The 112,985-nt window shown below is 61.9% G+C and carries 119 protein-coding genes and 1 pseudogene (2 of these 120 running past the window's edge); 58 read left to right on the plus strand and 62 right to left on the minus strand.

The window, feature by feature from the left end:
- Positions 1–322: the 5' portion of a VOC family protein gene (locus R4P65_RS07185; RefSeq protein ID WP_317825979.1), read on the minus strand. The gene continues 146 nt to the left of window position 1, outside the view; only the first 322 of its 468 coding nucleotides appear in the window; its start codon is at positions 320–322; its stop codon lies off the left edge, out of view.
- A 102-nt stretch (positions 323–424) separates the two neighbouring features.
- Between R4P65_RS07185 and R4P65_RS07190 the strand changes: the two genes are divergently transcribed.
- The 6 genes from R4P65_RS07190 (at position 425) to R4P65_RS07215 (ending at position 6,094) form a co-directional block, all read left to right on the plus strand.
- A complete protein-coding gene (locus R4P65_RS07190; protein WP_317825980.1) occupies positions 425–1,399 on the plus strand; it encodes a helix-turn-helix transcriptional regulator in 975 nt (324 codons plus the stop codon).
- 121 nt (positions 1,400–1,520) lie between these two features.
- Complete coding sequence (locus tag R4P65_RS07195; protein WP_317825981.1) at positions 1,521–2,729, plus strand: MFS transporter; 1,209 nt, start codon at positions 1,521–1,523, stop codon at positions 2,727–2,729.
- A 102-nt stretch (positions 2,730–2,831) separates the two neighbouring features.
- Positions 2,832–3,500, plus strand: a complete 669-nt coding sequence (locus R4P65_RS07200) for a FadR/GntR family transcriptional regulator (RefSeq protein ID WP_317825982.1) — start codon at positions 2,832–2,834, stop codon at positions 3,498–3,500.
- Positions 3,501–3,521: 21 nt separating this feature from the next.
- Positions 3,522–3,953: a hypothetical protein gene (locus R4P65_RS07205; RefSeq protein ID WP_317825983.1), complete on the plus strand. Its 432-nt coding sequence runs from the start codon at positions 3,522–3,524 to the stop codon at positions 3,951–3,953.
- A gap of 116 nt (positions 3,954–4,069) precedes the next feature.
- Complete coding sequence (locus R4P65_RS07210; protein ID WP_317826138.1) at positions 4,070–5,446, plus strand: HNH endonuclease signature motif containing protein; 1,377 nt, start codon at positions 4,070–4,072, stop codon at positions 5,444–5,446.
- Positions 5,447–5,545: 99 nt separating this feature from the next.
- Positions 5,546–6,094, plus strand: a complete 549-nt coding sequence (locus tag R4P65_RS07215; protein WP_317825984.1) for a hypothetical protein — start codon at positions 5,546–5,548, stop codon at positions 6,092–6,094.
- Between the two features lie 13 nt (positions 6,095–6,107).
- Here the strand turns inward: R4P65_RS07215 and R4P65_RS33125 are convergent, their stop codons facing one another.
- Positions 6,108–6,251 carry a DUF4190 domain-containing protein gene (locus tag R4P65_RS33125; protein WP_347874929.1) on the minus strand — a complete coding sequence of 48 codons (144 nt, stop codon included), beginning with the start codon at positions 6,249–6,251 and terminating at the stop codon, positions 6,108–6,110.
- An 11-nt stretch (positions 6,252–6,262) separates the two neighbouring features.
- Here R4P65_RS33125 and R4P65_RS07220 point away from each other — a divergent pair.
- A pseudogene (locus R4P65_RS07220) lies at positions 6,263–6,716 on the plus strand (SDR family oxidoreductase); the annotation flags it as partial.
- Between the two features lie 82 nt (positions 6,717–6,798).
- The gene (locus R4P65_RS07225) at positions 6,799–8,106 is read left to right on the plus strand and encodes a serine hydrolase domain-containing protein (RefSeq protein WP_317825985.1); all 1,308 of its coding nucleotides are present in this window, start codon (positions 6,799–6,801) and stop codon (positions 8,104–8,106) included.
- Positions 8,107–8,125: 19 nt separating this feature from the next.
- Here R4P65_RS07225 and R4P65_RS07230 read toward each other — a convergent pair whose 3' ends face one another.
- From R4P65_RS07230 to R4P65_RS07240, 3 genes are all read right to left on the minus strand, one after another.
- A complete protein-coding gene (locus tag R4P65_RS07230) occupies positions 8,126–8,962 on the minus strand; it encodes a DUF1206 domain-containing protein (RefSeq protein ID WP_019745667.1) in 837 nt (278 codons plus the stop codon).
- Positions 8,963–9,023: 61 nt separating this feature from the next.
- Positions 9,024–9,425: a hypothetical protein gene (locus R4P65_RS07235; protein WP_020971062.1), complete on the minus strand. Its 402-nt coding sequence runs from the start codon at positions 9,423–9,425 to the stop codon at positions 9,024–9,026.
- 59 nt (positions 9,426–9,484) lie between these two features.
- Positions 9,485–10,456, minus strand: coding sequence for a serine/threonine dehydratase (locus R4P65_RS07240; RefSeq protein WP_020909411.1), 972 nt, complete (start codon positions 10,454–10,456; stop codon positions 9,485–9,487).
- A gap of 167 nt (positions 10,457–10,623) precedes the next feature.
- Here R4P65_RS07240 and R4P65_RS07245 point away from each other — a divergent pair, with 167 nt between their 5' ends.
- Positions 10,624–11,262 (plus strand): NAD(P)-dependent oxidoreductase, encoded by a 639-nt coding sequence (locus R4P65_RS07245; RefSeq protein WP_317825986.1) that lies wholly within the window; start codon positions 10,624–10,626, stop codon positions 11,260–11,262.
- 2 nt (positions 11,263–11,264) lie between these two features.
- Positions 11,265–12,212: a nuclear transport factor 2 family protein gene (locus R4P65_RS07250; RefSeq protein WP_060937856.1), complete on the plus strand. Its 948-nt coding sequence runs from the start codon at positions 11,265–11,267 to the stop codon at positions 12,210–12,212.
- 38 nt (positions 12,213–12,250) lie between these two features.
- Here the strand turns inward: R4P65_RS07250 and R4P65_RS07255 are convergent, their stop codons facing one another.
- From R4P65_RS07255 to R4P65_RS07270, 4 genes are all read right to left on the minus strand, one after another.
- Positions 12,251–13,417: an alkane 1-monooxygenase gene (locus R4P65_RS07255; protein WP_317825987.1), complete on the minus strand. Its 1,167-nt coding sequence runs from the start codon at positions 13,415–13,417 to the stop codon at positions 12,251–12,253.
- A gap of 421 nt (positions 13,418–13,838) precedes the next feature.
- A complete protein-coding gene (locus tag R4P65_RS07260) occupies positions 13,839–14,822 on the minus strand; it encodes an ABC transporter substrate-binding protein (RefSeq protein ID WP_317825988.1) in 984 nt (327 codons plus the stop codon).
- Positions 14,823–14,917: 95 nt separating this feature from the next.
- Positions 14,918–15,775, minus strand: a complete 858-nt coding sequence (locus R4P65_RS07265) for a helix-turn-helix transcriptional regulator (protein ID WP_021331765.1) — start codon at positions 15,773–15,775, stop codon at positions 14,918–14,920.
- The gene (locus R4P65_RS07270; RefSeq protein ID WP_317825989.1) at positions 15,772–16,716 is read right to left on the minus strand and encodes a D-cysteine desulfhydrase family protein; all 945 of its coding nucleotides are present in this window, start codon (positions 16,714–16,716) and stop codon (positions 15,772–15,774) included. The genes R4P65_RS07265 and R4P65_RS07270 overlap by 4 nt, the downstream gene beginning before the upstream one ends.
- Positions 16,717–16,789: 73 nt before the next feature.
- Here R4P65_RS07270 and R4P65_RS07275 point away from each other — a divergent pair, with 73 nt between their 5' ends.
- Positions 16,790–17,476, plus strand: a complete 687-nt coding sequence (locus R4P65_RS07275) for a dienelactone hydrolase family protein (RefSeq protein ID WP_069145454.1) — start codon at positions 16,790–16,792, stop codon at positions 17,474–17,476.
- A 13-nt stretch (positions 17,477–17,489) separates the two neighbouring features.
- Here the strand turns inward: R4P65_RS07275 and R4P65_RS07280 are convergent, their stop codons facing one another.
- The 3 genes from R4P65_RS07280 to kynB are packed head-to-tail and all read right to left on the minus strand — an operon-like array spanning position 17,490 to position 20,969.
- Positions 17,490–18,923 carry an amino acid permease gene (locus R4P65_RS07280; protein ID WP_317825990.1) on the minus strand — a complete coding sequence of 478 codons (1,434 nt, stop codon included), beginning with the start codon at positions 18,921–18,923 and terminating at the stop codon, positions 17,490–17,492.
- 52 nt (positions 18,924–18,975) lie between these two features.
- Positions 18,976–20,241 carry a kynureninase gene (kynU, locus tag R4P65_RS07285; RefSeq protein ID WP_317825991.1) on the minus strand — a complete coding sequence of 422 codons (1,266 nt, stop codon included), beginning with the start codon at positions 20,239–20,241 and terminating at the stop codon, positions 18,976–18,978.
- Positions 20,238–20,969, minus strand: coding sequence for an arylformamidase (kynB, locus tag R4P65_RS07290; RefSeq protein WP_308371346.1), 732 nt, complete (start codon positions 20,967–20,969; stop codon positions 20,238–20,240). Before kynB ends, kynU begins: the two co-directional genes overlap by 4 nt.
- A gap of 137 nt (positions 20,970–21,106) precedes the next feature.
- On the opposite strand from kynB, the gene R4P65_RS07295 reads away from it, so the two are divergent.
- The 3 genes from R4P65_RS07295 (at position 21,107) to R4P65_RS07305 (ending at position 23,087) form a co-directional block, all read left to right on the plus strand.
- Positions 21,107–21,598: an Lrp/AsnC family transcriptional regulator gene (locus R4P65_RS07295; protein WP_317825992.1), complete on the plus strand. Its 492-nt coding sequence runs from the start codon at positions 21,107–21,109 to the stop codon at positions 21,596–21,598.
- Between the two features lie 183 nt (positions 21,599–21,781).
- Positions 21,782–22,096: a hypothetical protein gene (locus R4P65_RS07300; RefSeq protein WP_139120551.1), complete on the plus strand. Its 315-nt coding sequence runs from the start codon at positions 21,782–21,784 to the stop codon at positions 22,094–22,096.
- Positions 22,097–22,130: 34 nt separating this feature from the next.
- On the plus strand, positions 22,131–23,087 hold the full coding sequence (locus tag R4P65_RS07305; protein WP_317825993.1) for a phosphotransferase enzyme family protein: 957 nt from the start codon (positions 22,131–22,133) through the stop codon (positions 23,085–23,087).
- Between the two features lie 48 nt (positions 23,088–23,135).
- Here the strand turns inward: R4P65_RS07305 and R4P65_RS07310 are convergent, their stop codons facing one another.
- The 5 genes from R4P65_RS07310 to R4P65_RS07330 form a co-directional block, all read right to left on the minus strand.
- Positions 23,136–23,762 (minus strand): MBL fold metallo-hydrolase, encoded by a 627-nt coding sequence (locus tag R4P65_RS07310; RefSeq protein ID WP_230817361.1) that lies wholly within the window; start codon positions 23,760–23,762, stop codon positions 23,136–23,138.
- Positions 23,759–24,847, minus strand: a complete 1,089-nt coding sequence (locus tag R4P65_RS07315; protein WP_007730860.1) for an S-(hydroxymethyl)mycothiol dehydrogenase — start codon at positions 24,845–24,847, stop codon at positions 23,759–23,761. The genes R4P65_RS07310 and R4P65_RS07315 overlap by 4 nt, the downstream gene beginning before the upstream one ends.
- 148 nt (positions 24,848–24,995) lie before the next feature.
- Positions 24,996–26,258 carry a response regulator transcription factor family protein gene (locus R4P65_RS07320; RefSeq protein ID WP_317825994.1) on the minus strand — a complete coding sequence of 421 codons (1,263 nt, stop codon included), beginning with the start codon at positions 26,256–26,258 and terminating at the stop codon, positions 24,996–24,998.
- 22 nt (positions 26,259–26,280) lie between these two features.
- Positions 26,281–27,450: a DUF4185 domain-containing protein gene (locus R4P65_RS07325; protein WP_317825995.1), complete on the minus strand. Its 1,170-nt coding sequence runs from the start codon at positions 27,448–27,450 to the stop codon at positions 26,281–26,283.
- A gap of 119 nt (positions 27,451–27,569) precedes the next feature.
- Positions 27,570–28,274, minus strand: a complete 705-nt coding sequence (locus R4P65_RS07330) for a type 1 glutamine amidotransferase (protein WP_317825996.1) — start codon at positions 28,272–28,274, stop codon at positions 27,570–27,572.
- Between the two features lie 131 nt (positions 28,275–28,405).
- Between R4P65_RS07330 and R4P65_RS07335 the strand changes: the two genes are divergently transcribed.
- The 6 genes from R4P65_RS07335 (at position 28,406) to R4P65_RS07360 (ending at position 33,727) form a co-directional block, all read left to right on the plus strand.
- Positions 28,406–28,909, plus strand: a complete 504-nt coding sequence (locus R4P65_RS07335) for a PASTA domain-containing protein (protein WP_317825997.1) — start codon at positions 28,406–28,408, stop codon at positions 28,907–28,909.
- 129 nt (positions 28,910–29,038) lie between these two features.
- Positions 29,039–29,812, plus strand: a complete 774-nt coding sequence (locus R4P65_RS07340; RefSeq protein ID WP_317825998.1) for an aspartate/glutamate racemase family protein — start codon at positions 29,039–29,041, stop codon at positions 29,810–29,812.
- 26 nt (positions 29,813–29,838) lie between these two features.
- Entirely contained in the window at positions 29,839–30,522 is a 684-nt protein-coding gene (locus R4P65_RS07345) for a GntR family transcriptional regulator (protein ID WP_317825999.1), read from the plus strand.
- Between the two features lie 61 nt (positions 30,523–30,583).
- On the plus strand, positions 30,584–30,961 hold the full coding sequence (locus R4P65_RS07350; protein ID WP_317826000.1) for a metalloregulator ArsR/SmtB family transcription factor: 378 nt from the start codon (positions 30,584–30,586) through the stop codon (positions 30,959–30,961).
- Positions 30,958–31,554: an SRPBCC domain-containing protein gene (locus R4P65_RS07355; RefSeq protein ID WP_317826001.1), complete on the plus strand. Its 597-nt coding sequence runs from the start codon at positions 30,958–30,960 to the stop codon at positions 31,552–31,554. Before R4P65_RS07350 ends, R4P65_RS07355 begins: the two co-directional genes overlap by 4 nt.
- A 133-nt stretch (positions 31,555–31,687) precedes the next feature.
- A complete protein-coding gene (locus tag R4P65_RS07360; RefSeq protein WP_317826002.1) occupies positions 31,688–33,727 on the plus strand; it encodes a YhgE/Pip domain-containing protein in 2,040 nt (679 codons plus the stop codon).
- 6 nt (positions 33,728–33,733) lie between these two features.
- On the opposite strand, the gene R4P65_RS07365 is transcribed toward R4P65_RS07360, so the two are convergent.
- The 12 genes from R4P65_RS07365 to R4P65_RS07420 form a co-directional block, all read right to left on the minus strand.
- Positions 33,734–34,933: a DUF4185 domain-containing protein gene (locus R4P65_RS07365; protein WP_317826003.1), complete on the minus strand. Its 1,200-nt coding sequence runs from the start codon at positions 34,931–34,933 to the stop codon at positions 33,734–33,736.
- Between the two features lie 173 nt (positions 34,934–35,106).
- Entirely contained in the window at positions 35,107–35,892 is a 786-nt protein-coding gene (locus R4P65_RS07370; protein ID WP_020909426.1) for a RhlG family 3-oxoacyl-ACP reductase, read from the minus strand.
- Complete coding sequence (locus R4P65_RS07375; RefSeq protein WP_317826004.1) at positions 35,889–37,088, minus strand: acetyl-CoA C-acyltransferase; 1,200 nt, start codon at positions 37,086–37,088, stop codon at positions 35,889–35,891. The genes R4P65_RS07370 and R4P65_RS07375 overlap by 4 nt, the downstream gene beginning before the upstream one ends.
- 79 nt (positions 37,089–37,167) lie before the next feature.
- Entirely contained in the window at positions 37,168–38,151 is a 984-nt protein-coding gene (locus R4P65_RS07380) for an NADPH:quinone oxidoreductase family protein (RefSeq protein ID WP_003943088.1), read from the minus strand.
- Positions 38,152–38,182: 31 nt separating this feature from the next.
- Complete coding sequence (locus R4P65_RS07385) at positions 38,183–39,280, minus strand: acyl-CoA dehydrogenase family protein (RefSeq protein ID WP_317826005.1); 1,098 nt, start codon at positions 39,278–39,280, stop codon at positions 38,183–38,185.
- Complete coding sequence (locus tag R4P65_RS07390) at positions 39,277–40,470, minus strand: acyl-CoA dehydrogenase family protein (protein WP_317826006.1); 1,194 nt, start codon at positions 40,468–40,470, stop codon at positions 39,277–39,279. The genes R4P65_RS07385 and R4P65_RS07390 overlap by 4 nt, the downstream gene beginning before the upstream one ends.
- A gap of 34 nt (positions 40,471–40,504) precedes the next feature.
- Positions 40,505–41,263, minus strand: a complete 759-nt coding sequence (gene fabG / locus R4P65_RS07395) for a 3-oxoacyl-ACP reductase FabG (protein ID WP_317826007.1) — start codon at positions 41,261–41,263, stop codon at positions 40,505–40,507.
- A gap of 46 nt (positions 41,264–41,309) precedes the next feature.
- A complete protein-coding gene (locus R4P65_RS07400) occupies positions 41,310–42,344 on the minus strand; it encodes a phosphotransferase family protein (RefSeq protein ID WP_317826008.1) in 1,035 nt (344 codons plus the stop codon).
- Positions 42,337–43,119 (minus strand): SDR family oxidoreductase, encoded by a 783-nt coding sequence (locus tag R4P65_RS07405; protein ID WP_317826009.1) that lies wholly within the window; start codon positions 43,117–43,119, stop codon positions 42,337–42,339. Before R4P65_RS07405 ends, R4P65_RS07400 begins: the two co-directional genes overlap by 8 nt.
- A gap of 1 nt (position 43,120) precedes the next feature.
- Entirely contained in the window at positions 43,121–44,341 is a 1,221-nt protein-coding gene (locus tag R4P65_RS07410) for an acyl-CoA dehydrogenase family protein (RefSeq protein ID WP_019745701.1), read from the minus strand.
- Complete coding sequence (locus R4P65_RS07415; protein ID WP_317826010.1) at positions 44,328–45,131, minus strand: enoyl-CoA hydratase-related protein; 804 nt, start codon at positions 45,129–45,131, stop codon at positions 44,328–44,330. The genes R4P65_RS07410 and R4P65_RS07415 overlap by 14 nt, the downstream gene beginning before the upstream one ends.
- On the minus strand, positions 45,128–45,949 hold the full coding sequence (locus R4P65_RS07420; protein WP_317826011.1) for an SDR family oxidoreductase: 822 nt from the start codon (positions 45,947–45,949) through the stop codon (positions 45,128–45,130). Before R4P65_RS07420 ends, R4P65_RS07415 begins: the two co-directional genes overlap by 4 nt.
- Before the next feature lie 158 nt (positions 45,950–46,107).
- On the opposite strand from R4P65_RS07420, the gene R4P65_RS07425 reads away from it, so the two are divergent.
- Positions 46,108–46,584, plus strand: coding sequence for a MaoC family dehydratase (locus R4P65_RS07425; RefSeq protein WP_230817340.1), 477 nt, complete (start codon positions 46,108–46,110; stop codon positions 46,582–46,584).
- Positions 46,585–46,634: 50 nt separating this feature from the next.
- Here the strand turns inward: R4P65_RS07425 and R4P65_RS07430 are convergent, their stop codons facing one another.
- Positions 46,635–47,348 carry a TetR/AcrR family transcriptional regulator gene (locus R4P65_RS07430; RefSeq protein ID WP_411742517.1) on the minus strand — a complete coding sequence of 238 codons (714 nt, stop codon included), beginning with the start codon at positions 47,346–47,348 and terminating at the stop codon, positions 46,635–46,637.
- 105 nt (positions 47,349–47,453) lie between these two features.
- Between R4P65_RS07430 and R4P65_RS07435 the strand changes: the two genes are divergently transcribed.
- Positions 47,454–48,956, plus strand: coding sequence for an AMP-binding protein (locus R4P65_RS07435; protein ID WP_317826013.1), 1,503 nt, complete (start codon positions 47,454–47,456; stop codon positions 48,954–48,956).
- Between the two features lie 72 nt (positions 48,957–49,028).
- Here R4P65_RS07435 and R4P65_RS07440 read toward each other — a convergent pair whose 3' ends face one another.
- The 6 genes from R4P65_RS07440 to R4P65_RS07465 all read right to left on the minus strand — a co-directional run bounded on the left by R4P65_RS07440 (position 49,029) and on the right by R4P65_RS07465 (position 55,059).
- On the minus strand, positions 49,029–49,316 hold the full coding sequence (locus tag R4P65_RS07440; protein ID WP_230817338.1) for a putative quinol monooxygenase: 288 nt from the start codon (positions 49,314–49,316) through the stop codon (positions 49,029–49,031).
- Positions 49,317–49,372: 56 nt separating this feature from the next.
- Positions 49,373–50,005, minus strand: a complete 633-nt coding sequence (locus R4P65_RS07445; protein WP_317826014.1) for an HAD family phosphatase — start codon at positions 50,003–50,005, stop codon at positions 49,373–49,375.
- 38 nt (positions 50,006–50,043) lie between these two features.
- Positions 50,044–50,718 (minus strand): TetR/AcrR family transcriptional regulator, encoded by a 675-nt coding sequence (locus R4P65_RS07450; protein ID WP_317826015.1) that lies wholly within the window; start codon positions 50,716–50,718, stop codon positions 50,044–50,046.
- 68 nt (positions 50,719–50,786) lie between these two features.
- Entirely contained in the window at positions 50,787–52,178 is a 1,392-nt protein-coding gene (locus R4P65_RS07455; RefSeq protein ID WP_230817335.1) for an MFS transporter, read from the minus strand.
- 250 nt (positions 52,179–52,428) lie between these two features.
- Complete coding sequence (locus R4P65_RS07460; protein WP_317826016.1) at positions 52,429–54,084, minus strand: AMP-binding protein; 1,656 nt, start codon at positions 54,082–54,084, stop codon at positions 52,429–52,431.
- Between the two features lie 3 nt (positions 54,085–54,087).
- Positions 54,088–55,059 carry a phosphotriesterase gene (locus R4P65_RS07465; protein WP_020971087.1) on the minus strand — a complete coding sequence of 324 codons (972 nt, stop codon included), beginning with the start codon at positions 55,057–55,059 and terminating at the stop codon, positions 54,088–54,090.
- Between the two features lie 158 nt (positions 55,060–55,217).
- On the opposite strand from R4P65_RS07465, the gene R4P65_RS07470 reads away from it, so the two are divergent.
- The 3 genes from R4P65_RS07470 to R4P65_RS07480 all read left to right on the plus strand — a co-directional run bounded on the left by R4P65_RS07470 (position 55,218) and on the right by R4P65_RS07480 (position 57,406).
- A complete protein-coding gene (locus R4P65_RS07470; RefSeq protein ID WP_003943195.1) occupies positions 55,218–55,778 on the plus strand; it encodes a QsdR family transcriptional regulator in 561 nt (186 codons plus the stop codon).
- A 101-nt stretch (positions 55,779–55,879) separates the two neighbouring features.
- Positions 55,880–56,584: a FadR/GntR family transcriptional regulator gene (locus tag R4P65_RS07475; protein WP_317826017.1), complete on the plus strand. Its 705-nt coding sequence runs from the start codon at positions 55,880–55,882 to the stop codon at positions 56,582–56,584.
- A 15-nt stretch (positions 56,585–56,599) separates the two neighbouring features.
- A complete protein-coding gene (locus R4P65_RS07480; protein ID WP_230817332.1) occupies positions 56,600–57,406 on the plus strand; it encodes an ABC transporter ATP-binding protein in 807 nt (268 codons plus the stop codon).
- A gap of 12 nt (positions 57,407–57,418) precedes the next feature.
- Here R4P65_RS07480 and soxR read toward each other — a convergent pair whose 3' ends face one another.
- A complete protein-coding gene (soxR, locus tag R4P65_RS07485; RefSeq protein ID WP_283305409.1) occupies positions 57,419–57,859 on the minus strand; it encodes a redox-sensitive transcriptional activator SoxR in 441 nt (146 codons plus the stop codon).
- A gap of 63 nt (positions 57,860–57,922) precedes the next feature.
- Here soxR and R4P65_RS07490 point away from each other — a divergent pair, with 63 nt between their 5' ends.
- Positions 57,923–59,353, plus strand: coding sequence for an MFS transporter (locus tag R4P65_RS07490; protein ID WP_317826018.1), 1,431 nt, complete (start codon positions 57,923–57,925; stop codon positions 59,351–59,353).
- A gap of 32 nt (positions 59,354–59,385) precedes the next feature.
- Positions 59,386–59,598, plus strand: coding sequence for a DNA-binding protein (locus R4P65_RS07495; RefSeq protein WP_230817329.1), 213 nt, complete (start codon positions 59,386–59,388; stop codon positions 59,596–59,598).
- 9 nt (positions 59,599–59,607) lie between these two features.
- On the opposite strand, the gene R4P65_RS07500 is transcribed toward R4P65_RS07495, so the two are convergent.
- From R4P65_RS07500 to R4P65_RS07510, 3 genes are all read right to left on the minus strand, one after another.
- Positions 59,608–60,702: a GGDEF domain-containing protein gene (locus tag R4P65_RS07500; RefSeq protein WP_317826019.1), complete on the minus strand. Its 1,095-nt coding sequence runs from the start codon at positions 60,700–60,702 to the stop codon at positions 59,608–59,610.
- A 217-nt stretch (positions 60,703–60,919) separates the two neighbouring features.
- Entirely contained in the window at positions 60,920–62,059 is a 1,140-nt protein-coding gene (locus R4P65_RS07505; protein WP_317826020.1) for a serine hydrolase domain-containing protein, read from the minus strand.
- A 104-nt stretch (positions 62,060–62,163) separates the two neighbouring features.
- The gene (locus tag R4P65_RS07510; RefSeq protein WP_317826021.1) at positions 62,164–63,057 is read right to left on the minus strand and encodes an oxygenase MpaB family protein; all 894 of its coding nucleotides are present in this window, start codon (positions 63,055–63,057) and stop codon (positions 62,164–62,166) included.
- A gap of 95 nt (positions 63,058–63,152) precedes the next feature.
- Between R4P65_RS07510 and R4P65_RS07515 the strand changes: the two genes are divergently transcribed.
- The gene (locus R4P65_RS07515) at positions 63,153–63,773 is read left to right on the plus strand and encodes a TetR/AcrR family transcriptional regulator (RefSeq protein ID WP_230817326.1); all 621 of its coding nucleotides are present in this window, start codon (positions 63,153–63,155) and stop codon (positions 63,771–63,773) included.
- 9 nt (positions 63,774–63,782) lie between these two features.
- Here R4P65_RS07515 and R4P65_RS07520 read toward each other — a convergent pair whose 3' ends face one another.
- Both R4P65_RS07520 and R4P65_RS07525 read right to left on the minus strand, forming a co-directional pair.
- Complete coding sequence (locus tag R4P65_RS07520) at positions 63,783–64,475, minus strand: GntR family transcriptional regulator (RefSeq protein WP_317826022.1); 693 nt, start codon at positions 64,473–64,475, stop codon at positions 63,783–63,785.
- A 9-nt stretch (positions 64,476–64,484) separates the two neighbouring features.
- Positions 64,485–65,627, minus strand: a complete 1,143-nt coding sequence (locus R4P65_RS07525; RefSeq protein WP_317826023.1) for an acyl-CoA dehydrogenase family protein — start codon at positions 65,625–65,627, stop codon at positions 64,485–64,487.
- A 127-nt stretch (positions 65,628–65,754) separates the two neighbouring features.
- On the opposite strand from R4P65_RS07525, the gene R4P65_RS07530 reads away from it, so the two are divergent.
- Positions 65,755–67,281, plus strand: a complete 1,527-nt coding sequence (locus R4P65_RS07530) for an aldehyde dehydrogenase family protein (RefSeq protein WP_269068764.1) — start codon at positions 65,755–65,757, stop codon at positions 67,279–67,281.
- A gap of 12 nt (positions 67,282–67,293) precedes the next feature.
- Here the strand turns inward: R4P65_RS07530 and sfnG are convergent, their stop codons facing one another.
- Positions 67,294–68,418 (minus strand): dimethylsulfone monooxygenase SfnG, encoded by a 1,125-nt coding sequence (sfnG, locus tag R4P65_RS07535; RefSeq protein ID WP_007730790.1) that lies wholly within the window; start codon positions 68,416–68,418, stop codon positions 67,294–67,296.
- Positions 68,419–68,516: 98 nt separating this feature from the next.
- Here sfnG and R4P65_RS07540 point away from each other — a divergent pair, with 98 nt between their 5' ends.
- Complete coding sequence (locus tag R4P65_RS07540) at positions 68,517–69,737, plus strand: SfnB family sulfur acquisition oxidoreductase (protein ID WP_317826024.1); 1,221 nt, start codon at positions 68,517–68,519, stop codon at positions 69,735–69,737.
- 6 nt (positions 69,738–69,743) lie between these two features.
- Here the strand turns inward: R4P65_RS07540 and R4P65_RS07545 are convergent, their stop codons facing one another.
- The gene (locus R4P65_RS07545) at positions 69,744–70,406 is read right to left on the minus strand and encodes a TetR/AcrR family transcriptional regulator (RefSeq protein WP_317826025.1); all 663 of its coding nucleotides are present in this window, start codon (positions 70,404–70,406) and stop codon (positions 69,744–69,746) included.
- 119 nt (positions 70,407–70,525) lie between these two features.
- On the opposite strand from R4P65_RS07545, the gene R4P65_RS07550 reads away from it, so the two are divergent.
- Both R4P65_RS07550 and R4P65_RS07555 read left to right on the plus strand, forming a co-directional pair.
- Positions 70,526–71,920: an MFS transporter gene (locus tag R4P65_RS07550; protein WP_317826026.1), complete on the plus strand. Its 1,395-nt coding sequence runs from the start codon at positions 70,526–70,528 to the stop codon at positions 71,918–71,920.
- Between the two features lie 6 nt (positions 71,921–71,926).
- Positions 71,927–72,922 carry an ABC transporter substrate-binding protein gene (locus R4P65_RS07555; RefSeq protein WP_317826027.1) on the plus strand — a complete coding sequence of 332 codons (996 nt, stop codon included), beginning with the start codon at positions 71,927–71,929 and terminating at the stop codon, positions 72,920–72,922.
- Here R4P65_RS07555 and R4P65_RS07560 read toward each other — a convergent pair.
- Positions 72,909–73,736 carry an AraC family transcriptional regulator gene (locus R4P65_RS07560; protein WP_317826028.1) on the minus strand — a complete coding sequence of 276 codons (828 nt, stop codon included), beginning with the start codon at positions 73,734–73,736 and terminating at the stop codon, positions 72,909–72,911. The two genes, R4P65_RS07555 and R4P65_RS07560, sit on opposite strands and share 14 nt — an antisense overlap.
- A gap of 139 nt (positions 73,737–73,875) precedes the next feature.
- Between R4P65_RS07560 and R4P65_RS07565 the strand changes: the two genes are divergently transcribed.
- The 4 genes from R4P65_RS07565 (at position 73,876) to R4P65_RS07580 (ending at position 77,316) form a co-directional block, all read left to right on the plus strand.
- The gene (locus R4P65_RS07565; protein WP_317826029.1) at positions 73,876–74,544 is read left to right on the plus strand and encodes a DsbA family protein; all 669 of its coding nucleotides are present in this window, start codon (positions 73,876–73,878) and stop codon (positions 74,542–74,544) included.
- A 97-nt stretch (positions 74,545–74,641) separates the two neighbouring features.
- Entirely contained in the window at positions 74,642–75,073 is a 432-nt protein-coding gene (locus R4P65_RS07570) for a MarR family winged helix-turn-helix transcriptional regulator (protein WP_019745731.1), read from the plus strand.
- A 71-nt stretch (positions 75,074–75,144) separates the two neighbouring features.
- A complete protein-coding gene (locus R4P65_RS07575) occupies positions 75,145–75,603 on the plus strand; it encodes a MarR family winged helix-turn-helix transcriptional regulator (protein WP_317826030.1) in 459 nt (152 codons plus the stop codon).
- Positions 75,604–75,651: 48 nt separating this feature from the next.
- Positions 75,652–77,316, plus strand: a complete 1,665-nt coding sequence (locus R4P65_RS07580; RefSeq protein WP_411742518.1) for a DHA2 family efflux MFS transporter permease subunit — start codon at positions 75,652–75,654, stop codon at positions 77,314–77,316.
- Between the two features lie 74 nt (positions 77,317–77,390).
- On the opposite strand, the gene R4P65_RS07585 is transcribed toward R4P65_RS07580, so the two are convergent.
- The 3 genes from R4P65_RS07585 to R4P65_RS07595 form a co-directional block, all read right to left on the minus strand.
- Positions 77,391–78,119 carry a YdcF family protein gene (locus tag R4P65_RS07585; RefSeq protein WP_019745734.1) on the minus strand — a complete coding sequence of 243 codons (729 nt, stop codon included), beginning with the start codon at positions 78,117–78,119 and terminating at the stop codon, positions 77,391–77,393.
- 76 nt (positions 78,120–78,195) lie between these two features.
- Positions 78,196–78,342, minus strand: coding sequence for a hypothetical protein (locus R4P65_RS07590; protein ID WP_317826031.1), 147 nt, complete (start codon positions 78,340–78,342; stop codon positions 78,196–78,198).
- Positions 78,343–78,492: 150 nt separating this feature from the next.
- The gene (locus R4P65_RS07595) at positions 78,493–79,776 is read right to left on the minus strand and encodes a helix-turn-helix domain-containing protein (protein ID WP_317826032.1); all 1,284 of its coding nucleotides are present in this window, start codon (positions 79,774–79,776) and stop codon (positions 78,493–78,495) included.
- Positions 79,777–79,912: 136 nt separating this feature from the next.
- Here R4P65_RS07595 and R4P65_RS07600 point away from each other — a divergent pair, with 136 nt between their 5' ends.
- Positions 79,913–80,788, plus strand: a complete 876-nt coding sequence (locus R4P65_RS07600) for an SGNH/GDSL hydrolase family protein (RefSeq protein ID WP_317826033.1) — start codon at positions 79,913–79,915, stop codon at positions 80,786–80,788.
- A gap of 51 nt (positions 80,789–80,839) precedes the next feature.
- Positions 80,840–82,216 (plus strand): MFS transporter, encoded by a 1,377-nt coding sequence (locus tag R4P65_RS07605; RefSeq protein ID WP_317826034.1) that lies wholly within the window; start codon positions 80,840–80,842, stop codon positions 82,214–82,216.
- 114 nt (positions 82,217–82,330) lie between these two features.
- Here R4P65_RS07605 and R4P65_RS07610 read toward each other — a convergent pair whose 3' ends face one another.
- Positions 82,331–82,891, minus strand: a complete 561-nt coding sequence (locus R4P65_RS07610; protein ID WP_317826035.1) for a hypothetical protein — start codon at positions 82,889–82,891, stop codon at positions 82,331–82,333.
- Between the two features lie 156 nt (positions 82,892–83,047).
- Here R4P65_RS07610 and R4P65_RS07615 point away from each other — a divergent pair, with 156 nt between their 5' ends.
- Genes R4P65_RS07615 through R4P65_RS07625 form a run of 3 tightly spaced genes read left to right on the plus strand, consistent with a single transcriptional unit; the run spans position 83,048 to position 86,496 of the window.
- The gene (locus R4P65_RS07615; protein WP_317826036.1) at positions 83,048–83,797 is read left to right on the plus strand and encodes a succinate dehydrogenase cytochrome b subunit; all 750 of its coding nucleotides are present in this window, start codon (positions 83,048–83,050) and stop codon (positions 83,795–83,797) included.
- On the plus strand, positions 83,798–85,750 hold the full coding sequence (locus R4P65_RS07620; protein WP_317826037.1) for a fumarate reductase/succinate dehydrogenase flavoprotein subunit: 1,953 nt from the start codon (positions 83,798–83,800) through the stop codon (positions 85,748–85,750).
- On the plus strand, positions 85,747–86,496 hold the full coding sequence (locus R4P65_RS07625) for a succinate dehydrogenase/fumarate reductase iron-sulfur subunit (protein WP_317826038.1): 750 nt from the start codon (positions 85,747–85,749) through the stop codon (positions 86,494–86,496). The genes R4P65_RS07620 and R4P65_RS07625 overlap by 4 nt, the downstream gene beginning before the upstream one ends.
- Before the next feature lie 3 nt (positions 86,497–86,499).
- Here R4P65_RS07625 and R4P65_RS07630 read toward each other — a convergent pair whose 3' ends face one another.
- On the minus strand, positions 86,500–87,981 hold the full coding sequence (locus R4P65_RS07630; RefSeq protein ID WP_317826039.1) for an anion permease: 1,482 nt from the start codon (positions 87,979–87,981) through the stop codon (positions 86,500–86,502).
- Positions 87,982–88,411: 430 nt separating this feature from the next.
- Here R4P65_RS07630 and lepB point away from each other — a divergent pair, with 430 nt between their 5' ends.
- From lepB to R4P65_RS07680, 10 genes are all read left to right on the plus strand, one after another.
- Complete coding sequence (lepB, locus tag R4P65_RS07635; RefSeq protein WP_411742519.1) at positions 88,412–89,155, plus strand: signal peptidase I; 744 nt, start codon at positions 88,412–88,414, stop codon at positions 89,153–89,155.
- A 106-nt stretch (positions 89,156–89,261) separates the two neighbouring features.
- Complete coding sequence (locus R4P65_RS07640; protein WP_230817305.1) at positions 89,262–89,615, plus strand: VOC family protein; 354 nt, start codon at positions 89,262–89,264, stop codon at positions 89,613–89,615.
- Positions 89,616–89,669: 54 nt separating this feature from the next.
- Positions 89,670–90,719: a saccharopine dehydrogenase family protein gene (locus R4P65_RS07645; protein WP_230817304.1), complete on the plus strand. Its 1,050-nt coding sequence runs from the start codon at positions 89,670–89,672 to the stop codon at positions 90,717–90,719.
- Positions 90,716–91,300, plus strand: coding sequence for a TetR/AcrR family transcriptional regulator (locus R4P65_RS07650; protein WP_095972813.1), 585 nt, complete (start codon positions 90,716–90,718; stop codon positions 91,298–91,300). The genes R4P65_RS07645 and R4P65_RS07650 overlap by 4 nt, the downstream gene beginning before the upstream one ends.
- Before the next feature lie 21 nt (positions 91,301–91,321).
- Positions 91,322–91,948, plus strand: coding sequence for an SMI1/KNR4 family protein (locus R4P65_RS07655; protein WP_317826040.1), 627 nt, complete (start codon positions 91,322–91,324; stop codon positions 91,946–91,948).
- Complete coding sequence (gene galT / locus R4P65_RS07660) at positions 91,945–93,045, plus strand: galactose-1-phosphate uridylyltransferase (protein ID WP_317826041.1); 1,101 nt, start codon at positions 91,945–91,947, stop codon at positions 93,043–93,045. Before R4P65_RS07655 ends, galT begins: the two co-directional genes overlap by 4 nt.
- Positions 93,045–94,175 carry a galactokinase gene (gene galK / locus R4P65_RS07665; RefSeq protein WP_317826042.1) on the plus strand — a complete coding sequence of 377 codons (1,131 nt, stop codon included), beginning with the start codon at positions 93,045–93,047 and terminating at the stop codon, positions 94,173–94,175. Before galT ends, galK begins: the two co-directional genes overlap by 1 nt.
- A gap of 119 nt (positions 94,176–94,294) precedes the next feature.
- On the plus strand, positions 94,295–94,744 hold the full coding sequence (locus R4P65_RS07670) for an Rrf2 family transcriptional regulator (protein ID WP_317826043.1): 450 nt from the start codon (positions 94,295–94,297) through the stop codon (positions 94,742–94,744).
- A gap of 31 nt (positions 94,745–94,775) precedes the next feature.
- Positions 94,776–95,969 carry a globin domain-containing protein gene (locus tag R4P65_RS07675; protein ID WP_317826044.1) on the plus strand — a complete coding sequence of 398 codons (1,194 nt, stop codon included), beginning with the start codon at positions 94,776–94,778 and terminating at the stop codon, positions 95,967–95,969.
- A gap of 92 nt (positions 95,970–96,061) precedes the next feature.
- Positions 96,062–96,685: a LysE family translocator gene (locus R4P65_RS07680; RefSeq protein ID WP_230817299.1), complete on the plus strand. Its 624-nt coding sequence runs from the start codon at positions 96,062–96,064 to the stop codon at positions 96,683–96,685.
- Positions 96,686–96,687: 2 nt separating this feature from the next.
- On the opposite strand, the gene paaK is transcribed toward R4P65_RS07680, so the two are convergent.
- The 9 genes from paaK to R4P65_RS07725 form a co-directional block, all read right to left on the minus strand.
- Complete coding sequence (gene paaK, locus R4P65_RS07685) at positions 96,688–97,989, minus strand: phenylacetate--CoA ligase PaaK (RefSeq protein WP_317826045.1); 1,302 nt, start codon at positions 97,987–97,989, stop codon at positions 96,688–96,690.
- Positions 97,990–98,030: 41 nt separating this feature from the next.
- On the minus strand, positions 98,031–99,110 hold the full coding sequence (gene paaE / locus R4P65_RS07690; RefSeq protein WP_317826046.1) for a 1,2-phenylacetyl-CoA epoxidase subunit PaaE: 1,080 nt from the start codon (positions 99,108–99,110) through the stop codon (positions 98,031–98,033).
- A 4-nt stretch (positions 99,111–99,114) separates the two neighbouring features.
- Positions 99,115–99,573: a 1,2-phenylacetyl-CoA epoxidase subunit PaaD gene (gene paaD / locus R4P65_RS07695; RefSeq protein ID WP_317826141.1), complete on the minus strand. Its 459-nt coding sequence runs from the start codon at positions 99,571–99,573 to the stop codon at positions 99,115–99,117.
- Between the two features lie 65 nt (positions 99,574–99,638).
- Positions 99,639–100,556 (minus strand): 1,2-phenylacetyl-CoA epoxidase subunit PaaC, encoded by a 918-nt coding sequence (paaC, locus tag R4P65_RS07700; protein WP_317826047.1) that lies wholly within the window; start codon positions 100,554–100,556, stop codon positions 99,639–99,641.
- Positions 100,557–100,585: 29 nt separating this feature from the next.
- Positions 100,586–100,903 carry a 1,2-phenylacetyl-CoA epoxidase subunit PaaB gene (gene paaB / locus R4P65_RS07705; protein ID WP_003942879.1) on the minus strand — a complete coding sequence of 106 codons (318 nt, stop codon included), beginning with the start codon at positions 100,901–100,903 and terminating at the stop codon, positions 100,586–100,588.
- Positions 100,900–101,868 carry a 1,2-phenylacetyl-CoA epoxidase subunit PaaA gene (gene paaA, locus R4P65_RS07710; RefSeq protein WP_317826048.1) on the minus strand — a complete coding sequence of 323 codons (969 nt, stop codon included), beginning with the start codon at positions 101,866–101,868 and terminating at the stop codon, positions 100,900–100,902. The genes paaB and paaA overlap by 4 nt, the downstream gene beginning before the upstream one ends.
- A 91-nt stretch (positions 101,869–101,959) precedes the next feature.
- Entirely contained in the window at positions 101,960–102,745 is a 786-nt protein-coding gene (locus tag R4P65_RS07715; protein ID WP_317826049.1) for an enoyl-CoA hydratase/isomerase family protein, read from the minus strand.
- A gap of 27 nt (positions 102,746–102,772) precedes the next feature.
- Positions 102,773–103,630, minus strand: coding sequence for a 3-hydroxyacyl-CoA dehydrogenase family protein (locus R4P65_RS07720; protein ID WP_230817293.1), 858 nt, complete (start codon positions 103,628–103,630; stop codon positions 102,773–102,775).
- On the minus strand, positions 103,627–104,355 hold the full coding sequence (locus R4P65_RS07725; protein WP_317826050.1) for an enoyl-CoA hydratase/isomerase family protein: 729 nt from the start codon (positions 104,353–104,355) through the stop codon (positions 103,627–103,629). The genes R4P65_RS07720 and R4P65_RS07725 overlap by 4 nt, the downstream gene beginning before the upstream one ends.
- A 107-nt stretch (positions 104,356–104,462) precedes the next feature.
- Between R4P65_RS07725 and R4P65_RS07730 the strand changes: the two genes are divergently transcribed.
- The 4 genes from R4P65_RS07730 (at position 104,463) to paaI (ending at position 107,959) form a co-directional block, all read left to right on the plus strand.
- Positions 104,463–105,074 carry a TetR/AcrR family transcriptional regulator gene (locus R4P65_RS07730; protein WP_029256504.1) on the plus strand — a complete coding sequence of 204 codons (612 nt, stop codon included), beginning with the start codon at positions 104,463–104,465 and terminating at the stop codon, positions 105,072–105,074.
- Between the two features lie 88 nt (positions 105,075–105,162).
- Positions 105,163–107,205 (plus strand): phenylacetic acid degradation bifunctional protein PaaZ, encoded by a 2,043-nt coding sequence (gene paaZ, locus R4P65_RS07735; RefSeq protein ID WP_317826052.1) that lies wholly within the window; start codon positions 105,163–105,165, stop codon positions 107,203–107,205.
- 6 nt (positions 107,206–107,211) lie between these two features.
- A complete protein-coding gene (locus R4P65_RS07740; protein WP_003943191.1) occupies positions 107,212–107,523 on the plus strand; it encodes an EthD family reductase in 312 nt (103 codons plus the stop codon).
- A gap of 37 nt (positions 107,524–107,560) precedes the next feature.
- Positions 107,561–107,959 (plus strand): hydroxyphenylacetyl-CoA thioesterase PaaI, encoded by a 399-nt coding sequence (gene paaI, locus R4P65_RS07745; RefSeq protein ID WP_317826053.1) that lies wholly within the window; start codon positions 107,561–107,563, stop codon positions 107,957–107,959.
- A 17-nt stretch (positions 107,960–107,976) separates the two neighbouring features.
- Here the strand turns inward: paaI and R4P65_RS07750 are convergent, their stop codons facing one another.
- Together R4P65_RS07750 and R4P65_RS07755 are read right to left on the minus strand one after the other, a co-directional pair.
- Positions 107,977–109,767, minus strand: a complete 1,791-nt coding sequence (locus tag R4P65_RS07750) for a CocE/NonD family hydrolase (protein ID WP_411742520.1) — start codon at positions 109,765–109,767, stop codon at positions 107,977–107,979.
- An 82-nt stretch (positions 109,768–109,849) separates the two neighbouring features.
- Entirely contained in the window at positions 109,850–110,281 is a 432-nt protein-coding gene (locus R4P65_RS07755) for a cupredoxin domain-containing protein (protein ID WP_317826055.1), read from the minus strand.
- A gap of 149 nt (positions 110,282–110,430) precedes the next feature.
- Between R4P65_RS07755 and R4P65_RS07760 the strand changes: the two genes are divergently transcribed.
- The gene (locus tag R4P65_RS07760; RefSeq protein WP_317826056.1) at positions 110,431–110,889 is read left to right on the plus strand and encodes a hypothetical protein; all 459 of its coding nucleotides are present in this window, start codon (positions 110,431–110,433) and stop codon (positions 110,887–110,889) included.
- A 7-nt stretch (positions 110,890–110,896) separates the two neighbouring features.
- Complete coding sequence (locus R4P65_RS07765; protein WP_317826057.1) at positions 110,897–112,036, plus strand: cation:proton antiporter; 1,140 nt, start codon at positions 110,897–110,899, stop codon at positions 112,034–112,036.
- On the opposite strand, the gene R4P65_RS07770 is transcribed toward R4P65_RS07765, so the two are convergent.
- The gene (locus R4P65_RS07770) at positions 112,020–112,781 is read right to left on the minus strand and encodes a DUF2127 domain-containing protein (RefSeq protein ID WP_230817285.1); all 762 of its coding nucleotides are present in this window, start codon (positions 112,779–112,781) and stop codon (positions 112,020–112,022) included. The two genes, R4P65_RS07765 and R4P65_RS07770, sit on opposite strands and share 17 nt — an antisense overlap.
- A gap of 75 nt (positions 112,782–112,856) precedes the next feature.
- On the opposite strand from R4P65_RS07770, the gene R4P65_RS07775 reads away from it, so the two are divergent.
- Positions 112,857–112,985: the 5' end (the start) of an alpha/beta hydrolase gene (locus R4P65_RS07775; RefSeq protein WP_317826058.1), read on the plus strand. It continues 678 nt past the right edge of the window; the window shows 129 of its 807 coding nt (coding positions 1–129); the start codon lies at positions 112,857–112,859; its stop codon lies beyond the right edge, outside the window.

Genomic DNA, 112,985 nt, shown 5'->3' on the forward strand with positions numbered 1-112,985 from the left:
GCACCTCTTCGAGCGATTCACCGCGAACCGAGACGAAGAACGGTTGGTCGGTGATCGTGGTGCCGTTCTCGCGGTGCGTCATGCCTGCGTTGCCGGCCGAACCGCCCGACTGTCCTGGGATGTCGTACGCCATCACGCTGAAGCCGTCCGTGGTTTCGACCTGGCCGAACACGACGTTCTCAGCGCCGGGCACATCCTTGGGCATCCCGAAGTCGCCGTAGGTTGCAATCGTGATCTGGCCACCGAAGACGGACTGGTAGAACTCCAGAGCCGCGCGGGCGTCTCCGCGAAAATTGAGGTGAGTCGTTGTCTTGATGCTCATGTCTGCTCCTGAAAAGAATGTCGCGCGGGTTTTCCCTTGCAGCGTCAACTCTCACAGCCGTATAGGACTGTTTTCGTCCTAGACTCGTCGTAGTCTCACGACATGGCGACCACCACTCGGCTCTTGAATCTGCTGTCTCTCTTGCAGACGAGGCGCGACTGGCCGGGCGCTCTACTCGCCGAGCGGCTCGACATCAGCCACCGCACGGTCCGCCGCGACATCGACCGGCTCCGGGAGATGGGTTACAGCATTGCGGCGACCATGGGCCCGGACGGTGGGTACCGACTCGACGCCGGCAGCGAGCTGCCGCCCCTGTTGTTCGACGACGATCAGGTCATCGCCTTGGCAGTCGCTCTGCAGGCGGCGACGCTGACCGGCGTCGGCATCGAAGAGGACGCAGTGCGTGCGCTGACCACCGTGCGGCAAGTGATGCCGTCGCGTCTGCGTCATCGCCTCGACGCACTCACGTTCACCACGATTTCGGCCGATTTCAGCGACGCAGCCTCGGTGTCCCCTGAGGTGCTCGTAGCGATTTCCGCAGCGGTGCGCGCTCGCGAGGTGCTCCGCTTCGACTACTCGAACGGCCGCTCAACCGACAACATCGAAATAACACCCCCACGCCGCGTGGAGCCACATCATCTGGTGACCTCCAAGCGTCGCTGGTACCTCGTCGCGTGGGATCTCGAGCGAGACGACTGGCGAATCTTCCGCGCCGATCGCATCACTCCACGCACCCCGAACGGCCCGCGGTTCACACCGAAGGGGATCCCCGGCGGTGACGTGAGCGAATACGTGGCCGCACGCTTCAAGGGATCGGAACATATCAACAAATGGCCGTGCCACGGCAAGGTCGTTCTCCATCGACCAGCCAGTTATGTTCTTCCCTTTGTCGAGGACGGCGCCGTCGAAGATCTTGGCCCCGACCAGTGCAGCCTCGAAGCCGGATCATGGTCCTGGACGGCGCTGGCAGCCTCTTTCAACCGATTCGACACCGACATCGATGTCGTCGGCCCGGCAGAACTGACCCACGCTTTCGCACAACTCGCCGCCCGCAATGCCGCGACTGCTGCGAGTTAGTCAGTCGTCGCGAATGAGATCCAGGTCTCCAACACAACCGTGCGTCCGTGGGTTCATGTAGGTTTCAAGTCCTCAGAGGACCTGAGGACTTGAAGACCTGAACGAAGGGATGCCCAAGGAGATGAAGAAGGGGCAAGTTGCGTTTCTCACCGGCACACACGTCGTGAACGATCTGCACCAGGGGGCTGTGCCTGCACTGTTGCCGTTCATGATGCTGGAACGCGGATATTCCTACTCCGCGGTTGCCGGAATCACGCTCGCCGCGACCGGACTATCCAGTGTCGTGCAACCCGCATTCGGCATGCTGGTCGATCGAAAGAGCCGGAATTGGCTGGTACCCACAGGTTTTGTGACGGCCGCAACGGGAATTGTCGTGGCCGCGATGAGCACCACCTACATCGTTACTTGGCTGGCAATTGCTTTGGCCGGCATCGGCATTGCCGCATACCATCCGCCCGCCACAAATTTGGCACGCGCAGCTGGAGGTCACTCGCAGAAGGCCATGAGCGTGTTCTCCGTGGGCGGCACGTTGGGAGCCTCACTGGCGCCACCGTTCGTCACGCTCGTGGTCGGTTCGCTCGGATTGTCCGGCGGCTACCTGCTCGCAGTTCCTGCAGTGGTAGCGGCTATTTGGTGGATCGTCGCCCAATCACGATCGGCCGGCACAGGCACGGACACCGAATCAGCCCAGTCGTTGAGTTCGCAGCTAGCAGCGAACGGTCCCGTGTCAGATGATTGGCGCTCGTTCACCCGACTCGTGCTGGTAACGGTGTGTTGGTCAATTCCATATGTGACCACGCTGTCGTTGGTCTCACCGTACGTACTCAACGGACTGAACGGATCGTCCTCGAGTGCAGCAATCGTGTTGTCCTCCTTCACCTTGGCGGGAGCGGCCGGCACGCTACTGGGCGGAGTCCTCGCGGACCGTCGTGGTCGACGTGCATCCATCCGACTCGGTTACCTGCTTGCGGTACCTTCACTGGCTTTGCTCGCCGCGGCTCCGAACGTGGCACTTGCCGAACTTGGAATCGTCTGTCTCGGATTCGCGATGTTCTTGCCCTTCGCGCCACAGGTGACGTTGGCGCAGGACTACCTACCGAACCGCCCAGGCACGGCAAGTGGGGTGACGCTCGGACTCGCAATGTCAGTGGGAGGCATCGCCTCTCCGCTGTTCGGTTACCTGGCAGATCGCTACGGGCCGCGCATGGCGATCGGGGCGACAACTGCAGTGCTATTGGTAGGAGCCGTCATCGCATTCACCTTGCGCGATCGACGCCTCGACCCGGAGGACGAGACGGAGCGCGAACTGGACGTCATCGCCCTTCGATAACCCGACAGACTGCACCGTAGTCTGAAGATTCATCGGAGGACATGAAGTGTCACTCGGTGGGCCGCTCCACGGCGGTTCACCGAGTCAGTCAGGAGCAGACACATGGCAGTGCGCCAGGTCAAGCAGCAGTCACTGGTACAGAAAGCCGCAGACGAACTTGCGCGCCTCATCGGCGACGGCGAGTGGCCGGTCGGGACCAAAATCCCGAACGAGCAGGATCTGAGCACGCTCCTCGGAGTCGGGCGTTCGACCGGCAGGGAAGCCGTGCGCGCACTGATCGCGTCGGGTCAGCTCTACTCTCATCAAGGATCCGGCACCTACGTCATGTCCTCGACTCCGGTCACAGAACTCGAGCGAGAACTCAAACGCTCGGACCGCCGCGAAGTCTACGAAGTACGCAGACTTCTGGAAGTGGAAGCGGGCCGCCTGGCTGCCATGCGTCGAACTTCCGCCGACGTCGACCTGTTACGGGCGGCACTCGAAGCCCGTGAAAATGCTTCGACACCAACAGAATTTGTCGACGCTGACATGGAACTACATCGCGCTGTGGTAAATGCTGCACACAACAGCGTGTTGTCGATGGTGTTCGATTCATTCATCGAAACGCTCCGCAACTCAGCCCTGGACGTGATCACCGACGTCGCGGCGCGAAACCCCGAATCGATCGACGACGAAGCCGCTGCCCACCGAGATCTGGTGGAAGCCATCGTCGCGGGTGATGCCGACGCTGCCAGCGCGGCAACGCGCAGGAACATGGACGGGCTCGACTGACCCTCTCTATCGTTGCCTGGCATGACGTCCACATCGCTCCCTCCACGGGGTCTCCGGATCGGTCTGTCCGCCATCGCGTGGCTCAACCTGCTCTCTGCGCTCGTAGGAATGGCGGGCCTGACGATCGGCGGCGGGATGGGCCTGCCTCCGGAGTGGATCGAGGGAACCGTCTTCCCTTCATATTTCTGGCCCGGAATCCTCCTCGGCGTCGTCGTCGGAGGCATCCAAGCCGTCGCACTCTTCGCTCAGCACAACAGGTTCCGTCTGGCATGGGGCCTGCACGCCGCCGCCGGGCTGACCATGATTATCTGGATCTTCGTCGAGATCGCCATCGTTCTCGCCTGGTCGCCGCTGCAGGGCATCTTCTTCACCACCGGACTGGCCCAGACGATCCTCGCCGTGCTCGCACTCGGCGCCTGGTCTCGCCCCTTCCTCCAACGAGTCGAGCGGTGACGGAATCTGCTCTCGAACAACAGAATCACGTCAACGCGATCGTCTTCGCCTTCCCGAAAGAATCCTTGACTCGAAAGTTTGTTCGAGTACGATGGGAGATGGAACGGGGGGTTCTCATGACGATCAACATCACCGACGACGCTGTCACTGCCGTGGTCAACAGCTCCGCAGTGGGTGTGCGCGGACGATTGTGGCGGCTGCACCCCACCGACGTCCGCGAGATCGCCATCGCCGCATCAGCGGAAATCCTTCGCCTGGAAGCCATTCGAGTGGCCGCCGTCGACACCCTGACATTGAACCCGGACGAACAAGTACTCTGCTACCGCGGCACCGGACAGTGGCTCGCGAACCACACCATGCTGCAAATCCCCGCCGGCAGAAGAATCGCAGCCCTGGGCAAAGCCCTACGGTCATTCCCCGAGATCGAAGACCAATTCGATGCCGGCGACCTCACTTTCGAGCACGCAGCACTGATCGTGGCGTTCTGCGAATCCCCACCCAAGGCAATGCCCGACGCCGCACTACCGTACTGCCGCGACACACTCCTCGCCGCAGCATCCGGAACCGAAGCGACCACCGTCAAACTGCGCTACGCCATCAGCGTCCTCGAGCACATGTTCGAATCCGACGACATACCGCCAAGCGAAGACACCGACCGCAACGAACTACACATCTCCGCGACCCTCAACGGAAGAATCGCCGTACGAGGCGATTTCGACGGAGTGACCGGCGAAATGCTTCTCTCCGCCCTCTCCAACCTCCCGATGCCCACCCCCGGCACAGACGGCGCACCCGACAAACGACCCGCCGCCACACGCAACGCAGACGCCATGGCAGAACTCATCCGGCGCTACCTCGACAACGCTGCCACCGGCATCGACGGCGGCCAACGCCCACACCTGAACGTACACATCAACGCCAAAGACCTGGCCTACCACCGTGAATGCGCCTCCACCGCAGGCGACTCAACAGGCCGCACCACGACTACCGACCCGTCCGACCGTGACGACCTCGACACCCTGGACCTTGGCATGCCGGATCTCGACAAACAAGATCTCGATGTCGGCCACATGCCCTGGATGGGACCACTGAGCGTCGGCCGCACCCGCATGATCGCCTGCGACTGCATGCTCGGCGCCGTCCTCCTCGACGAAAACGGCACCCCACTCGACGTCACCCCACTCAAAAGGCTTGTCACCGCGGCACAACGCACCGCCCTGATCGCCCGCGACAAAGGATGCGCCTTCCCCGGCTGCGACTGCGTCCCCGCCTGGACCGACGCACACCACATCAAACACTGGGCCAAAGGAGGACCAACCGTCATGGACAACCTGGTCCTACTCTGCCGAACCCACCACACCCTGATGCACCGAAAACCCGGATTCACCGGACAATGGGAAATCCAGATAGGCGCTGATCACCTGCCCTGGTTCATCCCACCGCCAGGCATTGACCCCGACCGAAAACCCCGCCGCTCCTCCACACGACTCTGAACCCGGAGGTCACCGAGCACACGCCTCGGTGACCCATTCCGGCGTGCTTCGATAGCCGGAAAGGGCGGCACGGTGTCCCCTATTGCTAGCGTTGAGGGTGTGTTTGCACAGGGACCCAACGCGCTGACGGTAGACGGCCGACCGACGCTCGAGCATATCGATTTTGCCCTTATGGATTCCTATCGATTTCCCGACGATAATGGCTTCCCCGGTTCTTACCGAGCGTTCATCCGGCACGCAGGGTGGGCGCGGACCTTCGGACTCTGGCTCATCTATCCGCCCGTTCTTCCCGGATTTGCCGACGGCTGGCAAGGGCGCGCCCGCAACCTCACCGCTCATCTTCATTCGGTCTACAGAGAAGGACAGGATGACGAGTTCGATTGGATGATCGAACCCGACGGCGATTGGTCACTCTTTGACTCGCTGCAGGTTTTCGGATGGAGCGAAAACGGCGACGCACTGCTGTGGGACACAGCATCCCGCGGCACCGACGGCGAGTTCCCGGTCTGGGAATCACGCTCGTTCAACTCCCTCCACCGCCTCGGCGGGAGCCTTTACGAAGCACTTCCGTCCATTCGCGCCCGGACCGCGAGCCTGTTCGGACCTCGCACCTGCGACATCGAGCCCCTCCTGCCGATCCCGCTCTGACGCGCGACCCAAATTATCGATACGCCGCGGACACAGCCACTAGTACGAAACCTCCGATGACGACCAGCGACAGGTAGCAGAGACCCAGGCCGGCCACAGCCAGCCCACGCCCACTTTCGCCGGAACACCGGATCTGGTTCAGCGACACATGGCCCACTGGAACAGCACATGATCCTCTCCACCGTCGCAGAATTGAACTTCGACGATTTCGATCGGATGCAGCGGCAACGTCCGAGGGACCTTCGTGGTCGACCAGCAGGCAGTCAGACGTGTCCGGCGCAGTGGTGCGATCATCAATTTCTCCACCTCTGTGAAGAAGCTGGCGTTTCCGACTTATGCCGCGTACCCGCCACCAAAGGTGCTGTCGACCCGATCACTCCGGTTCTCGCGAAAGAGCTACGGGGACGCGATATCACGGTCAACGCCGTAGCCCCAGGGCCCTACGGCCACCGATCTATTCCTGGACGGGAAAGACGAAGCTACAGTGGAGAATCCGTCCAAGTTGGCTCCCCTGGAACCCCTCGGCACACCGGTGAACATCGCGGAGGCTGTCGCGTTCCTCGCCGGCCCAGCTCGTTGGGTCAACGGCCAGGTCATTTACGTCAACGGCGGCGTGATTTAGCGAAACCATCGTCTAAGGAGCACACCTTGGCAATTCCGACAAAACAGTCAAACCAGTCGACTCTGGTTGTAATGTGCAAACAATGGAAAACCAGGATCGAGGGTCCGCCCGGACGTCACGACGACAGTTCATCAGCGTTGCAGGGCTGGCGGCAACCGCCGTCATAACCCTCGCGACCTCCTCGACCGCCAGCGCCGCCGGCCCCACTGCGCCCAATCCAGGTTCGCGGGTCGGCGATCCTGCAGAAGCTCAAGCGGTACAGCGAGTCGCAGAGACACTGCTGAACAGCGGAGTCCCTGGCCTTGCCTTCGCCATCGTCAAACCGGATGAGAAGAACCGCAAAGCGAGTGTCACCACTACGTACCACTACGGCCAGGCCGACGTCGAAAACGGCGTGAGAGTCACTCCACGAACGCAATTCGAGATCGCCTCGGAGACCAAGACCTTCACCGCTGCACTACTGGCGAAACTGATCGCTCGGGGAGAAGTCGGATTGGACGACCTGGCGAGCAAGTATTCGGATGGCAACCCGCTGCCAAAAGGCAGCAGTGGCGAGGAGATCACGCTTCGCCAACTGGTCACCCACCGTTCCGGTCTTAGCGACGACCCACCCAATCTCTCGGCTGGGTGCGCAGATCCCACACAATCCTGCGTGGACGAGAAAGCGAAGTACACGAGAGACATGCTCTGGGAAGGACTCCGGGCTCCCGGGGCCTTGGAGTTCGCCCCCGGTAGCCACTGGCTGTACTCGGACTTCGGGTTCGGACTGCTCGGCACACTCATGGCAGACAAGATCATTCCGGGACAGGAGAAGCCGCCTTTCGCGGCAGCAGTCGCCCGCGAAATCACCGACCCGCTCGGGATGATGGGTACCGTGATCGAGACCAAAGCAACCGACCTGGCCGTTCCGTACTACCTCGACGGCACAAGAGCGCCTCTATGGAACAACACGGGTGCGATCGCAGGCGGGGGTGGCCTCGTCAGCACCGCCGAGGACATGTCGATCTGGGCCGCAACAACTCTCGGCTATGGCAACAACCCGCTCAAACCGGTCCTGACTTCGATGCTCGAGCAGATCGACACGCAAGCTCCGGAGAATCCTGCATTCGGAATGGGAATGGCGTGGCAGCTCCAACCCCCGACGCCGAACTTCCCACAACGGTTCGCCAAGAAGAACGGAGACAGCTCGGGATCCAACTGCATCACCCTGTTGGTTCCCGACAGCGGCTGGTCGATCACGATTCTGGCGAACGGTGGAAATGCGGCAATGATCGACCCTGCAGCAGTGAACCTGATGCATGATCTGGTTCCGAGACGACCGATATTCGGTAGCTCGACGGGAAGTTCGTCGGGCAGCGACGTCGGTTTCCAGACCGGGTCATTCGGATAGACCCACTTACCCGCGGGCGCTACATCTTCGTCGAGCGTGCCATCACGAAGCAGTAGAGCCCGTAGGTGATGATGCCCAATCCGGCAAGGATCAGCAGGGCCACTCCGTACGGCTGCGCACCCAGCGTCTTGAACGCTCCGTCGAGTCCGGAGGACTTGCCGGGTTCGGAACTGTTGACCGCGAGAAGAACCAGAACGCCGACAGCAGCGATGGCCAAGCCCTTGGCGACGTACCCGACGGTTCCGAGTCGGCGCACGAAGTTGCTGGGTGTGCCTTTCAAATCATCCAGGAAGTTCTGGCTCGCGCCCTTGTACACGTGGTAAACACCCACAGCGATGATCGCGATCCCACCGATCACCAATGCGATAGTCCCCAGCGTGTTCTCCATCAAACGCGCCGTGATTCCCGCACTCTGACCGCTGCTGGACTTCCCGCTTCCGCGGGCGAATCCGAATGCAGTGAAAGCAAAACCGAAATAGACGAGCGAAATGCCCAGAGCCTTTGCGCGGTTGAAGAACTCCTTCTTCTTGTCGTCCGAGGACGGCGACGACGAGCTCCCCAACGCAGCTTCGGCCAATCTCCACAACGCCATGGCAAGGAAGGCCACGACGCCGACCCACAGAGCGAAGACACCCCCTGGTTTTCCTGCCAACTCGGCCATCGCACCCGATTGGTCCGCAGACCCGGATCCACCGAGAGCAAGGCGGATCGCGATATATCCGATCAGCAGATGAACCACACCGCTGACGACGAATCCTGCGCGGGCAAAGCGCTCGAAGACATTGTTCTGTGCGACGTCAGCCGCCGTGGACGTGACACTTTTCTGGTCCTGCGGTGACGATTCTTTGTTCATCATGATCGTCGAACCATATACGGGCAGACGCTTCCCTCGAACGCCTGCATCAAGTGTTTCGAGATCAAGGGTTTCGAGGGTTCTGATCCGGCGTCGACCGCGGTTCTTCGGGGTTGGGAACCTTGGGGTCGATCGTGTCTGCATGATCTCGTTGCTGGTTCAGTTCCTCGCGAGAACTCGTCGCCTCTTTCCGATGTTGCGCTGCATGATGTTGCAGCGCAGACGCTTCCGCCGCTTTGGCGTCGGCCTCAGCCTGCACCATGCGCGCTTTGGCTGCTGTCTCTTCTGCCCGCGCCTCGCGCTCGCCTACTTGCAGCGACTTGTCTGCGACGTCTTCGCGGATCTGTTCTGCCTCGATGTGACGACGCTCGTCGCGCCTGTTTCGCGCCACCCACAGGAGTGCGGCCACGATCGCTATCACCACGACCACGGCAACAATTATCCAGATAATGCTGCTGGTACTCATACTGCGAGAGGTACCCACCTGGGACTTTCTCACACGCAGGCAAAGAAATACGCAAAAAATTACAGGTCGGTCGGATGCGTGTTGGCACCGCACAAAACGACGCACAATTCACCGTCGGACGGCGGCGTCACCGTTCCGTTCAAAACCGGAACCATTGCTGCCGCGGTTCCCAACTCCACCAGGATCCGGAACTCCCGCCACAGGAACGCCCGCGCCTGCCGGATCGAATCATCGTCGACCACAACGCTGTTAACCGAACTCTCGTGCAGTGTCTCCCAGGCGATGGCGCCAATCCGTGTGGCCCCCAATGAGTCCCCGGCGATACTGTTCACTTCGATATCGGCCGGACGCCCCGCATCGAGCGAGGTGCGCAAGGTGGCAGCCCCGGTCGGCTCGACGGCTACCACTTGATCTTCGGGACGAGCCGCCGCGACGATTCCAGAGACCAAGCCGCCGCCGCCGACTGCAACGCAATACGTGATCGGTCCGGATGCGTCGTCCTCGATCTCGAGAGCAATGGTCCCGGCTCCGCTGACGATGTCGGGCAGGTCGTAGGCGTGCAGTTCGAGCGCACCGCTCGAGCGTGCGATGTCCGCCGCAGCGGCAGCGGCGAGTGCATACCGGTCGCCGACCTTGTGAACGGTTGCACCCAGCTCCCCAAGTGCCTTCACCTTCGCTTCGGGCGCTGTCTCCGGCACCACCACTGTGCAGGTGAGCCCTCGGCGCCGCGCGGCCCACGCAGCGCCGATCGCAGCGTTGCCGCCGGACGCGATCACCACGCCTGCGTCAGGCATGGTGCCGTCGGCGACCGCTCGTTCCACGGCATTGAGACTGCCGCGCACCTTGAAGGAGCCGCCGTGTTGGAGGTACTCGAGCTTGAACAGAACCGGCACCTCGCCGTGTGGTGTCGGCACCGCAGTTCGAAAGATGGGAGTACGCCGCGCCAGTCCTGCGATACGAGTCCGCGCAGCTTCGACGTCCGAGCGCTCGATTGCCAGCGGACCTGCGTTGTTGTCGGCGGTGAGAGTCATGTACCAACCCTACGGTTCGCAACTTCGACCCGAAGCAATCGGCCCACCGTCATCAAGATGTCTGTTTTTCACCAATTATTGCCCGCATCTGACCGAGACATCGACCTTCCAGGTGAATAAATTTACTACTACAAGCACAACGACGACATCAAGGAAAGGCACACGCCATGTCGAAGATCGCAGTATTCGGTGGAAACGGTTTTGCAGGAAGCGCAATCGCGAAAGAAGCCGCTTCACGCGGCCACGAGGTAACCGTCGTCGCTCGCAGCGCGCAGTCCGGAACCGACACGAATGCCGTGCAGGGTTCGGTTCACGACAACACGATCGTGGAGCAGATCACGGCAGACAACGACGTCGTTGTCGTTGCCATCCCCGCTCGCGAGATCGACGGCAAGCGCCTGCTCGACGCCGTCACTCCCCTCGCAGATGCCGCCGCACGCAACGGTGCTCGCATTGCCGTAGTCGGTGGCGCCGGCAGCCTGTTGGTCGCCGAGGGTGGGCCGCGCGTCGTCGACACCCCCGATTTCCCGGACGCATACAAGGGTGAGGCGCTCGCTCACGCCGACGTCCTCGACGCGCTCCGCGCAACTGACAGCAATGTCGACTGGTTCTACGTGAGCCCGGCCGCAGCGTTCGGTGCCCATGCCGGCGTCGCCCCGAAGGGATCGTTCCAGTTGGGTGGCGACATTCTCCTGACGGACGCCGAGGGTAACTCCGCCATCGCGGGCGAAGACTACGCACACGCTTTTGTCGACGAGATCGAGACTCCGGCCCACCGTCGCCAGCGTTTCACCGTCGCACACTGAACATGAGCAACCTTCGTAGACGCGCAGCCTGGATCACTGTTCCCGCTGCCGCCGCCCTCCTGCTCACCGCGTGCTCTAACGACGCGGAATCCGCAACGCCCAGCAGCTCTGCGACGTCCACGAGCGTTGTCGCCGAACAGGGCGATCAACTCGAATCCAACAAGACCGTCGTCACGGACTTCTACGAACTGGCGTTCAACGGCCGTCAGGTACAGCAAGCCGCCGACCGGTACCTTGGCGACGTCTACATCCAACACAACCCCACTGCCGCCGATGGGGCAGCCGGATTTGTCAGCGGCATCGGCGGTTACGTCGAGGCCACACCCGGATTGCACGCCGAGATCACTCGTGTTTTCGCCGAGGGCGATCTGGTTGCCCTCCAGTCTCACACCACGTCTGCACCCGGCGACCGCGGCCAGGCAGTATTCGACATCTTCCGCGTCGACAACGGCAAGATCGTCGAACACTGGGATGCCATTCAAGACGTGCCGGAAACGTCCGCAAATCCGAACACGATGTTCGACGGACCCACCTCGTCGCCGTCCAAGTCGTCAGAAGTTTTGGAGCGCAACACGGCCAACGCGTTGACGTTCCTGCAGCTCGCCTTCAACGAAGGCAAAGCCGCCGAGGCTGCCGACCAGCTGGTCGGTCCGACCTACACCCAGCACAACCCCTCGTTCGCTGACGGCAAGGACGCATTTGTCACCGCACTGGCCGGGATCGAACCCGTTACCGGAGACAAGGCCACCAAGTTTCCACGGACGGTAGCCGAGGGCGACTTCGTCTTTGTTCAGACCTTCGCTTCGTCCGGTGAGGGAACGGCCGGCAGCGGCTCGATGGACATCTTCCGATTCGACGAGAACGGCAAAATCGTCGAACACTGGGACGCGGTCCAGGACTACCCTTCGACGACCGCAAGCGGTAACACCGTGTGGGATGACGGTCGCTGAGACGACAACTCCGAACAGTTCAGCGGACGGCTACGTGATCAGCCGACGTTGATTCGATCTGTGTCGCCCTCGTAGTAGTCCAACAATCTCTGATCCATCACCCGGCGCCACAAGGGCGGAATCCACGCGATCACGATCATCACTGCGTAGCCGGCCGGAAGTTGCGGCGCTTCGGCCGCGCTACGCAGACTTTGGTACCGCAGCTTCGGGTTGGCGTGGTGATCGCTGTGCCGCTGCAGTTGGTAGAGAAACAGATTGCTCACGACGTGATCGCTGTTCCAACTGTCAGCGGGGCTGGCGCGAACGTACGAGCCGTCAGCACGCTTGCCACGCAGCAGACCGTAATGCTCGAGGTAGTTCGCCGCTTCGAGGAAGGTGAATCCGGCAACTGCCTGCAGCAGGAGCCAGGGCGCGACCTCCCAACCGAAGATACCGATCAGCGTCGCGAAGAGGACAACACTCATCGCCCAAGCGTTGAGAATATTGTTCTCGAAGCTCCAGGTTCGTTTGCCTTTCCTCTGGAGTCGCGCGCTCTCGATGCGCCATGCCGAACGCAGCCCGCCGAACACACTTCGTGGCAAGAACCTCCAGAAGCTCTCACCGAACCGTGAGCTGGCCGGGTCCTGCGGAGTAGCTACACGCACATGGTGGCCGAAATTGTGTTCCACGTAGAAGTGCCCGTAGAGAGATTGCGCAAGCGCCACTTTCGCGAGCCACTGTTCGCTCTTCTCGCTCTTGTGGCCAAGCTCGTGGGCCGCGTTGATACCGACGCCGGCGACGACACCCACCGTGAACGACATCGCGATCTTCTCCGCGATTCCCATCGGAGCGTTGATCCAGCACCAGCAGGCGAAGACCAGACCGGCGTATTGCAAGGGGAGGAACGCGTAAGTGCACCAGCGGTAGTAGCGGTCCTTCTGCAGTCGTGGGATCGCATCGTCCGGCGGACTTTCGCCGTCTTCACCAGCCAACATGTCGATGATCGGGATGACGATGACCAGCAGCCACGCGCCGGTCGCCCAGAACAATCCGAGACGAAGGTTGTCGACGAGAAACCAGGAGATGAACGGGCTGAGTGGAATCAGCAATCCGAGCGGCCACAGGTACCTTTTGCGGTCGCGCCAGCGCGGGTTTTCGCCAGACGGCGAGTCGGTGTTCTGGACAGCCTTCGATTCGGTATGCCGTGCGTCGGAAGTCGCTGTCATTCGCCGATCTCGCCTTTCGTCCCCTCGAACGATTCGCCCCACGCACCGTTCACGCTCAGCAAACCACGACTCGCGCGCTGACGGATGTGGCCGTGAACGCACGACGCCCTACTGGAAACCCGACCGGGACACATGTCCGGCACGCGCTCTCCCCCGAGTAGCCACTGTTCACCCCGACAGCTGATTCGGACAAAATACCCCATCGATCTGCGGCAATGGACACCGCATCAACCTTTTGCCGCGCCTCGAAACGTCAAGGGTCTGGCAAGACCAGCCCTGGTCCGGTTCAACGAAGTAACGGTAACCAGCCGTGACAGAAATCATAAGCAGAGGACAGGATTCTCACCCGGAGCGGCAACCAAAAAGACTGCGCGCCCTCAACTGGTCAGTTGCGGGCGCGCAGTCAAAAGGTGAGCAAGCGTCAGAGCGTTGCAAACACCTTCGTTTTCACTTCGTTCAGCCAACCGTTCGCGGTCACGAAATCTGTGACACTCGACTGCAATCCGAAGACGTGGCCAGCCTGCGCCGCCGGCAGCCTCGTGAAGAGGTTGTCGTCGAGGACCGCCTGAACCGCCGCACTGGTCGACCCGTCCGCGTTCAGCGGATACAGCACGACCGTCACACCGTTCATGATGTCGGCCAGCTGCTCCATCGGGTAGGACTCGTATCCGGCAGCGGTGTAATTGGTCGGAACACCGGGCCCGTACGCCAATCCGAGTTCGTTGACGACCAAATTGCCGATCGCACCAGTGGGCTGCTGAACCGAGAAAGCGCCGGGTGCGTCTCCGAGCGAAATGTGAATCCACTTGTTGTTCGCGATCACGTCCGCGTACTCGCCACGAACACGTTCGAGATTCTCTTCGTAGGCAGTGCGCGTCGACTCGAGCACGTCCGTCTTGCCGATCGCCTCGGCGATCTCCGTGGTGATCGTCTTCCAGTCGCCTCGACTCTCGCCCTTGACGATGACAGTGGGCGCAATGCCAGACAGACGGTCGAACGCCGCTTGGTCCACCTCGTCGGCGTCGCCGACGATGATGTCGGGATCTGCCGCAGCGATCGCTTCGAAGTTCATTTCCCCGTAGGGCCCGATGGTCGGGAGCCCGTCGACGAAGGCCTGCTGCTCCGGCGTGAATTCACTGATCCACTTGCCGTAGTCCTGCACAGCAGCCGGTTTCACTCCGAGGGACATGAGCTGCCAAGGAGTGTCGTACGACGCGGCGACGACGCGCTCCGGCGAGGCGGGAACCTCGATGTCCCCGTATGCCGATGCAACGGTCCGGACGTCCGTCGGCTCGGAGTCGGCCGATGACGAGGAACAGCCAGTCACCACCATCGCACCGACAACGGCAACTGCCGCCGCTGCGATGACTCTGGAACCGAAAGAAAATGATCGAATTGCGCGCACGCAGAACTCCTACAGAGGTGATTGTTTAGCCAACCCTAAGTTCATTCTGTGGCACGACACAAGTCCGATCGAGGTGCTTTGAGTCGCTGTTCGGACTAGTCCTGTAGCCAATCGGTCATTGGCGCGCGCGGATGATCGATCAGGCTTGCGAACTCCCCCGGGGTCACACCCATCGTGCGACGAAAAGCCGCACCGAACGCGCTTTCGGAACGGAAACCCGTCCTCCTCGATACAAACGAGATGCTTCGACCAAGTGCCAGAAGTTGCATCGCATGATGAGCCCGCAGTCGCATACGCCATTCCGAGAAGGTCAATCCGGTTTCGGCCGGAAACCTTCGTGTGAGAGTCCTCGTACTGACCTTCGCGTCGGTGGCCCACTCCTCGACCGATCGGGTGTCGGCCGGGCTGGCAACCAACTGATCTGCGATCTGCCGAAGCCACGGCGTCGTCGGCAGCGGCACATCGAAAATCAGTCGCGGAACGGGTTCGACGAGGTCGATGGCAAACGCCTCGGCTCGTCGACGAGCCGCGTCGGTCAAGTCGTCTCGGGTGAGGTGATCGAGTACTTGTTCGAGCAGCGGAGGGGTGGACAAGGCCACCACACGATCCAACCCGGTCACATCGGATGCCACCAACCACGTGCACGACAATTCTGTGCCGCTACGCGCCGTCACCTCGTGGGGAACATAGGACGGGATCCACAGACTGACCCCGCTCGGCACCGTGTACACAGTCTCCGGAGTACGGACCTCGAGAACACCGTCGATCGCCCACAGCAATTCGTGATCGCTGTGGCGGTGCATCTCCCACGTGTAGTCGGAGTCGACTGACAGCCGATTGGTCGCCAAACGCAGATACCCGTCGGCACTGACACGCAGCGGTCGCACGACGCGTTGCCACTCGGACAGCTCGTCGAGCGGGCTGCTGAGCGGGTAGTCGATCTGCTCGCTCACCGCAGCGTCGACAGTTCGGGATGTCCGAACAGGCCAGGTAACCCACCGGTGTGCAGGAAGACCGTTTTTGATCCCGCCGTGATGGCTTTGTCCTTCACGAGTTGGATCAATCCCGCAAAGGCTCGGCCGGTGTACGTCGGGTCGAGGAAGATGCCCTCCGTACGAGCCAAACATCGGATCGCGCCGGCTGATGCTTCCGTGAGCGTCGAATATCCTTGTCCAACTTGGTTTCGCAGGATCTGAAGATCCGCGGCTCGCACGGTCGGACCAGGCATCTCGTCCAATAACCCAGCGACAGTCGACACTGGATCGGCAACAGCCCCGACATCGACGCCGACAACTCTGTCGACGCCCAGATGCGCGACAAGTCCAGCCATCGTTCCTCCCGATCCGAGTGCAACCACGACGCGTTCCACTCCGGGGAGTTGCTGCTCGATCTCGCGTGCGCAGTCGACGTAACCCTGCGCGGCCACCGCGCTGGTACCACCGAAGGGAATGACAAAAGGAACTCCGCCCGAGTCAGCGACGGCCTGCACCGCGGCGTCGACCGCGGATGCCGTGTCCCCACCGGCCCAGACGATCTCAGCGCCCGCGAGTGCATCCAGAACGAGATTTCCCTGCGCGGATTCCGGCTCGGCACCACCGAGCACCAGCACACAACGCAATCCCAAACGGGCTGCTGAGGATGCAGTCAACCGAGCGTGATTGCTTTGCGGTGCACCGGTAGTGATCAAAGTCGTCGCGCCGACGGCCAAAGCCTGAGCGCAGGTATACTGCAGCTTTCGGATCTTGTTGCCGCCACCGCCTAGTCCGGTGACATCGTCACGTTTGATCCACAGGTCTTCCGGCCCCAATCCGAGTGCCTTCGCGCAACGCGCCAAAGGTTCGACGGGCGTCGGCCAACTGCCCAGGCTGATCGGCGGAACGTCGGAACTGAACATTCGACCAGTCTAGTTCGACCGTGCACCTACAGGCTGTGCTCGAATACAGTCCGTACTCGCATACAGTCGGGACATGGGAACTTTCACGACGACCACACGTGACGTACCGCTGACCGTCAGCCGACCGGATTCGCCGAGTGAACCGAGACATGCGGTAGTAGTTCTCCAAGAAGCGTGGGGCGTGAACCAACACATCGAGAGCATCCTCGAACGCCTCGCCGACGCCGGCTACCTTGCCGTCGCCCCGCATCTCTACCACCGCGGCGCACAGACCTCCTTCACCGACTTCCCGTCCGCGAAGGATGCGCTCATGGCACTCGACAGCACAAGCATCGGCCACGACGTACGTGCCGCCGTCGACTACAGCCGATCCGAGGGAGCAGACAGAGTCGGCTCCCTCGGATTCTGCATGGGCGGCACCGCGTCACTGTGGTGTGCCGCGGTACCCCTCGTCGATTCCGCTGTCACGTACTACGGCGGCGGTGTCGCCGAGGCCCGATGGGACGGAATCGCGGCAGGCACCGAACTTGCAGCGCAACTGCAGGTCCCGTGGCTCGGTCACTACGGCGACCTCGATCCGAGTATCCCGCCGGAGAGCGTCGAGCAATTGCGCGCAACCGCGTCCGATCTCGCCCGGGTGTACCGCTATGCCGACGCCGGCCACGCGTTCAACAACGACACTTCGACCAGCCACTACGCCCCGGATTCTGCTGCCCTCGCCTGGACCCGCACTATGGAGTTCTTCGCCGAAACCCTGTGATTCCCAATGCGAGTCAGGGCACCCGCTTGACCACCGTGCCGGTGATCTCGTCCTGAACCTGTTCAGCCGTTACCGCTCGACTCTGCGCCCGACGTGATCGGGTGAAGTAGTAGATGCCGATCACGGCAAGAACAAACGGCACCCCGAACACCAAGGTCATCTTGAAATCCTCGACCCACAATGTCGTGACGAGGATCGCGACCATGAGGACACCACCCAGTATCGTCCCCACCGGGAAGAACGGAATCGTGAACGAGAGGGTTCGTCCTTCGCTTGCCATCCGCTTGCGAAAGAACCAGTGCGTCAGGAAGATCAGCAGCCACGTCGCCATCGCTCCGAACATCGACAACGAGATCATCAACGTGAATGCATGCTCGGGAAAAAGCACGTAGACGATTGTGGCGACGGCGATACCCGATGTCGACAGCAACAGGGCGTTGACCGGTGAGCCGTTGGCCCTGACCTTGCCGAGAACGGCCGGCGCGTCACCAGCACGGGAGAGCGAGAACATCATTCGCGAAGACACGTACAACTGACTGTTCATCGCGGACAGCGCGGCAATGATCACCACGAAGTTCAACACACTGTCTGCGCCCGGAATCTTCACGACCTGCATCACCGTGACGAAAGGGCTTCCGCCGCTCAAGATCTTGTCCATCGGAGCAATTGCCAGAATCAAAGCAAGGGTTGCGATGTAGAAGACGAACAGCCGGACGATCGTCACACGGAACGCCTTCTTCACCGCCACCGCGGGGTTTTCCGCCTCACCGGCCGCAATGGCGATCATCTCGATGCTCAAGTAGCTGAAGATCGATACGATCACGGCAAACCACATGCCGGACAAACCATTCGGAAAGAATCCGCCACCGGCCGTGTAGTTGTGGAATCCATAGTCCGGGTTCCCGCTACCGAACACGACGTACGCTGCCATCACGATGAATGCCACGATCGCGAAGACCTTGATCGTCGAAAACCAGTACTCCATCGTTCCGAAGGCCTTGACGTTGAACATGTTCACGCCGATCAGCACTCCGGAGAACAACACGATCCACAGCCACGACGGTACGTCGGCGAACCAGAACTGCATGTATTCACCGATCGCGGTGACCTCGGTACCGACCGCGAGGACGATGCAAGACCAGTAGAGATAGCGAACGAGGAAGCCGATCAACGGTCCGACGTAGAACTCTGCGTACGCACCGAACGAACCTGATGTCGCATGTGCGACGGTCATTTCGGCGAGGGCACCCATCAGCAGCAGGGCGATCAACCCGCCGATCGCGTAACTGATGATGACGCTCGGGCCGGCAAATCCGATGGCGAACTTACTGCCGAGGAAGAGTCCGGTGCCGATTGCACCGCCGAGCGCGATCATGCTCATCTGCTTGGGGCCGAGTTCGCGTTTGAGACCTGATTCTCGCTGCTGAATGTTTTTGAAATCACTCATGAAAGCTCCTTGCGAAAGGCGGTACCTCCCGGTCCGCGGAAACTTGAAAGAATCAGGTGACTGCGTCGCGCTCGCGGAATTCGGGGCGATCCCAGGACTTGTTCTCGAGGATGTCTCGCAACACGTCGACGGCGTTCCACACGTCGGCGTATCCGAGATAGAGCGGAGTGATACCGAACCTCAGCACTCCTGGTTCGCGGTAGTCGCCGATGACGCCCCGCGCGATGAGAGCCTTCATGATGGAATAGCCCTCGGGATGAACAAAACTCACGTGCGAGCCACGACGCTCGTGCTCGCGCGGCGTGATCAACTCCAAACCGTAGGCAGCGCAATGCTCCTCGACGAGGTTGATGAAGAGATCGGCCAGTGCGAGCGACTTGCTCCGGATGTCGGCCATGTCAGCTTTGAGCATGACGTCGAGACCACACTCGACGAGTGACAACGACGTGATTGGTTGAGTACCACTCAGAAACCGTCGTATTCCTGCGCCCGGTTCGTAGGCCGACTCCATCGCGAACGGTCGCGCGTGCCCCCACCACCCGGACAGCGGCTGGATTCCGGTGTTCTGATGGCGACGGTTGACCCAGATGAATGCAGGTGAACCCGGACCACCATTGAGGTACTTGTACGTACACCCGACCGCGAAGTCGGCGTCGGCGCCGCTCAGATCGACAGTGACGGCGCCGGCCGAGTGTGCGAGATCCCAGATCATGAGGGCGCCACGTTCCTGCACTGCTGCAGTGACTTCCGTCATCGCATACAGGTTTCCGGTGCGGTAATTGACGTGCGACAACATCACTACGGCGGTGTCTGGTCCTACAGCTTCGGTGAGGTCGCCCGGTTGGTCGATCAGGCGTAGTTCGTATCCCTGATCGAGCAGCGAGATGATGCCCTCCGCAATGTAGAGGTCAGTGGGGAAATTGTCGCGCTCGGAGACGATCACCTTCCGGCTGGGATCCTGAGCAGCCGCGATGGACAGTGCGGAGGCCAATGCCTTGAACAGGTTGATCGACGTCGAATCCGTCACTACCACTTCGCCTTCACCTGCTCCCAGCAACGGGGCAAGTTTGTCACCGAGGCGGACCGGGAGGTCGAACCATCCAGCCTCGTTCCAACTGCGAACCAAGCCGTTGCCCCACTCGTCGCCGATCACTCTCGCGGCGCATTCCTGTGCGGCAATGGGACGCGCGCCGAGCGAGTTTCCGTCGAAGTAGAGAACGCCCTCCGGAATCGCGAACTCGCGGCGGAACTCCCTCAGGGGATCCACTGCGTCGGCCTTGACGCAGTCTTCCAACGAAAGGGTGGTTGTCGATGTCATGACGATTCTTCTCCTGCATGTGTCGGCGTTGAAAGTGATGAAGGCAGAGTCCGGAGCACGGCGCGTACCGGGCTGGCATCGAGGTCGAGGAACTTCAGCGGCAGTGCGATCAACTCGTAGTAGCCTTCGTCGACCTCGTCGAGGCACAGTCCTTCGAGGATCGCGACGCCACGATCGCTTGCCGCGTGATGCCCGTCCATGGTCTTGCTGTCCATCGGATCGAACGAGGCGCCGTCGATTCCGATCAGAACTCCACCGCGGTCGGCGAACCAGTGAGTCAGGTCCGGAGAAACGCCGGCGAAGTCGTTGTCCCACTCGCGCGGGTACTTCGGGTAAGTCCTCAGAATCAGCCGCTGCGGCAGATGGCCGCCGAGTCGCTCCACCGTCTCTTCGACGGGCCTGATGCATGCGGCACCGTCGACGCCCGTCATGTCGACCACCAGTGCTTCGCCGAGATAGGGCTCGAGGGGAACAGAACCGATGGGCGCACCGTCGATGCGGGTGTGCGCCGGCGCATCGGCGTGAGCACCGATATGAGGAGTGGTGGTGATTCGGTTGATGGTGACGGCGTCACTGCCGCCGAGGTCTGACGTAACAGCGCGGGTGAAGGCGGTATCGCCTGGCCACACGGGCGTCGATTCGGAGATCGGCGGGCTGATGTCGATCAACCGTGCCACCCAGTCGCCCATGTGTCCGTCGCCCGTGTGTCGGCCGATCCTCGGAAGCATCCAGACCCCTTCGTCGCAACAGTCGACTGTGTCGATCTCGACCGTTTGATAATTCGATGTGTTTGGCAAAAGCTAGGATCATCGACGGGCGCGGTCAATAGATGCTGAATATTTTCGCGACGGCAGGGAGAAATCGGATGATAAATGCGATCGAACGGGCAGCTGCCGCAGCTCGGCCGAATCATGTTCGGCTCGACGAAGTCGATACAGCGATTCTCCGCGAACTCGTCCGGGATGCGCGCATCCCCAACAATGCACTCGCAGAGAAGGTCGGGATAGCGCCGTCGACCGCTCTGGCGCGGATGCGCGCTCTACGCGAATCGGGCGTCATCAAGGGGTTTCATGCAGACATCGACCTCGAGCTACTCGGCCTCGAGATCTCGGCGATGGTGTCGATTCTGATTCACTCCCACGCCAGGAGCCGGATGACGGAAATTGCCGAGCACCTGAGCGGACTGGATTCCGTTCAGCGAGTGTTCCTGATGAGTGGGGACCGTGATCTCCTGGTGCACGTGTCGTGTGAATCCCCCACTCGGCTTCGCGATTTCGTCAGCGCACACCTCAACGATCCGGCTATCGCCAATACCCAGACCAACCTGATCTTCAGCGAACTGAGTCAAGGCGGCTGAACTGCAGCTGTCGCCAAGGCCGATTCGGTGTACTCTCGTAACCTTCGTCTCCGGACGGAGTACGCGGAGCGCTGATCAATGTCGGAACACAAGCAAATGCAACCCCCGGACTACCACCGATGCCTCGAAACGGTGTTCTCCTCACCCGCCGCATGCCGCGAGATACTGGAAAGACTGTCCAAGATGACGGAGGCAGAAGTCCAATCGCGATGGTCGCCGTGGGTTGACCAGGAACCCCCACCCTTCGGTTCGCATGTCAAGGATCAAGTACCCGCAGAGGTGCAGTTGGCGGCGCTACAAGTCACATACGATTCCCATCGAAAGTCGACTATGGCGCTGTGGCGCCAGTTGTCGGACATCATGGGCATCCCCGTCATGCAGGAAAGCCTCGTCGAACTCATCTGGAGTGTGCGTATGACGATCGAGCGGCTCAACAACCGAATCGAGATGCTCGAAAACGCAGCTACACAATCGGGCAAACCTGCTCCTGACGCATGAGATGACTGTGTTCATCCCACTAAAGTCGGACAGCATGTTGCCACTCGGGTTGTCCATGCTCTGGGAGTCGGTGGAGCCGGAAGCCGCTCTGGAGGAGCGATTCGGATTCAACAGCTTTGGCGCAGCCACCCATTGGGTCTCGGCGGTACTCGAGCAGACTTGGGGGTTGACGGCCCTCGAGTGCTCGCGAATGGCGATCAGTGACCAGAACGCGATTGTGTGGGTTGCGAGCGACCGAGGTGGGCTGGTGGTGAAGTGGTCGCGCGCCACAGAGCGCTTCGTGAACCTGGAGGCGTCGACGCGCCTGCTGAGCGCACTCGCCGGGCAGGGTGCGCCCGTTCCGTCGCCAATCACTTCCCTGAACGGATTGGACCGGGAAACACTGGAAGGGCCTTCGTGCGCAGTGTCATACACCGTACTGCCGGAGTTGGCGGGAGATTGGTTGGACGTGCAGGACCACGCGGCGGTCCGTTCGGCAGGAGCATGTCTGGCAGAAATACACCGAACGCTCGGCGCCACCCATGTCGACGGATCGGTTTTCTCGTCGCGCAGCACCGGGTTGATGGAGCGCATCGGTGGTTGGCTCGAGAATTTCGACCGCGGGTTCGCGCCTGAGGCAACGCGTAGGCTCGTGGACCTCCTTGCGCGTGCGTCCGAGCTAGATGACCAAACACAACTGGTACACAACGACTTCCGTGCAGCCAACATCTTGACTCGAAACTCTCGGACCACCGGAGTACTCGACTTCGACGACGTGGTGATCGACCACCGGGTGAGCGACCTGGCCAAGGCAAGCGTCTATCTGGGCACCCTGTTCACCGATTGGCGACCGACACCGATCGCGGTACGGCAGAGCCTCCGCGCCGGCTACGAATCTGTACGTCCCCTCAGCCGATCCGAGACAGAATGGTTCGAGATCCTCGAACTGTGGCACGGCCTGATGGCGATCCCGGGTGAGAACGACACCGCCGGTTGGGCATCAGCATTGTGACAAAAGTGGGGACGCCGGTACCGGCGTCCCCACTTTGTTCCGATCACATCAGGAACCGGCGCGGATCCATTCTTCGAGATGCGGCGCCTCAGTGCCGATCGTGGTCCCGTCGCCGTGACCGGTGTGGACCTTGGTCTCGGCGGGGAGCGCGAAAAGCTTGTCGCGAATCGATCCGATGATGGTCGGGAAATCGGAGTACGACCGCCCGGTTGCCCCGGGACCACCGGAGAACAAGGTGTCGCCGCTGAACAATTCGCCGGCCTCCGGCAGGTAGAGGCAGGTCGACCCCGGCGAATGACCGGGTGTGTGGATTGCCAGAATATCCGTGCCCGCCACAGCAATACGCTGATCATCTTCCAAGCTCAGATGCCTCACCCCGGGGTGAGTCATCTCCCAGAGGACATCGTCGGCCGGGTTCAGGTAGATAGGAGCGTCGAGTTTCTCGGCCAGCTCCGGCGCAACGGTGACGTGATCGTTGTGGCCGTGGGTGCAGACGATTCCGATCACCTTGCGTCCACCGACAGCGTCGATGATCGGCTGCGCGGTGTGAGCTGCGTCGACGATCACCACTTCGTTGTCGTCACCGATCAGCCAGATGTTGTTGTCGACGTCCCACGTTCCGCCGTCGAGGCTGAACGTGCCCGAGGTGACGACGCGATCGACACGCAATGTCACAGGACCACCACCGAACGAAGGACCTCGCCGCGGTGCATCGTCTCGAAGGCCTTCTCCACCTCGTCGAGCTTGATGCGCTCACTGACGAACTTCTCGAGCGGCAGACGCCCCTGCTGGTACAGGTCGACCAGAACGGGGAAGTCACGCTCGGGCAGGCAATCGCCGTACCACGACGACTTGAGGGCTCCGCCGCGCGAGAAGAAGTCCACCAGCGGCATTTCCAGCTTCATGTCCGGCGTCGGAACACCCACCAGCACTACAGTTCCCGCGAGGTCGCGGGCGTAGAACGCCTGCTTCCAGGTCTCCGGGCGACCGACTGCGTCGACAACCACGTCGGCACCGAAACCTCCGGTCAGCTCCTGGACTGCCTCGACGACGTCGTCGACCTCGGTGGCATTGATCGTGTGCGTGGCACCAAGTTCCGTCGCCCACTCCAGCTTTCGCGGATCCCGGTCGATGGCGATGATGGTATTGGCACCGGCCAGGCGTGAACCCATGATCGCTGCGTCGCCGACACCACCACACCCGATCACGGCCACTGAATCACCGCGTCCGACGTTGCCGGTGTTCATCGCGGCACCCATGCCGGCCATGACACCGCAACCGAGCAGTCCGACCACAGCCGGATCGGCCGAGGCGTCGACCTTGGTGCACTGGCCTTCGTGAACCAGCGTCTTGTCTGCGAATGCGCCGATACCGAGTGCCGGCGTCAGTTCGGTACCGTCTTCGAGCGTCATCTTCTGCTCGGCGTTGAACGTGTCGAAGCAGTACTGCGGGCGGCCACGCTTACACGCACGACACTGCCCGCAGACTGCACGCCAGTTGAGGACGACGAAGTCGCCCACCTCGACGTGAGTGACACCGGGGCCGACGCTCTCGACGATGCCCGACGCCTCGTGTCCGAGCAGGAACGGGTACTCGTCGTTGATTCCGCCGTCGCGGTAGGTCAGGTCGGTGTGGCACACACCGCACGCTGCAATGGCGACCACTACCTCGTTGGCACCGGGATCGGGAATCGTGATGGGGACGATTTCGACGGGGGCACCCTTGGATCGGGCGATGACGCCGCGTACCTGCTGTGGCATGGCTTTGCTCCTGGCTTCGTGCGATTGAGGACGTGTCGTCACATGGCGCCGTGTTTTCACATTGCGATATGTGCACTCGTTCAAAGGTTAGCCCGAAGCAGGTGCCCGCAACCCTGGTCGAACTGACTGACCGACCTGGCCGAAAGGACTAGGGTGCAGGCTTCACGCCGGCCTCCGCGCCCGCGGCGGCCGCCGCACCCCGACTCTCGACGCCCAATTTCCGCAGGACCCCGGCAACATGAAACTTGACTGTGCTCTCGCTGACGCCGAGGCGCTCCGAGATCGCCTTGTTTCGTCGTCCGGCCACCAGATGCTCGAGTACCTCGAACTCCCGCGGAGCCAGTTCGGTGAGGACGTCGCGGTTCGGTAGGGCGACGGGGGCGTCGAGCGGGATGGTTGCGCTGATCCGGTTCCCCCACCCGGGCGTCGACTCGGATTCGACGGTTCCACCCAAAGTCTCTACCCTCGAACGTAATTGGCGTTCCACGTCAACCACGTCGGCTTCACCACCGCCGTCGTCGCGAATGTCGATCGAGAGTGAAGCCGCGTCGAGCGTCCAGGCCACCCGGATTCGCGAGAGCGTCTGCTGATCCGACAATGCCAGCACCGCGCCGCGGACGACCGCGCGGGCGCCGTGCGCCACTTCGCCGGGTAACCCACGCCCGTCGACGGGCGGCTCCACCAACTCCAATGCGATTTCCCGATGCTTGAGCAGCGAACGCAATTCCCCACGCATCCGGGCAAAAGCCGTGGTGGTCGACTCCTCGGCCAACTCGCGGTGCACGTCAACGGCTGAACGCAGGCCGATCAGAGCCGAGGCCGCAGTCTCCCTTGCCGAGGTTCGCGCACGTGTGTCGTCGAGATCCGCCGAGCGCAGCGTCGCCAGCATCGTCTCGAGGGTGGCCGCATGCACCTCGGTCATCTCCGCGACGGTGCGTGCTCGCTCGGATGACGCTGCCCGCGATTCGGCCAGGTATGCCGGGCTCGCGTTCCGCACCTGGAGCTGAATTCCGGTTGCAGTCACCGCGAACAGTGCCTGGATCAATTCGAGGGATGCTGTCTTCACCGGTACGGGGTGCGGTGTCAAAACGAGAAGCGTATCGGTTCGATCAAGCATCGCAAGTACTTCACGGTCCCGGCCGGCGATAGCGCATTTTCCCCGAAAGATCTGTCCGACAGTGAGATCCGTACGGATACGGTCGAGTTCGGCGATGGTCACACGATCGACGACGGCTGGATCCCCAGCGACCTTGCGCGGCCTACCGGTGCATTCACGGGTGAAGATCACCAGGGAAATGTGCGGCGCCATGTCCGCGATCAACGTCGAAAATCGTCGGCCGATTTCGGGTAGCGGCCCTACCAATACATCGCGAAGGGCGGTGATCAGTAGCGCGCTGTCGGTGGTGCTCACCGTTCAACGATAACCATCCGCTTCACTGGTTCAGCGTGGTCTTCATGAGCATCACGTTGTAGTCGGACCAGGTGGTGGCGAGAAAGTAGAGGTCCTGCCCCTGCGACCAGGGGTGCATGTACGCGCCGTAGAGGCCCGGAACCTCGTCGGTGCCGATCACTACGTCGGGTGCACTCCACGGGCCGGTCAGATCCGACGCCGTCCGCAGCACCAGCGCTCCCCACTCGTTGGAGTACATCGCGACGAACTTGCCGAGATAGTTGTTGTACTGCACCGACAGTTCGCTGACATCCCCGTCGAGAACTACTGCAGCGGCAGCGGGATTGTTGGGGACCCATGCTTTTCCGTCCCAGTATTCGTACGCCGCGACGTCCGCGATGGAGGCTTCCTTGACCCGCGAAAGGCGCCCCTCGCCGAAACGTCCCGCGGGGGTACCGAAGTTGTAGACGTAACCACCGTCTTTGACAAAGGAACCCATCTGGAAGTTGTCGTTACCCGTCAACGGCAGATTGGGCCGGGACGAGGCCGGTTCGACCTGCCAGGTCTCACCGTTGTCGTGCGAGGACGCGATCTGCGAGAAGTTGGTGACCCACTCGCCCGACCCTCCCCACGAGCGGATCGACATGTAATTGACGTATTGAACGCCACCCACCGAGATACCCGTCGTCGGAATGCTGCTGGTTTCGACACCGGTGACTTTCAGACTTCCGATGATCTCGCGCGAGTGATTCGGCCGGTCGGTCGGCGAGGAGTCGATGTTCATGCCGTCGGACAGATTTCCGTCCGAGCTACGGAACAGGACGTTGCTGCGCCAGTCACCGACCACCCCGGAACACAGGGGGTCAGATCCGATGCCGACGGTGTCACCGAAGGCTGTCAGGACCTGACCTGCGCCGTTGTCCCACATGATGCCGAGATCCGTGCCGAGAACATTGAAACGCTCGACGGTTTGGTTGGGGCTGAGCGCGCCCGTGATGTACTCGACCGCCGAGGTGCGGCCCTGCAATTCCGGAAGTTTCCCGTCCGTTCCGTTGAGCCAGGGAATCGGATTGGTCGGCCCACCTGATTGATCCAAGCTGCCGGTGACGTTGCAATCCCACGGGGATGCATGAGCCTGGGTCGCCCCCAAGACCGCGGTCGACGCGAGTACACACGTCACTGCTGCTGTCGATATCTTCCGCATCCGGCGCATCGCTCCCCTTTCGCGGGGGAGATCCGGACTCTACGAGGTGTCTTGCTCGACCGGATCGGTTCATCCACCCACGACAACACAAGGTAACAGGTAAATCGGTCAATCAGGACAAAACGGCCTTATTCAACAGAGATCGATTTCAACCACTTCTCCATCACGGCTGCGGCAATCTCGAGCCCCTGCGACTCGGCAGCACCCAACTGCTCCATGAAGATGCGCGGACCGTCCACTCCCAACGAAGCATGCAGCGAATCGCGGTACTCGGCCAGTTCCATCCATTCACGCGCCACCTCGGACGACGCTTCGAGGTGAAACTGAACGGCGTAGCTCTGCTTGTACCGGAATACTTGATTCGGAAACTTGGCAGAACCGGCGAGCCGCACCGCGCCATTCGGGATATCGAAAGTGTCCGAATGCCATTGCATCGCAGGAAAAGTAAAGGGAAGGCCTCCCCACACCGAATCTTGCCGCCCCTCGGCTGTCAAGGTGATCTCCTCGACTCCGACTTCGGGCACTGCGCCCGTATAGACGCGAGCCCCCAGCGCTGCGGCGAGCAATTGCGAACCCAGACACACTCCCCACACCGGGACGTCGTTCTCGACCAGATCGCGAATGTACTCGATCTCGGACGTCAGCCACTCGACCTCGCCTTGATCGCCGACGCCCATCGGCCCACCCATCACGATCACGGCGTCGAACCGTCGGTGATCAGGAAGCGGGTCGGTTCCCAGAAGAACGGTCTGCACATCTCCGTAGCTCTCCAGGACGGGCGAATACGCCGCTGGGGGTTCGCACTGCGCGTGTCGTAGTTCCAGAAAATGCATGTAGGCAATTCCTCTCGAATCCGGTGCCGAAAGCCTATGGTTCTATTCGACATAAGGCACATCGACGGCGTCGGATGTGCTCTGCGCTCGAATCTCCGCTTTCATCGCCCCTTTACTGACAAGGAACGTCTGTGCGCGCACCACACCTCTTTTCGACATCGATTCGCCCGTCCTCAACTGCCGTTCGCATCGGACTCAGCGCATTCGCCTTGGCGTCACTTGCCGCGTGCTCAGGAACAAGCACCGACAGCGAGGCCGAATCAACATCCACCGCGACCACCACTGCAACCTCGACAACTCAACCCACGACGACTCAGGCTCCATTGACCACCTCGGTGGCCGGTACGACGAATTCTCCACTGGCCACGACCCCAGTCGCCGCGGAAGTGACGCCCGCTGCAGCTCCCGCGATCATGCCCAACGTCGTGTGCATGAATCTTCAAGACGCGCAGGACACCATTCAGTCGGCCGGAGTCTTCTTCTCCAGAAGTGCTGACGCAACTGGCGCTGGTCGACGCCAACTGGTCGATTCCAACTGGATTGTTGTCGATCAGACACCCTCTGCCGGAAGTCCTTTCGGGGAAATCGAAGCCGTGCTCTCGGCCGTGAAGATCGGCGAACCGAACCCTTGCTGATCGACTGAGTTTTCGAACTTGGCAATTCCGGGAACGCTGCGCCTTACTTGACAACTACCTCCGATCTCCTTCACTGTAGTCAACATTACGAGTATCCAATATATTGGATGCGAAAGGTTGGATTGCAACATGAAGGTGCAGAGCGCCAACTCTCCGGCGGCCATGAGCGAACCTGTCATCGGAATACTCGGAGGCATGGGGCCCGCCGCTACTGCTGACTTCTACTCCAAACTCGTTGCGCTGACACCAGGTTCGACGGATCAGGAGCACCCCAAAGTTGTCATCTGGGCCGATCCCACCGTTCCCGACCGGACATTGGCACTCACCGAGAACGGCCCTGACCCCACTCCGTGGCTGATCCGCGGTGCGCGCGTTCTCCGAGAGTCGGGCGCGACGACGCTCGCCATCCCATGCAATACCGCCCACGCCTTCCTGCCCGCCATCTCGTCCCAACTGGGACTTCCCGTAGTCCACATGATCGACGAAGTCGCTCGGCACATCCGGACGCTCTCACCCGCCGTCACATCCGTCGGACTATTGGCCACCACGGGGACGGTCCGCACCGGGTTGTATCAACAATGGCTGTCGGAATACTCGATCGACGTCCTGGTGCCAGGACCTGCGATCCAGGACGAACTGGTGATGCCGGCGATCCGAGCAATCAAGAGCGGCAACGTCGGAGACGAGACCACCGACAAGCTCGTCAGGGCCGCTGATCTTCTCGTCGAAGCGGGCGCGCAGGTCGTCGTGGCCGGATGCACCGAGATTCCGCTCGGACTGCCCGCCGACGCCACAACCTGTCAGATCATCGATCCGGCAACAATTCTCGCCCGCGCTCTGCTCCGGCGGGTTGCGGATGCCCGGAGACACCCTTCGATGGTCGTTTCGGGCTGCCTGCAGTAGGGAGGCTGCCGAGTACGATATCCAGTATGTTGCGTGGCGGTAAACCGGTTGAGCGAGCACGAATGAGCGACATCGCTCTCGAACGCATTCGCGAGGCGATCGTCACCGGTGAACTGGCGCCGGGCTCGAAGATCAAGGACAGCGAACTCGCCGAGTATCTGGGACTGAGCAGAACTCCGGTCCGCGAAGCGCTCGCAAGGCTGGTCGACACCGGACTCGTGGAAGCGAAACCCGGTGCGTACACGCGCATCACCACCCTCGACCGCGGCGACGTCGAGGCAACACTCGCAGTCATCGAAGCTCTCGACCAACTGGCCGTCGTCACCGCTGTACCGAACCTCACCGACGAGATGATTGGGGCGATGCGCTCCGCCAACAAAGACTTCGCCGCTGCCGTCAAGCAAAACGACATAGGCCGAGCCCTGACCGCAGACGATCGCCTACACAGCGTCATCATCGATGCTGCGGCAAATCCGCTGTTGAAGAAGCTGATTCACCAGGTTCACCCACAAATTCACCGCATCTACTACCGCAAGTTCTCGAGCCTCCTCGGGAGCCAGGACTCCGTCGATCATCACAACAGGCTGATCAAGCTGTGCGCAGACCACGATGCCGAGGCGGCAGCGACGCTGTCAGCCGAACATCGACGCCATCTCGGCGGGCTGATCGGCGAACTTTTCGACGCCGACGAGTTCGCGCTCTCGGACTGACCTAGTCCGGGGACAAGTTTCGGCGCTTGCCTATATTGGCCATTGCCGATATAAATGACTGGTGCATGCATTCGACGTTCTCGGAGACCCAGTGCGGCGACGAATCATGGAACTCCTGTCCGGCGGCGAGCGCTCGGCGGGGCAGATCGCCGAAGTCGTGGCAGCGGAGTTCGGAATCTCGCAACCGACCGCGTCCGGACACCTGCGAGTACTCCGAGAAAACGGATTCGCCACCGTCCGCTGCGAAGGCACCAGGCGTCTCTATGCCGTCGAGCCCGCGCCATTGCAAGAAGTGGACCAATGGCTCGACGGATTCCGGCAGTTCTGGAGCGGCCCTCTCGACGCATTGGCCACAGAACTCGCACGCGGGAAACGACGCGGCTCGAAGCGGAGCAAATCTTCACAATCGAATTCTTCCGACGAAGGAGACTCACAATGACCGAGATCGCGAACCAGGACACCAGCCTCACCGCGGTGGAGCGGAGCATGGGTAACCGCGACATCGCAGAAGGTTCGGCTCGAACTGCCGTACTCAAGCGCCGCTACAACGCGTCGGTCGACGACGTCTGGGACGCCATCACAAACCCTGACCGCGTCAACCGCTTCTTCCTCCCGGTGAGCGGAGACTTCCAGGTAGGCGGCTCTTACGCCTTCGAAGGCCAGGCAAGTGGCGAGATCCTGGCCTGCGACGCCCCACACCTGCTGCGACTGCAGTGGACACCGCCCGGCGATCGTGGATACAGCGATCAGGTCGAGATCCGGCTGACTGCCGACGGCCTAGACACCACCTGGCTCGAGTTGGAGCACGCCTCCGTAGCCGATGTCTTCCGCAACGACCCGGACACCGGCTGCTACGGCGTCGGAACCGGCTGGGAAGGCCCACTTCACTACCTGGGCGAATACTTGCGCGGCACTCTCCCTGATGCGCCGAGCACCGAGTGGTACACCTTCGACGAAGCAGAGGAACTTCGTCTGGCCAACTTCCGAGGGTGGGAGTGGGCAAAGATCGAGGCAGAGCACGGCGGCCGATAACGCCCAATTCTTCGAAAACGGTCACAGGATGGCCGTTAGCTTTGTATCGTGACCGAGCTGGACGTATGTCCAGCAGTTTTGGTGGCTTCCTTTCGTGCCACAACTGCTTCGGTCCACGAGAAGAGAGCTCCACATGGCGCCACAACCCGTAGTCGACAACGCGGCCACGACGCGACGTACGCACATCATCCGGACGGTTCTCGCTGTCCTCGTCATCGCACCGCTGTCGATTGCGGCGTTCTACATGTGGGCACTGTGGGATCCGGGCGACACGGTCAACCGCTTGCCCGTCGCCATCGTCAACGCCGATGCCGGCACAGAACTCGACGGAACACGTCTGCAAGCCGGCGATGAAGTTGTTGCCGCGCTCGTCGAGAGCGGAGACGTTGCATGGAAGGTCGTCTCGGAACAGGAAGCCGCCGACGGCGTCAACGACGGCACCTTTTACTTCTCGGTCGTCATTCCGAAGACTTTCAGCGCGGATGTGGCCAGTGCCGCATCGGGTTCGGGCCGCAAGGCCGAACTCGACGTCTTGTACAACGATTACAACAGTCTGGTCGCCGGCCCGGTCGGTGAAAGCATCATCGCTCAGGTGCGCTCGGCGGTCTCCGAGTCGATCGGCGAGCAGTCCATCGACCAGGTGCTGGTCGGGTTGGGTGAACTCGGAACAGGATTCGGTGAAGCAGCCGCTGGCGCGCAACAGCTGTCCGACGGATCCTCCGAAGCGCTTGCCGGAACCAACGAGCTCTACGCCGGAAGCAAGGAACTCGCCACCGGCATGGGCGAAGCAAATCAGGGCGGCAAGGAGCTGGCCGCCGGAGCCAGCGAGCTGGCTGCTGGAGCGAACGAAGCTGCTGCAGGCTCGGGCGAGCTGAGCAGCGGACTCAACCAGTTGGTCGGGGGAACCGACGAACTCGGCGCTGGAGCCCGTCAGATCAGCGAAGTGGTCGACATGGTCACCACCCCGGTACTCGACCTCGCGGGGTCCTCGGACGCCGTCGTCGGTCAGATCGACGCCCTCACGTCGATGCTTCGAAACTCGGCCGATCCGGTCTCCGCCGGACTCGTCGAGGCCCTGGGTGGACTGCGGGCCTCCCTGACCGCGCAACCGTCGGACGACGACGTGATCGGTCAGCTCGGTCAGCTTCGCGACGGTGCGCGGGAGATCTCGCGGCAGCTCACCGATCCGAGCAGCGACTACCGTGGCGGGCTTCTTGCCGCGGCGGCCGGTGCGGGTGAACTCAACACGGGGCTAGGCCAACTGTCCGACGGCGCAGGCCAACTCGCCACCGGCACTCAGGAACTCTCCACCGGCCTCGGGCAGTTGGATACCGGAAGTATTGCGCTCCGTGACGGCCTCGGCCAGCTCGCGGCGGGCGTCGGCGAGCTCGACGCGGGTAGCGCGGAACTCGCCACCGGTTTGTCCGACGGTGCCGCCCAGGTGCCGCAGTTCTCGGACGACGAGCGCGCCACCACGGCCAATCTGCTCTCTTCCCCGGTTGCCGTCGATGCGCGGAACAACTATCCCGCAGCCGGTTTCGGGCCGGGAGCCGTCCCTGCCGTGATCTCGGTGGCACTGTTCCTGTGCGGAATTCTCACGTGGTTCGTCGTCCGTCCACGACGCGGACGTTCACTGAACTCGCACACCAGCGTGGTGCGTGAGGGGCTGCGCCGCTACCGCATTCCCGCCCTGGTCACCTTGGTCGCGGCGCTCGTGTTGTCGGTGGTGTCACTGACCGTGGCAAACGTCGAACCACCTAGTGTTCTGGCGATGATCGCAGTGATGATCCTGGTGGGTGCCGCCGCGGTCAGCTCGGGCAGGCTCTTCACCGTTGTGTTCGGAGCCGTCAACGGAACCTTCATCGCTTTGGGTGCCTTGATGATTCAGATCTTCGCCTTCGGCGCGGTGTACCCCATCGAACAGATGCCGACGGTGCTGCAGTGGCTGCACGCTCTGATGCCACTCACGTGGGCGCGCAACGCCATGCGCATGGTCCTTGTCGGATACTACGGCCCGAAATTCTGGGTGGCGGTAATCGCTCTGGCTGCCTTGGTGATCGGAGCCGTCCTGTTCACCATCTGGTGGCGACGGCGACAAGAACCGCCGACAGAAGCCGACGACGACGCGCCGATCACCGAGGAGATCGTGTATCTCCAGCAAACGCAAGCGTGAGTCGGATCAGCGAACGAGCGTCGTACGCATCAACATGACGTTGTAGTCGGCCCACGTGGTGGCAAGGAAATACAGATCCGAACCACTGGACCACGGGTGGATGTATGCAGCGTAGATACCGGGAACCTCGACCAGATTGACCAGTGTTTCCGGTGCCGTCCACGGACCGACCGGACTGGGAGCGGTTCGCATCACGATCGAACTGAACGCGTCGGCGTACATCGCGACGAACTTGCCGAGGAACTCGTTGTACTGAACGGAGACCTCACCGATGCGGCCGTCCATGACGGGTACGGCCGCAGCGGGATCGGCGCGGATCCAGCCGTTTCCGTTCCAGTACTCGTAGGCGGAAAGATCGAGGATCGAATCCTCGCGCACGCGAGAAAGTCGAACCTCGCCGGATCGTCCCGCGGGGGTTCCGTAGTTGTAGACGAACCCGCCGTCCTTCACCATCGAGCTCATCTGAAAGTTCTCACTACCGGCAACAGGACCGACACCGGCGGGAAGAACACCACCGATGTTGGGGCGCAGCGTTTCCGGATGCGTGGTCCACGTTTCGCCGTTGTCCGAGGAAGTGGCAATCTGTGAGTAGTTCGTGCTCCACTGCCCGGCCTCGCCCCAGCTACGCACCGACATGTAGCTCAGATACTGCACACCGTTCATCGCAATGCCGCTGGTGGGGATACTGGACGCCTCGACGCCCGGAACCTTCAGACCGGCGATGACCTCGCTTGCCTGACCGGCGCCGTCCATCGGCGCACTGTCGATGCGCATACCGTCGGCCAGCACCCGATCCGAGCTGCGGAAGAGTACATTGCTTCGCCACTCGCCCACCAAACCGTCGCAGGCGGGGTTGCGACTGAGCCCGGTGGTGTCACCGAAAGCGGTCAGAATCTGACCGGCACCGTTGTCCCACATGATGCCCAGATCCGTGCCCAGAACATTGAAGCGATCGACCGTCTTGTTGAGACTGTATGTCCCGGTAACTTTTTCGATCGCGGTAGTACGCCCGGACAGGCCCGGCAACCCTCCGGTGTTGCCGTTGAGCCACGGCGCCGCATTGGCCGGCCCTCCGCTACTGCCGACACCACTCACTCCGACGCATCCCGGAGCTGCCGTCGCCGGCGAAGCCACCGCCGTGACTGCAGCAGTCGCCAAAGCAGCAACTACCCCGAACACCCCCAACGATCTCCCCGCGCGAAACATGACTCCCCCAAGGCCGGGATTGTTGGTGTTGTCGTCGTCGTTCCCCCCGAACCTCGGACAATTTAGCAACCGCAGTCACAGATAACCCAATCAGACAAAGGCACGAAAAGGCCTGAAAGTCATAGCAGTTCGGACTTTCAGGCCTTTTCGGACAGAGGAGATCAATCAGTAGGTCAGCGCGCTCCGCTCGCACCGCCGTCGAGTGGAATCACCGCGCCGGTCAGGTAAGCCCCGGCACGTGAAGCAAGGAAGATGGCAAGACCTGCAGCATCCTGGGGAGTTCCGACCCGGCCCAACGGGACCGAGTCCGCCACAGCCTTTGCACTCTGCTCGTCCTCGAGGAGGAATGCCATCATCTTCGACGGGAACGGGCCCGGCGCAATGGCATTGACCGTGATCTGTTCCCCCGCAAGCGTTGCCGCGAGCTTGCGCGTCAACATGTGCACCGCAGCCTTACTGGCTCCGTACGAGAAGTTCTCCGAACCCGACACCACGAGTCCGTCGATCGATCCGATATTGATCACGCGCGCGGGATCTTCCGCAGTGGCCGCAGAACGCAACTGCGGCAACAGCTTCTGTGTCAAGAGGAAGATTGCCTTGACATTGATGTCGAAAATCTTGTCGAAGCCGGCAGCCGGAAAATCGTCGACGGGAGCTCCCCACGTGGCACCGGCGTTGTTGACCAGTACGTCGAGCGTCGGCGAAATCTCGGCGACCTTCGCAGCGAGGCTCTCGATCCCCTCGTCCGTGGACAGATCGGCCGGATGCGAGATGCAGGTGCCGAACTCCGAAAGCTCTCGCGCGGCTTCGTCACAGGCTTCGGCTTTTCGGGCCGAAATGACGACCGTCGCTCCGCCTTCGACAAATCCACGAGCGATCATGTATCCGATGCCGCGTGATCCACCGGTGACCACAACGGTCTTGCCACTGACGTCGAACAGTCCCTCGATCAAGCTCATGCGACCTCGAAAAGCCCGGCAGCACCCATGCCGCCGCCGATGCACATGGTCACCACCACGAGCTTGGCTCCGCGCCGTTTTCCTTCAAGAAGAGCATGGCCGACCAGACGAGCACCCGTCATTCCGTACGGATGGCCGACGGAGATACCGCCGCCGTCGACGTTGTACTTCTCGGGATCGATCCCGAGCTTGTCGCGGCAGTACAGGGCCTGAGAGGCGAAGGCCTCGTTGAGTTCCCAGAGATCGATGTCGTCGACCTTCAGTCCGTGAAGATCCAGCAGACGGGGAATCGCGAACACCGGTCCGATGCCCATCTCGTCGGGAGCGCAACCCGCGACAGCCATGCCACGGTAGATACCGAGAGGAACCAACCCACGGCGTTCCGCCTCGCCTGCCTCCATCAGCACCGACGCCGAAGCGCCGTCGGAGAGCTGAGACGAGTTGCCCGCAGTGATGGAGGAATGCGCACTGACAGTCCCGTCGGCCAGAACCGGTCGCAGACTCGACAGCCCTTCCAACGTGGTGGAAGGGCGGTTGCCTTCGTCCCGGGTCAGCGTCACGGACTCGCTGCGGATCTCACCCGTCTCCTTGTCCTGCACCTGCTTGATCGAGGGCAGCGGGACGATTTCGAGATCGAACCGACCTGCGTTCTGAGCTGCTGCGGTCCGCTGCTGCGAGACGAGCGCGAACTCGTCCTGCTGCTCGCGGGTCACTCCGTAGCGCTCGGCGACGATCTCGGCCGTGTGCAGCATCGGCATGTAGATCGACGGCTTGTTTTCCTTCAGCCACGGATCAGCCGCGCGGAAGTTGTTCATATGATCGTTCTGGACCAACGAGATCGATTCGACTCCGCCGCCGACCGCGATCTGCATTCCGTCGTCCACGATCTGCTTTGCTGCGGTCGCGATGGCCATGAGCCCGGACGAGCACTGGCGATCGATCGTCATTCCTGAAACCGAGTCCGGAAGCCCCGCCCGCAGCACCGCTTGCCGTGCGACGTTGCCGCCGGAAGATCCCTGCTGCAACGCGGCGCCGAGAATGACGTCCTCGACCTCGCCGCCCTCGAGGCCCGCGCGCTGAACTGCATTCGAAATGGCATGTGCAGCAAGCTCTTGAGCCTGAGTGTTGTTGAACGCGCCGCGGTACGCCTTACCGATCGGGGTACGGGCGGTGGAAACGATGACAGCTTGCCTCATCGGGGAAACCTTTCGTCGAACACGAAGTGCTGTGCGCCTTTATTAACCGCCGGGGTCAATAAAGGCGCACAGCAGAGGATCAGGGCTGGAACACGACACGACCGACAGTGGTGCCGTCGCCGAGGCGGCCGATACCGTCGGCCACGTCCGTCAACGACAGCCGCTCACTGATCAGGGGTTTGACCAGACCGGCATCGGCGAGCCTGGTGAGCTCGACGTGGCAATCGTCGATGGCCTGCTGGTTGTAGGCCTTGTACAGCCCCCAGTGCAGACCGATGATCGAATAGTTCTTGATGAGAGCATGATTGAGTGCCGGCTGCGGAATCGTCCCACCCGCGAAACCGATGATGACGATCCGTCCCTCGAAGGCGATGCACTTCGTGGACTTCGCGTATGCGTCACCGCCGACCGGATCGAAGACGACATCGGCGCCCTTACCACCGGTGAACTCCTTGACCGCTGCCACAAAGTCCTCACTGTGACGGTCGACCACGAGGTCTGCGCCCAGCTTGCGCGCGTACTCTGCCTTGTCCGGGCCGCCGACGACACCGATCACCTTGGCGCCTGCCGCCTTGCCGAGTTGCACTGCCGCACTACCGACACCACCCGCAGCGGCGTGGACCAACAACGTCTCACCCTCGAGCAGTTGGGTGCGACGATGCAGAGCGAACCACGCTGTCTGATAGCCGATGCTCAGAGCGGATGCTTCCGCGTCGTCGAGAGCCGACGGCGCCGGGAACGTGTTGTTCTGATCCAGTACCGAGTACTCGGCGAATCCGCCGGACGGCAGACTCGGGTTACCGATCACCCGGTCCCCCACCGCGAACTTGGTCACCGATTCACCGACCGAGACCACTTCACCACACAGTTCGACGCCGGGGGTGAAGGGCAGCGGCGGCTTGATCTGGTACTCACCCCGGCACATGAGGACGTCGGGGAAGTTGGCCGGAGCCGCCAGCACCTTGACCAACATCTCCGTCGCATTAGGGGTGGGATCCGCGGTCTCCTCCAACGCGAGCACATCGCGGGGTTGACCGAGTTCGTTGACGCGCCAAGCCTTCACAGCAATTCTCCAGACAGATAGTGGGTGAAATTCAGGACGAGATCGGGAGGTCGACCAACTCGGCGAGACGTGCCCGATGCTGATACGCGGTTCCCAGCGACAACTGATCGCTCTTCGCCCGCTTGAGGTACAGGTGCGCCGGATACTCCCACGTCATTCCGATACCACCGTGGAGTTGGACGCATTCCTCGGCAGCGTGAACAGCGACGCCGCTGCAGAATGCCTGGGCCACCGTCGCTGCGATCCCCGCATCGTCGTCGCCGCGTGCATAGGTGTCCGCCGCGTATCGTGCTGCCGCACCCGAAGAACTGACTTCGAGCCAGAGATCGGCGAGGCGGTGCTTGATCGCCTGGTACGAACCGATCGCGCGGCCGAACTGCTTGCGCTCCTTCACATACGCGAGAGTCGTTTCGAGGCACCACTGAGCCACAGCGAACTGTTCGGACGCCAGAAGTGCGCTTCCGCAGAGCAACGCTTCCTCAACCGCCTGCGCCGCATTGCCGCTGTCGACCCGGACCGACGACGACCCCGAGAACTCGACGTCCGCCAATCGGCGCGTCATGTCCAGGGACAGAACCGGCGTGACGGTAGCGTCGGCGATCCGAACGGTGTGCAGCTCCAGGCCGCTCTCACCGGCAACCGGAACAACAAGAACATCGGACTCGGCGACGCCGGCAACCGTCGTGACGCTGCCGACGAGTCCACTCGCCGTTACCTCGACAGTAGGTGTGAAAGTTCCTGGTGCAGTGGACAACGGGACGACCAGAGCAGCCGTCGAATCCCCCGCTGCCAATTGACCGAGCACCTCGGTCTCGCCGGCCTTCAGCAACGCCGTCGTCGCCAGCACCGCGCTGGTGAAGAACGGAACGGGAGCGACCGCACGTCCGATCTCCTCCATCACGACCGCCGCCTCACGCGTCGACGCACCAGCCCCGCCCAGTTCCTCGGGTACCAGCAGTCCCGCCAAACCGAGTTCCGACGCCAGCGACTTCCACAGCCCGGTGAAGTCGGCGGACACGTCGTCGTACGCCGTGACCACGGTGTCGGCGCCGGCCCGCTCGCTCAGCAGTCGTCTGACGCTGGCTCGCAGATCTTGTTCGGTCTCGGAGTACAGCAGATCTGCGCTCATCGGGGTAGGTCCTTCCAGGCGATGTCCTTGTCGACGCGATGCTCGGGTGGCAAGCCGAGTACACGTTCTGCGATGACGTTGCGCAGGATCTCCGACGTTCCGCCCTCGATCGAATTGCCCTTGGCTCGCAGGTACCGGTATCCGGGTTCACGCCCGGTGAAGTCGACGGAATCCGGTCGACGCAGCGTCCAGTCGTCGTAACGCAGACCGGCTTCGCCGTGCAACTCGAGGTCGAAACCCGAAATCTGCTGGGCCAAACCGGCAAACGCGAGCTTCATTCCCGAGCCTTCGGGGCCGGGCTGTCCGGCGGCGAGCTGCTGGCGCAGTCGCTCACCGGTCAGACGCGCGACTTCGGATTCGGTCCAGAGCCGCATCAACTCGTCATGCATCGCCGGGTTACGCAGCTCGGGCTCGTCGCGCCAGGCTTGTGCGACTTTTCCGATCATGCCGCCCTCACGCGGCGCGCCCGAACCGATGGCAACACGCTCGTTGTTCAGGGTGGTGGTCGCAACCTTCCACCCTTGGCCTTCGGCTCCGAGGCGATTGGCGTCCGGAATCCTGACGTCCGTGAGGAATACCTCGTTGAATTCGGCCTCGCCGGTGATCTGACGGAGCGGCCGGACGTCGACGCCCGGGTCGGTCATGTCGCAGATGAAGTAGCTCAGACCCGCGTGCTTCGAGCGTGACGGATCGGTTCTGGCCACGAGAATCGCCAGCTGCGCGTTCTGCGCGCCCGACGTCCACACCTTCTGCCCGTTGACTATCCAGTCGTCGCCGTCGCGGACAGCGCGGGTGGAGACGGCCGCGAGGTCCGAACCTGCGCCCGGTTCACTGAACAGCTGGCAGTAAACCGTCTCCGCAGTCCACAACGGGCGCAGGAACTTCTGCTTCTGCTCCTCGGTACCGAAGGCAGCGATGGTCGGTGCTGCCATGCCCAGTCCGATCCCGTTCTTGCCGGTGGCCGGGCCGGGTGCACCGGCAGCCTCCAGCTGAGCGTTCACCTGCCGCTGAAAGCTCTGCGGTACACCGAGTCCCCCATGACCTTCGGGGAAATGAACCCACGCCAGTCCGGCGTCGAATCGTGCGCCGAGGAAATCCGATACCGACACACCGTTCGGATCGTTCTCCGCGAGAAGCGTGTTCACCTTGTCGGTGAGGTCACGCGATACTGCCTCTTCGTCGAAAGCCATGCCCATTCCTTCGGTTCGAGCGGTGAGCGGACGGTCAGTCCTTGGGTCCACCGGCAACGTAGACGACCTGACCGGAAACGAAGCCTGCGCCTTCACTGACGAAGAACGACGCGGTGTGCGCGATGTCCTCGGGCTGACCGACACGGTTGACCGGAATCTGCGAAGCGGCAGCGGTCTTGAAGTCCTCGAAGCCGACTCCCATTCGCTCTGCCGTTGCGGCGGTCATCTCGGTTTCGATGAAACCGGGAGCAATGGCGTTGGCGGTGACGCCGAACTTGCCCAATTCGAAGGCCAATGTCTTGGTGAATCCCTGCATGCCGGCCTTCGCTGCGGAGTAGTTGACCTGTCCGCGATTACCGAGCGCGGACGTGCTCGAGAGGTTCACGATGCGGCCGAACTTCGCTTCCACCATGTACTTCTGCACCGCACGCGACATGAGGAACGCTCCACGCAGGTGGACGTTCATCACCGAATCCCACTCGGCGACGCTCATCTTGAACAGAAGGTTGTCGCGTGTGATTCCGGCATTGTTGATCAGCACGGTAGGTGCACCCAGTTCTGCCGCGACACGATCCACCGCTGCAGCGACCGAAGACTCGTCGGAGACGTCAGCGCCGACGGCCAAGCCCTGGCCGCCTGCAGCCTTGATCGCATCGACGGTTCCGGCACACGCCGCTTCGTCGAGGTCGAGCACGGCGACGGCAAAACCGTCTTCCGACAGTCGCTTCGCCACTGCCGCACCGATTCCGCGTGCTGCACCCGTGACAATTGCGGTTCTACGTTCCTGGCTCACTGGCCCTCCATAATTTTCGTGATTCGACGGACACCGGACGATCTCGTCAGATCCCGGCCTGATCTGCAATTTCCCTGGCTTTGGCGACCAAGGCGTCAATACGTTCCACGGTGGGAGTTCCGCTCTCGGCGGCATTCTGAGGTTCGTCGCGGGCGCGACGCATCACGCCCTCGGCGATCACGGCGATCTTCCACAGTCCCAACGTGTGCCAGAACTTCAGCGCAGCAGGATCCCGTCCGGTGGCCTCGAGGTAGATCCGGGAGATCTCCTCTCGCGAAGGGAATCCGGGGAGCGCCGACGCCGGAAAATCGCCGCCGGTATTCTCACCGGCCGCCGGCCAGTACGCCAACAAGCTTCCGACATCCGCCAACGGATCACCGAGAGTGCACAGTTCCCAGTCGAGGGCCGCGACAACTTCGCCGTTCTCAGCGGAGGTGATCACATTGCGTAGGTGAAAGTCGCCGTGCACCAACGTGGTTTCCGTGTGATCCGGCTGAGCCGCAATGAGTCGTCGGGTGAGATCGTCCAGATCAGGACATTCCCGCGTCTTCGACTGTTCCCACTGCCCACCCCAACGCTTCAGCTGCCGCGCAGCGTAGGGCTTGTGGCTTGCCAAGTCGCCGAGACCTGCCTGCTTCAGATCCACGGCGTGAATCTTCGCCAGCGTCTGAGCCAGCGAGATTCCGATTGCCCGGCGACGCTCTTCCGACAACGCCTCCGCAAGAGGCATCCGGTCCACCACTTCGCCGTCCACGAATTCCATGAGAAGCAGCGGAACTTCGGTGACGGCCGGATCCTCGGTCAACCCGAATACCCGCGGCGAAGGCACATCCGTGGATTCGAGAGCGCTCAGGATTCGAGCCTCACGCGCCACGTCGTGAGCCGAGGCCAGAAGGTGACCGAGCGGTGGGCGTCGTAGAACCCAGCGATTGCCAGCCTCATCACGCACCAGGTACGTGAGATTCGACTGCCCCAGGCCGATTCGATCGAAGGACAGCGGCCCGGTGAAGTCGATCCCCAGGCCTGCTATCCACCCGGTAACCGCCTCGGTATCGAGTCCCACTACTTTGACGCTAGCCACCGACGGACGCCCCTTGCCGGAACGGGAGTGCGTCGCCCAACAACTGGCCACCGTCGATGGTCATGATCTCGCCGGTGATCCACTGGGCTGCATCGGAAACCAGGAAGGCAATGGCAGCGGCCACGTCCTCGGGTTCACCGATGCGTCCGAGAGCGGTCGACGCCGACACCGCATCTTCATGTTCCTTCCACAGAGCTTCGGCGAGTTTGGTTCTCACCACTCCTGGAGCGACCGCGTTGACACGGATCTTCGGTGACAGTTCGAGCGCCAACTGCTTGGTGATGTGGATCAGAGCAGCCTTCGACGCGTTGTACGTACCGATCCCGGCCTCGAACGCCATGCCGCCGATCGAGGCGGTGTTGACCACGGAACCACCGTGCTCGCCCATCCAGGCCCGCGCTGCCAGGCCTGTCCACAGGACTGGAGCCCACACGTTGACGTCGAAGGTCTTGGCGAAGCGCGAGTGATCCTGGTTGATGATCGGCCCGAACGACGGGTTGGTGCCCGCGTTGTTCACCAAGATGTCGAGACTGCCGAAACGCTCGATCGTCTGCTCGACGCACTTGCGGGCAGCATCCTCGTCCGTCGCGTGAGCGCCGACGCCGATCGCGTTGCCCAACACCTGTGCGGCAGCCGCATCTGCGGATTCCTGCGAGCGCGAAGTCAGTACGACGTTTCCGCCCGCCGCCGCAATCGCCTGCGCGGTCGCGAGGCCGATGCCCCGCGATGCGCCTGTGACGATTGCCGTCTTACCTGTGAGATCCAGTCCTGCCATGTCAGTTCGCCTTGACTTCGCGGTACTTGCGCAGTTCCTGCTTCGCGATGGCGCGCTTGTGCACCTCGTCCGGGCCGTCAGCCAGGCGAAGGGTGCGCATGTGGGCGTAAGCCATCGCGAGCGGGAAGTCGTCCGTGACGCCGCCGCCGCCGTGAACCTGGATGGCGCGGTCGATGATCTTGAGCGCGATGTTGGGCGCCGCAACCTTGATGGCTGCGATCTCGGTGCGCGCTTCCTTGTTGCCCACCGTGTCCATCATGTGTGCGGCCTTGAGCGTGAGGAGTCGAACCATCTCGATGTCGATACGAGCTTCGGCGATCCAGTCCTGGATATTCGCGTTGTCACTGACTGGCTTTCCGAAGGTGATGCGGGTGGATGCGCGCTTGCACATCAGTTCCAGTGCGCGCTCGGCCATTCCGATTGCACGCATGCAGTGGTGGATGCGGCCGGGGCCGAGGCGGGCCTGGCTGATCGCGAATCCTTCGCCCTCGCCGGCGAGAATGTCCTTGGCCGGGACACGCACGTCCTCGAAAGTGATCTCGCCGTGTCCTTCGCGGTCCTGGTAGCCGAAGACCGGCAGGTTGCGCAGGATCGTGACGCCGGGAGCATCGATCGGAACGACCATCATCGACTGCTGACGGTGGGTGGCGGCATTGAAGTCGGTCTTGCCCATGACGATCAGAACCTTGCAGTTCTGGTGCAAAGCGTTGGAAGCGAACCACTTACGGCCGTTCAGTACGTACTCGTCGCCGTCGCGGTCCATACGAAGCTGGATGTTGGTGGCGTCGGAGCTGGCAACCTCGGGCTCGGTCATCGCGAAAGCAGAACGGATTTCGCCTTCGAGAAGCGGCTTGAGGTACTTCTCCTTGTGCTCGTCGGTGCCGAAGAGCGTGAGCACCTCCATGTTTCCCGTGTCCGGAGCGGCGCAGTTGGTGGCTTCGGAAGCCAGGTGGCTGCGGCCCATGATCTCCGCGAGCGGTGCGTATTCCAGGTTGGTCAGGCCGGGGCCCCATTCGGGATGCGGGTGAAACAGGTTCCACAGCCCGCGCGCCTTGGCTTCCTTCTTCAAGTCGTCGATGATCGGCGGCTGGAAGTGCGGGTTACCGGACTCACGCATCTGCTCTTCGTAGACCGCTTCGGCCGGGTAAACGTGCTTGTCCATGAAATCGAGCAGTTCGGCCTGGTACTTCTTGGTGCGATCCGAGAACTCAAACACTGACATGTGAACTCCTGACAGAGAGGGAAGGAAAATTGGGGGCTCGATGTTCGAGATGGCTGTTGACGCCCTCGACGACATCCGGGCCGTGAAATGCATTCAGCATCAATGATTCCGCACGCCTGGCGGAATCGGTGAAGGTCGAGTGCGCGTCGGCACTCATCTGAGATTTGATGACGGAGAGGGACGTCGGCGAGCAGTTGGCCGCGATGTCCTCGGCGTAAGCAATCGCCGCATCCAGAACGTCACCGCCGGTGACCAGGTGGTCGATCAAACCGAGGCGGTACGCCTCGTCGGCATCCACCATCCGGCTGGAAAGCAGAAGATCGACTGCTCGACTGTGACCGACCAATCGGGGCAACATCCAAGAGATGCCGTACTCCGCAATGAGGCCTCGACGCGCGAACGCGGTGGTGAATCGTGCTGCGCTCGAACCGAAACGAATGTCGCAGTATAGAGCCTCGACCATTCCGAGCCCTGCGGCGACGCCGTTGACGGCAGCGATCAGCGGCTTGCGAATGGTGGTCGGGAAATCACGGTCTCGCGGTCGGACCAGATCACTTTCGGAAACTTCGCCGACGTTCTTCAGATTACCGAGGTCAGCCCCCGAGCAGAATCCTCGGCCGGAGCCGGTGACAACAATTGCTCGGACACTGGGATCTTCGTCTCCTGCGGCCAAAAGGTCGTAATACTGATCTTCGAGCTCGTTGGTCCACGCGTTGAGGACGCGGGGCCGATTGAATGTCAGGACCAGCACCGCTCCTCTCTGCTCGGAGAGGACGAGTTCCTCGGTCATCGCGTTCCCGCAAGGAGCGACGCCTGGTACCGGCGCATCCCGCGCAGCCAACGGTCGTAGTCGGCGCCCTTCTGCCGGTACATGTCCAGCACGTTCTTGTGCGGAAGGATGAGGAATTCCTCGGCATCTACTGCGGCAAGAACGATTTCGGCGCATTCAGCAGGCTCGAGAACGTTGCCGGCAGCAAGCACGGCTCCGGTTGCTGCCTTGCCGACCGGATCGCCGGAGTTTTCGCCTTCGTAGAGAAGCTTGGTGTTGACGCCCATCGGACACAGGCAACTGACGCGAACGCCCTGATCTCCGTAGGTGATCGATAGCCACTCGGCAAACGCGACCGCGGCATGTTTGGTCACCGAGTACGCGGCGGACCCGACCTGACTGAGCAAGCCGGCAGCAGAGGCAGTGCTGATGAAGTAGCCTTCCCCGCGCTCGGTCCAACCGGGGACGAGGAGCCTGGCGGCACGGATGTGGGCGCGAACGTTGACGTCGATCGTCGTGTCCCAGACGTCCTCACTGATGTCGAGGCCCATGCCTCCGGTGACGCCGGCATTGGCGAAGTAGAGGTCGACCGGGCCGAATTCCTTCTCCGCCTGCGCGATCAGGCCTGCAATGACCGTCTCGTCGGAGACGTCGCCACCCGCGGACACGACCGCTCCGGGATGCTCCGCGTTGATCGCCTCGGCTACCGCTGACGCCGCCGCTCCGTCGAGGTCGGCCACTACGACGCGAGCGCCCTCGGCAGCCAGTCGCTCGGCCAGCGCACCGCCGATCCCCCCGCCGCCACCGGTGACAATTGCTACCTTCTGGGCAACCTTCATGAGCGATTCCTCTCGCTTGCGTCATACCTACGCGCTGACAGTGATCCACGTCTCCCCTCATGTATAGTTGAATCCGGCGTCAGTTTCAACCGTCGAATCGTGACGGTCACCCGAACGGCCCGTTCCGTCCTCCTGAACTGCGAGTAAAGGGATCAACGATGACTGAAAACCAATTGCCCGTCCGACCGTCCACCTTCGCCGAGCTCGAGAAGCTCATCGGCCAGGAACTTGGCCCGACGCAGTGGTACGACATCACCCAGGAGCGCATCAACGCGTTCGCCGAAGCCACAAACGATCATCAGTGGATTCACGTCGACCCGGAACGAGCAGCATCGAGCCCGCTCGGCAGCACCATCGCGCACGGACTCTTCAGCCTCTCGCTGGGCCCCCAGTTCTCCTACCAACTCATCCACTTCGACGGCTTCGCCCACAGCCTCAATTACGGCTACGACAAGGTGCGCTTCCCCGCTCCCGTTCCCGTGGGATCCCGGGTCCGCATGCGCGCAACCGTCGTGTCCGCGGAGCAGTTGCCCGGCGGAATCCAGGTGAAGATGAGCCAGGTGGTCGAGCGGGAAGGTTCCGACAAGCCCGTGGTCGTCGCCGAATCCGTCGCTCGCGTCGTCGAGAAAAGCTGAACCTGCGTGCCCCGGCCGCTCCGAGCCTCCCGGCCCGGGGCGGCCCCTCGTCAGAGACGGTCAGGAAATTTGAGAGCGTTCGCCCACAGATCGGTCACCGTGGCGACAATCTGATCGAACTCCGGCGAACGCCCGTCCACCTCACCCTCACGGAGGGTGAACAGACTGTAGGCGAGTCGACTCACCATGCCGGACAGAGCAATCGACGCCGTCATCGGATCCAGCGTCGTGTCCGCGATGCCGCGGGACTGCAGATCTGCAATCCCGCGGGCATTACGGCGTATGAACGCATTGGCCCGCTCGCTGCGGAACTTCCGGAACTCCGGGTCGATGTGAGCAACCTGCTCCATGAGCCCCATCAACTTCGCATTGCGTTGGTACGCGGCCAGATACGCTCGATTGCTCGCCTCCAGCACGGCGTACGGATCGTCCGCGCCCGCAACGCGTCCCATGCCCGGATGCATCATGTCGTCTCGCGCGACCTCGAGGACGGCGGCGAACACCTCTTCCTTGTTCGCGAAGTACGTATAGAACGATCCCGTAGCGCAGCCGGCTTCTTTGGCGATGTCGATCAGACGGGCATCGAGATAGCCACTACGCTCGAAAACCTTACGGGCAGCGGCAACTAATGCCGCACGCGTGCGGGTCCCCCGCTCGGTGGTCGGTCGATCCCGGAGCAGCGCGGGCGGAGCCACCGGCAAGGCGGCAATTCGCGTTTCGTCGTCGAGCACGGTGCGCTCCTCATCCTTCCGAGTCAACATCATTTTCGGGACAATCCCAGCAGACTCGATGTTGACGCCGGATTCAAGTGTACGCTCTGGTGAGACCCAGGACACACAATCGGTCGATTCCTCCCGAAAGGCAGAACCATGGTTAGCGTTCTCGACCCGGTGACCCGTCACGCGGAAGCCACTCCGGACAATATTGCAATTCGCGGCACGGGCAATCATTGGACCTACCGGCAGCTTCACGACGCATCTCTGGCGTTCGCCGGCCGCATTCGTGACGAAGGGTTGAGCCTCGGCGACCGCGTTCTGCTCGCAGCGCCGTCGGTGCCGGAATTCATCGTGGCGTACATGGGAATTCAGGCCGCAGGTTGTGTCGTGGTACCGATCAACACGATGTCGGCGCAACCCGAAGTCGAGTACGTTCTTGACGACGCGGAGATTTCCCTGGCCATCGCCTGGCATCAGCTCGGCCCCGCAGTCCAGGATGCAGGGAGTGCGCGCGGCGTCCCGGTGTGGGCGCTCACCGAAGAATCGGCGAAGGCCGACCATCCACCGGCAACGGTGGTCGACCGCGACGCAGCAGACACCACGGCGATTCTCTACACCTCCGGCACCACCGGACGTCCGAAGGGTGCTCAGCTGACAGTCGGGAATCTGTTGTCTGCCGGTGAGATCGGCGCCGAGAGCAGCCGCGGAAACCCTTCGGACCGCACCGGAACCGGACTGCCGCTCTTTCACATCTTCGGCCAGGGTTCGGTCATGATGGCAACCTTCACCGGCGGCGGATCACTGTCCCTGCTCGCCCGGTTCGACCCCGCCGCCATGCTCGATCTGGTGCGTCGGGACAAGCTCACCATCATGGCAGGCGTGCCCACCATGTGGAATGCCATGCTGCACGCCGCCGCCGACGTGGACAGCTCCGACTTCGAACAACTGCGGATCGCGATCTCCGGCGGTGCGTCACTGCCCGGCGAGGTGGCACGCGCCTTCGAAGCACGTTTCAACTGCACGATCCTCGAGGGCTACGGCCTGACCGAGACGAGCGCGTTCGGAACTTTCAACAGTATCGACCGCGTTGCAAAGATCGGTTACACCGGCCGCGCCGTACCGCGCACCGAGGTCGAGGTGCGTGATCACGACGGAAATGTCTGCGAGGCAAGCACAGTGGGCGAGGTGTTCATCAAGGGGCCGACGGTCATGAAAGGATACTGGAAGCGCCCGGACGACACTGCCGCCGTTCTGTCCGACGACGGATGGTTCCGCACCGGAGACCTCGGTGAGACCGATACCGAGGGGGATCTTCGTATCGTCGACCGCGTCAAGGACCTCATCATCCGTGGTGGATACAACGTCTATCCGGGCGAAGTCGAAGAGGTGCTCTACCAGCATCCCGACATCATCGAAGCTGCGGTGATCGGCATCCCTGACGACTACTACGGCGAGGAGGTTGCTGCAGTGGTGGCCGTGCGCCCAGGCGCCGAACTCGAAGCAGATGCCGTCACGTCGTGGGCTCGGGAACGCCTGTCCGCCTACAAGATTCCCAGGGTCGTCCAGTTCATCGACGCACTCCCCAAGGGGTCGACGGGAAAGATCCTCAAGCGATCGATCGACCGGTCCGAACTCGTCGCGCAGAAGCAGAACTGAAAACAGGTGAGCCCCGGCGAGATTTCGCCGGGGCTCACCTGTTCATACGCTCAGAGAGCCCGGTCCATGCGCTCAGAGAGCGTCGAAGTACTCGATCTGTGGGGCACCGGCCAGGAAGGGCGCCATCGCCTTTCCGGCAGCCTGGAAATGCTCGGACGTTCCGTGCGCCTTGATGGCAGCGCCGTCCTGATACAGCTCCATGAACTTGTAGGAATTCGTATCCGTCTTCGAGCGGATCAGTTGATACAGAACCGTTCCGGGCTCTTCCGTGCGCACCTTCTCGGCGAGTTCGGCGACTACGGCTTCGAACTGCTCGCCGCTTCCGTCCTTGACGGTGATATCCGCGATGACAGCAATCATTCATTCCTCCAAAAGTGTTCCGGCAGTATTCGAGTATTATCGAGCAACCTACAGTTTCACCGCGTGGACAGTAGTACGAACGTCGATTCCAATTGTCTGCGAGTGCTTTCCGCGTCAGTGTGAAGAATGCCGGCGATCCCCAACCGCGCCGCACCGTCGAGGTTCTGTCGCAGATCGTCGATCATCACGGCATCTTCGGGCGCGACACCCAGGCGCTCGCACGCGATGGTGTAGATCTGACGAGAGGGCTTACGAATCCCGACTTCCGACGAGATCACCACCTCGTCCGCCAGGTCTTCGAGGACAAAGCCCGCATAACAATCACGCCCGAAAGCGTTGGACACGAGCGCAACAGGGTGTCCCGCCGCCCGCACGTCTGCGAGCAGACGCACCATCTCCTCGTCTCGAATCAGCCCGGCCTGCATCCGGTCGACCAGCCCCGCGCTGTCGACGACGGCGCCGTGCGCACGTAGACGTTCCCCGAATCCTGCCTCGAAGGCTTCCTGGTCGATCTTTCCGGATTCGTGGTCGGAGAGCAGCTTCTTCGAGACGTCGTCGCGGGAGAGCAGGGTCAGCGGAAGGCGCGGGTCACCGCCGAGCGTGGCCCCGAAGTCCGCGAAGGCCTGCAGAACACTGGAGGTGAGAACTCCACCGAAATCGACGAGCACTGCCGTACGCGTGGGGGTCATTCCTCCATCAGACACCAAACATGAACCCGGCGTCAATATCAATTGAGGTGTAACGAGAATTGTAAAGTGTTGATCCACAACCGGTTGACTGTATCGAGCAGACCATCGAAGGTCACTCCGGCGGCGCCGTCCTCGCCGCCGCGGGATACGAAGTACCCGAACGCAAGTCGACTGATCATCCCGGAGAGTGCCCGAGACGTCAGTAGCGGATCTAGATTCGCGTCCGCCAGACCGGCTTTCTGCAGCTTCTCGATACTGCGCGCGTTGCGTCGAACAAACGCGTCAGCGCGCTCGAGGCGGAGAACCCGGAACTCCGGATCGATGCTTGCGACCTGCTCGAGCAGTCCCATCAGCTTCGCGTTCCGTCGGTACGCCTCGAGGTATGCGCGGTTACTCGCCGCGATGACCTCAGCGGGATCGGCGCCTTTCGGAGTGTGCGGCATGCCCGGATGCATCATGTCTTCGCGCGCCAGCTCCATCACTGCCGCGAAGATCTCTTCCTTGCTCGCGAAGTAAGTGTAGAAGGTGCCGGCCGAGCACTGCGCCTCCACCGTGATGTCGATCAGACGCGAGTCCAGATAACCGGTCCGTTCGAAGACGGTGCGAGCCGCATCGATCAACGTTCGACGCGTACGCAAACCACGCTGAGTGGAAGGAAGTTCCCGTGACACTGTCGACGAAGCATCTTCGGAGCCTGTGCGTGCTGCAGCCATGCTCCAGTTATACGTCAGACGCCCGCCACCGGTGACCGGTAGCGGGCGTCTGTTCGAAACCGACGGTGTTACTTGGCGTAGAGATGCGCGCCGGGAATGGCGTTCGGATCGTCCCGAACTTCCTTCGGGTTGGTCTCTTTCAGTACCCAGGCACTGAAGAAGGTCACCAAGCCCATGAGTGCTACGAACACGGCAACCCACGTCGTGGTTCCGGTCTTCGCGATAAGCGCGGTCATGATGAACGGGGTTCCACCACTGACCGTGATCGCGGCCAACTGGTAGGCCAACGATGCTGCCGAGTAACGCACATTGGGTGCGAACAGCTCACCCATGTATGCCGCGATCGGCCCGTAGGTCATCGACTGGAACACGCTACCGACCGTGACTGCGATGAAGAACAGCGGCAGGGACTTGGTGTTGATCAACCAGAAGTACGGGAACGCCCACACCACGATCGCCGCAGCGCCGATCAGGATCATCGGACGACGACCGATCTTGTCCGACATCTTTCCGGACCACAGCACCACTCCGACGGTCAGCAACGCACTCAGGAGCGAGATGATGAGCAGCGAGTTCCGCTTCAACCCCAGTTCGGTTGTGCCGTAGCTGAGCACACCGGCGATGCTGATGTAGAACAGCGCATTGGTGGCAGCGAGCAGTCCGCAGCCGAGCAGGATCTTGCGCCAGTGATCCTTGAGCGCCTGGGCCAACGGAGCCTGAACGACGACGTCCTTTTGATTCTTCTTGGCGTCTTCCTGCAGCTCGAGAAATTCCGGCGTGTCCTCGACCTTCGTCTGGATGTACAGAACAACGGGGAAGAGCAGCGCACTGGCGAAGAACGGAACCCGCCAACCCCAGCTCAGGAACGCGTCGTTGGAAATAGTCGCGGTCGCGACGAGGAAGACCAGGTTGCCCAGGACAACACCGAAGGAGACACCCATCTGACCGAAAGTGCCTGAGAAACCACGCTTCTTGGGACTCGCGGATTCGGTGAGAAGAAGGACGATTCCACCCCACTGACCACCGCAGGCAAGGCCCTGAATGAATCGCAGCGTCACAAGAAGGATCGGAGCGACGACGCCGATCGCAGAAGCACTCGGAATCGCGCCGATCAGGAAGGTTGCGACAGCCATCAACAGCAGGCAGGTGACCACCGCGGGCTTGCGTCCGTACTTGTCACCGTAATGCCCCGCGACCAATCCGCCGATGGGACGAGCTACGAACCCGGCCCAGAACGTACTGAACGAGAGCAGGGTGCCCATCAGTGCCGAGGAATCAGGGAAAAACACATGCGGAAAGACCAGTGCTGCAGCCGTTCCGTACAAGAAGAAGTCGTACCACTCGATGGAACTGCCGAGCAGTCCCGCGCCTAGAAGTTTGCGGTGCGCCTTCTTCTTCTTCCGTTCCTGATCGGACAGGCCCCCTGCCTGCGTGCTCGAATCCACTGCCGATCTCGTCATGGGTTACTCCTCGATGGGTCGGACACTCGTCGCGCCGGAAGTTGAGAAGTGAAACCGGGCCAGAAGTAGAAACTGACACCAACTTCAACTCTGCGGCGTTGCGATCAGTCTGCGACACGAAAAGAGTGATGTCAATCACTGAAATGCATTGCCGCATAAGGGACTTAATTCCCCATCGGCATCCGGACGGTTCCACGACGAACAGCCGGCTCACCCTGTCGGCGGCCGGCAATTCGTTTGTCAGGTGGATCTAGTTCGGTACCCGCAGTTCGCGACGCAAAATCTTTCCGCTCACGGTCTTGGGCAGGTCGTTCATGATCTCGACAATGCGCGGATACTTGTATGCTGCAAGTCTTTCCTTGCAGAACTCGACCAGATCCTCGGTGGTCGCTTCGACCCCTTCCTTGAACGACACGAAGGCCTTCACAGTTTCGCCGCGATATGGATCCATGACGCCGACGACGGCAGCTTCCCGCACGGCAGGGTGTTCGTAGAGAACATCTTCCACTTCGCGCGGCCACACTTTGAAGCCTGAGGCATTGATCTGATCCTTCATCCGGTCGACGATGTAGAACCAACCGTCGCCGTCCATGAATCCGATGTCTCCGGTGTGAAAACGCCCGCCCGGCATGGCATGTGCGGTTTCCTCCGGCTTGTTCCAGTAACCGAGTGCGACCTGTGGACCAGAGACCACGATCTCGCCGTACTCGCCGATCGATACCGGCTTGTCGTTCTCGTCCACTACCTCCGCGTACGTATTCGATACCGGTACACCGACGGCGACTGCCCCCGACGACGGATCCACCGGCGCTTCACGAGAGTTCGGTACCACGATTGCCGGACTGTTCGTCTCGGTCAGCCCGTAGCCGTTGTGAATGTAGTGACCGAACTTCGCCCGGAACGCTTCCAACGCCGCATGCGGGATCGGCGCGCCACCCGAATACACCGATTCGAGACTGCTCAACGATTCCTTCGAGACTGCGGCGCTGTCCGTCCACGCGATGAATACGGTGATCGCTCCGATGATCGCGGTAGCCCGATGCTCCGAAATCGACTCCGCTGCAACGATGGGATGGAATCGGCAGGTCAGAATCGTGGGCGCGCCTGCCAGGAGTGGAGCCGCGACGTGCCCGATCAACCCGGTGATATGGAACAGTGGCGCCACCGCGAACATCGCGCCGCCGGGGCGCAACCCCAACCAGTCCCGATAGATCTGCGCTGCGAACACGACATTTGCGTGCGTGTTCATCGACCCCTTCGGCGGGCCGGTTGTCCCTGACGTATAGGGAAGGTAGGCAAGGTCTTCCGGGGACAGATCGACCTTCTCGGGCTTCTGCCCTCGACGAGCCTCGATCAATTCCAGTAGATCCGGAAATCCATCATGACGAATCCTGGACGCCGAACCGAAGATCCGTTCATCGTCGCGCGACTGAAAATCCAGTTCCGACGTAGTGACCACCCGTCTCACTGCGGTGCCCTCGGACGCAGTAGCCACGGTCTCGGCCGAGGACTCGAGACAGATGACTGCTACCGCGCCGCTGTCGGCGAGTACGGTGGACAGCTCACGGTCCCGGTACATCGGATTGACCGGAACGACGACGGCGCCGAGCTTCCAGACCGCGACCGTCGCGATCACAAACTGCGGAATATTCTGCAGGAAAAAGGAAACTCTGTCTGCGAACCCGATTCCATCCTCGGCGAGGGCTACGGCAAGCGCGTCCGACATCTCGTCGAGCTCGGCAAAGCTGATGGTCCTGTCGAAGTACCGGATGATCGGGGCGGTGCGATCGCGCTCCAGCGACGCACGGAACATCGCGAGGGCGTTGGCATGCTCGATGTCTAGGTTCGGCGGAGTGTCGGCGTCGTAATTGGCGAGCCACGGCAGGCTCTCGTACGCGTTGGTCATAACTCAGCTCTCGAAGTACCGACGTGGGTTGTCCACCAGCATGGTGTTGATCTGATCCTCGGTGACGCCACGTTCGAGCAGCGCGGGAATGACCTGATCGCTGATGTGGGTGAAGTTCCAGTTCGGTACTGCGGCCGCCTTGGCCTCACTCGAGAACCAGTCGATGAAGCACGAGGCATCATGTGCCAGAACCATTTTCTCGGCATAGCCTCGGCGGGCCAGTTCCACGACGGTGTTCACCCGCTCCTCGAACGGGAGCAGAACATCGAGACCGAAACGATCCATCCCGAGTAGCGAGCCCGCATCGGCAAGTGCACACAGGTAGTCCAGGTCGGTCGAATCACCCGAGTGCCCGATGACGACCTTGCTCAGATCCGCACCCTCCTCGGCCAGAACCTTCTGCGCAACGAGGCCCGATTCCGTGTGCGGGTTCGTGTGAACCGTGATCGGTACCCCGGTTTCGACCTGCGCCTGACCGACCGCTCGCATCACACGCTCCACGCCGGGAGTCAGACCAGGTTCTTCGATGGCGCACTTGAGGAACGACGCGCGGATGTCTGTGCCGGCAATGCCGTCCTTGATGTCTTTCACAAATAGATCAACCATCGGCTCGCGCACGTCGAACAGCAAACCTGGACCGGTGTAATGGAATTGGAACGGAATGTCGTTGTAGGTGTAGACACCGGTCGCCACGATGATGTTGAGGTCGACCTGCTCGTTGATCCGCGCAATACGCGGGATGTAGCGACCGAGTCCGATGACCGTGGGATCGACGATCGTGCTGATCCCTCGCGACTTCAGTTCGGACAGCTTGGTCACTGCATCGGCTACTCGAGCCTCCTCGTCCCAAGGCTCCGGGTAGTCGGGATAGTTCTGACGCATCTCCTCACCCAGAACGAAGACATGCTCGTGCATCAACACCTTCCCCAGATCGGCTGTGTCCACCGGCCCACGAACGGTTTGTACTGAACTCATCGATGAAACCCCTGACTGTGATCGCCATCACTAACATGAGACAATGAGCTAGTGTGTCTCACGTTGCTTGGTTCGTCAATAGGCTCGATCCACCCGAAGCCCACCTCTGTTCGACCGCCGAAATTGTGCAGTACCGGACAACCGGAGAGAATGTCCCGATGCCTACCGACCTCGAACGCCGACGCGCGATCGACACCGCCGCGAGCATGTACCTCGCGGAGGAACCACTCGACATGTCACTGCTCGCCGAACGTCTCGGAGTAGGCCGCGCGACGCTCTACCGCTGGGTCGGCAACCGCGACGAACTGCTCGGAACAGTGCTGGCCGAGGCCACAGAACGGACATACCGGAAGGCGATGTCACAGGCGTCGGGTCAAGGTCCGGAGTACATCCTCGACGTATTCGGCCGCGTCATGCGATCGGTGGAATCGTCGACCGAACTGCGAGCGCTGACCAAACGTGAACCGATGGTGTTCATCAAACTCGCGATGATGCCCGGTTCCATCGAATCGATCTCCGCCTCCATCACCGCCGAAATCCTGCAATCCCAGGTCGACGCCGGCCAGCTGACGATCACGCTTTCGCCACAAGTGCTGGGCGAAGCTCTCGTTCGCATCTGCGACGTACACCTCTACGCGCCTCTACTCGGGCGGGAAAAAGCGGAGATCGAGACGGCCCTCGACCTGATCGCACTGCTTCTCGGCGTCACCCGTAACTGACGGCATCGACCGCGTGAGCGCTGCTGCGACACGCCGTCAAGCCGAGTCCTCAGACGTCTGACGAGTTGCTACCCTGTCGGTACCCCCACGAGAGGCAAGCCGTGTCCGACGACCACACAGGATTCACACTTCGCAGTGGTCCACTGGTACCGCAACTCGAACAGTTGCTGTGCGGGCGAATCATGCAAGGAACGTGGGCGCCGTCCGAGCGCATACCGAGCGAGGCGGCACTCGCCGTCGAACTCGGCGTCGGGCGTTCCTCGATTCGCGAGGCCATCCGCCTCCTCGCTCGCGACGGACTACTCGAAGTCCGACACGGCGTCGGAACCTTCGTGGCTGCCGCGTCCGAACTCGAGCACGTCGACGAATTCACCAAACTTCTTCGACGCTCGCGGATCCTCGAGGTCTTCGAAGTGCGTCGCGCACTCGAGATCGAGGCCGCCAGGCTGGCCGCGGAGCGGGTACAACCTGAGGACCTCGACGGCCTGCGGAGGCGACTAACCATGCGACACAGTCATTTCGAGGGTGATGTCGAGAAGTTCGTCGACGTCGACCTCGACTTCCACACCGAAGTCGTTCGGCTGTCCGGAAACGCAGTTCTGCTCTCGCTTTTCACGTCGGTGCGTCCACTCCTTCGTGAATCCCTCGTCGAGATGATGGCCCACGAGGCCGGCGTCCCCGACACCTCACATGCCCATGATCAGTTGGTCGAGGCCCTTCAAGACGCCGATCCAGAAGCCGCGGTAGCGGCAACTCGAGCAAACATCGACACCGTCCTACGACGCCTACGTGTGCTCGACGCCTAAGAGAGGTTAGTTCTCGTGCAGCACCCCACCGGCACAGTTCTGTCGACCGAACACGTGGATCTCGTCCGCGACGGCCGATACTTGTTGAAAGACATCAACATTTCGATCGAACCCGGACAACACTGGGTCCTCCTCGGCGCGAACGGCGCGGGCAAGAGCACGCTTCTGAGCCTGCTCGGAGCAACCGCCCACCCGACTCGCGGTTCCGTTTACGTCCTCGGCCACAAGTTGGGCCGCGTCGACATGCGGGAACTGCGAATGGACATCGGGCACGTGAACCCTCGCCATACGATCGGAATTCCGATCACCGTCCGCAACGTCGTGATCACCGGCCTCACCAACACCACCGAGGTAATGCCGCGGTGGTCACCGACGCCGGAGCAAGAGGCTCATGCCGACGCACTGATCGATCTACTCGGAATGAGTCCGCGTTCGGACGCACTGTGGCCCAACTTGTCCCAAGGTGAACGGGGACGAGCCCTGATCGCCCGCGCACTCATGGTCGAACCGCGCCTGCTCCTGCTCGACGAACCGGCGACCGGGCTGGATCTGGCGGCACGCGAACAACTCTTGACGGCATTGGACGACCTCCGCAATCAGAACCCGTCACTTGCCAGCATCCTCGTGACGCATCACATCGAAGAGATTCCGAGCACCACGACGCACGCCCTCCTGATCAAGGACGGCGTCGTGACCGCCGGCGGCCTCGCCGAGAATGTGATCACCACCCAGAACATCAGCGAGTGCTTCTCGCATCCCATCGAGATCGAGCGTCGCGGTGGCCGGTGGAATGCACAGTCTCGGCCACGCGAAAGAGTCTGATCGACAGGAGTTTCAGAGACGTCTGGCGCCGGGACCCTCCCGGCCCAGCTCGTCTCCCGGGTTCAAGAGGTTGCAGGTCTTGAGTGAGAGACACCCGCAGCCGATACAGCCCGTCAACTCGTCCTGCATCCGATTGATAGCCTGCTTGCGATCCTCGAGGCGTTGATTCCACTCCGTCGAGATCTTGCGCCAGTCCTTCTTCGTCGGAGTTCGCCCCTGTGGCAACGACCCGAAAACTTCGGCAACTTCAGCAAGCGGTATCCCGAATCTGACTGCCAGTTGGATCAACGACACCCGCCGGATCGAGTGACGCGGGAACTTCCTCATGTTTCCCGCCGTCCGCTCCGCAGGAACCAGACCGAGTGTTTCGTAGTAGCGCACCGCCGACACGGCGACGCCGGTTCGCGCCGATACCTCACCGATCGAGAGAAGTTCGTCACTCTTGCGGATCATTTGGCCTCCCAATGGCTGCGCAACATTGACCTGAAGCGCACTTGAGATTCTACCTTCGACAACATGCACTCCCCCACCGATGCTCCCGCCGGAACCTGGCGGCAGCTCCTGAGCGGTCGATACCTCGGCACCGCTACCGTCCTCGCAGGCGGCGTCGCGCTGTATGCAACCAACGTCTACCTGACGACCAGCCTGCTTCCGACTGCCATCGACGACATCGGTGGTCAGCAGTACTATGCCTGGACCGCAACGGTCTTTCTCATCGCTTCCGTCATCTCCTCGATGCTGGTCACCAACGTCCTCGCAGCCAGGGGACCGCGCGGGGCCTATCTGATCGGCCTCGCGATCTTCGCGCTCGGCACCGTCGTGTGTGCGGTCAGCCCGACCATGGAATTGCTGTTGGTCGGCCGCACGATCCAGGGCTCGGGAGGTGGCCTGCTGGCCGGTCTCGGCTACGCCGTCATCAACGCCGCGCTCCCCAGACATCTGTGGACGCGCGGCGCCGCGCTGGTCTCGGCGATGTGGGGAGTCGGCACTTTCGCCGGGCCCGCGATCGGCGGTGTCTTTGCTCAATTCGGCGCCTGGCGATGGGCTTTCGGCGTTCTGGTCATCGCGACGATTGCAGTTGCCGCTCTCGTTCCCGGTGCCCTGCCAGCGCATGAACCGGGCCGCACCACCAGTAGCCCAGTGCCGGTCCTCTCACTGGCACTGCTCACCGCGGCAGCACTGTTGGTCAGCGTCGCCGGAATTCTGTCCAACCTCGCAGCGACCGCCGGGATGGTCCTCGCCGCTGTGCTGCTACTGATCGCTTTTGTCGCCGCAGACCGCCGCTCGGGCCACGGCGTACTGCCATCGTCGACGTTCAACGCGTCGTCTCTCAAATGGGTGTACCTGACCATCGTCGTCCTCGCCGTCGCGTCGACCGTCGAGACGTTCATTCCACTCTTCGGCCAACGACTTGCCGGACTGGCACCGCTCGCCGCCGGATTCCTCGGCGCCGCACTCGCTCTGGGCTGGACTCTCGGCGAAATCCCGAGCGCCTCGGCCACCACCCCTCGTATCGTGCGACGAATCGTTGTCAGCGGTCCGATCCTCGTCGCGATCGGGTTGGGCATCATGGCAGCATTTCTCACCGAGCACGCCGGCGCCGGCGCGATGGTCGCGTGGGTGATCGGACTGCTGGTCGCCGGCGTCGGAATCGGCATCGCCTGGCCTCATCTTGCAGTCGGTGCGATGACCTCTGTTGCAGATCCCGGGGAAGGTGCGCGGGCCTCGGCTGCCATCAACACCGTGCAGTTGATCGCCAATGCCTTCGGCGCAGCTCTGGCCGGAGTGCTGGTGAACATCGGCGAACCGTCGACGCTTCGTTCTGCACAATTGCTTCTCTTCACCTTCGCCGCTATCTCGATCATCGGCATTGCCGTGGCCGGTCGCGCGCTTCCGCGAACGCTCGACAAAGTCGACAGACCCGAAATCGTTCACGACGCTCGCTAAACTGTGGAAAACCCACACCGAGGAGTTGGCCAGTGACAGAACCGGATCCGGACACAGTGGAAACCGACTTCCCGAAAACGAGCGCTCCCGCCCAGCGGGCGCTGATCGGCGCGGGTTACACCCGCCTCGCACAACTGACGTCCGTGTCCGAGAAAGAACTCGGCACCTTGCACGGGATGGGTCCGAAAGCCCTGAGGATTCTGCGCGAAGCACTCGCCGAACGTGGTCTGAGCTTCGCCGACTGAGCTCTCGCATCAGACCAGGCTCACGCGAACCTGGTTGCCACCTTGCCGCTTCGCTTCGTACATCGCCGAATCTGCAACACGGAAGAGTTCGGCAAAGGCTTCGCCGACCGACTCGTCCGAATTCCGTGGCGCGGCGCGGACCGCCATTCCGACACTGGCACTCGTTGGCGGATCATCGGTCGCGCCGTCCATCGCCGAGCGGATCTGTTCTTCCAACCTGGCTATCACGCTGACCGGCACCCGCTCGACCACGACGAACTCGTCACCGCCCATACGAGCTGTCAAGGCGGACTGGGTGGCCCACAAACGGATGCGCAGTGCAGTTCGCATGATCGTGCTGTCTCCGACGTCATGGCCGTGAACGTCGTTGATCGTCTTGAATCGGTCGAGGTCGATCACCACTACGAGTAGTGCGTCCGCTTCGGTGGCCGGAGCGCCCATCAAGTCGTTCACCCGACGGGCCAATCCGCGACGGTTGAGCAGACCGGTCAACGGGTCGATATCGGAAGTGGTGGCGTCCGAACCCAGAACCGCTAGAACGATTTGCGACACAACGGGAATCACGATGATCGTGGCCAACACAACCGATATCTTCGCCAGCCCCAGCCCGACGTCGGCCGTTGGCCCGAACAACAGAGTCCACCCCGAAAACACTGTAATGACCGAAGCGAAGATCATGTGTCCTGCTTGCAGTTTCGGATCATGAAAGAAGGCAATGTATCCGCCGATCGACGCAAACACGACACACGCGATCAATCTGCCCAGCGGCTCCGAATCGGTTGCCGCCGCCGCCGCAATCGCAATGTCGGAACCCACTACAAAAATGTACGACCACAACCGCGTCGGCGGAAACAACCACCAGATGAGTGCCGCGGCGAGGCACAGCACGATGACCGTCAGATTGACCGCTCGCGAGAACGTACTTTCCGGACCCGCGTCACTGAATCGCGCCGACAGCAACACCAACCCCATCCAGAACGCAGTTCCGCCGACCAGCACCCGGCGAGAAGCCAAGAGCCCACGGTCCTCGAGGTAGCGACTGAAACTGTAAAACTGGTCCGGCAACCGCCACCAGCGCAGGACGACTTCGACGAGACGGTTCATCGCCGGTCAGCCGATGCGGGGCTACAACTTTCGGGCCTACTTCGACTTAGCAGACAAGCTGATTTCCCCCCGGAGCATACTGGCATAACCGGCAGCATAGTCAGCCACGACGGGCAAACCAACATTATGCCGACTTGGCCACAAGGCGCGAACCGGCGAGGTTCGGCTATTGCTCAGCAAGGATTTGGCCATGGCATCGCGCTCACTGTCACGCCGATCAACTCAGGGCGCCAAAGGCCGCCGCTACGTACTGCGCCGATCGCTCCGAACCGAGCAGACCCGGACCCATCTTGTTCATCACGTACGAGAACGTCATGCGCTTGTCGGTGTCGATGATGATCTGCGAGCCACCCCAACCACCCCAGAAACAGATCCGCCCCTCCGGAATGAACGGGACGGACTCGGGCGTCGGCAAGCCGAATCCGACGCCGAACCGGACCGGCACACCGAGGACGAGGTCGACTCCGTACGACTGCTCCTCGAAGATCTTGTCAATCGTCTCCTCCGACAACAGACGGACGTCACCGACCTTGCCACCGCATGCGATCACCGACTGGATGCGTGCGAGCGCCCTCGCATTCGAATGACCGTTGGCCGCGCCGATCTCGGCGTCGCGCCACCCGTCGGTCCATGAATCGGTCGCGTCAGCCGGCGGTGCGGTGAAGGTCTTCACCATGATGTTGTCCATCCCGAGTGCCTCGATGTCGATCGGCAACGGCGGTGGCGCAATGACATTCGAGACTCGCCCGTACTCGGACTTCGGCAAGCCCAGGCGGAAATCAGCATCGAGTGGACCGGCTATTTCCTCGTCGATGAAGCGGCCGAGGGTCCGTCCGTCGATGCGCCTGACGACCTCACCGATCAAGTGACCGTAATTGAGGGCGTGATATCCGGATGCCGTACCCGGTTCCCACCAGGGAGCTTGGGTCGCCAACCGGGCCGTGGCGTACTCGTCGTCGCAGATGTTCTCCAAGGTGAAGGGTTGATCCCACCCCGACACACCCGACGTGTGAGACAGCAGTTGCCGGACCTGAATACGATCCTTGCCTGCTGCGGCGAACTCGGGCCAGTACTGCGCGACAGAGGCGTCGAGATCCAGCAAGCCGCGGTCGACGAGCATCAGCGCGGCCAGTGCGGTCACGGTCTTGCTGCAGGACCAGACGTTGGTGACGGTGTCGCGGACCCAAGGAGCGGTGTGCTCGACGTCGACCCAACCGCCCCACATGTCGACGACGGATTCGCCGTCGATCGTCAGTGCGATCGCTGCCCCGACGTCCTCGCCGGAATCGAGATTGCGTGCCAGCGCCTCCTTCAAGCCAGAGAATCGCTGGTCACATACGCCTTCTATGTTCGCCACTGACAGCCTCCACAGGAATGATGAAACTTGACGTCAACTTCAACTATGTTGAGTATGTGTCCGGTTTGCCTGTGGTGTCAATCACTTCAAATCCCAGAGTCGGCTCAGACCAACGGGATCCCCTTGGCGATCCGCCGACGCAGATCCCAGAGATAGAAGTTGTAGGGGAACATCCGCAGAATCTTCGGGCTGAACCGATTGACCAGCGCAGCGACGCGCATGGATCGGTCGAAGTTGCGCTGCCGACGCACTGACCACGGAAGCCGCATTTCGTCACGAAAGGCCTGGGGAAGGAACCCGGTGGTGAGAAACCGATTGAACGGGCCGACCACAGGATGCAACAACTTCGGCGTGAATGTCGCCGACGCGATTCCGTACAGATGCTCACGAATCGTCTCGTCGATGGCCACCTTGTCGAGGTTCTCGTTCCAGTAGACCTCGAACGCATCCCGATCTGTCGGCCACATGTCGCGTCGCATCTGAAGGGTTGTACCGAACGTGGCGCTGCGCTGATAGAACGCATCCTGGGTGACCGGATCGAGATCCCCGTACAAGATTTTGTAGACGTCCTCGAAGCCTCGGTACAGGCAGGCGGCCACCCACAACTGCAGTTCCGGATCGAACGCGTTGTACTCGACCGCACTGTTCTCATCGGAGCGAACGTGCTTGTGCGAGCCGTTGACTGCGCGTCGGTACAACTTCTTTTCTTCGTCCGTCGCCAGGCTCGCCACCGCGAGATACGTCAGCGTCGTCCGGGTTCGCTTCACCGGGTGTCGGTCCAACCGGCCTGTCTCGACCTTGCTCTCATACACGCCGTACCCCACCGCCGGACGCGCCAACTGCATGATGACGTTCGCACCGGCGGCCAACAGTCCGAGACCGGACATCGCCTTTTCGACTTCCGCATCGATGTCGATCGCTTTGGTGCCGACCGCTTCGATACCGCCGACTGCCTCGGTTTCCCCGAGCCCGCCCGTCGAATCCCTACTCACCGTCATGGCAGAACCCCTTCGAAGTCATATCTGCGAACGCACGTTCTCAGATGAGTGAAACGCTGAAATGCCGAGATGTCAAGCAATCTCGGGATGCAAAGATGGTCTTCATGAATGACCAACCGCGTTCGTACGGTGGCGTCGACGGCGCGCTCCGCGTAGCCCAACGACGGGAGATGCTGATCGAGGCCGGTCTGGAACTCATGGGGTCGGCCGAACCCGAACTGACGGTCCGCGGAGTGTGCAAGCAGGCCGGTGTAGCGGCGAGGTACTTCTACGAGAGCTTCACCGATCGTGATGCATTGATGTCGGCCGTCTACGACACCGTCATCACGGACATCGCCGTTTCAACCCAGGCCGCGGTGGACGCCGCCGAGACCGAACGCGGCAAGGCGCTCGCCGGAATCGCGAACATCGTCCGCACTATCGCGAACGATCCCCGTCGCGGACGTCTACTGTTCTCCAGCGCCCTGACGAGCCCTGTCCTGGCCGAGAAACGCCAAGCGTCGACGACGATATTCATCGGTCTCCTGGCTGCCAACGCCAAGACCTTCTACCGATTGAACGACAGCGGTCATCTGACCCTGACGGCAACATTCCTGGTCGGCGGCCTGGCACAGACCCTCAGTGCATGGCTCGACGGGTACATCGACGTGACGGAAGAAGAGCTGGTCGCCGAGTGTGCGGCGATCCTGCTCGCACCCGCCCTACCGCCGTCTTGAGCTCCTGATTCAGTCCCAGATACCGATGTTGTCGAGGTGCGCCAGCAGTCGGGCAGCGCCGTCGGAGAACTGCAGACCCATCTGCGCGTCGACCTGCTCACGATCACCTTTTTCGAACGCTTCGATCAGGCTGTCGTGACTCGATACCGCAAGCTCACCCCAGCCGGGATCTGTCGCGTAGAGACGAGCAGGGGTGTACCGAATCGCGCCGAACAGGAACCACGCCAGTTTCGCTCCGCCTGCGGCTCGGTTGATCAGGCGGTGGAACTCGAATTCGCACTGCTCGATCGCAGCTGCATCCGAGGCGTCGACCGCCGCTCGCAAATCGGCATTGAGTTCCGAGAGTTCCACCAGTTGATCAGCGGTGATTCTGTCCATCGCCCGCAAAGCCAGCTTGACCGCGATCTGCCCCTGCAACCAGAAGATGTCTTCGATGTCCTGGCGACTGAGGGGCGAGACGAGATAGCCGCGATGCGGAACCAACTCGACCATCCCCTCGCCGCGTAATGCGACGAGGGCTTCTCGCACCGGCGTGACGCTGACCCCGAGGTCGGCTGCGGTTTCGTCCAGCCTGACGAACTCGCCCGGACGGACCGAGCCGGACATGATCAGGTTGCGAACGTGATTGGCCACGTCCTCCGACAACTGTGGCCGTCTCCTCAGCTCAGATGTCGCTCTCCGAGTGCGTGCAGACGTTGCCACAACCGATCCTCACAGTCCGTACGTTTTGCCGATGATGTCTCGCTGAATCTCGTTGGTACCACCATAAATGGAGGACACAAGAGTCTTTCGCACATGATGCTCCATGTCGAACTCAGTCGCGTAACCGTACCCACCCATCATCTGCATCCCCTCGAGCGCGACCTTCTTGGCAGTCTCGGTCAGCTTGAGCTTGGCCATCGACGCTTCCCGCGGGAACATCTTCGTCGGGTTGGCGTCGACCATCCTGGCCACGCTGTAGACCAACAGACGGCCGCATTCGATCTCCGTGGCGAGATCCGCGATCCTGTGGCGAAGTGCTTGAAACGATCCGACCGGACGGCCGAACTGCTTACGCGTGGTGACGAATTCGAGGGTGTCGTCGAAAGCGCGCTGTGCGGTCCCGAGCATCATTGCCGCGAGGATGAGGCGTTCAATGTTGAGTCCGGCCATGAGTTGACGCCAGCCGTTGCCGACTCCCCCGACCACCGCGTCGTCGGGCAGGAATGTATCGGTGAAGTAGAGATCGTTGACCTCCTTGCCGCCCATGGTGTCGATCCCACTGATCTTCAATCCGGAGATGTCGGCCGGGACATGGAACATGGTCAAGCCCTCGTGCTTGCCTTCACCTCGGGATGTGCGAGCCACCAGAAGGATGTTCTCGGCGAAGTGCGCGTTGGAACACCACGTCTTCTGGCCGTTGATCAGCCACCCACCGTCGACCTTCTCGGCGCGGCAACTCAGATTTCCCACGTCGGAGCCTGCTTCGGGTTCGGACATCGAGATCGACTGAGACGCGCCACGGACGATCCCGCCGAGCACTGCCTCCTTCTGGGCTGGGCTGCCGAACTTCTCGTATGCGGCCCCGGTGATGACGGTCGGGCCGAGTCCACCGATCGGTGCCATGCCCTTGGCGGCTTCCTCCAGAAAGATGCATAGGTCGACCGTGCTTCCGGCCGATCCCCCGTACTCCTCCGGGACGGTCAGCCCGAGCCATCCCAATTCCGCCATCTTCTCGTAGAACGCCTGGTTGTGATTGTGGGCGCCGTGATCGGTCAGCAGATCTCGCTGCTCGCGGGTCCCACTTTCCTTCTTGCAGAACGCCGCTACCGACTTGGCGAAATCAGACTGCTCCTGCGTGAAATCCATGTACATCGAAAACTCCCGAGTGAGATGAGGCTGGAGGCTTGTCGGAGCTCCGTCCGACGCATACTGTGACTACCAGCACAGTAAATCACATCACATATATGTGATGCACCGACATGTGGAGGATCTGAAGAACATGACAGAACAGCTCGGCCGCCAGAGCACGTCCACGTCGACAGATCCGAAATCGGACGATCACATCTTCGCGAGCCTCGACCCTCGCAACGATTCCGTGGTCGCGCAGCACCCCATTGCAGATCAGCAGGAGATCGACAAAGCGGTCGCCGCAGCACGCACGGCGTCGAAGTGGTGGGATCAACTCGGATTCCAAGGCCGCCGGAAAGTGCTCGGCAATTTTCGTGCCGCGATCGCCACTCACGCCGAATCGATGGCGGCGATCATTTCCGCCGAGACCGGAAAACCCAGCGACGACGCCCTTCTCGAAGTCATGCTGGCCGTCGAACATCTCGACTGGGCGGCACGCAACGCCCAGAAAGTGTTGCGCCGCAGACGCGTCGGTGCAGGACTGATCAGCGCCAACCAGTCTGCATCCGTCGGCTACCGGCCGATGGGTGTTGTCGGCGTGATCGGCCCCTGGAACTATCCGCTGTACACACCGATGGGGTCGATCGGCTACGCACTGGCCGCCGGTAACTCCGTTGTGTTCAAACCGAGCGAACTTTCACCAGGGGTCGGCGTCGAATTGGCCCGGTTGTGGAACATCGCGGCACCTGGACACCCTGTCCTGCAGACCATTACCGGTGACGGCAAAACCGGTGCACTTCTGTGTTCGTCCGGTGTCGACAAGATTGCATTCACCGGCTCGACGGCTACCGCAAAGCGCGTGATGGCCGCCTGCGCGGACACCCTCACTCCCCTGGTCGCCGAATGCGGCGGCAAGGATGCCATGCTGGTGGACTCCGACGCCAATCTCGATGCGGCCGTGAGCTTCGCCGCGTTCGGGGCGGTGGGCAACGGCGGGCAAACCTGCGCCGGCGTCGAGCGAATCTACGTCGCAGCGCCCGTGTACGACGCCTTCCTGTCCAAGCTCACGGCCGCGCTACGGGACGCCCACGCCGGCGCCACCGACAGTTCGACCTATGGGCCGATGACGCTGGGAAAGCAGACCGCGATAGTCCGGGGCCAGATCGAAGACGCTCTCAGTCGCGGCGCGAAAGCTGTACTCGGCGGACTTGATTCTTTCAACGGTCCGTTCATCGATCCGATCATCCTGACGGATGTTCCGGAGGATTCCACGGCGATCACCGAGGAAACGTTCGGCCCGAGCGTCGTGGTGAACAAGGTCGCCGACATTAATGAGGGTATCGAGCGTGCCAACGCGTCGAAGTACGGCTTGGGCGCCTCGGTGTTCACCAAGAGTTCGTCGAAGGGCCGAGCGATTGCCGAGAAGCTCGAATGCGGTGTCGTCACGGTCAATTCGGTTCTCGGATTCGCCGGAATCGCCGCCCTGCCATTCGGCGGGGTCGGCGATTCCGGATTCGGCCGTATCCACGGAGCTGACGGGCTGCGTGAGTTCAGCAGTGTGAAATCACTGGCCGTTCAGAAGTTCAGCGCTCCGCTGGACCTGCTGACCATCGAGCGAAAAGCTCGGGACATGAAGATCTCACGTTGGATGCTGGCGAAACGCCACGCGAAGTCCTGAGAGATCAGGCAATCAGCCGGCGGTGACGAGCACCTGCTCGTCACTGTCGGCTGCTTCGAGTTCACGAACCAGCGGAAGCACCTTGGCCCCGAAGTACTCGATCTCCTCCTGGAAGTGCAGGAATCCGCCGAGAATCAGATCAACACCGCGACGGCGATATTCGACGATCCGATGGGCGATCTGTTCCGGCGTGCCGATCAGTTGTGAGCGGAAGCCGTCGTTGTACTGAACCAAGTCCTCGAACGTCGAATCCGCCCACATCCCGTCCTTGGACGCGGTCGACGCGCCGGCCTGTTGGACTGCATTCTTGAATCCCTCGACCGCAGGGCGGTTGGCCTTGGCGATGATCTCGCGCAGTGTGTCTTTTGCTTCCGCCTCGGTGTCGCGGGCGATGATGAATCCGTTGAGCCCGAACTTGACCTCCCGATCGTTCTCACGAGCAACCCGGCGAACGTCGACCAACTGTTCGGTGACTCCGTCGTAGTCCTTGCCGTTACTGAAGTACCAATCCGAATACCGGCCCGCGTTCTCACGGGCTGCCGCCGAGTTACCACCTTGGAACAGTTCGGGATTGGGACGCTCCGGAGTGTTCAGAGGCTTCGGCTTCAACGTGAAGTCGTGGATGCGGTAGAAGTCGCCTCGGAAATCGACGTCGTCCTCAGTCCAGATCTTTCGAAGAACTTGAAGGAACTCGGCGCTACGCCGATAGCGCTCGTCGTGCTCGAGCCACGGCTCGCCCAGATGAGTGAACTCGTCCTTGAACCAACCACTGACGACGTTGACGGCAAAACGACCGTTCGACAGGTGGTCGGCGGTAGCGCCCAGCTTCGCCAACACTGCCGGCTGCCAGAGTCCGGGATGCACCGCAGCGATGACCTTGAGCTTCTCGGTGGCCAGGAGAAGCGCAAGGCTGAAGCTCGTGGATTCGTGCTGGAATTCCGCCCCGTAGCTCGCCTCGTAACGAACCTGGCTCAGGGCGTACTCGAAGCCGTTGTTCTCCGCGGTCTGCGCCAGCTTCTTGTTGTACTCGTAGTCCCAGCTGGTCCGCTGCTCGATGTCGGAGGTGACCAGACCACCACTGACATTGGGCACCCAGTAGGCGAACTTGATCTCGTCGGCGATACGTTCAGTAGACATGAAACCCAGCAAACATGCAGTTCCCAGAGGTTTCCAGGGTAGCGATCACACAGGTTGTAAGTGTTGGGTGGGTGCTGCGACTGTGAAACGGTGGCAGCATGACTGCTGTGGACATTCAGGGGATCGCGCACCGCATCACCAGTGAAGACGAGGCGCTCTCGGTAGCGTCACAGCTGTCCGACGAGTTCGCAGCAGGTGCCGGCGTCCGCGATGCGCAGCGCCTCCTTCCCCACGACGAGGTTCGCACCCTGGCGCGGTCCGGTCTGCTCGGACTCTCGGTGCCGAAGGAGTTCGGTGGCATCGACGCGAGCACCGAGACGTTGGCCGAGGTCTTCCGTCTACTCGCCGAGGGCGATCCCAGCATCGCGCAGATTCCGCACAGCCACTTCACGTTCCTGGAAGCGCTCCGGCACCAAGGGTCCAAGGAGCAGAAGCAGTTCTTCTACGCCGAGGCATTGTCGGGCAAGCAGTTCGCCAACGCCCAGAGCGAGCGCGGCAACAAGACCATCGACATCGACGGCACCACACTCACCCCAGACGGGGAAGACTTTGTGCTCGAAGGTCGCAAATTCTATTGCACGGGAGCGCTCTTCGCCGATTGGATAGTAGTGCGTGCCGCCAATACGGATCAGCTCACAGAGACCGGCGCACAAGTGAAATCCGCGGTCTACCTACCCCGGAATACTCCCGGACTGTCGATCGTCGACGACTGGGACGGTATGGGGCAGAAGACAACTGCAAGCGGAACCGTGACCCTGGAATCCGTTTCGGTGCCGCGGTTCAACGTCGTACCCTTCACGTCGCTCTTCACTCACCCGACCACCTACGGGGCACAGGCCCAGATCCTGCACGCCGCGATCGACACCGGCATCGCGTCGGCTGCACTGCGTGAATCCGTCGAACTCGCTGCAAAAGCGCGTCCGTTCTTCGAGGCGAAAGTCGATACGGCGGTAGAGGATCCACTGCTCGTGCAACTCGCCGGTGAAGCGGCCATCGAGGTTCGCGCTGCCCGATCCCTCTTGGCGGAAGCAGCGCGATCGATCGACGTGGCGCGTCGTGATCCCACCGAGAACTCCACTGCCCTAGCATCCATCGACGCCGCAACTGCCAAGGTTGTCGGCGCCAGGGCGTCGTTGGCGGCTACGAGCACGCTGTTCGAGATCGGTGGCACCAGAAGCGCAGGCGAATCGGCGAACCTCTCGCGGTTCTGGCGTGACGCGCGCACGCACACCCTGCACGATCCGACGAGGTGGAAGGTCCAACACATCGGCCGCTGGACACTGTCCGGGACAATCCCACCGCGGCACGGGTTGCTGTAAACACTCTCAGCCGGAATTCATGTATCCGCTGATCAAGACTTCCAGTCCTTCCAAGTAACTCTCAGCCGTCGTCCCTCCCGGCCAGTCCTCGAGCACCTCACTGAGTACCGGCAGTTTCTCGGGGCCGATTTCTCGGATCTTGACCGCAAGAGGCGACACACTGCCTTCCGGCCGCGTCGTGGTGTCGTAGATGTTGAGCAGTGCGCCGAGTGTGTAGTTCCACAGCGCTCGATAGACCAGCAGAGCGCGACGCGGCGACATGCCGAGTTCGACACACGCGGCCATGGCCCGGTCGACCAAGACCACAGCGCCGTTCCCACCACGGCCACCGCGCTGAAGCAACTCGATGATCCAGCGCTCCGATGCCAGCTTTTCGAAGATCGCGGTGAAGATCGTGCGAAGCCGTTCGACCTGATCCTGCGGCAGGACCAGCGCGCCGAGATCTTGTGAGTACGCATCGAGCACCGCGCTGATCAGCTGTTCCTTGTCGCCCACGTGCCGGTACAGGGCCATCGGCGTGGTGCCGAGCGACTTCGCCAACGCTCGCATGCTCAACGCGTCGGCGCCGCCGGTCTGAAGCTGCCGTTTCGCCTCGTCGACTATCTGCTCCGACGTGATCGTCGGGGGACGTCCGAGCCGCGGTGATCTCGGTTCCATCTTTTCGGCCATCCGTCGATTCTGCGCGTTCCCGCTACGACGCTCTCACCCGGGGAACCCCTTGCATCTCAGCAGCCAGCAAGGTAAACCTAACTACTTATGAGAACGCGTATACAAATTAGGCACCTGCAATGACAACAACAACTCGAGCAGTAGCCGCGCCGGCTCTGGTCCTCACAGCCGCCGCGGCAGCGCAGTTCCTGGTGGCCTTCGACATGTCGGTCATCAACGTCGCACTGCCAGACATCCAGGAATCGCTGAACTTTTCCGACGCCGGGTTGTCCTGGGTCGTCAACGCGTACGCCCTCGCCTTCGGCGGACTGCTGCTTCTCGGCGGTCGTCTGTGCGACGTGATGGGCACTCGTCGAGTTCTGGTTTCCGGGCTTCTGCTGTTCGCCCTCGTCAGCATCGTCGGCACCTTCTCCGTGTCCGCCGAAATGCTTGTCGGAGCTCGGGCGCTTCAAGGCGTCGGCGCTGCACTGATCGCGCCGGCCGGGCTCGCCGCCCTCAGTCAGGCCTTTCCCACCGGACGCGCCAGGGCCAAGGCGTTCGGCATCGGCGCAATGTCATCAGCACTGGGCGGCGCACTCGGTGTCGTCCTGAGCGGCATTTTGACCGAAGGGCTCAGTTGGCGATGGGTGATGTTCGCCGGCGCACCGGTGTCCCTGATCGCCGCAGTTGGCGGTGCCCGTGGCCTGCCGGCCGGCCAAGCCGCTAGAGGCGGCTCCCTCGATCTCCCCGGCGCCATTTTGGCGACGGCCGGAATCACCGCCCTTGTCGGCACAGTGATTACCACTGAATCACATTCCTGGACTTCGGGTTACGTGCTGGGTGGATTCGCGCTCACGATCGCCCTGCTGACCGCCTTCGTTGTGATCGAAAGCCGCTGCGCCACACCACTGGTACGACTGTCCACTCTGCTTCGACCCCGAATCGGACTGGCCAACGCCATCATGTGCCTGGTATGTGCGGCACAGTTCAGCGCGTTCTTCTTCGTCTCGCTCTTCCTGCAACGTGGACTGCGCTATTCACCGACCACCACCGGCCTGGCATTCCTGCCCTTCTGTTTCGGCCTGGTAATCGGCATCCTCGCGTCCACCAAACTCCTTCCGCGCTACGGAGTTCGGCCGCTGCTCGTAACCGGAACAGCAGTCGCCGCAATCGGAACTTTCATCTTTTCGACGATGAACCTAGACAGTTCCTTCTGGGCCGTCATCCTGGTGCCTTCGCTTCTGGCGAGCATCGGCATCGGTCTGTCGTTCATGCCGCTCAGTAACATCGCCACCGCCGACGCTCCCCCAGAAGAAGTCGGCATGGCATCAGGGCTACTGAGCACATCGCGTCAGATCGGCGGTTCACTCGGACTAGCCGTTCTCGTGAGCGTCGCCGCTTCCTCGACGGCGCACTCGGACAGCGCACCGACCGAAGCACTGGTTTCCGGATACTCCCAAGCCCTCTTCGTCTGCTCTGGCCTACTGCTGGCCGGCACCCTCCTGTCCTTCTTCTTCCCACGAATGGATCGTTGACCTCAGATGTTCACCACCCGAACCGCATTCGGCATCGTCTCGGCGCTTCTCCTCACCGTTGCCGGCGCAAGCGCGTGCAGCAGCTCCGCCGAGTCCGAAACCGCTTCTGCAACTCGTTCCGTCACACACGAACTCGGCACCGTCGAAGTTCCGGCCTCACCGCAGCGCATTCTCGCGCTCGACGAGTACGCGGGGCTGAGTGCACTCGCACTCGGCGTGAAGCCCACCGTCGTCTACAGCACCCTGCGATCGGACGTCGCCAAAACGATTCTGCGCGAGCAGGGCGTCGAAGTTCTCGACAAGCCGACTTTCTTCGCCAACCCCGCCGTCGAAGAGATCGCGTCCGTCGAACCCGATGAGATCCTGATGAGCAATGCCGGTCCACTACCGAGCCTGTTCGCACAGATCAATTCCGTGGCGCCAACCTTGGTCCTCCCGTACTCGGCGCCGTGGCGTGACGTGCTCGAACAAGCTGGGGCACAGCTCGATCGAGGCAGCGAAGCAACCGCCATGATCGGAAAGCTGGAATCCAGCCTCGAAGACGTCAAGTCCGCGTCTGCCGGCCAGAGCCTTGCGATCCTTCTCGGCTACAGCGGAAACCTGTTCACCGTGCCACCGACCACTCCCATCTCCACACTCGTCACCGAGGCCGGATTCACCAGGCCGGTATCGGAAGTCAACGCGACCAACAATCAAGACACCGGCACGATTTCGCCCGTCTCACCTGAACTCCTACCCGAGCATGCGGCGCAGACCGTCGCCGTACTTTCCGGGCAGCAGTACGACGCATCTATCGTGCGAAACACTCCACTGTTCGACAACCTGACACCCGATCCGGCGCACGCATTGGACGTCAGCGGTGATCTCTGGTTCGGCAGCCACCCTTTTGCCATCTACTGGATCATCCAGGATCTGGACGGCATCGCACATGGCAAGGGGCAGAACAGCATCGGAACCCTCGACAGCGCCGACGCGCGATGGGCGGCGTTCAGCGCGCTCTGACGTCCTGACGGAAGGTCAGCGGAGAAACACCCACCCGGGTGGCGAAGAACTTTGTGAAGTTCGCAGAATCGTCGAACCCCAGCTTCGACGCCACCTGGGTGACCGTGTCCGTGCCGAAAGACAGCAGACGTTTCGCTTCGAGCACCACACGCTGATCGATGTACTGCTTTGCCGTCATTCCGGCAGCAGCTCGGGTAGCTCGCAATACAGTCTTCTCGGAGTACCCGATCTTGTTGGCGTACTCCGAAACCGAACGGACCGTGGCGAAGTCACGTTCGACAACGGCATGAAACCTTTCGAACACGTCATTGTGTGCCAGCACGGAACTCTGTTCCTGTCCACCGAGGTGGGTCAGTTTCAACAGAATTGCCGTCAGCGTGTGCCGCAGGATGTCCGCGCGAACGACGGGCGCGGAAGTATCCGGGCAGCCGTAGTTCAGGTTCAGGTGTTTCATACCTGTGCTGATGGTCTCGAGGTTCTCGCCGGACAACTGCCACGCTGCCTGCCGACTGTGAGCGTTCCCGTCCAATAACTGCTGGCTGACGGCATCGAGCGACGAGGGTGTGAACAGAACGACCATCGCCTCGAAATCCTGGATTCGCCCCCACTGTTGCACCTGCCCCGGTCTGACCCAGAACACGGTCCCCGGGCTCACCGCGTAGTTGACGAAGTCGATGGTGTGTAGTGCCGAACCCTCGGTCACCAGTGCGAGTAAGTGAAACTGCGGGCGTTGGGGGCCGACGAACTCTGCACTACCCCCGTTGATGCGAATGGTGTCCAGGCTGAGTACTTCGATCTCGGTCGCGTCAGCCACCGAAGACGCGTACCCGACGTCCCGGACGGGTACTTGTCTGTTTTTCACTAGTTCGGGACTCATCTTCACCGTGACCGAGTACCCGAATGCGACATACCGTCAGAGTATCAATCAGTTCGCGCTCGGATAGGAACCAACAATGCAACCAACAGGCTCGAAAACAGCAGGCAAAACGCAACTCACCTATGTCTTCGACGCCTATTGCGGGTGGTGTTTCGGCTTCGGCCCGGCGTTGACGGAACTCGTCCGTCAAAATGCCGATTCCATCGACTTGTCCGTGGTCAGCGGCGGGCTGTTCACCGGTGAGCGCGTCGCACCCATGTCTTCGGCTCCGTACTTGAAATCAGCCAACGCCACCATCGCAGCCCAGACGGGCGCTGTCTTCGGTGACGGATATTCACAACTGGTGACTGACGGGCGGTTCGTCATGGATTCGACGGATGCAGCGATCGGACTCGCCGCGCTGCGCGAGCAAGATCCGACACGCGCACTCGACATCGCGGAGGCCATGCAGATCGCGTTCTACCGAGACGGCCGCAGTCTCTCCGATCCCGAGACCTACCGAGCCGTGGCGAAATCGCTCGGACTCGACCCATCTGCCGCAGTGTCTTCCCTGTTCACCGCCGCTTCGAAGGACGCCGCCCGCGCGGATTTCGCCCGTGCACGCAGACTCGGTGCTACTTCGTTTCCGACGCTGTTGTTCCACGGGAGCGACGGGTCCGTCGTGAAATTCGGTTCTCCGACCAGTACAGCGGCTGATCTCACCCGCGACCTGAACACGTGCGTGCGGGCGTATGCGGTGGCTTGAGCCCCCACCTTTCGCTCAGCGTGACTTCACCCAAATCACTCCGACCCCCCTTCTGGTTTGATGAACACCGAACGAATCGCACCAAAGGGGAACGACAGTGGTTTCAGATCCGATCACGGGCCTGGAGATGGAACTTGCCGACATGTGGCAACGAGGACGCGCCCAGGCGCGCACCTATGCGCGTGCAATTCATCCCAAACTCGATCCGGCGCTCTACCCGGTTCTCGTCATCCTGAACCGTTCCGATGCCGTGCGGATGTCCGACCTGATCTCCACGCTCGATATCGAGAAGTCCACCCTGACCAGGCAAATTGATGCCGCAGCTCGGCTCGGCCTGGTGGAACGGATCCCCGACCCCGACGACGCTCGCGCGAAGCTGGTGACCCTGACCCCTGAGGCTCGGACGAAGCTCACGACGATCCGCAATCATCAGATCGATCGTTGGCGCGCCCGACTCGCAAAATGGGAAACTGACGACATCACTACGCTGACGGCCTTGCTGCACCGACTGGGCAGTTCCGAGGACTGACAACAAAGTAGTTGTGCAGTGCAACCAACTTGATCTATAGTTGCAAATATCAACTATTCGAGGAGGTGGCCGTGATCACTCACGACAGTGCCGAGGCAATCCTCGACAACCTTCGCGCCCTCGTCCGGCGCCACCGCGAGGTTTCGTCGACCGGCTCACGCCAACTGTCCCCCGACATGTTGCCGGACCCACTGGGCGCCCTCCTCTCGCAGTTGTCGGCCGCAGATTCCACGAGATCGACGGATCTGGCGGAAAAGTTGAGAGTGACAGTCTCGACACTGAGCAGACAGATCACACACGCCGAATCTTGTGGATACATTCAGCGGCGACCGGACCCGGATGACGGACGGGCAACGCTCCTGTCCTTGACTCCACTCGGCGTCCGGACCCTGGTCTTCCATCGTCACGCCCAGGCGCAGCGACTCATCGACCATCTCGACGGATGGACCGAAGAGGACGCCGTCGACGTCGCATGTGCACTCGATCGACTACGACGCTCGACCTGCCCAGAGTCCCACGCGGCGCACTGACCGACGCTGCACGATCAGATCGAATCATTCTCCGATGCAAGGACATTCATGAGTTCTTTCACGTCTACCGACGTTCCACCATCTCAGTCATCGACCGATGCGCCGATGACCCACAAGCAGAAGATCGAGGCACTTGTCGGGCTCCTACTCGGCATGTTCGTCGCATTCCTGTCATCGACGATCGTCTCGAATGCACTCCCCACCATCATCACCGAACTACACGGCACCCAGGATCAGTACACCTGGGTCGTGACGGCAACGCTGTTGGCTTCCACCGCAACAACTCCCATTTGGGGCAAGTTCTCGGATCTGGTGAGTAAGAAGCTATTGGTCCAGCTGTCCATCACGCTGTTCACGATCGGCTCGATCCTTGCGGGCATGTCGCAATCGGTCGGCATGCTGATCGGTTTCCGCGCTGTTCAGGGACTGGGCCTCGGCGGCTTGCAAGCCCTCGTGATCATCGTGATCGCGGCGATGTTCAGCCCGCGTGAGCGTGGCCGATACCAGGGACCGATCGCAGCCGTCATGTCCGTCGCGACAGTCGCCGGCCCACTGATCGGCGGCCTGATCGTGGACACTAGTTGGCTCGGCTGGCGCTGGACGTTCTTCGTCGGCGTGCCGCTGGCAGTCATCGCATTGATCGTCGTGCAGCGTACGTTGAACCTCCCGATCGTCAAGAAGGACGTCAGCATCGACTACGTCGGTGCAACCCTCATTGCCGCCGGTGTCAGCACTCTTTTGATCTGGGTCACTTTGGCAGGTAAGAACTTCGAGTGGGCTTCTGCGATGTCGTTCTTCCTCGTCGGACTCGGCGTGGTGCTGCTCGCCGCAGCACTGTGGGTGGAAAGCAAGGTCAAGGAACCCATCATTCCGCTCCGCCTCTTCCGAGATCGGACTACCACGCTGGCGACGCTGGCAAGCATCGCCGTCGGCGTCGCAATGTTCGGCGGAGCAGTGTTCTTGGGTCAGTACTTCCAGATTGCCCGCGGCTACTCTCCCACTGCCGCAGGTCTTCTGACACTGCCCATGGTGATCGGTTCCATGCTCTCCGCCGGCCTGTCCGGGGCAATGATCACGAAGTTCGGGCGCTGGAAGGGCTTCCTGATCGCCGGTGCCGTCGCAATGTCGGCAGGCTTCTTCCTCCTCTCGACCATCGATCACGCGACGCCGATGTTCTGGGTCGGACTGTTCCTCTTCGTGCTCGGCGCCGGGATGGGCATGGTGATGCAGAATCTTGTTCTCGCAGTTCAGAACACCGTCGCGCCTAGCGATCTCGGCACCGCAAGTTCGACGGTCTCGTTCTTCCGCTCACTCGGCGGCGCGGCAGGCGTGTCCGTCCTCGGCGCAGTGCTCTCCACTCACGTTGCAGATCTGACGACCAAGGGCCTCAGCGCAATCGGGGTCGATCTGAGTGCCTCCGGAGAGTCCGGCGCAGGGCTGTCGAACCTCAACGAACTACCCGAAGCGATCCAGGATGTGGTCCGCGCTGCGTACGGCGATGCCACCGCACGGGTCTTCCTCATCGCCGGAATCCTGGCTCTGTTGAGTCTGATCGCGATCGCCTTCATCAGGGAGAAGGCGCTTCGGACGGAAAGTGGTGACGAGCAACTCCTGGCGAAGATCGCCGTTCCCGGTGAGATCGATTCCGACACCGTCGATGCCGAACTTGCGCTTCTGACCGAAGGTGACGACGAGTTGCAACGACGAAAGTAGCAACCCAGAAACAGTTCCGCGTACCGTCCGGGTGATTCCGGCGGTACGCGGAACTGTATGGGCAGCTGGGTGCGTCAGGTCGCAGCGATCACGCCTGCGACCGGGATCCGGCCGAGAACTGCAACCCGGAAGTCCACCATCGCGCGTTCCACGTGATTGGCGCTCGAGACCACAACCACGCCCGTTGCTCCTCGATCGGCGAGAATCCGCGCAGAGTTGAGCGCGTTCTCCACCGTGGACCACGACGTTCCTTCTTCGGTGATCCGGCCCGGGTCGACGCCGTTGGCGACGAGCCACTCGCGCATCGCCCTGGCTTCCGTCACTCCGGCCTTCGGGGCCCCACCGCTCGTGATGATCGGAGACTGCGGGTACTGACGAGCCAGCTGCAGCGCCGCCTGAAGTCGGTCGACCAGCATCGGACGCATCGTGCCGTCGTCGAAGAGGCCGGCGCCCAAGACGACGATGTTGGTACCCACCGGGTTGAGGTCGAGCAGCACGGGCGACTGGCGCGTCAGCGTCTCAGCACCCGTGCACGCAAGGATGAGAGACCGCACCGGCGTCTGGCAGCCGCCGACAGTCGACAAGATACCGTTGACGACCGTGGTCGGTGTGATGTCGGCGCTCGCTGTCGCCGGCGAAAGGCCCACGCCAGCTGCGGCGATCACCGAAGCAGCGATCAATCCCTTCGTCACAGACCTGCGAACATTTGCCATGTAGCCGAACCCCCAGATTGTCGGTTGTCCAGCACACGGTAGCGAACATTTCGCCACGGTTGCATCATTTGACTCAAATTTACTGTTCACTGACCGTCACACAGACTAAACATAAATATTGGGCAACAATTCGGGTTCGAAACCGTCATCTACCAGCATCTCGAATCTACGCGCCCGCCGCATTACCTATCTGAGCAGCAGCGTCACCGAGAAGGTTGACAACGCTGAACGGCAACAACTCGTCGTTACAGATCACGATGTTGCATCCAGGTGTTCCCGCCCGCCCCGTCCCGACCAGGGTGTCGAAGATCAATTCAGGGTTCGCGAAACCGACAAGCTCTGCCGGGTCGTCGATGAGCGGACCACTCGAACCGTGTATGGGTGGCCCCGCATACAGCGCCTGGCCATGTGCCCCGGCCGGATCGCCAGCCCTCCGGCTCGTTCACCGAGAACCGCAGACGCATCACATTCGGGAAGAGTCCGCCTCCATTCCGATTGCGCGACGCGCTCCCAGCGCCATGGCGACTTGCACGAGATCCTTCGGAGACGAAAGATCAAGTCCTGTAAGAGAACTCGCCTTTCGTAGGCGGTACACCACTGTGTTCGGATGTACATGTAGCTGCCGGGCGGTGGCGGCTCGATCGAATCCGGAGTCGATGAAAGATTCGAGCGTCTCGAGTACCGCACTATCGGACTCCAACGGCAACAACACATCTGCCAGTATCGGTAGGGCAGCGCTGGGCCGCGTCAATTGGTACTCGACTGCAAGATCTTCGAGACGGACTACGCCACTGGTACGTCCGTACTTTCGGGCGACGTCCAGCACCTCGCGCGCCTGAGTCACGGCTGCAGGAACTGCGACCGGTGCGGCGAGATGTACGGCGGCCACTGTGGATGCACCGATCACCTTCTCGAGGTCCCCCAACCGTCGACACAGCGTCAGGTACTGCGGGCTCGACGCCCAGTTTCCCCCTGCTGGTTCCGATTCCACAATAGGGATCAGCACGGCTCCGCCACTGCTCCCGAGCACTCCGAGGGCTTTGTCCCGCCCCACCTGATCCAGCTCGCGTTGCAGGTGGCGCACCTTTCTCCGCTCCGCGACGGCAGTGTCCACCTCGGTCGAGGACTCGTCGTCGTTCCGCTCGACGTGCAGCGCCACCACCCAGTACAGGCGCGCCAACCTGATCCCCACCTCGTCGGAGACTCGATCCACATCGACACCCGTCGAAAGCGCTACAAACAGCGACCTTCGCGCCGAATCCTCGTCCGTCTGGGTGGCGTGGTCGGAACCGTAGCCGGCAAGAACCGCGGACGTGGAGGCCGCGGTGTATGCATTCAAGAGTCGTCCGGTGCGGGCAAGTGCGACACCGTCTTCCGGAACTGCCCATTCGCTGATCGTCTCCCACCACAACCCTGCTGCCAGGTGATATGCGCGCAGCACCTCGCCGAGCGGAACCAATTCCTGCGCCCGTTGACGAGCCGATTCGCTGATGTCGGCGAGCAACTCGGGCGCCAGATCTGCGCCCGTCCGGAGCATCGAGATGAACAGTTCCAGGTTTCGCCTCACGATAGTGGTGACGTCGTTACGCAACGCCTCGTCTGGGAGCAACCGGTAGAAGGTGACGTCGCGGTGAACCAGGTCGACCGTCGCCATGACCAGCGGATGGGTGCGTTGCGCCAAGCGATCGGCCAGAGATCTGCCACCAACCGCTATCGGCTCGAACGGCAAATCTTTGTTTCCAGACACAAAACCCTCCACAGAATTGAATTGCCACCACAAGGTCGACCTGCCTTTTTCCTATCACTATGTAACCCACGCCACTCTCGAATTCACAATCGGTGGCGTAACTGGAAGTCTCACTTTCGACCAATAGGAGCCTCGAGTGACGTGGAAGACGCGCAGCGCAGCCCTTCTGGCAGGCGTCGTCACTGCCGGTTCGATCGCCGCCATCGGGACCGGCGTATCGAGCGCCGAGACGTCTGACAGTGCTGTCCAGTACGTCGCGCTCGGCGATTCCGCGGCGGCCGGCCCACTGGTAAACGCACAGGACTCGTCGTCCCCAGGCTGCCTACGATCACTCGACAACTACCCTTCCGTAGTGGCGCAAAGACTCGGCGCTCAACTCACGGACGTGACCTGCTCGTCGGCGCGATCCGCCAACGTCACGGACACCGCACAATCGACGTTCTCCGGTCAAGTACCGCCGCAGGCAACAGCATTGGGTCCTGACACCGACCTCGTCACCATCACCATCGGCGCCAACGACATCTCGTTGTTCCCGACAGTTCTGAGCTGTGTCAATCCACTTCCCGAACCCACCGGAACCTCCTGCCGTGACAAGTTCACCGCGGGTGGCGTAGATCGACAGCGACAAATGATCGAAAATGCCTCCGCAGGTTGGAGTTCCATGATCGAATCGGTTCGCGACCGTGCACCATCGGCGCGCATCGTCGTGATCGGGTACGGGACATACATCGCCACCGGCGGATGCCCCGGCACCCAGCCGTTCTGGCCGCGCGACGCCGACTATCTCCAGAGTGTGATCGACTACGGCAACACTGTCATGGCAGCGACCGCTGCCCGTCACGACGTCGAGTACATCGATATCACCGAAGCCACTGCCGGACATGACATCTGCACGGATCCGTCAACCGCGTTCTACACCGGAATCGTCCCGACCCAGCCGGCGGTTCCACTGCATCCCACCGCAGTCGGAATGCAGGCCATCGGCAACGCCGTCGCCGACGCGCTGTCCTGAGCCCCTCCCCAGCACAATTCATTCAGCACTCGCGAAAAGGGTGGAACAACCATGTCAATTCAACGAGACGCTCCGCCGCTGCCGTCAGTCGACGGCGCCCCTGTCGGAACCCGTGACAAACTTCTCGGCGGCACACTCGTCGCACTGTTTCTCGCAAACATGCTCAACTTCTTCGATCGGGCGATCCCCTCGGTCGTCGCCGAGCCGATCAAGAACGAGTTCTCGCTCAGCGACTTGCAATTGGGATTGATCACCTCTGCCTTCACCCTCGTCTACGCGATCGCCGGACTGCCGCTGGGCCGGTTGGCCGACACGAAGAACCGTCCCAAGATCATCGGGATCGGACTCCTGGTGTGGAGCGGACTGACGGCAGCAACCGGTGCCGCCGGCAGCTATGTGCTGTTCATCCTCGCGCGTCTAGGCGTCGGTGTGGGCGAAGCGACCTTCACACCCGCAGCCAACTCGATGATCGGTGATATCTACCCGGCGGAGCGACGCTCACGCGCACTTGGTGTCTTCATGCTCGGTTTGCCAATTGGCCTCATGCTCGCCTACTTCACCGTCGGCAAGATCGCCGAGGCATTCGACAGCTGGCGTGCACCGTTCTTCCTCGCGGCGATTCCCGGTGTCCTGCTGGCAGTCGTGCTCTACCGCATGGCAGATCCGGTTCGTGGTGGTTCCGAAAGTCCGGAGGCCCGCGCAGCCGCTGTTTCACAGGCACCGATCACCCGTCCGATCCGTCGCCTGCTCGCAATTCCCACGCTTCGTTGGCTCATCCTTGCCGGGCTGACGTTCAACTTCGCCGCCTACGCAGTGAATTCGTTTGTCGTTCCGCTGCTCATGCGCCAGTACCACCTGAAACTGACTGCTGCGGCATCGGTCACCGGCATCATCGTCGGTATCACCGGTCTGATCGGATTGGTTCTCGGCGCCAAGTACGCCGACAAGGCCAGCGCACGCTCGCCGCGCGCACGGTTGATGATCGGTGTCGGAACCTCGGCATTGGCAGCACCTTTCACGGCACTGGCGCTGTTGCAGCACGGCAATAACGTCGTGATGTTCACTCTCTTGTTCTCAGCCGGCTGGTTGTTGGCCTACGGCTTCTACATCAGCGTCTACCCTGCCATTCACGACGTCGTGGTTCCCAGGCTCCGCGGCACTGCGACGGCGTTGTTCTTCGCTGCCATGTACCTTCTCGGCGGATTCTCGGGACCAGTTGCCGTGGGTGCGATCTCGGACTGGTTCGCCAAACGCGCGCTTGCCGATGCCGGTACAGGGAAGTTGGCTCAGTACGCCGGCGACGGGCTGAACTCGGCCATGTATCTCGTGCCGATCATGTTGGCACTCACCGCGGCATTCATCTACCTGGCTACCCGCACTGTCGGCAAGGACTCAGCGCGCATGCAAGCGGAGCTGAGCCAAGCCTGACCGACGAGTTCACGGGCGGTGGCGGGACCCCGAGGCCCCGCCACCGCCGAGTTCAGTTGACCGTAATCGCCAGAGTCGACAGCATGGACCGCAACATGTCCGGCAAGCGAGCGATCATTCTCTGCCGTGACCGAACATCTGGGCCACCGGGCCGAGCGCCGAGAACAACGCGGGGTCGCTCCGGTTGCCACCGGTCCACTGATGACTGGGCGCGCAGTTCGCGCCCAGGCTGTCGTTCGCCTCGGCGTACCCGATGATCTTGCGTTCACCTGGTGCAGTGCCGTCCTCGGGGATTATCAGAATCCCGGTGCTGATCACCTGCCGACCGAAGTGATCAGTGGCCGTGTACATGAGCTGGTGAGCCGAAACGACGTCCGGGCTGACCTGGTAGACCTGAACGCTCACCGGACGCGCCTTGAGAAGAGTGCCTGGGGCGGTGCCGGGCTCGATTGCAGGCTCGTCGAACCACGGATCGTCTGACGAGAGCCCGAGGGGAGTCAATTCGGTCGGGATGTCGGCGCCCTGAAGTGCCTTCACGACCAACGGGTTGGACACGCCGGCCAGGTCGACAATCTCCTGCGCACCAGCCGGCGACCCCACCGCAAACAAGGCCACTGCCAGGGCCGATGCCGTTCCGGCGCGCCATGACCACCGTCGCCACGTCGAGTCAAACATCGTTCACGGGTTCCTTACTTTCGGGTAATGAGCACCCCTGCATTCCCATTCACCTGCATTAACAGACAAGTCGGGCACCGATCCGTTGGCCGAAAACCTCGATCGGGCTTAGGCTGACGGCACCTGTCCGGCAAGTCTGGCGTGGGAGGTTTGTCTGTGAGTGCACCGACCCGTGTATCGCGAGCTACCGGCGATTCACTCCAAGCTCGACCGCGGCCGTCCAACATCACGTGCAAGATTCTGATGGCCGTGACAGGACTGATCTTCGCCGCTTTCGTTCTCGTCCACATGATCGGAAACCTGAAGGTCTACACCGGTGCCGATCACTTCGACGACTACGCACACTGGCTACGAACGGTGTTCGAACCCTTCCTGCCCTACGAGGGACTTCTGTGGATTCTTCGCATCGTCTTGCTCGCGTCATTGGTCGCACACGTCTGGTGCGCCTGGCTGCTCACCGCCCGCGGACGCCGAGCGCGAGGAAAATTTCGACGTAAAGGCTTGGGAATCAAGTCCTTTACAGCGCGCACGATGCCCGTCACCGGAGCAGTGCTGCTGCTATTCATCATCTTCCACATACTCGATCTCACGACCGGAACCCGACCCATCGGCAGCAGCGAGTACGAAGCGGCCACGCGCACACAGAGTTACGCATACGACAATCTGGTCGCCAGCTTCGAGCGTCCACTCGTGGCGGCGTTCTACATCGTCGCGATGGCTCTACTGGCAATGCACCTCGCGCACGGACTCTGGAGTGCGGTCAACGATCTCGGTGTGACCGGTCAACGGCTGCGACAGATTGCCGTTGCACTCTCCGGAATCTTTGCGCTCGTCGTGATGGTCGGAAACATGTCGATCCCCATCGCAGTGATGACCGGCGTCATCTCGAAGACAGGAGCGTCATAAGTGAACAGCTTCGAACTCGAAGATCTGCGCATCATCGGGGCGCCAGTGGACGGTAAGGTCCCGGCCGGCGATCCGCAGACCGCCTGGCCCACCCGAAAACTCGACTACAAGCTCGTCAACCCACTCAACCGGCGCAAGTTCACGGTCATCGTCGTCGGCACCGGACTCGCCGGCGCGGCCTGCGCCGCCTCACTCGGCGAACTGGGTTATCACGTCGAGTCCTTCACATTCCACGATGCGCCACGCCGTGCACACAGCGTCGCCGCGCAAGGAGGCATCAACGCCGCTCGCGCTCGAAAAGTGGACAACGACAGTCTCGCCCGCTTCGTGAAGGACACCGTCAAGGGCGGCGATTTCCGCGGCCGTGAGGCCGACTGCTTCCGACTCGCCGAAGAATCCGTACGCGTCATCGATCACATGAATGCCATCGGAGCACCGTTTGCTCGCGAGTACGGCGGCACTCTCGCCACTCGATCGTTCGGCGGCGTACAGGTGTCGCGCACCTACTACACGCGCGGGCAGACAGGCCAGCAGTTGCAGATAGCGTCGTCGCAGGCACTGCAACGTCAGATCGCAGCCGGAACGGTCAACCTTCACACCCGAACCGAGATGCTCGATCTCATCGTTTCAGACGGCCGAGCACAAGGGATAGTCACACGCGATCTCGTGACCGGTGAGATCGGCGCCACCACAGGCCATGCCGTCGTACTGGCATCCGGCGGTTACGGCACCGTATTCCACAAGTCCACACTTGCGAAGAACTCCAACGCCACCGCCGCATGGCGAGCGCACCGACGCGGCGCCCTGATGGCTTCACCCTCGTTCATCCAATTCCATCCGACGGCACTTCCCGTCAACTCCGAGTGGCAGTCGAAAACCATTCTGATGAGCGAATCCCTGCGCAATGACGGTCGGATCTGGGTACCGGCCAGGCCAGGAGACGATCGTGAGCCCGGCGACATTCCCGAAAATGAACGCGACTACTACCTCGAGCGCAAGTATCCGGCGTTCGGGAACCTCTCTCCCCGCGACGTCTCGTCACGGGCCGCCCGCGAGCAAATCGACTCCGGTCACGGCGTCGGCCCTCTGAAAAACAGTGTGTACCTGGATTTCCGCGACGCATTGGCACGGCTCGGCCGTAAGACCATCGAGGAGCGGTACGGAAATCTGTTCTCGATGTATCGCGATGCCACCAGCGAAGACCCGTACACGGTGCCGATGCGCATCGCCCCCGGAGCCCACTTCACCATGGGCGGACTGTGGAACGACTACGACCAGATGACCTCCATCCCAGGCTTGTTCGTCGGAGGCGAGGCGGGCTGGGGATATCACGGAGCCAACCGCCTCGGCGCCAATTCGCTGCTCTCGGCCTGCGTCGACGGCTGGTTCACCCTCCCGTACGCGATTCCGAATTATCTTGCGCCGCTACTCGGATCCACTCCACTCGAACTGTCCGATCCCGCTGTGACGTCAACGCTCAGTGACGTGAGTGGTCGGGTGGACCTGCTGCTCTCGGTCGGCGGAACACACGGTCCCGACAGGTTTCATCGACAACTGGGCGAGATCCTCTATGCGGGTTGCGGTGTCACCCGAGCGGCCGAGGGCTTGACCAAGGCCATCTCCGAAATCCGAGCATTGCGAGGCGATTTCTGGTCGAACCTACGAGTTGCCGGCAGCGGAAACCAGTTCAACCAGGAGCTGGAAAGGGCCGGCAGGGTGGCCGATTTCCTCGAGCTTGCCGAACTGATGTGCGTCGATGCTCTCGATCGTGACGAGTCCTGTGGAGCGCACTTTCGTGCCGAACATCAAACTCCCGACGGCGAAGCGCAACGAAACGATCAGGACTGGTGCTTCGTCTCCGCGTGGGAAACCGCCAAGGACGGCAGACATATTCGACACGACGAGCCGTTGTCCTTCACCGCTGTTCCACTGCAGACGAGGAACTACGTATGAAAATCACCGTGGACGTATGGCGCCAGTCCGGACCCGAATCGCCCGGTACATTCGACACCTACCAGGTGGACGATGCCACAGTGGAGATGTCGCTACTGGAGCTCCTCGATCGACTCAACGACCAACTCGTGGAGAGTGGCAACGAACCTATCGCCTTCGATTCCGACTGCCGAGAGGGGATCTGCGGGTCCTGCGGCATCACGGTCGACGACATTCCCCATGGGCCGGTTGCGAACACTCCCACATGCCGTCAGCACCTACGAAGCTTCTCCGACGGTGACCGAATCAAACTGGAGCCGTTCCGCTCCGCAGCCTTTCCCGTGGTCCGAGACCTCGTCGTCGATCGTTCGGCGCTCGACCGGGTGCTCGAAGCCGGTGGATACGTTTCGGTCAATGCAGGAACCGCGCCGGACGCAGACAGTCAGCCGCTCTCACATCAAAGTGCCGAAGCTGCACTGGACTTCGCCGCGTGCATCGGCTGCGGCGCTTGCGTGGCAGCCTGCCCGAACGGTGCCGCGCACCTCTTCACCGGGTCCAAACTGACCCACCTGTCTCTCGTCACGCAGGGCCGCAACGAGCGTGGCAAGCGGGCCCGAGCAATGTCGCACCAGATGGAGGCCGATTTCGGGCCGTGCTCGACCTACGGTGAATGTGCGGAAGTATGTCCCGCGGAGATACCGCTGACCGCGATTGCCGCTGTCAACAAGGAATCGATGCGATTCGGATTGCGGCGCAAGGACAACTGAGCCTCACCAGGCGCCGATCAGCTTCATCCAGGCACCGCCGATGATCGTCCAGATCAGGATGATCACGACGCTCATCACGAAACCGATTCGGAACCACTCCGAGGTCTTGATGTATCCGGAACCGTAGATCACTCCGGCCGGACCGGAAGCGTAGTGCGAGATACCGCCGAACAGGCTGCCGATGAAGCCGAACACCAGGGCCGAGAACAGCGGCGGTGCACCGGTTGCCACCGCCGCGCCGAGAAACACCGCGTACATCGCGACGATCTGCGCAGTGTTCGATGCAAACAGATAGTGCGCGTAGAAGTAGACCAAGGTCAGGATCGCGAAAGCCCAGATCCACGGCAAACCGTCGACGCTCGAGGAGACCTGGGTTCCGATCCACGAGATCACGCCGAGTTCTTCGAGATGGCTTGCCATACCGACCAGAACGGCAAAGAACACGAGCGTCTGCCAAGCCCCGGTGTCGTGGACCAGGTTATTCCACGTCAGCACCTTGGTCACCAACAGGATGCCGATTCCGACGAATGCTGTTGTGGTGGCATTGACGTTGAGCTGCGAGCCCAGGCACCAGAGCACCAGCAGCAGAACGAAGGTGGCGGCCATGATCTTCTCGTTGCGACTGATCGGGCCGGCCTTGCGGAGTTCCTCCCTGGCTTGCTCGGGCGCCTTCGGTGTCTTCAACATCGTGGGCGGGAAGATCTTCGACATCACCCACGGAATCGCGATGAGACTCGCAATTCCCGGAACCGAGGCTGCGAGCGCCCATTTGCCCCACGAGATGTCGATGCCGATCTTGGCAGCCGCATCGACGGCGACGGGATTACCCGCCATGGCGGTGATGAACATCGCCGAGGTCACGACATTGACTTGCAGCGACGTGAGCAGCAGATATGCTCCGAGCTTCTTGCGAGAGTCCTCGGGCTCGGGATTGGAGTCCTCCAACTTGCTCAGCGAGACGATGATCGGATAGACGACGCCACCCGCACGGGCGGTGTTCGACGGCGTCGCCGGAGCAAGTATCAAGTCCGTCAACGCCATTCCGTACGACAATCCGAGGCTCGACTTACCGAGTTTTGTCACGAACATGAGTGCAACCCGTTTGCCGAGTCCAGTGACCAGAAAGCCTTCGGCGATGAAGAACGATGCGACGATCAGCCAGATCGTGGTGTTACTGAAGCCGGACAACGCTTCTGTCGGCGTCTCGGTCTGGGTGATCATGGCGATCGACAGGCCCACCAGCGCCACAGAACCCGTCGGCAGGGGTTGCAAAATCAACGCCACGATGGTTCCTACGAAGATTCCGAGCATGTGCATGCCCTTGGGATCCACACCGTCCGGAACAGGCATGAAATAGATGATCAAGCCGAGGATGACGGGCACAGCAGCCGGGTAGTACCGCCTGAGCACCGATTGTTTCGACGGCTCCGTCGGCTGTGTCGTCTCAGAAAGAGACTCAGTGCTTTCGGATTTGGCCTCGGACATCTGCATCTCCTCGACTTGTCGCCCCAGGTGATCGCCCCAGATGATTGTCCCCCAAACATCAGGTTTTCGTGCGGTCAATCCAAGTTCAAGAGAAATTGCCTGGAAGTACGACAGTTGTCCTTACGAGGCGCTGCCTCCGATGGACGCTTCAGTGGGAGAATGCCCATCTCTCTCCAACGATTGCGCCAATCGATCACCAGAGACGCCGGCGTGCCGCACGCTTGAATCTCGGAGAGTTGATCAACTTGCCTCTGCGAAAGGGATTCGTTGGCAGGATGTTTGGGTCAGGGCTGCGTGGATTGCCGACCCCGACCGGACCTTCGCGTGTGATGTGATCAGATTCTGAAGCATGACGGCCGGCAGGTAGACGCACGAATCGAGAAGGTTCGTATCGGGCCGGCGACTGGTGGCGCCATCTATTGTCGGGAGTGTGACGGAATCCGACGCCCACGAAGACTCGGCTGAATCGACTGAATCGACTGTGGCTGACCGCCGGAGAAAACGCCCACTGTGGCGTGAGATCCTGATCCTCGTTGTCGTCGCACTTGTGCTCAGTGTTGTCATTCAGAACTTCGTCGGACGCATATTTCTGATCCCGTCGGAGTCCATGGAACCGACGCTTCACGGATGCACCGGCTGCACGGGAGACAAGATCCTCGTCGACAGGATCAGCTATCGATTCGGAAATCCGCAACCTGGGGATGTGGTCGTGTTCAAGGGACCCGAATCCTGGAACGACGAGTATCAATCGATTCGATCCGACAATTCGGTGGTTCGCGCGTTTCAGGGGCTCGGGTCTATCGTCGGCTTGGTCCCGCCGGACGAAAACGACCTCGTGAAGCGGGTAGTCGCGGTTGGAGGCCAAACCGTACAGTGCCTGTCCGAGGAAGAGGGGCTCAGAGTGAACGGCAAGCCGCTGACGGAGCCGTACATCGACGATCGCATCTCGGGCAACGGTATTCCTTGTCAGGGGCGATATTTCGGTCCGGTCACCGTTCCCGACAGGAATCTGTGGGTGATGGGCGACAACCGCGCCCATTCGAAGGATTCACGATTCCATCTCGATGACGAACGCAGCGGAACGGTGCCGATCGACAATGTCATCGGCAAGGTTCAATTGATCGTCCTTCCCTTCTCGCGGTGGGGAACTGTGAGCTCGTTCGATCCGCAGTAACAGTTCGAATCAGCCCGGTAGCCCGAATCTTCGTACGGCACAGTCGACATCACTCCGCTTTCGGACGATCATCGAGCGCACCTGTTGCCGAGGCTAGGAGAACCACATGCGTGCACGACGCATCACCGCCAATCTCAAAGTCGCCGATGTCGGAACCGCCAAGGGTTTCTACTCCGACTATCTCGGCCTGAGCACCGAAGAGTTCAACATGGGGTGGGTTGCTCGCTACACCTCTCCCGACACCGGCGCGAACGTACAGCTCGTCACGCACGACGCCACTGCCGCCGAGGACTCGGCCATCTCCGTCCACACGGACGACGTCGACGGCGCCTACGAAGAGGCCCGAAGGCTCGGCTACGAAATCGTGCACCCCATCACGACCGAAGAGTGGGGTGTTCGCCGATTCCTCGTCCGGGCACCCGACGGCAACGTCGTCAACATCGTGCGACACCGGGACTGATCACCGGGAAGACCCCATTCGACGTTTTAGGTCATTTGACCTAGAGTTGAGTGCATGACCGATTCATTGCAGTATTCAGCCGACGGCCCGATCCTCGTAGCAGGCGGATACGGAACCGTGGGCAGCGCCCTAACCACCTTGCTCGCCCCTGACTTCCCGCTACTCCTCACCGGACGCACCCCCGAGCGAGGCAACGAACTGGCCAGCCGTCACGGCGCTTCCGTTCGTCGTTGGGACCTCATCGACCCGACCCCCTTCGACGCGTCGGTACGCGCAGTCGTGTCGACGGTCAACGATCCCCATGACCGCGTGTTGTCCGCGGCCGTCGAGGCCGGAATCCCCTACGTGGATATCACTCGCTGGACATCCCGCGTCGCTCGCGCCGCCACTCTGGCGGGTCAGATGTCGCCGAGCGCACCGGTATACCTCTCGTCCGGATGGATGGGCGGAGTCACCAACATCGTCGCCGCAGCGCTGGCCGAGGAACTGGGCGGCGCGAACACGATCGACGTCTCGATTCGCTACGACGTCAACGACATTGCCGGGCTCGACTCCGTCGACTTCATCGATCGTCTCGGCCAGGATTTCGAGGTGATGCAGCAAGGAAACCCGATCACCGTCAGCCCGTTGACGGATACACGCTGGGTCGACTTCCCCGGATCGCGCACCAAGGTCGGAAGAATCGACACTCCGGAACAATTCACGTTTCCCATGACCCTGGGTGCCGAAACTGCCAGTACTCGAATCGGTTTCAGTTCAAATGCGTCCACTACCGCCCTGCTTGCCGCAAAGAAGGTGGGTCTGTTCCGTTGGGGTCGCGGCGATCGCTTCACGCCGCTACGACGCGGACTCCTGTACTCGCCCGGCAAGGGCGGGAGCGCGCAAGTACGCATCGATGTCACCGGCCCGCGCGGCACGACAAGCGCAACGATCGTCGACCCGCAGGGCCAGGCTCACCTCACCGCGGTGGGCGGCGCGCTCGCGGTCAGACGCGCCTTGGACGGCGATACTCGGCCGGGAGTTGCTTTCCCCGAGTCGCTTCCGAACCCGCGCAGCACCGTCTCCGAGTTGGAGAACTTCGGGGTGGCAGTATTGCGGGCATGACCCCCTCCAAGGGTGCCGCCCGGGCGGCAGCACTTCTCGACGCAGCAGAACAGGTCCTCACCACGCAGGGCAATGCCAACTCGGCAATGCGCGATTTCGCGGCCGCGGCCGGAGTGCGGGTGGGGCACCTGCAGCATTACTACCCCACCCGTGCGGATCTGATCCGCGCAGTGATGTCACGTGCATTGACCCGTTCACTGGATCGCCTTGCCGTCGTCACCGATACGGATCAGAGTTTGTCCCGCGAGGAATCCGAACACTTCATCGCAGTCCTGCTCGGAGAACAGGACGACGAGGCAACAGTGCGCTTGTACGTCGAAGTGTGGGCGATTGCTGCGGCAGACGAGGAAGTGGCTGTGGTGGTTCGAGACTTCTACGCGCAGTACATCGCACACGTGGAGCGCGCTGTTGCGTGTGCACAACCGGATCTGGATGCGGTGGACCTCAGCGCAACGGCCCAGACCATCGTGAGCCTGCTCGAAGGTTCCGCCGTTCTCCGCTCGGGAATTACCGGCCGAAAGTCCGAGGCTTCGGACCGAAAGCTGGTGAACACGCTCCAGTACCTGATTCACGGGTCCTGACTCGGACGTATCGTAAAGCCCATGAGCGTTGCAAACGAATGGAGCCGAATCGAAGCGTGGTGCCGTACACACGCACCGGTGACGGCTGCAGCGTTTCAGCCAGGGCTCGGTGACGCCGTTATCCAAGAATTCGAGGCCTCGACCGGCGTCACCTGGCCTCAGGAACTTCGCGACCTGTACCGGGTGCACAACGGCAGCCTGACCCACGACGACCAGACGGGACTCTTCCTCGGCAGCGTGCTCCCCGACAAGTTCTTCTACCCCATCGACGTCGCAACCGAAGTTCGTCTCACTCTCCTCGAAACGTGGGACGAGACGATCTACGAGAATCCCGACCTCTATGCCGAGGACGAGATGGATCGACACGATCAACGCGACGCAGGCACTGCCGCAACCATGTTCATCCCTTCGTTCATTCCCTTTGCCGGGCTGGACGAGTACCACTACTTCGTGGACACGCGCAGCGGCGCACTCCATCATTGTGTGACCGAGTATTCGTCCGATGCCACCGACAACGGCGGGCCGATCTGGGCGTCCATCTCGGTCATGCTGGCCGCCCATGCCGCTGCGTTGGAGTCAGGATCCACGATCGGAGTGTGGAAACCCGTTGTCAGCAAGGGTGTTCTGGAATGGGAAGTCGACGCATGACGCCAGAGCGGAACCCGCACCGACGCCCCCTCGCCGACGGGCGTCAGATCTTCTACTTCGACGATGCCGGCCGTAATCGCGCCCACACCGCACGAGATACCCGCGAATTGCCGACGCTCGACCACTCGTCTCGGATGAGGTACGACGTGCTCACCGGCGAGTGGATCACCGTGGCCTCCCATCGCATGACACGGACCCATCTCCCCTCCACTGCCGAATGCCCGTTGTGCCCGACCACCGAAACACGCACGCCTACAGAAATACCCGATGCGGACTACGACGTCGCCGTGTTCGAGAATCGGTTTCCGAGCTTTGCGTCGGCACCCCAGGATGCCGCTTACAGTCCCGGAGACGGTTTGGGTGATCGACCAGCGGTCGGCCACTGCGAAGTGATGTGTTTCTCGAGCGATCACACGGCGTCCGTGGCCGAACTTCCGCTCGAACGCATGCGCACGATTGTGGGCGCATGGATTTCTCGGACCGAAGAGTTGTCGGCGGATCCAGTTGTGGAACAAGTCTTCTGCTTCGAGAACCGCGGCGAAGAGATCGGGGTGACACTCACCCATCCGCACGGACAGATCTACGCGTACCCGTATGTCACGCCACGCACCCGATCGATGCTGACGCAAGCTGACAAACACTTCGAGCGCACCGGTCGCTCACTACTCGCCGACGTTCTGGCGTTCGAGCGAGAGGACCGGACCCGGTTGATCTACGACGGCGATCACTGGAGCGCCTATGTCCCGACCGCCGCACGATGGCCCATCGAGATTCACCTGGCACCGCATCGCGACATCCCGGACCTTCCCTCGTTGAACGACGAAGAGCGCGAGGAACTTGCGGTCGTCTACCAAGATCTCCTGCGCCGTGTCGATCGCTTCTATCCGGGCGTCGACCGGGTACCGTACATCGCGGCCTGGCACCAAGCTCCCGTCCGCATCGACCGACCTCTGGGTCGACTGCATCTTCAGCTGTTCTCGATCTTGCGCGCACCAGGCAAACTCAAATACCTCGCTGGGTCCGAGTCCGCCATGGGCGCCTGGGTGAACGACGCCATTCCCGAGGCAGTCGCGGCCCGCCTACGGGAGTTGAAATAGTGGATCCAGTCTCGAAAGAATCCGTGCTCCAACAGTTCCACGACACCTACGGATATCCGGCAACCGGGGTCTGGGCGGCGCCCGGTCGAGTCAATCTCATCGGCGAGCACACCGACTACAACAACGGCTTGTGCTTGCCCGCCGCTCTCGAGCAGCGAACACTGGTAGCCGCCGCGCTGCGCAACGACAGGACCGTGCGCGTACACAGTCGGCAATCCGACAAGACATACTCCGGGTCCGTCGGCGACATCGCAGCTGGATGGGCCGCCTACCCCACGGCCGTCATCTGGTCGCTGGCGCGCGAAGGTCTTCCCCTCGGTGGAATCGATCTGACAGTCGACTCGTCGGTACCGGTCGGGGCCGGACTGTCGAGCTCCGCTGCCCTCACCTGCTCTGTTGCGTTGGCCGTCAACGATCTTCACGGTTCGCCGTTTACCCGAGATCAGCTGGTGAAGGTTTGCATCCGAGCGGAGAACGAGGGCGTCGGCGCACCGACCGGCGGGATGGACCAAACCATTGCCCTCTTTGCCAGACCCTCGACTGCGTTGCTGCTGGACTGCCAGGACGGATCCACCGAACCCATTCCATTCGATCTCCACAATGCCGGCTTCGAACTGATCGTCGTCGACACTCGGGTCAAACACTCGCTCGCGGACGGACAGTACGGGTTGCGCCGCTCCCAATGCGTCGACGCTGCAAAGGCTCTCGGCGTCGGCAGCTTGCGAGAGGCTACTGCAGACCAAGCCGAGACAGTGCGAGATCCGATCCTCCGGGCGCGGGCACGGCACGTCGTGACCGAGATCGAGCGGACACGGAAAACCGCAGAACTTCTGCGCAGCAGCAGATTCAGTGACGTCGGAAAGCTGTTCGACGAATCCCATGCGTCGTTGCGTGACGACTTCGAGGCCTCGTGCGAAGAACTCGACGTCGCCGTTGCCGCAGCACGACGCGGCGGTGCGATCGGCGCCCGGATGACCGGCGGCGGATTCGGAGGCTCGGCCATCGCGTTGGTTCCGGAAGGAAGCGGTGCGGAGGTCACCGCGTCGGTGAACCGCGAATTTGCAGCGCGAGGCTGGCGAGCACCCCACTTTCTCACCGCCGTTGCCGGGGGTTCGGCCACCCGGTTGTGAGCGAACGGTACGTTCAGCGCACGGACGGCGCCAAACGTACCGTTCGCCCCGGTTGGGGCACCTCGAGATCCCCCTCACATAAATAGTCATCTCAGATACGAATTATGTAGGTTCAGATCATGCAACTGACGCAGTTCACCGATCTGGGATTGCGCGTCGTCATGCGGTTGGCCGTACTCGACGCGGATGCCTCCCCCAGTACCCGGGATGTTGCGCAGCAGCTCAACGTGTCGTACTCCCATGCCACCAAAGTGGTTACACGGCTCGGCGAGTTGGGCATCGTCACAACCAGACGTGGCCGCGGCGGTGGGCTTTCCATCACCGAACTCGGCCGCACCGCCACCATCGGCTGGCTGGCCCGACGCCTCGAAGGGCAAGGCGAGGTCGTCGACTGCGAAGGCGACAAGCCGTGCCCACTGCGCGGCGGTTGCCTCCTTCGAAGTGCATTGCGTGACGCGCAGGAAGCGTTTTTCGTCTCACTCGACGCGGTCACGATCGAAGACGTCATCCGTCAGCCGTCCAAGACTGTTCTGCTTCGCCTCACCACTCGGAGCGACGAAGCAGGCTGATCAATCGAATTTCGACCGAACGGAGCAGCTCATGCTTTCCCCACAGTCAACCGAGGTCATTCGCGCCACCCTTCCCGTGGTCGGCGCCGCCATCGGCGATATCACAACCCTGTTCTACCGCAAGATGTTCGACGCACATCCCGAGCTCGAACGCGATCTGTTCAATCGAGGCAATCAGAAGCAGGGTGAACAGCAGAAAGCACTCGCGGGCGCTATCGCAGCATTCGCGACACTACAGCTCGAACCCGACAGCGCCAAGGTTGATCTCATTCTTTCCCGTATCGCTCACAAGCACGCGTCGTTGGGCATCACCCCCGACCAGTATGCGATCGTCCACGAACACCTCTTCGCCGCAATCGTCGAAATACTCGGCGATGCAGTCACTCCCGATGTCGCGGCAGCATGGGACGAAGTCTACTGGCTGATGGCCGAAACCCTCATCACGATGGAGCGTGGCCTCTACCAGCTCGCCGGAGTCGAAGCCGGTGACGTCTGGCGCACGGTCAGGATCAGCGAACGAGTTCTTCAGTCCGCCGATACCGTCTCCCTGACGCTCACTTCGCTCGACGGCAGTGCACTCCCCACCTTCGCACCCGGACAGTATCTTTCGGTCGGGGTTACGCTGCCCGACGGCGCTCGCCAGATCCGCCAATACAGCCTGTGTTCGATACCGAGCAGCGCAGACTGGCGGATCAGCGTCAAGCGAATCTCCGGCACTCCTGATGGCGAAGTGTCTAACTTCCTCTACAACAACGTATTCGAAGGGCAGGAACTCTCCGTCACCACGCCTTTCGGTGATCTCACCATGCCGGATGACAACTCACCTCTCCTACTCGCGTCGGCCGGAATCGGTTGCACACCGATGATCGGGATGCTCAATCATCTCGTGGACACCGGCGCCGAGCGTTCGGTCTCCGTCATTCATGCTGATCGATCCATCGCGGACCATGCTCACCGCGCGGAACTCAGCACACTCGTCGACAAGATTCCCGCCGCAACTTTGCATCGTTGGTACGAGGATCTCGGCACGCACGTGGCGTTCGGATCTGTTCACGAAGGACGGGCGGATTTGCAAGACATTGCGGTGGAGCCCGATACCCAAGCCTTCCTGTGCGGGCCGATGCCGTTCATGTTGGCGATGCGCGCATCGTTGCTCGAACGGGACGTCCCGGCGCAGAATATCCACTACGAGGTCTTCGGACCGGACAGCTGGGCCAATACCTGAGCGGACCACTGTCTGCGAACTGGACCTTGGCCCGCCACGGCAATCCCTTGTGTACTCGACGAAACATGCATACCGAGTAGTGGGAGACCGACATGATCACGTCAGCGTCGATGACGGGAGTCGCGCTGATAGCCCTGGCGATGGTTCTGACACCGGGCCCCAACATGATCTACCTGGTGTCACGCAGCATCAGCCAGGGCCGCCGGGCAGGCTTGATCTCGCTCGGAGGAGTCGCAACCGGTTTCCTGGTCTACCTCGCCGCCACGTGCGCTGGACTGACAGCGGTTCTCTTCGCCGTACCCGCGGTGTTCACCGCGGTGAAAATCGGCGGCGCCCTGTATCTGGCCTATCTCGCCTGGTCGACACTCCGGCCGGGTGGGAAGTCAGCCTTCGAGGTGGGCGAAGTCGACCGCCACGGTAGCGGCCGTCTGTTCGGGATGGGGTTGACCACCAATCTGCTCAATCCCAAGATTGCGCTGATGTACGCGGCCCTGATCCCCCAGTTCGTCGATCCCACTGCTGGCCCGGTCTGGCAACAGGCACTCGTACTCGGCGGCGTGCAGATCCTGGTCGCAGTCACCGTCAACGCGTTGATCGTGTGCTGTGCGGCGGCCGTGTCGACCTTCCTCGTGGCACGTCCGGTATGGATGCGGGCTCAGAAGTGGCTAGCCGGTGGCATTCTCGGAATCTTCGCCACCCGCATGGCCCTGGAGTAGTTTCAGTCCTTCGGGCGTTGGTCGATCAGCCGACGCGCCTTACCGATCGAGCGTTCGAGTCCGCCGGGTTCGAGAACGTTCACCTCGACCGTGACACCGATCTTGTTCTTCACCAGCTTCTGCAATGCAGACGACGCTGCCGCATGGTCCGAAATTGCCGCGTCGGGGCGAGCCTCGACGCGAACTGTCAGGGTGTCCATACGACCCGGACGCTCCAGCACACACTGGAATTGAGGCGCGAGGGCGGGGACGGTCAGGATCAGTTCTTCGATCTGTGTGGGGAACAGATTGACTCCACGCAGGATGATCATGTCGTCGGTCCGGCCGGTGACCTTCTGCATCCGTCGCATCGAGCGCGCCGTCCCTGGCAACAGACGGGTCAGGTCCCTGGTTCGGTAGCGAATGATAGGCAGCGCTTCCTTGCTGAGCGAGGTGAAAACGAGTTCACCTTCCTCTCCGTCCGGCAGCACCTCACCCGTGACCGGGTCGATGATCTCCGGGTAGAAGTGGTCTTCCCAGATATGGAGCCCGTCTTTGGTTTCCACACATTCCATTGCCACGCCCGGGCCCATGATCTCGGAGAGTCCGTAGATGTCGACGGCGTGCATGTCGAGTTGTTGTTCCAGCTCGGTACGCATCTGTTCGGTCCACGGCTCCGCTCCGAAAACTCCAACCCGCAGCGAGGTTTTCGAAGGATCAATACCCTTCTTGATCATCGCATCCACGATGGTCAACATGTACGACGGCGTCACCATGATCGCGTCGGGTTCGAAGTCCTCGATCAGTTGGATCTGCCGCTCGGTCATGCCACCGGACATGGGAATGACCGTGCAGCCCAAACGCTCCGCACCGTAGTGTGCTCCCAACCCGCCGGTGAACAGACCGTACCCGTAAGCCACGTGCACCTTGTCCGAAGACCGCACGCCGCCGGCCGAGAGACTGCGCGCGATGAGATCGGCCCAGTTGTTCAGGTCGTTGCTCGTGTACCCCACCACCGTCGGGCGACCGGTGGTCCCCGAAGACGCGTGAATTCGCGAGACCTTGTCCTGGGGCACCGCAAACATCTTGAACGGGTAGTTCTCGCGCAGATCCGCTTTCGTGGTGAAGGGGAATTTCGCGAGATCGCTCAGGTCCTTCAAGTCGCTCGGGTGAACGCCGGCGTCGTCGAAAGCTTTGCGGTAGTGCGGAACATTGGTGTACGCGTGCATCAGGGACCATTGCATCCGCTCGAGTTGGAGCGTCGAAATGCGGTCCCGACTGGCAAATTCGATTTCTTGCGAAGTAGCAGTGGCGAGTTCGGTCATGATTGTCTCCGGTGGGCTCAGTGAGGGCGCTGTGCGGGCGGTCAGGCGTCGAAATCGACTGTTATCTGCTCACCGACAGGAAAGGTCTGGCAGGTCAGCACGAAACCCGCGTCGACTTCGTAGTCTTCGAGTGCGTAGTTCCTGAGCATCTCGACATCACCGCAGGTGACCTTGGCGCGGCAGGTTCCGCACACTCCGCCCTTGCACGCGAAGGGCAGATCCGAGCGGTACTGTTCGGCCGCATCGAGAATCGACTGGTCGCGTGGCAACGTCGCGGTGGTCGATCGACCGTCGAGAGTAATCGTCACCTCGCTGCTCGGTCCGACAATTCCGCGCTCACGATGCACCGCGACCGGCGGAGCGACGTCGTCGACGTAGAACAGCTCGTGATGGATGCGATCCTTGGCAATTCCCAAGCCGGCCAGCACTTCCTGGGCGTCGTTGACCATCCCGAACGGGCCACACAACCAGAAGCCGTCGACCTGGTCGCAAGGAACCAGCGAGGTGAATATCTCACGCAACCGGTCGGCGTCGAGACGGCCCGAGAACAACTCGACCTCCCGCGGCTCGCGCGAGAGAACGTGAATGACGTCCAGACGCGCACCGTACCGGTCCTTCAGGTCGGCGATCTCTTCGGCGAACATCACCGAGCGCGTCCGCCTGTTCCCGTACAGCAGGGTGACATCGGCGTCCGGGTTCGCCAAAAGTGTTGCAGCGATGGACAACATAGGCGTGATGCCGGAGCCCGCCGCGATCAGAACGTGCCGTCCACCCAGTGCCGGATCGGCGACAAAATTGCCCGAAGGACCCTGGACGTCGATTTGATCCCCGGCCTTGACGTCGCGCACCAACCAGGTGGAGAAGAGTCCGTCTGCTACTTCGCGGACCCCCACACGTGGAGACGCCCCTACCGGCGCACAGATCGAGTAGGAACGACGGTGTTCGACGCCGTCGATCATCCGCCGCAGTGTCAGTGACTGCCCGGCGCCGAAATCGAATTGATCGGCGATATCGGCAGGCACGTCGAAGGTGACGGCAACTGCGTCGTCGCACAGTGATTCGACACCGGCAACCGTCAACGGGTGAAAGGGTTTGTTCCGGTTCGTCGTTGCGGTACTCATCTGTTCAGATCTCCTTCACGTGATCGAACGGCTCGAGGCAGTCGAGGCAGCGATACAGCGCTTTGCACAGGGTCGCACCGAATTCCGAACTCAGTCTGGTGTTTGCCGAACCGCACTGGGGGCAGAGGATGCCGCGGGGCTTGGCCGTCAAGGTCAATGCGATCGGCCCCGAGGTGCGGCGCGGCGCTGCCCCCGGCACCGAGTACCCAGCCGTCCGAAGTTTCGCGAGCCCCTCTTCGCTGATCCAATCCGAACTCCAAGGCGGCGACAGTTGAGTCTTGATCTGGACGCTGCCGTATCCCGCATCGTTCAGCTTGTGCTCGATGTCGTCTCGCATCGTCGCCATTGCGGGACACCCAGAATAGGTGGGAGTGATTGTCACACAGACGAAGTTCGCTTCGACGTCGACCGATCGGATGACGCCGAGATCGACCAAAGTCAACAGTGGCATCTCCGGATCCATCACCGAGGCGACGATCTCCCGCGCGGAAGAGACGGCAGTGGAAGAGACGGCAGTGGCAGCCACGGTCACCACACCCCTTCCGGGTGCTCCCGAGCGACGCTCTGCATTTCGGCGAGAAGCAGTCCCAGTGCCCCGGTATGCAATCCGGCACGTCCACCGCGGCCGCCGACGAAACCGGAGAAACGTGCGGGGGGTTCTTCCATTTCGGCAGCGTGCAGGACCTGGACAAGAACAGCGTCGAACTCCGGCCGAACAGTACGCGGATCCACTCCGACGCCAACTTCTGCCAAAACGAGTTCGTCCTGGGTGGGAACAAAGAGTTCGTCCACGAACGGGAAAATCTCGAGCAGGGCTGCGGCTGTACGGCGCTTGGACTCTGCCGTGCCGGCCCCCAAGGTGACGACCCATCTTGCCGCGTAGTCGCGGTGGTAGGTCAGTTCCTTGACACCTTTGTTCGCCACGGCAGCGAGAACCGGATCCCGCGATGTGCGGAGCCGATCGAACAGCGCCAGCCGCCAGGTCGAGAACACGAGTAGCCGAACGACCGTGTGCGCGAAGTCGCCGTTGGCGAGCTCCACCAGTCTCACGTTGCGGAAACCGAACTGATCACGAAAGAAAGCGAGCGCATCTTCGGCCGGCACCGGTGACGTATCCGAGATGAACGGAACCACATTGGAATCGGCTGCTGCCGCGCGAGCAAGCAGCAGCCTGGCCTGCCCGATCAGGTCCAGGCCGACATTCGCGAGAGCCACTTCTTCTTCGAGTTCCGGTGCCCGCGTCGACCATTCGGCGAGGCGCTGCGAACTGACGAGCGCGTCGTCGCCGAGCATGAGGCAGTAGCGCGCCAGAGCACCGAGATCGACGTCATCCGGCACCGTGGTGTCGACTCCGGCGAGGGGGTCGTCGAAGCTGGTTCCGAACGCCCACTGACCGTGGCCGTCGCCGTCGACCAGGCCGTCGTAGGCACTGTCGTGATCGTTCATCTGTTGGTCCTCGAAGTCGAAGTGGTTTCTCACATGTGGGGAACGGAGTCCGGGATGTCGTAGAAGGTCGGGTGCCGGTAGACCTTGTCTCCACTCGGTGCGAAGAACGGATCCTTCTCCGCCGGACTCGAAGCCACGATGTTCGCGGAAGGCACGACCCAGATACTCACGCCTTCGTTACGTCTGGTGTAGACGTCGCGCGCGTGGCGTAGGGCCATCTGATCGTCTGCCGCACGCAGGGACCCGACATGCACGTGGTTCAGTCCGCGCTTTCCCCGCAGAAACACCTCGTACAAAGGCCATTCGCCCCGTACCTGATCGCCTTGTACCTGATCGTTTTCGCTCATGATGTTTCCCCAGTCGTGAGATCGTGCGCGACTCTCTCGCGCTGTGCAAAGGCGTAGGCGGCGTCACGGACCCAGGCCCCGTTGTCGTGGGCAGCTTTCCGATTGGCGATCCGCTCGACGCTGGCAGCACCGTTACCGCGGACCACGTCCATGAATTCACTCCAGTCCGGCTCACCGAAATCGTGTGCACCACGTTCGGGGTTCCAGCGCAGATCGGGATCGGGGAAGCTCACACCGAGTACCTCGGCCTGCGGTATCGACATGTCGACAAATCGCTGTCGCAGTTCGTCGTTCGTGTGTCGCTTGATGCGCCACTTCATCGACTGTTCGGTGTTCGGCGACTCGTCATCCGGGGGTCCGAACATCATCAGAGCGGGCCACCACCATCGGTCGACGGCTTCCTGCACCATCGCGCGTTGAGCGTCCGTGCCTCGCATCATCGTCGCCAACAGCTCGAAGCCTTGCCGCTGATGGAACGATTCCTCCTTGCACACACGGATCATCGCGCGCGCATACGGCCCGAAGGAGCTGCGGCACAGCGGAACCTGATTGCAGATAGCTGCTCCGTCGACCAGCCAGCCGATCACTCCCACGTCGGCGTAGGTCAGGGTCGGGTAGTTGAAGATCGAGGAGTACTTCTGCTTTCCCTCGATCAGTTTGGTGGTCAGATCGCCGCGATCGGCACCGAGCGTCTCGGCCGCGGAGTAGAGATACAGACCGTGCCCGGCTTCATCCTGCACCTTCGCCATCAGGATCGCCTTGCGTCGCAGCGACGGCGCCCGGGTGAGCCAGTTTCCTTCAGGCTGCATCCCGATGATCTCGGAGTGCGCGTGCTGGGCAACCTGACGGATCAGAGTCTTGCGGTAGCCGTCCGGCATCCAGTCGCGAGGCTCGATGCGCTGGTCTGCCGCGATCGTCTCGTCGAACAAGTTCTGCAGGTCTTGTGGAGCTTCCACGTTGGTCATCGTACCTACCTTTTATTACCGAATGATCGGTTGGTAACTAGTATGCACCGAGGTGCCCCAGCACACAAGAGGATCTTTCAGAGCAATCGAATCAGCGGCCCTCGAAAACCGGCTTCTGCTTCGACAGGAACGCCGCGACAGCGCCTTGATGATCTGCCGTGGAACCCAACTCCACCTGCGCACTCGCCTCGGCCTCCAGCGCCTGGGGAAGCCCAGGAGCGGCGGTCCTGATCAGTGATTTCACGTGCGCGAAGGCGGCGGTGGGTCCGTCGGCAAGTCGACGGGCAACCGAGCGAGCCTCGGCCGCAACGTCCTCGTCGGCCACCACCCGATGGACCAATCCCCACGCCAATGCACTCTGCGCGTCGAACTTGTCGCCGAGCAACATCAGGCCACTGGCGCGGCTCGGTCCGAGCGCGTGCACGAGCGCATGACTGAGCCCGGAGTCACTCGCCAAACCGATGCCGGTGAATGCAGTCGCAAAGCTGGCGTGAGCCCCGACCACCCGGATGTCACCGGCCAACGCAATTCCCAACCCGGCCCCGACGCAGGCCCCGCCGATACCCACCACCACCGGGACAGAGAGCGTCGACAGCGCCGTGACGATGGGGTTGTAGTGTGCGGCGACGGTATCCATCGCGTGAGCCGGATCAGCATCCAACGCTGCCGCGTGCTCGCCCAGATCCTGACCGACGCAGAAGTTCTTGCCTTCGGCGAGAATCAACACCGCTCGAACGTCTGCGTCCGTGTGGACCTGCAGCAACGCTTCGAGCAGCTGAGCCTTCATCTCGCCGTTGACGGCGTTGGCGGCCTTCGGCCGGTCGAGAGTGATTGTCGCCAAACCTCGCTCGATCTCCAAGCGAATCACGTCAGTCATCGATGTTCCTTTCGCAGGCAGTTCGGTTCAGCTCCATGTGTGAAAACCCTGTCCTGTCTTGCGCCCCAACTCGCCGCGAGCGACCTTCTCTCGCAGCAGTGCGGGAGGCGCAAATCGATCGCCGAGTGTGCGCGCGAGGTGCTCGGCGATCGCCAGGCGCACATCCAACCCGACCAGATCTGTCGAACGCAGCGGGCCCATCGGATGCCGATACCCCAATTCCATGGCCCGGTCGATCGATTCCGCGTCCGCCACACCCTCTTCGAGCATTCGGATGGCTTCGAGCCCGAGACCGACGCCAAGCCGGCTGGTCGCAAAGCCAGGTGAGTCGTTGACGAGCACCTCGGCTTTGCCGAGCATCGACACCCACGCTCGTACCGAGTCGACAACCTCGGGGCGGGTCTGAGGCGCCCGGACGATCTCAACCAACAGCGACGCCGGGACAGGATTGAAGAAGTGCATACCGATGAACCGGCTCGGATCCGTCAGCGCTGCGCCGAGTTCGGTGATCGACATTGAACTGGTATTGCTGGCGATCACGGTGCGTTCTCCGGCAACGGTTTCGGCAGCGGCGAGAACCTCAACCTTGAGGGCCGCAATTTCCGGGACCGCCTCGACGATCAGGTCGAGCGACGGCGGCAACGAGGTCACTGCGTCCACGGTGCTCACGCGCGCCAGCACAGTCGCGGGGTCCTGGTCGTCGAGTTTCCCTCGCTCGTGGGCTCTATCGAGGCCGGTGGAAACACGCTGCAACGCGGCCGCGGTGTCGCCACTCTCCGCGATGGTGACCGCCCCGCCGAGACTGGCGAACACCTGGGCGATACCCGCACCCATGCGTCCACCGCCGATGACTCCGACGGTCTTCGGCGCAACTGCTTCAGTCATGATTTCTTCTCCAGGAAGGCCGTCATGCGATCGCGCTTGTCCGAACTCTCGAACAGGACGGCCTGTGCGATGTCGTCGGCAAACGGATGCGATCCCGGCGCGTCGACGATGATCTTGGTCAATCGCAGTGCCAGCGGGGACAGTCGGGAAATGCGGTCGAGCAGCCGATGCGCTGCGTCGACGTGGCAGTTCGGTTCGGTTACCTCGACAACCAGGCCCGCTCGTAGCGCCTGCTCGGCGTCGAGGTTCCTGGCACCGAGGAGCACCTGCTTCGCGATCGAGACGCCGACGAGCTTCGGCAGCCGATAGCTGGCGCCTGCGGCTGCCATTATGCCGAGATTGGGCTCCGGATTCCCGAAGACCGCCGTCGTTGTCGCGATGCGAATGTCGCAGGCGTAGGTCAACTCTGCCCCACCGCCGAGCGCGTAGCCGCTCACGGCGGCCACGGTGGGAAGCGGGAGCTTTCCGATGCGGTCGAACAGCGTGCGGTTGATACCCGCGAACGCTTCCTCTCGTCCGCGCTCTCGGAGCTCCGCGATGTCAGCGCCGCCCGCGAAGTGGTCTCCGCGCCCGGCAAGCAGGAGCAGCTTCGGATCCCGTTCGAGGCGTCCACACACCTGATGCAGTTCGTCGATCATTTGCGCGTTGATCGCGTTGCGTTGCGCGGGCCTGTCGAGGGTGACCACGACGCGATCCTCGCGCTCGTCCACGTGCAGGGTGTTCACATTCACTCCTTCTCACTCTTCTACATTAGTAACCGAACATTCGGTCGTTTGGCAAGGGCGAAAATGAGGATGGTGCACAGCTTTGCCCGAACTGAGAAGATGGGGACATGACTACGGCACGCCCTACTCGACGCACCGGCCTCCCCGGACGTCCCGGCTACGACCTCGATTCACTCCTCGCCGTGGCCGTGAAGGTGTTCAACGACAAGGGCTACGACGGCGCCAGCATGGAGGTGCTCGCCAAGAAACTCGGCATCACGAAGTCCTCGATCTACCACCATGTGTCCGGAAAGTCGGAACTCCTCGAACTTGCTCTTTCCCGTGCGCTCAACGCACTGTTTGCGGTCACGACCGAAGAGGGTGCCACCACCGGCCCCTACATCGACCGACTCGAATACCTGGTCCGGCGCAGCGTAGAGGTGCTGGTAGCAGAGCTTCCGTACGTCACTCTGCTCCTGCGCGTCCGCGGCAACACGACGGTCGAACGGGCCGCACTCGCCCGCCGGCGCGAATTCGACAACTTCGTCGGAGGCCTCGTCTCGTCAGCCGCAGCGGAGGGCGACCTGCGTCCGGACATTGAACCAGCCCTCGCCAGCAAGCTGATGTTCGGCACCGTCAACTCGCTGATCGAGTGGTACAAACCTCGCACGGGTGAGTCCGTCTCCGACATTGCCGACGCGGTCGTCGCCGTCACTTTCGACGGACTTCGTAAGGCCTGATTCCAGGCAGTTCTGCCGAATCCTTGACAACGCGGCGTTACCGGGCGATCGTAATTACCGACCGAACGTACGGTGAGATGGAGTTGTCGTGAGCAGACTGTTGGAAAGCTATGTAGCCGGTCAGTGGTACGCCGCACCGGACGCAGGTACCCCGTTGCCGAGCGCAGTGGACGGATCGGAGGTGGCCCGGATCTCCGCAACCGGCGTCGACCTCGCCGAGATGGTTACGTACGCACGCGAGGTCGGTGGACCTGCACTGTCTGCGATGACCTTCCACGAACGTGCCGGCGCGCTCAAGGCTCTCGCCCTCACGTTGATGGCAGGAAAAGCCGAGTTCTACGCACTCTCCACTGCCACCGGTGCGACGACGCGAGATTCCGGCGTGGACATCGACGGCGGATTCGGGACCCTGCTGAGCTACGCGAGCAAGGCTCGGCGCGAATTGCCCGACAGCACAGTCTATCTGGACGGAAACGTCGAAACTCTGGGCAAGGGCGGAACTTTCCTCGGGCAACACATCTATACATCACGTCGCGGCGTCGCCGTACAGATCAACGCCTTCAATTTCCCGGTGTGGGGGTTCCTGGAGAAGCTGGCACCGGCATTCATCGCGGGGGTGCCGTCCATCGTCAAACCTGCCAGTTCCACGGCATATCTCACCGAACTCGTCTTCCGGCGCATCATCGAATCAGGCTTGCTCCCGGAGGGTTCCGTCCAACTGCTCTCCGGTAGTGCACGCGGCCTCCTCGATCACCTCGGCGGGCAGGACTCAGTGGCATTCACTGGATCCGCCGACACCGCCGCAACGCTACGTGCTCACCCGAACGTCGTCGGCAAGGGCGTCCATTTCAATGCCGAGGCCGATTCACTCAACGCGTCGATCCTTGGCGAGGACGCTGTACCCGGAACACCCGAATTCGATTTGTACGTCAAACAACTCGTCACCGAAATGACGGTCAAGGCGGGCCAGAAGTGCACGGCGATCCGGCGCGCCCTGGTCCCGGTCTCGCTGGTCGACGCCGTTGTCGATGCAGCATCCGAGCGACTGAACAAAGTGGTCGTGGGGCACCCCGATGCTGATGGCGTCACGATGGGAGCTCTCGCCAGCATCGAACAGCGTGACGAGGTCTTGAAATCCATTCGCGGTCTGACGAAGTCGGCAACTATCGTATTCGGAGACCCGGACAACGTCGACGTGGTCGGTGCCGACGGCCAGTCGGGAGCCTTCCTTTCCCCTGTCCTTCTCCGGGCGGAAGAGAATGCGCACGAGGTACACGAGCTGGAGGCCTTCGGACCCGTCAGCACCGTCATCGGATACGACGGCATCGATCATGCGATCGAACTCGCGGCCCGTGGCGAGGGAAGCCTTGTCGCCTCGGTGGTCACTGCCGACACCGACATCGCACGTCGACTGGTGCTGGGCCTCGCAGCTTTTCACGGCAGAGTGCTCGTGCTGAACCGCGACGACGCCAACGAATCCACCGGCCACGGCTCTCCCCTTCCAGTCCTCGTACACGGCGGTCCCGGCCGTGCCGGCGGCGGCGAGGAGCTGGGTGGCATCCGCGGAGTTCTGCACCACATGCAGCGGACCGCGGTACAGGGCACACCCGACGTGCTCACCGCAGTCGGCGAGCGCTGGTTCACCGGGTCACAGCGCACGACCGAATCCGAACATCCATTCCGAAAGAGTCTCGCCGAGTTGAGGATCGGCGACACTGTTGTCGGCGGTCCGCGCCAGGTCACACTCGCAGACATCGATCATTTTGCAGAGTTCACCGGTGACACCTTCTACGCTCACACCGATCCGGTGGCCGCAGCGGCGAATCCACTGTTCGGCGGCATCGTCGCGCACGGCTATCTGGTTGTCTCACTCGCTGCGGGCCTGTTCGTCGACCCGGCTCCCGGCCCGGTTCTCGCGAACTTCGGCGTGGACAGCCTCAGGTTCCTGACTCCGGTGAAAGCCCAGGACCGCCTGACGGTCACCCTCACAGCCAAGACCATCACACCTCGCAGCAGCGCCGACTACGGTGAGGTTCGTTGGGATGCCGTGGTGACGAACCAGGACAACGATCCGGTCGCGACATACGACGTCCTGACTCTGGTAGCCAAGACTCGCCCCGAAGGGAATTGAAAGCACATGACCTATCGAGTAGCAGTGTGTTACGGACGCCCCACCGATCCGGAGGCTTTCGACAAGTACTACAACGAGATCCACGTCCCGCTCGCCAGCGCAGTGCCAGGGCTCTCGGACTTCACGTTCAGCAAGTGCTCGACGCTGGACGGTTCCGATCCAGTCTTCTACGCCGTCGCCAACCTCGTGTTTCCCGATCTCGAGACGATGCAGAGCGGCCTGAAGTCCCCGGAGATGGGCGCCGCTGGAAAAGACGTCGCAAACTTTGCCACCGGCACGGTCGACATGTATGTCCAGGAAGTTGTCTCGGTCCTCTAGACCCCTGCAGTTCTCTGATCCCACAGGAGTTTCTCTCATGAGCACAGGAAGCATCACCGCCAGAGAGATGTTCGACGCGGACCAGGCGTCTCGGGCACTCGGTATCGAGATTTCCGAACTGGCGCCAGGTAGCGCAACCGTGACCGTCGCGGTGAGCGAGACCATGGTGAACGGTCACGGAATCACACACGGCGGCTATGTTTTCCTGCTCGCGGACACCGCGTTCGCGCTCGCCTGCAACGGCTACGAGGATTCAGCCGTTGCAGCGCGCGCGGACATCCGATTTCTCCGTCCAACACGTCTGGGCGACACGTTGACCGCCGTCGCGTCCGAGAAGGCACGAGGGGGCCGAAGCGGGATCTACGACGTGACGGTTCGCAGTGGCGACACCGTCGTGGCCGAGTTCCGCGGCGACAGTCGAACCATCTCCCGGTAGTTTCACCCCACGGCGTTTCACCCCACGACGGGAAGCTCCAAAGGGCCGGACCCGTCGGCGAAGATCGTGACCGGCATGCCTTGCAATCCCCCACGGAAACTGATGTCGCCACCGGTGATTGCCAGGCGAACAGAATGCCCCGGCTCGAATCGATGCACTATCGCCGGCATCGTCACCGGTACCGGCTGCAACGGATCACTGATGCGAACAGGTGCGATGAGCCCGTTGATCAGCGACGACGTCCCGTCCGGTGCCACGTCGTATAGCTTCGCGAACACCACCGGCTGCCCAGGCGCCGCGACGCGCAACGTCACGGTGGGAGCTCCCACCACGTCCATTGCCTCGGACATCGGCGGCGTGGTCCACAGCGCCTCGGTCCCCGGAATCTGTGCATTCGGAATGTTTCCGGCCGGATTGATATTGAGCGGCTCGACGCCCGTCGGGAGCCCACCCGGTGCGGTGACAATCGTCTTCGAACCAGGGGCCACCGGCGCACCGTCGGGCAGTAGTCCCCCGTCAGCGGACAGATGGAAGGAGCGGGCGGTCCCGACATCGACGGTGTCGGACGTCGCGTATGCCGGCGCCGCGTTCCCCTCGTAGTCGATCCAGTTACGGAAGTACGCGAACTCCGGTCCGGTCTCCGTGTTCTCGTCCTTGAGGTAGTGATCAAACCAGTCCATGAAGCGACCGGTTTCGTACTGGGTGTCTTCGTCGGGTGCGGAGAAGCTGAATTCGCCCGGCGCAGCAGCCAAGTGGCTGTGTCCCCACGAATGCCAGATCATCTTGGCGTCCACGCCGCGCGCTTTCAGGTCGTCGTAGGTCGCGGTTGCCTCGTTCAGATCGAACAGGGTGTCTTGTTGTCCCTGCGCAAGCAGTACCGGAATGTTGATCCGGTCGACGAACGACGACACCGACGACGCTCGGAGATCACTCACTACCTGCGGTCCGATGTCGCCGGTCACCACCGCCTCGGCGATCGCGTTGCACATGTACGGGACGTAGTTCGGGCAGCCGGGTAGTCGTGCGGGGTCGGCGATGTAACCGTCCACACCGGGGTTTGCAATGCCGGCACCGAAGAGCAGCGACGCAAAAAGCACTTTCGCGGCTCCCGGTTCAGCAGTCGACACACCGGAGATGATCCCGGTGCTGTTGGGCGCCAGGGAATACGAGAGGTCGTTCCAGGTGATCATGGGGATGATCGTGTCGATACGGGGATCCACACTCGCGGCGGCGAATTGAATGCCACCGCCGTAAGAGCCACCCGTCATGCCGACCCGCGGGTCGTTCGTCGACGGTGCACCGTTGTGATCAACAGAGTCCTGCACCACCGCGGTGAGCGCCGGATAGGGCTGCGTCAGAGCCTGATCCGTGTAGGCAATCCCCTCTTGGCCGCCGAGGAAACTGACCAACTGCGAAGCGGCGACGCCGTCGTATGCGGGAGAGTCGAGTGTGATCTTGCAACTCGAGCCGCCGAAGCCCAATCCCGAATACGTCAGTCCGACATACCCGTTCTCGGAAAAGTTCTGCAGAGCGGGAATCTGATCCTTGTACGAACCGCCGAACCCGTTGGTGGTCAGGATCGCGGGAGCTGGGTGGTCCGCATCGACGCCGTCGGGAACAAAAAGTTCACCGACGACGGTGCACGGCGTCGAGAGTTCAGGCCCGACATCGACCGAGAAGTACAGTAGCTGTGACGAATACGAGCCGTTCGGGGAATCCGCGAGCGCCGGCGGCGAGAAGCCGAGGGCACAAACCACGAGCGTGACGATACTGATCGCTATTCTCCGGCGCACCTGAAAACCGTACACCCGGATCTGTTCTCCGCCAGCCTGATCGGGTGCGTGCCGCCGAAGTTTCCGCAGCAGGTGACACGCCGGGCCCGGTCGACGTCTACTTGACCGTCAAGGTGCCATGCATGCTCGGATGATAGGTGCAGTGGAACGTGTACGTTCCCGGCTCGTTCGGCACCGTGATGGTTTCCGTCTCACCAGCTTCGATGTCCTCGTTGAACAACCCTGCGGTATCGGACGTGACCGAGTGCTCGACGGTGTCGTTGTTCTGAATGGTCAGTACCTGTCCAGGCATCACCGACTCCGGTGTCGAGTACTCGAAGCCGCTGATCACGATTCCCATCGACGACGCTCCCGGCGTCGACATACCCAGAGGCATGCTCGGCATCGACATGCTGGTCGGCTCGCTGGTCATCGCCATGCCATAGTGATCTGCCGAATCGCTGTCCGACGAATCGCTGTTGTCACTGCACGCGGTCAGTGCGAACACCGCCAGGATCAGCGCTGCGAGCACCGCGAGAATCCTCCTCATTGCTTCGCCTCCTGCTCGTTCCCCCGCAGTCTGCTGATTACCCGCCGCCTAGAGGGCCAAACAGCTCCGATGTGGTGCCTGCGACGCTGATAGTGCACGATTTCTGCACCAGCTCCACTTGCAGACCGACACTGAAGGACACAGCACAGATGGCCAAGATCAAAACGTCGAAGGCAGCCAAGACGAAGGCGCCGGTAGCTTCAAAAGCGCCCGTGGCGAAGGCGCCCGCAGTCCTCTGGAAGGACCTACCGGACGAGCACGACTACCCGGCGGCCCGCGATTACCTCCAGTTGGGCGCGACACCGGTCCAGGTTCAAGCTCTCGTGTACGCCCTCAAGACGGCGACGCTGGTCTCGAAGAAAGCCAAGGACATCCTGCGGGCTGCTGGGCTCCCTCTGCTTCCGGTCGACAACCCACACGTGGCTGCCGACCTGAAGAAGATCCGCAAGGGGATCGCGCTGTCACCGATCCTGCTGGTGCAGGGAGACTTCCGCGCCGGAGTACCGGCGCAAATCGCCGACGGCTACCACCGGGTCTGTGCGAGCTACCACGTGGACGAGAACACCGGCATTCCTGCAAAGATCGCTCCCTCGACAGTGACGTCGTAGGTCGTCGATGACCTTCGGCATCCTTGCCCTCGTCGCACTGGCCGGCATCCTCGGTCCGCTGCTCGGCGCTCGCGTCAGCTGGCATGTCCCTGTGGTGGTCGGCGAGCTTGCCGCGGGCGTCGTCTTCGGTGTCACCGGTTTCGGGCTACTCGACTCTTCCGACCGAACTTTCACGTTTCTGGCCGATATCGGGTTCGCGCTCACGATGATGGTGGCCGGCTCGCACGTCCCGGTCCGCGATCCGGCAGTTCGTGCGGCAATAGGCAAGGGTGCCGTTCGCGCGGTTGTCGTCGGACTCCTGTCGGTTGTTGCCGGCTACGGTGCAGCGACGGCGTTCGGCACCGGCCACGCCGCGTTGTACGCCGTCCTGATCGCATCGTCGTCCGCGGCGTTGATTCTCCCCATCGTCGATTCGCTGGCGCTCGGTGGAACCTCGGTTCTGCAGATGACTGCCCAGGTCGCGATCGCGGACACAATCTGCATTGTCGCGCTGCCGTTGGTGATCGACCCGGACAATGCCCCTCGTGCCGGCGTAGGCGCAGTGGCGGTGGCGGTGTCTGCAGTTGCCTTGTTCTTCGTACTGCGAGCCTTCCACCGGTCCGGCCGTTGGCGAAGGCTCCACAAGTTCTCCGAGAAACGGAAGTTTGCACTCGAACTCCGGATCAATCTGGTGATCCTCTTTTCTCTGGCAGCGCTGGCCTCCAGCACTCATGTGTCGATCATGCTCGCGGGCTTCGCCTTCGGGCTCGTTCTTGCAGCGATCGGCGAACCTCGCCGCCTCGCCAAACAGCTCTTCGCCATCACCGACGGCTTCTTCGCGCCCCTCTTCTTCGTCTGGCTGGGAGCGGCGATCAATCTGCGCGACCTCGTGACCCATCCATCCGCCATCTGGCTCGGATTGGCCTTGGGCGGCGCAACTCTCGTCGTTCACGCAGCGATACGAATCCTCGGTCTACCTCTCCCCTTGGGAGTGCTGTCCGCCGCACAACTGGGGGTACCCGTTGCCGCAGTAACGGTGGGCACCCAACTGGGGGTGATGGGCAACGGTGAACCCGCTGCCATCCTCCTCGCCGCCATGATAACGATCGGAGCAGCAACGCTGGCGGGTGCTGCCGCGTCGAAAGCTGGTCTCACGAAGCCTGCTTGACCGCGGCCCTCTCCACCGTCAGCAGGCTCTCCTCCGAATGCTCAGCGTGATACGCCGCGCCGCCGCCACGGACTCCGAAAAGCCGCTTGCTCCAGATCAGCCACACGACGGCAGCGATGTTCACCAGCAGCAACCCGGCCCTCAACCACGTGACCTTCTCCGTCAATTCGTAGATCTCGAGGGGCAGGAACAAGCTGGTCGCCACCACCGCGAAGTACTCGCCCCAGCGTTTGACCATCCACAGTCCGACAGCCTCGATCACTTGAAGGCCGGCGTAGACCAACAGCCCGACTGCGATCCAGGTGAGCGTCGTCGCCGACAACGAAAACGCCTGCTCGATGTGATGGACCAGTTTGGAATCGTCGATGTTCCAGCCCAATTGACGGGCGAGTGGCCTGATCAACGGCAATTCGTTCTCGAAGGCGTCCTCGGCGCGTCCCTTCGACGACCTCAGTTTGAACACACCGATCGCCAGAAGAACCAAACCCAGAGCGCGGAACATTCTCTCGGTGGCGAGAAGTCGCATGATCAACCGGTCGCGAAGCAGCCGTCCCCGCGGAACCTCGGGGGCCGCGTCCGCAGGTCCGGATGCTCGGGGCGCTCCCGGGACGAAGTTGCCGCAACGAAGGCACCGCCACGCCTGACCCACCGCAGTATCCACATGAAGTCGATCCCGCAGTTCCGGTTCGTCCGGAGCGTAGGTCTCGTGACCGTGCCAACTGCACGAGCGCAATGCGAAGTCCACGGGTGAACTCTATGCCGCATATGCCCGGTAGCGTGGATACCCGCTGACCGTGCACTTCGAACGACGAGGATTCCGATGACTACCACCAAGATCGAAACCCGGCATGGCGTCATGGCCGTCGACGACAGTGCCACCGACGGTTTCCCGGTGGTCTTCATCCATGGAAACTCGGCCAGTCGCTCCATCTTCCGCAACCAGGTCGAC

The sequence above is a fragment of the Rhodococcus sp. IEGM 1318 genome (assembly GCF_033142465.1).
GTDB classification, from domain to species: Bacteria; Actinomycetota; Actinomycetes; order Mycobacteriales; family Mycobacteriaceae; genus Rhodococcus_F; species Rhodococcus_F qingshengii_B.

What these genes read in the sequence shown, in the direction of transcription:
- R4P65_RS07190 (WP_317825980.1), top strand. Translation starts at nt 425, where the DNA reads ATGGCGACCACCACTCGGCTCTTGAATCTGCTGTCTCTCTTGCAGACG.
- R4P65_RS07195 (WP_317825981.1), top strand. Translation starts at nt 1,521, where the DNA reads ATGAAGAAGGGGCAAGTTGCGTTTCTCACCGGCACACACGTCGTGAAC.
- R4P65_RS07200 (WP_317825982.1), top strand. Translation starts at nt 2,832, where the DNA reads ATGGCAGTGCGCCAGGTCAAGCAGCAGTCACTGGTACAGAAAGCCGCA.
- R4P65_RS07205 (WP_317825983.1), top strand. Translation starts at nt 3,522, where the DNA reads ATGACGTCCACATCGCTCCCTCCACGGGGTCTCCGGATCGGTCTGTCC.
- R4P65_RS07210 (WP_317826138.1), top strand. Translation starts at nt 4,070, where the DNA reads ATGACGATCAACATCACCGACGACGCTGTCACTGCCGTGGTCAACAGC.
- R4P65_RS07225 (WP_317825985.1), top strand. Translation starts at nt 6,799, where the DNA reads ATGGAAAACCAGGATCGAGGGTCCGCCCGGACGTCACGACGACAGTTC.
- R4P65_RS07230 (WP_019745667.1), bottom strand. Translation starts at nt 8,962, where the DNA reads ATGATGAACAAAGAATCGTCACCGCAGGACCAGAAAAGTGTCACGTCC.
- R4P65_RS07235 (WP_020971062.1), bottom strand. Translation starts at nt 9,425, where the DNA reads ATGAGTACCAGCAGCATTATCTGGATAATTGTTGCCGTGGTCGTGGTG.
- R4P65_RS07240 (WP_020909411.1), bottom strand. Translation starts at nt 10,456, where the DNA reads ATGACTCTCACCGCCGACAACAACGCAGGTCCGCTGGCAATCGAGCGC.
- R4P65_RS07245 (WP_317825986.1), top strand. Translation starts at nt 10,624, where the DNA reads ATGTCGAAGATCGCAGTATTCGGTGGAAACGGTTTTGCAGGAAGCGCA.
- R4P65_RS07250 (WP_060937856.1), top strand. Translation starts at nt 11,265, where the DNA reads ATGAGCAACCTTCGTAGACGCGCAGCCTGGATCACTGTTCCCGCTGCC.
- R4P65_RS07255 (WP_317825987.1), bottom strand. Translation starts at nt 13,417, where the DNA reads ATGACAGCGACTTCCGACGCACGGCATACCGAATCGAAGGCTGTCCAG.
- R4P65_RS07270 (WP_317825989.1), bottom strand. Translation starts at nt 16,716, where the DNA reads ATGTTCAGTTCCGACGTTCCGCCGATCAGCCTGGGCAGTTGGCCGACG.
- R4P65_RS07275 (WP_069145454.1), top strand. Translation starts at nt 16,790, where the DNA reads ATGGGAACTTTCACGACGACCACACGTGACGTACCGCTGACCGTCAGC.
- R4P65_RS07280 (WP_317825990.1), bottom strand. Translation starts at nt 18,923, where the DNA reads ATGAGTGATTTCAAAAACATTCAGCAGCGAGAATCAGGTCTCAAACGC.
- kynU (WP_317825991.1), bottom strand. Translation starts at nt 20,241, where the DNA reads ATGACATCGACAACCACCCTTTCGTTGGAAGACTGCGTCAAGGCCGAC.
- kynB (WP_308371346.1), bottom strand. Translation starts at nt 20,969, where the DNA reads ATGCTTCCGAGGATCGGCCGACACACGGGCGACGGACACATGGGCGAC.
- R4P65_RS07295 (WP_317825992.1), top strand. Translation starts at nt 21,107, where the DNA reads ATGATAAATGCGATCGAACGGGCAGCTGCCGCAGCTCGGCCGAATCAT.
- R4P65_RS07300 (WP_139120551.1), top strand. Translation starts at nt 21,782, where the DNA reads ATGACGGAGGCAGAAGTCCAATCGCGATGGTCGCCGTGGGTTGACCAG.
- R4P65_RS07305 (WP_317825993.1), top strand. Translation starts at nt 22,131, where the DNA reads ATGTTGCCACTCGGGTTGTCCATGCTCTGGGAGTCGGTGGAGCCGGAA.
- R4P65_RS07315 (WP_007730860.1), bottom strand. Translation starts at nt 24,847, where the DNA reads ATGCCACAGCAGGTACGCGGCGTCATCGCCCGATCCAAGGGTGCCCCC.
- R4P65_RS07325 (WP_317825995.1), bottom strand. Translation starts at nt 27,450, where the DNA reads ATGCGCCGGATGCGGAAGATATCGACAGCAGCAGTGACGTGTGTACTC.
- R4P65_RS07330 (WP_317825996.1), bottom strand. Translation starts at nt 28,274, where the DNA reads ATGCATTTTCTGGAACTACGACACGCGCAGTGCGAACCCCCAGCGGCG.
- R4P65_RS07340 (WP_317825998.1), top strand. Translation starts at nt 29,039, where the DNA reads ATGAAGGTGCAGAGCGCCAACTCTCCGGCGGCCATGAGCGAACCTGTC.
- R4P65_RS07345 (WP_317825999.1), top strand. Translation starts at nt 29,839, where the DNA reads ATGTTGCGTGGCGGTAAACCGGTTGAGCGAGCACGAATGAGCGACATC.
- R4P65_RS07355 (WP_317826001.1), top strand. Translation starts at nt 30,958, where the DNA reads ATGACCGAGATCGCGAACCAGGACACCAGCCTCACCGCGGTGGAGCGG.
- R4P65_RS07360 (WP_317826002.1), top strand. Translation starts at nt 31,688, where the DNA reads ATGGCGCCACAACCCGTAGTCGACAACGCGGCCACGACGCGACGTACG.
- R4P65_RS07365 (WP_317826003.1), bottom strand. Translation starts at nt 34,933, where the DNA reads ATGTTTCGCGCGGGGAGATCGTTGGGGGTGTTCGGGGTAGTTGCTGCT.
- R4P65_RS07370 (WP_020909426.1), bottom strand. Translation starts at nt 35,892, where the DNA reads ATGAGCTTGATCGAGGGACTGTTCGACGTCAGTGGCAAGACCGTTGTG.
- R4P65_RS07375 (WP_317826004.1), bottom strand. Translation starts at nt 37,088, where the DNA reads ATGAGGCAAGCTGTCATCGTTTCCACCGCCCGTACCCCGATCGGTAAG.
- R4P65_RS07385 (WP_317826005.1), bottom strand. Translation starts at nt 39,280, where the DNA reads ATGAGCGCAGATCTGCTGTACTCCGAGACCGAACAAGATCTGCGAGCC.
- R4P65_RS07390 (WP_317826006.1), bottom strand. Translation starts at nt 40,470, where the DNA reads ATGGCTTTCGACGAAGAGGCAGTATCGCGTGACCTCACCGACAAGGTG.
- R4P65_RS07405 (WP_317826009.1), bottom strand. Translation starts at nt 43,119, where the DNA reads ATGGCAGGACTGGATCTCACAGGTAAGACGGCAATCGTCACAGGCGCA.
- R4P65_RS07410 (WP_019745701.1), bottom strand. Translation starts at nt 44,341, where the DNA reads ATGTCAGTGTTTGAGTTCTCGGATCGCACCAAGAAGTACCAGGCCGAA.
- R4P65_RS07415 (WP_317826010.1), bottom strand. Translation starts at nt 45,131, where the DNA reads ATGACCGAGGAACTCGTCCTCTCCGAGCAGAGAGGAGCGGTGCTGGTC.
- R4P65_RS07420 (WP_317826011.1), bottom strand. Translation starts at nt 45,949, where the DNA reads ATGAAGGTTGCCCAGAAGGTAGCAATTGTCACCGGTGGCGGCGGGGGG.
- R4P65_RS07425 (WP_230817340.1), top strand. Translation starts at nt 46,108, where the DNA reads ATGACTGAAAACCAATTGCCCGTCCGACCGTCCACCTTCGCCGAGCTC.
- R4P65_RS07430 (WP_411742517.1), bottom strand. Translation starts at nt 47,348, where the DNA reads ATGATGTTGACTCGGAAGGATGAGGAGCGCACCGTGCTCGACGACGAA.
- R4P65_RS07435 (WP_317826013.1), top strand. Translation starts at nt 47,454, where the DNA reads ATGGTTAGCGTTCTCGACCCGGTGACCCGTCACGCGGAAGCCACTCCG.
- R4P65_RS07440 (WP_230817338.1), bottom strand. Translation starts at nt 49,316, where the DNA reads ATGATTGCTGTCATCGCGGATATCACCGTCAAGGACGGAAGCGGCGAG.
- R4P65_RS07445 (WP_317826014.1), bottom strand. Translation starts at nt 50,005, where the DNA reads ATGACCCCCACGCGTACGGCAGTGCTCGTCGATTTCGGTGGAGTTCTC.
- R4P65_RS07450 (WP_317826015.1), bottom strand. Translation starts at nt 50,718, where the DNA reads ATGGCTGCAGCACGCACAGGCTCCGAAGATGCTTCGTCGACAGTGTCA.
- R4P65_RS07455 (WP_230817335.1), bottom strand. Translation starts at nt 52,178, where the DNA reads ATGACGAGATCGGCAGTGGATTCGAGCACGCAGGCAGGGGGCCTGTCC.
- R4P65_RS07460 (WP_317826016.1), bottom strand. Translation starts at nt 54,084, where the DNA reads ATGACCAACGCGTACGAGAGCCTGCCGTGGCTCGCCAATTACGACGCC.
- R4P65_RS07465 (WP_020971087.1), bottom strand. Translation starts at nt 55,059, where the DNA reads ATGAGTTCAGTACAAACCGTTCGTGGGCCGGTGGACACAGCCGATCTG.
- R4P65_RS07470 (WP_003943195.1), top strand. Translation starts at nt 55,218, where the DNA reads ATGCCTACCGACCTCGAACGCCGACGCGCGATCGACACCGCCGCGAGC.
- soxR (WP_283305409.1), bottom strand. Translation starts at nt 57,859, where the DNA reads ATGATCCGCAAGAGTGACGAACTTCTCTCGATCGGTGAGGTATCGGCG.
- R4P65_RS07490 (WP_317826018.1), top strand. Translation starts at nt 57,923, where the DNA reads ATGCACTCCCCCACCGATGCTCCCGCCGGAACCTGGCGGCAGCTCCTG.
- R4P65_RS07500 (WP_317826019.1), bottom strand. Translation starts at nt 60,702, where the DNA reads ATGAACCGTCTCGTCGAAGTCGTCCTGCGCTGGTGGCGGTTGCCGGAC.
- R4P65_RS07510 (WP_317826021.1), bottom strand. Translation starts at nt 63,057, where the DNA reads ATGACGGTGAGTAGGGATTCGACGGGCGGGCTCGGGGAAACCGAGGCA.
- R4P65_RS07515 (WP_230817326.1), top strand. Translation starts at nt 63,153, where the DNA reads ATGGTCTTCATGAATGACCAACCGCGTTCGTACGGTGGCGTCGACGGC.
- R4P65_RS07525 (WP_317826023.1), bottom strand. Translation starts at nt 65,627, where the DNA reads ATGTACATGGATTTCACGCAGGAGCAGTCTGATTTCGCCAAGTCGGTA.
- R4P65_RS07530 (WP_269068764.1), top strand. Translation starts at nt 65,755, where the DNA reads ATGACAGAACAGCTCGGCCGCCAGAGCACGTCCACGTCGACAGATCCG.
- sfnG (WP_007730790.1), bottom strand. Translation starts at nt 68,418, where the DNA reads ATGTCTACTGAACGTATCGCCGACGAGATCAAGTTCGCCTACTGGGTG.
- R4P65_RS07540 (WP_317826024.1), top strand. Translation starts at nt 68,517, where the DNA reads ATGACTGCTGTGGACATTCAGGGGATCGCGCACCGCATCACCAGTGAA.
- R4P65_RS07545 (WP_317826025.1), bottom strand. Translation starts at nt 70,406, where the DNA reads ATGGCCGAAAAGATGGAACCGAGATCACCGCGGCTCGGACGTCCCCCG.
- R4P65_RS07550 (WP_317826026.1), top strand. Translation starts at nt 70,526, where the DNA reads ATGACAACAACAACTCGAGCAGTAGCCGCGCCGGCTCTGGTCCTCACA.
- R4P65_RS07555 (WP_317826027.1), top strand. Translation starts at nt 71,927, where the DNA reads ATGTTCACCACCCGAACCGCATTCGGCATCGTCTCGGCGCTTCTCCTC.
- R4P65_RS07565 (WP_317826029.1), top strand. Translation starts at nt 73,876, where the DNA reads ATGCAACCAACAGGCTCGAAAACAGCAGGCAAAACGCAACTCACCTAT.
- R4P65_RS07580 (WP_411742518.1), top strand. Translation starts at nt 75,652, where the DNA reads ATGAGTTCTTTCACGTCTACCGACGTTCCACCATCTCAGTCATCGACC.
- R4P65_RS07605 (WP_317826034.1), top strand. Translation starts at nt 80,840, where the DNA reads ATGTCAATTCAACGAGACGCTCCGCCGCTGCCGTCAGTCGACGGCGCC.
- R4P65_RS07610 (WP_317826035.1), bottom strand. Translation starts at nt 82,891, where the DNA reads ATGTTTGACTCGACGTGGCGACGGTGGTCATGGCGCGCCGGAACGGCA.
- R4P65_RS07625 (WP_317826038.1), top strand. Translation starts at nt 85,747, where the DNA reads ATGAAAATCACCGTGGACGTATGGCGCCAGTCCGGACCCGAATCGCCC.
- R4P65_RS07630 (WP_317826039.1), bottom strand. Translation starts at nt 87,981, where the DNA reads ATGTCCGAGGCCAAATCCGAAAGCACTGAGTCTCTTTCTGAGACGACA.
- R4P65_RS07640 (WP_230817305.1), top strand. Translation starts at nt 89,262, where the DNA reads ATGCGTGCACGACGCATCACCGCCAATCTCAAAGTCGCCGATGTCGGA.
- R4P65_RS07645 (WP_230817304.1), top strand. Translation starts at nt 89,670, where the DNA reads ATGACCGATTCATTGCAGTATTCAGCCGACGGCCCGATCCTCGTAGCA.
- R4P65_RS07650 (WP_095972813.1), top strand. Translation starts at nt 90,716, where the DNA reads ATGACCCCCTCCAAGGGTGCCGCCCGGGCGGCAGCACTTCTCGACGCA.
- R4P65_RS07655 (WP_317826040.1), top strand. Translation starts at nt 91,322, where the DNA reads ATGAGCGTTGCAAACGAATGGAGCCGAATCGAAGCGTGGTGCCGTACA.
- galT (WP_317826041.1), top strand. Translation starts at nt 91,945, where the DNA reads ATGACGCCAGAGCGGAACCCGCACCGACGCCCCCTCGCCGACGGGCGT.
- R4P65_RS07670 (WP_317826043.1), top strand. Translation starts at nt 94,295, where the DNA reads ATGCAACTGACGCAGTTCACCGATCTGGGATTGCGCGTCGTCATGCGG.
- R4P65_RS07675 (WP_317826044.1), top strand. Translation starts at nt 94,776, where the DNA reads ATGCTTTCCCCACAGTCAACCGAGGTCATTCGCGCCACCCTTCCCGTG.
- R4P65_RS07680 (WP_230817299.1), top strand. Translation starts at nt 96,062, where the DNA reads ATGATCACGTCAGCGTCGATGACGGGAGTCGCGCTGATAGCCCTGGCG.
- paaK (WP_317826045.1), bottom strand. Translation starts at nt 97,989, where the DNA reads ATGACCGAACTCGCCACTGCTACTTCGCAAGAAATCGAATTTGCCAGT.
- paaE (WP_317826046.1), bottom strand. Translation starts at nt 99,110, where the DNA reads ATGAGTACCGCAACGACGAACCGGAACAAACCCTTTCACCCGTTGACG.
- paaD (WP_317826141.1), bottom strand. Translation starts at nt 99,573, where the DNA reads ATGGATCCGGAGATGCCACTGTTGACTTTGGTCGATCTCGGCGTCATC.
- paaC (WP_317826047.1), bottom strand. Translation starts at nt 100,556, where the DNA reads ATGAACGATCACGACAGTGCCTACGACGGCCTGGTCGACGGCGACGGC.
- paaB (WP_003942879.1), bottom strand. Translation starts at nt 100,903, where the DNA reads ATGAGCGAAAACGATCAGGTACAAGGCGATCAGGTACGGGGCGAATGG.
- paaA (WP_317826048.1), bottom strand. Translation starts at nt 101,868, where the DNA reads ATGACCAACGTGGAAGCTCCACAAGACCTGCAGAACTTGTTCGACGAG.
- R4P65_RS07715 (WP_317826049.1), bottom strand. Translation starts at nt 102,745, where the DNA reads ATGACTGACGTGATTCGCTTGGAGATCGAGCGAGGTTTGGCGACAATC.
- R4P65_RS07720 (WP_230817293.1), bottom strand. Translation starts at nt 103,630, where the DNA reads ATGACTGAAGCAGTTGCGCCGAAGACCGTCGGAGTCATCGGCGGTGGA.
- R4P65_RS07730 (WP_029256504.1), top strand. Translation starts at nt 104,463, where the DNA reads ATGACTACGGCACGCCCTACTCGACGCACCGGCCTCCCCGGACGTCCC.
- R4P65_RS07740 (WP_003943191.1), top strand. Translation starts at nt 107,212, where the DNA reads ATGACCTATCGAGTAGCAGTGTGTTACGGACGCCCCACCGATCCGGAG.
- paaI (WP_317826053.1), top strand. Translation starts at nt 107,561, where the DNA reads ATGAGCACAGGAAGCATCACCGCCAGAGAGATGTTCGACGCGGACCAG.
- R4P65_RS07755 (WP_317826055.1), bottom strand. Translation starts at nt 110,281, where the DNA reads ATGAGGAGGATTCTCGCGGTGCTCGCAGCGCTGATCCTGGCGGTGTTC.
- R4P65_RS07760 (WP_317826056.1), top strand. Translation starts at nt 110,431, where the DNA reads ATGGCCAAGATCAAAACGTCGAAGGCAGCCAAGACGAAGGCGCCGGTA.
- R4P65_RS07765 (WP_317826057.1), top strand. Translation starts at nt 110,897, where the DNA reads ATGACCTTCGGCATCCTTGCCCTCGTCGCACTGGCCGGCATCCTCGGT.